The organism is Luteimonas sp. A611, assembly GCF_054072715.1.
On sequence record NZ_JBSVRP010000001.1, the window covers coordinates 1,923,474 to 2,036,578 of the forward strand.

Annotated in this window: 105 protein-coding genes and 3 tRNA genes (2 of these 108 cut by a window edge); 53 read left to right on the forward strand and 55 right to left on the reverse strand. The window is 69.1% G+C overall.

The window, feature by feature from the left end:
• The 17 genes from ccoN to ACW5EG_RS08645 all read left to right on the forward strand — a co-directional run.
• On the forward strand, positions 1-221 hold the 3' portion of the coding sequence (ccoN, locus tag ACW5EG_RS08565; protein ID WP_457019915.1) for a cytochrome-c oxidase, cbb3-type subunit I. 1,258 nt of this gene lie to the left of the window's left edge; the window shows 221 of its 1,479 coding nt (coding positions 1,259-1,479); the start codon falls outside the window, past its left edge; it ends in the stop codon at positions 219-221.
• On the forward strand, positions 218-856 hold the full coding sequence (gene ccoO / locus ACW5EG_RS08570; RefSeq protein WP_457019916.1) for a cytochrome-c oxidase, cbb3-type subunit II: 639 nt from the start codon (positions 218-220) through the stop codon (positions 854-856). Before ccoN ends, ccoO begins: the two co-directional genes overlap by 4 nt.
• On the forward strand, positions 853-993 hold the full coding sequence (locus tag ACW5EG_RS08575) for a cbb3-type cytochrome oxidase subunit 3 (protein WP_457019918.1): 141 nt from the start codon (positions 853-855) through the stop codon (positions 991-993). Before ccoO ends, ACW5EG_RS08575 begins: the two co-directional genes overlap by 4 nt.
• Entirely contained in the window at positions 990-1,934 is a 945-nt protein-coding gene (gene ccoP / locus ACW5EG_RS08580) for a cytochrome-c oxidase, cbb3-type subunit III (protein ID WP_457019919.1), read from the forward strand. Before ACW5EG_RS08575 ends, ccoP begins: the two co-directional genes overlap by 4 nt.
• Complete coding sequence (locus ACW5EG_RS08585) at positions 1,931-2,227, forward strand: hypothetical protein (protein ID WP_457019920.1); 297 nt, start codon at positions 1,931-1,933, stop codon at positions 2,225-2,227. Before ccoP ends, ACW5EG_RS08585 begins: the two co-directional genes overlap by 4 nt.
• 201 nt (positions 2,228-2,428) lie before the next feature.
• Positions 2,429-3,976, forward strand: coding sequence for a 4Fe-4S dicluster domain-containing protein (locus ACW5EG_RS08590; protein WP_457019921.1), 1,548 nt, complete (start codon positions 2,429-2,431; stop codon positions 3,974-3,976).
• The gene (locus ACW5EG_RS08595) at positions 3,976-4,473 is read left to right on the forward strand and encodes a FixH family protein (RefSeq protein WP_457019922.1); all 498 of its coding nucleotides are present in this window, start codon (positions 3,976-3,978) and stop codon (positions 4,471-4,473) included. The genes ACW5EG_RS08590 and ACW5EG_RS08595 overlap by 1 nt, the downstream gene beginning before the upstream one ends.
• A gap of 8 nt (positions 4,474-4,481) precedes the next feature.
• The gene (locus ACW5EG_RS08600; protein WP_457019923.1) at positions 4,482-6,842 is read left to right on the forward strand and encodes a heavy metal translocating P-type ATPase; all 2,361 of its coding nucleotides are present in this window, start codon (positions 4,482-4,484) and stop codon (positions 6,840-6,842) included.
• 127 nt (positions 6,843-6,969) lie between these two features.
• Positions 6,970-7,176 (forward strand): cbb3-type cytochrome oxidase assembly protein CcoS, encoded by a 207-nt coding sequence (gene ccoS / locus ACW5EG_RS08605; RefSeq protein ID WP_457019924.1) that lies wholly within the window; start codon positions 6,970-6,972, stop codon positions 7,174-7,176.
• Positions 7,166-7,891 carry a sulfite exporter TauE/SafE family protein gene (locus tag ACW5EG_RS08610; RefSeq protein ID WP_457021262.1) on the forward strand — a complete coding sequence of 242 codons (726 nt, stop codon included), beginning with the start codon at positions 7,166-7,168 and terminating at the stop codon, positions 7,889-7,891. The genes ccoS and ACW5EG_RS08610 overlap by 11 nt, the downstream gene beginning before the upstream one ends.
• A gap of 400 nt (positions 7,892-8,291) precedes the next feature.
• The gene (gene azu / locus ACW5EG_RS08615; protein ID WP_457019926.1) at positions 8,292-8,747 is read left to right on the forward strand and encodes an azurin; all 456 of its coding nucleotides are present in this window, start codon (positions 8,292-8,294) and stop codon (positions 8,745-8,747) included.
• 117 nt (positions 8,748-8,864) lie between these two features.
• Positions 8,865-8,941 (forward strand) — tRNA-Arg (locus ACW5EG_RS08620).
• A 66-nt stretch (positions 8,942-9,007) separates the two neighbouring features.
• A complete protein-coding gene (amaB, locus tag ACW5EG_RS08625) occupies positions 9,008-10,543 on the forward strand; it encodes an L-piperidine-6-carboxylate dehydrogenase (RefSeq protein WP_457021263.1) in 1,536 nt (511 codons plus the stop codon).
• Positions 10,544-10,757: 214 nt separating this feature from the next.
• A complete protein-coding gene (locus ACW5EG_RS08630; RefSeq protein ID WP_457021264.1) occupies positions 10,758-11,039 on the forward strand; it encodes a DUF4190 domain-containing protein in 282 nt (93 codons plus the stop codon).
• Between the two features lies 1 nt (position 11,040).
• Positions 11,041-12,096: a quinone-dependent dihydroorotate dehydrogenase gene (locus ACW5EG_RS08635; RefSeq protein WP_457019929.1), complete on the forward strand. Its 1,056-nt coding sequence runs from the start codon at positions 11,041-11,043 to the stop codon at positions 12,094-12,096.
• Positions 12,097-12,103: 7 nt separating this feature from the next.
• Positions 12,104-13,144 carry a UDP-N-acetylmuramate dehydrogenase gene (gene murB, locus ACW5EG_RS08640; RefSeq protein ID WP_457021265.1) on the forward strand — a complete coding sequence of 347 codons (1,041 nt, stop codon included), beginning with the start codon at positions 12,104-12,106 and terminating at the stop codon, positions 13,142-13,144.
• A 56-nt stretch (positions 13,145-13,200) separates the two neighbouring features.
• On the forward strand, positions 13,201-14,067 hold the full coding sequence (locus tag ACW5EG_RS08645) for a DMT family transporter (protein ID WP_457021419.1): 867 nt from the start codon (positions 13,201-13,203) through the stop codon (positions 14,065-14,067).
• A 12-nt stretch (positions 14,068-14,079) separates the two neighbouring features.
• Here the strand turns inward: ACW5EG_RS08645 and ACW5EG_RS08650 are convergent, their stop codons facing one another.
• The gene (locus ACW5EG_RS08650; protein ID WP_457021266.1) at positions 14,080-16,818 is read right to left on the reverse strand and encodes a protein kinase domain-containing protein; all 2,739 of its coding nucleotides are present in this window, start codon (positions 16,816-16,818) and stop codon (positions 14,080-14,082) included.
• Between the two features lie 95 nt (positions 16,819-16,913).
• Here ACW5EG_RS08650 and ACW5EG_RS08655 point away from each other — a divergent pair, with 95 nt between their 5' ends.
• The gene (locus ACW5EG_RS08655) at positions 16,914-17,810 is read left to right on the forward strand and encodes a GGDEF domain-containing protein (protein ID WP_457021267.1); all 897 of its coding nucleotides are present in this window, start codon (positions 16,914-16,916) and stop codon (positions 17,808-17,810) included.
• Positions 17,811-17,925: 115 nt separating this feature from the next.
• Here ACW5EG_RS08655 and ACW5EG_RS08660 read toward each other — a convergent pair whose 3' ends face one another.
• The 3 genes from ACW5EG_RS08660 to ispG all read right to left on the reverse strand — a co-directional run bounded on the left by ACW5EG_RS08660 (position 17,926) and on the right by ispG (position 23,500).
• Positions 17,926-21,279, reverse strand: a complete 3,354-nt coding sequence (locus ACW5EG_RS08660; RefSeq protein WP_457021268.1) for a S8 family serine peptidase — start codon at positions 21,277-21,279, stop codon at positions 17,926-17,928.
• Positions 21,280-21,534: 255 nt separating this feature from the next.
• Entirely contained in the window at positions 21,535-22,224 is a 690-nt protein-coding gene (locus ACW5EG_RS08665; protein WP_457019935.1) for a phosphatase PAP2 family protein, read from the reverse strand.
• Positions 22,217-23,500, reverse strand: coding sequence for a flavodoxin-dependent (E)-4-hydroxy-3-methylbut-2-enyl-diphosphate synthase (ispG, locus tag ACW5EG_RS08670; protein WP_457019936.1), 1,284 nt, complete (start codon positions 23,498-23,500; stop codon positions 22,217-22,219). Before ispG ends, ACW5EG_RS08665 begins: the two co-directional genes overlap by 8 nt.
• Positions 23,501-24,204: 704 nt before the next feature.
• On the opposite strand from ispG, the gene ACW5EG_RS08675 reads away from it, so the two are divergent.
• The 5 genes from ACW5EG_RS08675 (at position 24,205) to ACW5EG_RS08695 (ending at position 30,036) form a co-directional block, all read left to right on the forward strand.
• Positions 24,205-24,501 (forward strand): DUF2218 domain-containing protein, encoded by a 297-nt coding sequence (locus ACW5EG_RS08675; RefSeq protein ID WP_457019937.1) that lies wholly within the window; start codon positions 24,205-24,207, stop codon positions 24,499-24,501.
• 36 nt (positions 24,502-24,537) lie between these two features.
• Positions 24,538-25,896, forward strand: a complete 1,359-nt coding sequence (gene xseA, locus ACW5EG_RS08680; protein ID WP_457019939.1) for an exodeoxyribonuclease VII large subunit — start codon at positions 24,538-24,540, stop codon at positions 25,894-25,896.
• 182 nt (positions 25,897-26,078) lie between these two features.
• A complete protein-coding gene (locus tag ACW5EG_RS08685; RefSeq protein ID WP_457019941.1) occupies positions 26,079-27,731 on the forward strand; it encodes an acetolactate synthase large subunit in 1,653 nt (550 codons plus the stop codon).
• Positions 27,732-27,773: 42 nt separating this feature from the next.
• Positions 27,774-29,246, forward strand: coding sequence for an aldehyde dehydrogenase family protein (locus tag ACW5EG_RS08690; RefSeq protein ID WP_457019942.1), 1,473 nt, complete (start codon positions 27,774-27,776; stop codon positions 29,244-29,246).
• 10 nt (positions 29,247-29,256) lie between these two features.
• A complete protein-coding gene (locus ACW5EG_RS08695; RefSeq protein ID WP_457019943.1) occupies positions 29,257-30,036 on the forward strand; it encodes an NRDE family protein in 780 nt (259 codons plus the stop codon).
• Between the two features lie 9 nt (positions 30,037-30,045).
• Here ACW5EG_RS08695 and ACW5EG_RS08700 read toward each other — a convergent pair whose 3' ends face one another.
• From ACW5EG_RS08700 to ACW5EG_RS08735, 8 genes are all read right to left on the reverse strand, one after another.
• Positions 30,046-30,531 (reverse strand): hypothetical protein, encoded by a 486-nt coding sequence (locus tag ACW5EG_RS08700; protein ID WP_457019944.1) that lies wholly within the window; start codon positions 30,529-30,531, stop codon positions 30,046-30,048.
• Between the two features lie 15 nt (positions 30,532-30,546).
• Positions 30,547-31,797, reverse strand: a complete 1,251-nt coding sequence (locus tag ACW5EG_RS08705) for a PQQ-dependent sugar dehydrogenase (RefSeq protein WP_457019945.1) — start codon at positions 31,795-31,797, stop codon at positions 30,547-30,549.
• A 514-nt stretch (positions 31,798-32,311) separates the two neighbouring features.
• Positions 32,312-32,779: a hypothetical protein gene (locus ACW5EG_RS08710; protein WP_457020103.1), complete on the reverse strand. Its 468-nt coding sequence runs from the start codon at positions 32,777-32,779 to the stop codon at positions 32,312-32,314.
• On the reverse strand, positions 32,779-32,985 hold the full coding sequence (locus ACW5EG_RS08715; protein WP_457019946.1) for a PspC domain-containing protein: 207 nt from the start codon (positions 32,983-32,985) through the stop codon (positions 32,779-32,781). Before ACW5EG_RS08715 ends, ACW5EG_RS08710 begins: the two co-directional genes overlap by 1 nt.
• Before the next feature lie 83 nt (positions 32,986-33,068).
• The gene (locus tag ACW5EG_RS08720; protein WP_457019947.1) at positions 33,069-34,139 is read right to left on the reverse strand and encodes a class III poly(R)-hydroxyalkanoic acid synthase subunit PhaC; all 1,071 of its coding nucleotides are present in this window, start codon (positions 34,137-34,139) and stop codon (positions 33,069-33,071) included.
• A 1-nt stretch (position 34,140) separates the two neighbouring features.
• Entirely contained in the window at positions 34,141-35,544 is a 1,404-nt protein-coding gene (gene phaE, locus ACW5EG_RS08725; RefSeq protein ID WP_457021269.1) for a class III poly(R)-hydroxyalkanoic acid synthase subunit PhaE, read from the reverse strand.
• 60 nt (positions 35,545-35,604) lie between these two features.
• The gene (locus ACW5EG_RS08730) at positions 35,605-36,225 is read right to left on the reverse strand and encodes a CDP-alcohol phosphatidyltransferase family protein (RefSeq protein ID WP_457021270.1); all 621 of its coding nucleotides are present in this window, start codon (positions 36,223-36,225) and stop codon (positions 35,605-35,607) included.
• A 322-nt stretch (positions 36,226-36,547) separates the two neighbouring features.
• The gene (locus ACW5EG_RS08735) at positions 36,548-38,383 is read right to left on the reverse strand and encodes a 3-hydroxybutyrate oligomer hydrolase family protein (protein ID WP_457021271.1); all 1,836 of its coding nucleotides are present in this window, start codon (positions 38,381-38,383) and stop codon (positions 36,548-36,550) included.
• A gap of 92 nt (positions 38,384-38,475) precedes the next feature.
• Between ACW5EG_RS08735 and ACW5EG_RS08740 the strand changes: the two genes are divergently transcribed.
• From ACW5EG_RS08740 to ACW5EG_RS08795, 12 genes are all read left to right on the forward strand, one after another.
• Positions 38,476-39,294 (forward strand): 3-hydroxybutyrate dehydrogenase, encoded by an 819-nt coding sequence (locus ACW5EG_RS08740; RefSeq protein WP_457019953.1) that lies wholly within the window; start codon positions 38,476-38,478, stop codon positions 39,292-39,294.
• A 151-nt stretch (positions 39,295-39,445) separates the two neighbouring features.
• Positions 39,446-39,901: a GNAT family N-acetyltransferase gene (locus tag ACW5EG_RS08745; RefSeq protein ID WP_457019954.1), complete on the forward strand. Its 456-nt coding sequence runs from the start codon at positions 39,446-39,448 to the stop codon at positions 39,899-39,901.
• Positions 39,902-39,911: 10 nt separating this feature from the next.
• Complete coding sequence (locus ACW5EG_RS08750; protein ID WP_457019955.1) at positions 39,912-40,577, forward strand: response regulator; 666 nt, start codon at positions 39,912-39,914, stop codon at positions 40,575-40,577.
• A gap of 669 nt (positions 40,578-41,246) precedes the next feature.
• The gene (locus ACW5EG_RS08755) at positions 41,247-41,966 is read left to right on the forward strand and encodes a hypothetical protein (protein ID WP_457019957.1); all 720 of its coding nucleotides are present in this window, start codon (positions 41,247-41,249) and stop codon (positions 41,964-41,966) included.
• Positions 41,963-42,604: a hypothetical protein gene (locus ACW5EG_RS08760; protein WP_457021272.1), complete on the forward strand. Its 642-nt coding sequence runs from the start codon at positions 41,963-41,965 to the stop codon at positions 42,602-42,604. Before ACW5EG_RS08755 ends, ACW5EG_RS08760 begins: the two co-directional genes overlap by 4 nt.
• Before the next feature lie 122 nt (positions 42,605-42,726).
• On the forward strand, positions 42,727-42,963 hold the full coding sequence (locus ACW5EG_RS08765) for a hypothetical protein (RefSeq protein ID WP_457019959.1): 237 nt from the start codon (positions 42,727-42,729) through the stop codon (positions 42,961-42,963).
• A gap of 418 nt (positions 42,964-43,381) precedes the next feature.
• Entirely contained in the window at positions 43,382-43,810 is a 429-nt protein-coding gene (locus ACW5EG_RS08770; protein ID WP_457021273.1) for a VOC family protein, read from the forward strand.
• 51 nt (positions 43,811-43,861) lie between these two features.
• Positions 43,862-44,287, forward strand: coding sequence for a hypothetical protein (locus tag ACW5EG_RS08775; RefSeq protein WP_457019962.1), 426 nt, complete (start codon positions 43,862-43,864; stop codon positions 44,285-44,287).
• A gap of 183 nt (positions 44,288-44,470) precedes the next feature.
• A complete protein-coding gene (locus ACW5EG_RS08780) occupies positions 44,471-45,022 on the forward strand; it encodes a DUF1294 domain-containing protein (protein ID WP_457019964.1) in 552 nt (183 codons plus the stop codon).
• A 95-nt stretch (positions 45,023-45,117) separates the two neighbouring features.
• Positions 45,118-45,297, forward strand: coding sequence for a hypothetical protein (locus ACW5EG_RS08785; RefSeq protein WP_457019966.1), 180 nt, complete (start codon positions 45,118-45,120; stop codon positions 45,295-45,297).
• Between the two features lie 7 nt (positions 45,298-45,304).
• On the forward strand, positions 45,305-45,463 hold the full coding sequence (locus ACW5EG_RS08790; RefSeq protein WP_457019967.1) for a hypothetical protein: 159 nt from the start codon (positions 45,305-45,307) through the stop codon (positions 45,461-45,463).
• Between the two features lie 55 nt (positions 45,464-45,518).
• Positions 45,519-45,878, forward strand: coding sequence for a VOC family protein (locus ACW5EG_RS08795; RefSeq protein WP_457019969.1), 360 nt, complete (start codon positions 45,519-45,521; stop codon positions 45,876-45,878).
• Positions 45,879-45,957: 79 nt separating this feature from the next.
• Here the strand turns inward: ACW5EG_RS08795 and ACW5EG_RS08800 are convergent, their stop codons facing one another.
• The 3 genes from ACW5EG_RS08800 to ACW5EG_RS08810 all read right to left on the reverse strand — a co-directional run bounded on the left by ACW5EG_RS08800 (position 45,958) and on the right by ACW5EG_RS08810 (position 52,311).
• The gene (locus tag ACW5EG_RS08800; RefSeq protein WP_457021274.1) at positions 45,958-46,446 is read right to left on the reverse strand and encodes an NUDIX hydrolase; all 489 of its coding nucleotides are present in this window, start codon (positions 46,444-46,446) and stop codon (positions 45,958-45,960) included.
• Positions 46,447-46,651: 205 nt separating this feature from the next.
• Positions 46,652-49,966 carry a PAS domain-containing hybrid sensor histidine kinase/response regulator gene (locus ACW5EG_RS08805; RefSeq protein ID WP_457021275.1) on the reverse strand — a complete coding sequence of 1,105 codons (3,315 nt, stop codon included), beginning with the start codon at positions 49,964-49,966 and terminating at the stop codon, positions 46,652-46,654.
• Positions 49,967-50,100: 134 nt separating this feature from the next.
• Positions 50,101-52,311 carry a TonB-dependent receptor gene (locus ACW5EG_RS08810; protein ID WP_457021276.1) on the reverse strand — a complete coding sequence of 737 codons (2,211 nt, stop codon included), beginning with the start codon at positions 52,309-52,311 and terminating at the stop codon, positions 50,101-50,103.
• Positions 52,312-52,478: 167 nt separating this feature from the next.
• Between ACW5EG_RS08810 and ACW5EG_RS08815 the strand changes: the two genes are divergently transcribed.
• From ACW5EG_RS08815 to ACW5EG_RS08825, 3 genes are all read left to right on the forward strand, one after another.
• Complete coding sequence (locus tag ACW5EG_RS08815) at positions 52,479-53,882, forward strand: GntP family permease (protein WP_457021277.1); 1,404 nt, start codon at positions 52,479-52,481, stop codon at positions 53,880-53,882.
• A 144-nt stretch (positions 53,883-54,026) separates the two neighbouring features.
• Positions 54,027-55,808 carry a DUF1800 domain-containing protein gene (locus ACW5EG_RS08820; RefSeq protein ID WP_457021278.1) on the forward strand — a complete coding sequence of 594 codons (1,782 nt, stop codon included), beginning with the start codon at positions 54,027-54,029 and terminating at the stop codon, positions 55,806-55,808.
• A gap of 10 nt (positions 55,809-55,818) precedes the next feature.
• Complete coding sequence (locus tag ACW5EG_RS08825) at positions 55,819-57,366, forward strand: DUF1501 domain-containing protein (RefSeq protein WP_457019978.1); 1,548 nt, start codon at positions 55,819-55,821, stop codon at positions 57,364-57,366.
• Positions 57,367-57,990: 624 nt separating this feature from the next.
• Here ACW5EG_RS08825 and pnp read toward each other — a convergent pair.
• The 31 genes from pnp to trpB all read right to left on the reverse strand — a co-directional run bounded on the left by pnp (position 57,991) and on the right by trpB (position 91,139).
• Entirely contained in the window at positions 57,991-60,099 is a 2,109-nt protein-coding gene (pnp, locus tag ACW5EG_RS08830) for a polyribonucleotide nucleotidyltransferase (RefSeq protein ID WP_457021279.1), read from the reverse strand.
• 126 nt (positions 60,100-60,225) lie between these two features.
• Positions 60,226-60,486 carry a 30S ribosomal protein S15 gene (rpsO, locus tag ACW5EG_RS08835; protein ID WP_457019982.1) on the reverse strand — a complete coding sequence of 87 codons (261 nt, stop codon included), beginning with the start codon at positions 60,484-60,486 and terminating at the stop codon, positions 60,226-60,228.
• A 185-nt stretch (positions 60,487-60,671) separates the two neighbouring features.
• The gene (gene truB, locus ACW5EG_RS08840; protein WP_457019984.1) at positions 60,672-61,640 is read right to left on the reverse strand and encodes a tRNA pseudouridine(55) synthase TruB; all 969 of its coding nucleotides are present in this window, start codon (positions 61,638-61,640) and stop codon (positions 60,672-60,674) included.
• Between the two features lie 178 nt (positions 61,641-61,818).
• The gene (rbfA, locus tag ACW5EG_RS08845; RefSeq protein WP_457019986.1) at positions 61,819-62,157 is read right to left on the reverse strand and encodes a 30S ribosome-binding factor RbfA; all 339 of its coding nucleotides are present in this window, start codon (positions 62,155-62,157) and stop codon (positions 61,819-61,821) included.
• A 135-nt stretch (positions 62,158-62,292) separates the two neighbouring features.
• Positions 62,293-64,902 (reverse strand): translation initiation factor IF-2, encoded by a 2,610-nt coding sequence (infB, locus tag ACW5EG_RS08850; RefSeq protein ID WP_457019988.1) that lies wholly within the window; start codon positions 64,900-64,902, stop codon positions 62,293-62,295.
• A gap of 95 nt (positions 64,903-64,997) precedes the next feature.
• Positions 64,998-66,509, reverse strand: coding sequence for a transcription termination factor NusA (gene nusA, locus ACW5EG_RS08855; protein WP_457021280.1), 1,512 nt, complete (start codon positions 66,507-66,509; stop codon positions 64,998-65,000).
• A gap of 107 nt (positions 66,510-66,616) precedes the next feature.
• Positions 66,617-67,198: a ribosome maturation factor RimP gene (gene rimP, locus ACW5EG_RS08860; protein WP_457021281.1), complete on the reverse strand. Its 582-nt coding sequence runs from the start codon at positions 67,196-67,198 to the stop codon at positions 66,617-66,619.
• 175 nt (positions 67,199-67,373) lie between these two features.
• A tRNA-Met gene (locus ACW5EG_RS08865) sits at positions 67,374-67,450 on the reverse strand.
• 75 nt (positions 67,451-67,525) lie between these two features.
• Positions 67,526-68,974 (reverse strand): NADH-quinone oxidoreductase subunit NuoN, encoded by a 1,449-nt coding sequence (gene nuoN / locus ACW5EG_RS08870; RefSeq protein ID WP_457019993.1) that lies wholly within the window; start codon positions 68,972-68,974, stop codon positions 67,526-67,528.
• An 88-nt stretch (positions 68,975-69,062) separates the two neighbouring features.
• On the reverse strand, positions 69,063-70,577 hold the full coding sequence (locus tag ACW5EG_RS08875; RefSeq protein ID WP_457019994.1) for an NADH-quinone oxidoreductase subunit M: 1,515 nt from the start codon (positions 70,575-70,577) through the stop codon (positions 69,063-69,065).
• 4 nt (positions 70,578-70,581) lie between these two features.
• Positions 70,582-72,696, reverse strand: a complete 2,115-nt coding sequence (nuoL, locus tag ACW5EG_RS08880; RefSeq protein ID WP_457019995.1) for an NADH-quinone oxidoreductase subunit L — start codon at positions 72,694-72,696, stop codon at positions 70,582-70,584.
• Between the two features lie 326 nt (positions 72,697-73,022).
• Entirely contained in the window at positions 73,023-73,346 is a 324-nt protein-coding gene (nuoK, locus tag ACW5EG_RS08885; RefSeq protein ID WP_457019997.1) for an NADH-quinone oxidoreductase subunit NuoK, read from the reverse strand.
• Entirely contained in the window at positions 73,346-73,996 is a 651-nt protein-coding gene (locus ACW5EG_RS08890; RefSeq protein WP_457019998.1) for an NADH-quinone oxidoreductase subunit J, read from the reverse strand. The genes nuoK and ACW5EG_RS08890 overlap by 1 nt, the downstream gene beginning before the upstream one ends.
• A gap of 10 nt (positions 73,997-74,006) precedes the next feature.
• Positions 74,007-74,498, reverse strand: coding sequence for an NADH-quinone oxidoreductase subunit NuoI (nuoI, locus tag ACW5EG_RS08895; RefSeq protein WP_457020000.1), 492 nt, complete (start codon positions 74,496-74,498; stop codon positions 74,007-74,009).
• A complete protein-coding gene (nuoH, locus tag ACW5EG_RS08900; RefSeq protein WP_457020001.1) occupies positions 74,498-75,601 on the reverse strand; it encodes an NADH-quinone oxidoreductase subunit NuoH in 1,104 nt (367 codons plus the stop codon). The genes nuoI and nuoH overlap by 1 nt, the downstream gene beginning before the upstream one ends.
• Positions 75,598-77,859, reverse strand: coding sequence for an NADH-quinone oxidoreductase subunit NuoG (gene nuoG, locus ACW5EG_RS08905; protein ID WP_457021282.1), 2,262 nt, complete (start codon positions 77,857-77,859; stop codon positions 75,598-75,600). Before nuoG ends, nuoH begins: the two co-directional genes overlap by 4 nt.
• Entirely contained in the window at positions 77,856-79,223 is a 1,368-nt protein-coding gene (gene nuoF, locus ACW5EG_RS08910; protein ID WP_457020004.1) for an NADH-quinone oxidoreductase subunit NuoF, read from the reverse strand. The genes nuoG and nuoF overlap by 4 nt, the downstream gene beginning before the upstream one ends.
• A complete protein-coding gene (gene nuoE / locus ACW5EG_RS08915) occupies positions 79,223-79,750 on the reverse strand; it encodes an NADH-quinone oxidoreductase subunit NuoE (protein WP_457020005.1) in 528 nt (175 codons plus the stop codon). The genes nuoF and nuoE overlap by 1 nt, the downstream gene beginning before the upstream one ends.
• Positions 79,751-79,758: 8 nt before the next feature.
• The gene (locus tag ACW5EG_RS08920) at positions 79,759-81,081 is read right to left on the reverse strand and encodes an NADH-quinone oxidoreductase subunit D (RefSeq protein WP_457020006.1); all 1,323 of its coding nucleotides are present in this window, start codon (positions 81,079-81,081) and stop codon (positions 79,759-79,761) included.
• Positions 81,078-81,854 (reverse strand): NADH-quinone oxidoreductase subunit C, encoded by a 777-nt coding sequence (locus ACW5EG_RS08925; protein WP_457020104.1) that lies wholly within the window; start codon positions 81,852-81,854, stop codon positions 81,078-81,080. The genes ACW5EG_RS08920 and ACW5EG_RS08925 overlap by 4 nt, the downstream gene beginning before the upstream one ends.
• A 4-nt stretch (positions 81,855-81,858) precedes the next feature.
• Complete coding sequence (locus ACW5EG_RS08930; protein WP_457020007.1) at positions 81,859-82,467, reverse strand: NuoB/complex I 20 kDa subunit family protein; 609 nt, start codon at positions 82,465-82,467, stop codon at positions 81,859-81,861.
• Complete coding sequence (locus tag ACW5EG_RS08935; RefSeq protein WP_457020008.1) at positions 82,458-82,814, reverse strand: NADH-quinone oxidoreductase subunit A; 357 nt, start codon at positions 82,812-82,814, stop codon at positions 82,458-82,460. Before ACW5EG_RS08935 ends, ACW5EG_RS08930 begins: the two co-directional genes overlap by 10 nt.
• Before the next feature lie 80 nt (positions 82,815-82,894).
• Positions 82,895-82,979: transfer RNA gene (locus ACW5EG_RS08940), tRNA-Leu, on the reverse strand.
• Positions 82,980-83,029: 50 nt separating this feature from the next.
• On the reverse strand, positions 83,030-83,491 hold the full coding sequence (gene secG, locus ACW5EG_RS08945) for a preprotein translocase subunit SecG (protein WP_457020009.1): 462 nt from the start codon (positions 83,489-83,491) through the stop codon (positions 83,030-83,032).
• 33 nt (positions 83,492-83,524) lie between these two features.
• Positions 83,525-84,277: a triose-phosphate isomerase gene (gene tpiA, locus ACW5EG_RS08950; protein WP_457020010.1), complete on the reverse strand. Its 753-nt coding sequence runs from the start codon at positions 84,275-84,277 to the stop codon at positions 83,525-83,527.
• 71 nt (positions 84,278-84,348) lie between these two features.
• Positions 84,349-85,515 (reverse strand): glucuronyl esterase domain-containing protein, encoded by a 1,167-nt coding sequence (locus ACW5EG_RS08955; protein ID WP_457021283.1) that lies wholly within the window; start codon positions 85,513-85,515, stop codon positions 84,349-84,351.
• A 38-nt stretch (positions 85,516-85,553) separates the two neighbouring features.
• Complete coding sequence (locus tag ACW5EG_RS08960) at positions 85,554-86,492, reverse strand: isopenicillin N synthase family dioxygenase (RefSeq protein WP_457021284.1); 939 nt, start codon at positions 86,490-86,492, stop codon at positions 85,554-85,556.
• 76 nt (positions 86,493-86,568) lie between these two features.
• Positions 86,569-87,927, reverse strand: a complete 1,359-nt coding sequence (glmM, locus tag ACW5EG_RS08965; RefSeq protein ID WP_457021285.1) for a phosphoglucosamine mutase — start codon at positions 87,925-87,927, stop codon at positions 86,569-86,571.
• Positions 87,924-88,805, reverse strand: coding sequence for an acetyl-CoA carboxylase, carboxyltransferase subunit beta (accD, locus tag ACW5EG_RS08970; RefSeq protein WP_457021286.1), 882 nt, complete (start codon positions 88,803-88,805; stop codon positions 87,924-87,926). The genes glmM and accD overlap by 4 nt, the downstream gene beginning before the upstream one ends.
• 168 nt (positions 88,806-88,973) lie before the next feature.
• On the reverse strand, positions 88,974-89,774 hold the full coding sequence (gene trpA, locus ACW5EG_RS08975; protein WP_457021287.1) for a tryptophan synthase subunit alpha: 801 nt from the start codon (positions 89,772-89,774) through the stop codon (positions 88,974-88,976).
• A 144-nt stretch (positions 89,775-89,918) separates the two neighbouring features.
• Positions 89,919-91,139 carry a tryptophan synthase subunit beta gene (gene trpB / locus ACW5EG_RS08980; protein ID WP_457020019.1) on the reverse strand — a complete coding sequence of 407 codons (1,221 nt, stop codon included), beginning with the start codon at positions 91,137-91,139 and terminating at the stop codon, positions 89,919-89,921.
• Between the two features lie 95 nt (positions 91,140-91,234).
• Between trpB and ACW5EG_RS08985 the strand changes: the two genes are divergently transcribed.
• The gene (locus tag ACW5EG_RS08985; protein WP_457020021.1) at positions 91,235-92,128 is read left to right on the forward strand and encodes a LysR family transcriptional regulator; all 894 of its coding nucleotides are present in this window, start codon (positions 91,235-91,237) and stop codon (positions 92,126-92,128) included.
• A gap of 101 nt (positions 92,129-92,229) precedes the next feature.
• On the opposite strand, the gene ACW5EG_RS08990 is transcribed toward ACW5EG_RS08985, so the two are convergent.
• The 7 genes from ACW5EG_RS08990 to prmB form a co-directional block, all read right to left on the reverse strand.
• Positions 92,230-92,886: a phosphoribosylanthranilate isomerase gene (locus ACW5EG_RS08990; RefSeq protein ID WP_457020022.1), complete on the reverse strand. Its 657-nt coding sequence runs from the start codon at positions 92,884-92,886 to the stop codon at positions 92,230-92,232.
• A gap of 79 nt (positions 92,887-92,965) precedes the next feature.
• Positions 92,966-93,754: a tRNA pseudouridine(38-40) synthase TruA gene (truA, locus tag ACW5EG_RS08995; protein WP_457020024.1), complete on the reverse strand. Its 789-nt coding sequence runs from the start codon at positions 93,752-93,754 to the stop codon at positions 92,966-92,968.
• 1 nt (position 93,755) lies between these two features.
• The gene (locus tag ACW5EG_RS09000; protein WP_457021288.1) at positions 93,756-95,579 is read right to left on the reverse strand and encodes a type IV pilus assembly protein FimV; all 1,824 of its coding nucleotides are present in this window, start codon (positions 95,577-95,579) and stop codon (positions 93,756-93,758) included.
• 149 nt (positions 95,580-95,728) lie between these two features.
• Positions 95,729-96,757 carry an aspartate-semialdehyde dehydrogenase gene (locus tag ACW5EG_RS09005; RefSeq protein WP_457020026.1) on the reverse strand — a complete coding sequence of 343 codons (1,029 nt, stop codon included), beginning with the start codon at positions 96,755-96,757 and terminating at the stop codon, positions 95,729-95,731.
• Between the two features lie 125 nt (positions 96,758-96,882).
• Positions 96,883-97,887, reverse strand: a complete 1,005-nt coding sequence (locus tag ACW5EG_RS09010; RefSeq protein ID WP_457020028.1) for a 2-hydroxyacid dehydrogenase — start codon at positions 97,885-97,887, stop codon at positions 96,883-96,885.
• Positions 97,880-98,974, reverse strand: coding sequence for a chorismate synthase (gene aroC, locus ACW5EG_RS09015; RefSeq protein WP_457020029.1), 1,095 nt, complete (start codon positions 98,972-98,974; stop codon positions 97,880-97,882). Before aroC ends, ACW5EG_RS09010 begins: the two co-directional genes overlap by 8 nt.
• 106 nt (positions 98,975-99,080) lie before the next feature.
• The gene (prmB, locus tag ACW5EG_RS09020) at positions 99,081-100,061 is read right to left on the reverse strand and encodes a 50S ribosomal protein L3 N(5)-glutamine methyltransferase (RefSeq protein WP_457021289.1); all 981 of its coding nucleotides are present in this window, start codon (positions 100,059-100,061) and stop codon (positions 99,081-99,083) included.
• A gap of 73 nt (positions 100,062-100,134) precedes the next feature.
• Here prmB and ACW5EG_RS09025 point away from each other — a divergent pair, with 73 nt between their 5' ends.
• The 3 genes from ACW5EG_RS09025 to ACW5EG_RS09035 all read left to right on the forward strand — a co-directional run bounded on the left by ACW5EG_RS09025 (position 100,135) and on the right by ACW5EG_RS09035 (position 102,232).
• On the forward strand, positions 100,135-100,785 hold the full coding sequence (locus tag ACW5EG_RS09025; RefSeq protein ID WP_457020031.1) for an SCO family protein: 651 nt from the start codon (positions 100,135-100,137) through the stop codon (positions 100,783-100,785).
• Entirely contained in the window at positions 100,782-101,630 is an 849-nt protein-coding gene (gene asd, locus ACW5EG_RS09030; protein WP_457020032.1) for an archaetidylserine decarboxylase, read from the forward strand. The genes ACW5EG_RS09025 and asd overlap by 4 nt, the downstream gene beginning before the upstream one ends.
• Positions 101,631-101,713: 83 nt before the next feature.
• Positions 101,714-102,232, forward strand: coding sequence for a DUF6491 family protein (locus tag ACW5EG_RS09035; protein WP_457020033.1), 519 nt, complete (start codon positions 101,714-101,716; stop codon positions 102,230-102,232).
• Between the two features lie 152 nt (positions 102,233-102,384).
• Here ACW5EG_RS09035 and ACW5EG_RS09040 read toward each other — a convergent pair whose 3' ends face one another.
• On the reverse strand, positions 102,385-103,938 hold the full coding sequence (locus ACW5EG_RS09040) for a transglycosylase SLT domain-containing protein (protein ID WP_457020035.1): 1,554 nt from the start codon (positions 103,936-103,938) through the stop codon (positions 102,385-102,387).
• A gap of 177 nt (positions 103,939-104,115) precedes the next feature.
• Between ACW5EG_RS09040 and ACW5EG_RS09045 the strand changes: the two genes are divergently transcribed.
• From ACW5EG_RS09045 to ACW5EG_RS09095, 11 genes are all read left to right on the forward strand, one after another.
• A complete protein-coding gene (locus ACW5EG_RS09045) occupies positions 104,116-105,618 on the forward strand; it encodes a helicase HerA-like domain-containing protein (RefSeq protein ID WP_457020036.1) in 1,503 nt (500 codons plus the stop codon).
• A 17-nt stretch (positions 105,619-105,635) separates the two neighbouring features.
• Positions 105,636-106,364, forward strand: coding sequence for a 5-oxoprolinase subunit PxpB (pxpB, locus tag ACW5EG_RS09050; protein WP_457020037.1), 729 nt, complete (start codon positions 105,636-105,638; stop codon positions 106,362-106,364).
• On the forward strand, positions 106,357-107,331 hold the full coding sequence (locus ACW5EG_RS09055) for a 5-oxoprolinase subunit C family protein (protein ID WP_457021290.1): 975 nt from the start codon (positions 106,357-106,359) through the stop codon (positions 107,329-107,331). The genes pxpB and ACW5EG_RS09055 overlap by 8 nt, the downstream gene beginning before the upstream one ends.
• On the forward strand, positions 107,328-108,092 hold the full coding sequence (locus ACW5EG_RS09060) for a 5-oxoprolinase subunit PxpA (protein WP_457021291.1): 765 nt from the start codon (positions 107,328-107,330) through the stop codon (positions 108,090-108,092). Before ACW5EG_RS09055 ends, ACW5EG_RS09060 begins: the two co-directional genes overlap by 4 nt.
• Positions 108,089-108,811, forward strand: a complete 723-nt coding sequence (locus tag ACW5EG_RS09065) for a DUF969 domain-containing protein (protein WP_457020040.1) — start codon at positions 108,089-108,091, stop codon at positions 108,809-108,811. Before ACW5EG_RS09060 ends, ACW5EG_RS09065 begins: the two co-directional genes overlap by 4 nt.
• Complete coding sequence (locus ACW5EG_RS09070; RefSeq protein ID WP_457020041.1) at positions 108,808-109,758, forward strand: DUF979 domain-containing protein; 951 nt, start codon at positions 108,808-108,810, stop codon at positions 109,756-109,758. Before ACW5EG_RS09065 ends, ACW5EG_RS09070 begins: the two co-directional genes overlap by 4 nt.
• Positions 109,758-110,423: a pyroglutamyl-peptidase I gene (pcp, locus tag ACW5EG_RS09075; protein ID WP_457020042.1), complete on the forward strand. Its 666-nt coding sequence runs from the start codon at positions 109,758-109,760 to the stop codon at positions 110,421-110,423. Before ACW5EG_RS09070 ends, pcp begins: the two co-directional genes overlap by 1 nt.
• Before the next feature lie 65 nt (positions 110,424-110,488).
• Positions 110,489-111,103 carry a copper resistance protein NlpE N-terminal domain-containing protein gene (locus ACW5EG_RS09080; protein ID WP_457021292.1) on the forward strand — a complete coding sequence of 205 codons (615 nt, stop codon included), beginning with the start codon at positions 110,489-110,491 and terminating at the stop codon, positions 111,101-111,103.
• A gap of 12 nt (positions 111,104-111,115) precedes the next feature.
• Positions 111,116-111,619, forward strand: a complete 504-nt coding sequence (gene greB, locus ACW5EG_RS09085; RefSeq protein ID WP_457020044.1) for a transcription elongation factor GreB — start codon at positions 111,116-111,118, stop codon at positions 111,617-111,619.
• Between the two features lie 167 nt (positions 111,620-111,786).
• Entirely contained in the window at positions 111,787-112,461 is a 675-nt protein-coding gene (locus ACW5EG_RS09090) for a dienelactone hydrolase family protein (protein WP_457021293.1), read from the forward strand.
• Between the two features lie 10 nt (positions 112,462-112,471).
• Positions 112,472-112,900, forward strand: coding sequence for an HIT domain-containing protein (locus ACW5EG_RS09095; protein ID WP_457020047.1), 429 nt, complete (start codon positions 112,472-112,474; stop codon positions 112,898-112,900).
• A gap of 84 nt (positions 112,901-112,984) precedes the next feature.
• Here the strand turns inward: ACW5EG_RS09095 and ACW5EG_RS09100 are convergent, their stop codons facing one another.
• On the reverse strand, positions 112,985-113,105 hold the 3' end of the coding sequence (locus tag ACW5EG_RS09100) for an RDD family protein (RefSeq protein ID WP_457021294.1). It continues 380 nt past the right edge of the window; the window shows 121 of its 501 coding nt (coding positions 381-501); its start codon lies beyond the right edge, outside the window; it ends in the stop codon at positions 112,985-112,987.

Sequence of the window (113,105 nt, forward strand, 5' to 3'; positions counted from 1 at the left end):
CCTACAGCTTCGTCGAGGCGCTCAACGCCACCTACCCCTACTACCTGGTGCGCCTGCTGGGCGGCGTGGTGGTGCTGGCCGGCATGTTCCTGATGGCGCTGAACGTGTGGCGCACCTATCGCCAGGGCCAGGCCGTCGCCGCCGACCAGCCGGTGCTGGCGCCCGATCCTTCCCAGTCAATCGCCACCGTGGCCCAGGCCCGCGCCGGAGGCCAGGCATGAGCGAGAACAAGAACGCGCACGCGCACGAGAAGGTCGAGAAGAACGTCGGCCTGCTGGCGGTGCTGATCGCGGTGGTGGTCTCCTTCGGCGGCCTGGCCGAAATCGTCCCGCTGATGTACCAGGCCGAAGCGATCGAGCCGCTGCCCGGCGTCGAGCCCTACCCCGCGCTGGAGCTGGCGGGCCGCGATGTCTACGTCCGCGAAGGCTGCTACAACTGCCACTCGCAGATGGTGCGCACCCTGCGCTTCGAGACCGAGCGCTACGGCCACTACTCGCTGGCGGGTGAATCGGTCTACGACCGCCCGTTCCAGTGGGGCTCCAAGCGCACCGGGCCCGACCTTGCCCGCGTCGGCGGCCGCTACTCCGACGACTGGCACCGCGTGCACCTGATCAACCCGCGCGACGTGGTGCCCGAGTCCAACATGCCCGCCTACTCCTGGCTGGCCACGAACACCGTCGACCGCGACCAGACTGCCCGCCGCATGCGCGCCCTGCAGCGCCTCGGCGATCCCTACAGCGACGAGGACATCGCCCAGGCACCGGCCGAACTTGCCGGCAAGACCGAACTCGACGCCGTGGTCGCCTACCTGCAGGGCCTGGGCCGGCACGCGCCGCGCGCAGGAGAAGCACAATGATCTCCGGCATCGTCACCGTCGTGCTGCTGGTGTGCTTCCTCGGCGGCTGGATCTGGGTCTGGAGCCCGAAGCGCAGGCGTGAGTTCGACGAGGCGGCGCAGCTGCCGCTGACCGACGACCAGGAGTCTTCCCGATGAGCAATGCGTGGTCGTGGTACGTCATCGTGCTGGTGGCGATCAACATCGGTGGCTGCGCCTGGCTGCTGTGGTGGACGGCGCGCCGCCGCCCCGGCGATCCGAAGCCGGAAGAGACCAGCCACATCTGGGACGGCGACATCACCGAGTACAACAAGCCGCTGCCGAAGTGGTGGATCAACGGGTTCTACCTGACCATCATCTTCGGTATCGGCTACCTGGCCTGGTACCCCGGCCTGGGCAACTTCGCCGGCGCCTCGGGCTGGACCTCGGCCAAGGCGCATGACGCGGACAAGGCGCGGCACGCCGAGCTGCTCGAGGAAACCTTCGGCGTCTACGCCAACCAGCCGTTCGACACGCTGGCGGCCGACCCGACCGCCATGGAGCTGGGCCGTTCGATCTTCGCCAACACCTGCGCGGCCTGCCACGGCTCATCGGCGCAGGGCGCATCGGGCTACCCCAACCTGACCGACACCGCCTGGAACTGGGGCGGCGATCCGGAGCGCGTCCTGGAATCGGTGCTGGATGGCCGCCAGGGCATCATGCCGCCGCTGGGCACGGTGCTGGAGGGGATCGGCGGCGACCTCGCCATCACCCAGGCCGCCACCTATGTCCGCGCGCTGCGCTCGGAGGACATCGACGCCACCCTGCGCAACGACTACATGGCCGCGCGCGGCAAGAAGTATTACGACAGCCTGTGCGTGGCCTGCCACGGCCCCGAGGGCAAGGGCAACCCGGACCTGGGCGCCCCCGACCTGACCCAGCGCAACACGCTGTACGCCAATACGCTCGACAGCATCCGCACCACCATCGTCGGGGGCCGCCACGGCATCATGCCGGCCCATCGCGACCTGCTGGGCGAGACCCGTGGACGGCTGGTGGCGGCGTATGTATGGTCTTTGTCAAACTCCGACCGGACGGACCCGCCTCCAGGACGGCAATGACCGACTTCACCCAGCCGCGCTTCGACCACCCGCCGCGCCCCATGGCGCAGCGGGTTGGTGCGATCGCGTGGCCCAGCTTCTTCGCCGCGGGCGTGTGCACGATGGTGTTCTTCGCCTTCATCGACCCGATCCAGCTGCGCGACATGACCTTCCCCGAGTTCCCGATGACCCGGGGACTGGGCTACACCTTCGGGTTCTTCATGTTCTGGGTGGCCACCGCCGCCTCGAGCCTGTTCACCTGGATCCTGCTGCGTCCGGCCAGCCGCTTCAACCGGGCCCTGCCGCCGGGCTGAAGCGGCGCTGCGCGGCGTCCACCGGGCGCCGTGCAGGCGCCTGGGACATTCTGTCGCTTTGACCGGTCCGGCCGATCCCCATACTGGCGTGTGCCGGCTTCGCCCGGCGCCGCTACAGCCACGCCGTGACCGCGAACCGGTGGAGCCATCGATGATCTTCCGCACCCACAAGCCACCGTCCGTCCGATCCGGGACGCCGCGATGAGCCGCAACATCCCCATCGACGTCGTCGACGACGGCGGCGGCTCGCTGTACGTCAAGGAGCGCAAGGTCTATCCGCGCGACGTCTCCGGCCCGCTCAACCGGCTGCGCGTGGCGGCGGTGGTCTGGCTGCTGGGCATGTTCTACGGAGTCCCCTGGTTGCGCTGGGACGACCGCCAGGCGGTGCTGTTCGACCTGCCGGCACGCAAGTTCCACGTGTTCGGGCTGACCTTCTGGCCCCAGGACTTCCTGTTCCTGGCGCTGCTGCTGATCATCGCCGCGCTGGCGCTGTTCTTCTTCACTGCGCTGGCCGGGCGGCTGTTCTGCGGCTATGCCTGCCCGCAGACGGTATGGACCGAGGTGTTCCTATGGATGGAGCGCTGGACCGAGGGCGACCGGCCGAAGCGGATGAAGCTCGACGCCGGCCCCTGGACCGGCGAGAAGATCCTGCGCAAGGGCGCCAAACACACGCTGTGGGCGGTGTTGGCGCTGTGGACAGGCTTCACCTTCGTCGGCTTCTTCACCCCGATCACCGAGCTGGGCGCGCGCCTGGCGACGCTGTCATGGGGCAGCTGGGAAACGTTCTGGGTGCTGTTCTACGCGCTGGCCACCTGGGGCAACGCCGGCTTCCTGCGCGAGCAGGTGTGCAAGTACATGTGCCCCTACGCGCGCTTCCAGGGCGCGATGTTCGACCGCAACACCCTGATCATCGCCTACGACCCGATGCGCGGCGAGCCGCGCGGCCCGCGCAAGCGCGGCCTGCCCAGCGTGTTCGAACGCGTGCGCGGCCTGCTCGACCCGCGCACCGCCTACGACTACGTGTTCCGCGCCAGCCGGCATCCGTCGGCGGCGACCCAGGCCGCGCACGCCAGCAGCACGGTCACCTGGGACGGCGACTTGGGCGAGGTGCATCCGCTGCCGAAGTTCCAGTTCGAGGAGCTGGGCGACTGCATCGACTGCACCATCTGCGTGCAGGTCTGCCCGACCGGCATCGATATCCGCAATGGCCTGCAGTACGAGTGCATCGCCTGCGGCGCATGCATCGACGCCTGCGACGACGTGATGACCAAGATGGGCTACCCCAAGGGCCTGATCCGCTATTCGACCCAGAACGCCATCGACGGCAAGGGCACGAAGGTGTTGCGCCCGCGCATCTTCGTCTACGGCCTGCTGCTGCTCGGCCTCATGGTTGCCTGGGCGGTGGGCGTGGGCACGCGCAGCGAGCTGATCGCCGAAGTGCTGCGCGACCGCAACGCGCTGTATCGTGAGACCGCCAACGGCGCGATCGAGAACGACTACACGCTCAAGCTGGTCAACAAGAGCGACCGCGAGCGCAGCTTCCGGATCATGCTTGAATCGGCGCCTGGCATCGCGCTGCGCGACGCTGCAACCAGCGTGCAGGCCCGCGCCGAGGCGGTGGTATCGGTGCCGGTGGTGCTGGTCGCGCGCGATGGCGCCAGCGGCCGCAATGATGTGCGCTTCATCATCGAGAGCGATGATGGGACGAGCCGCGAGATCGTCGACAGCAGCTTCTTTGGACCCATGTGATGGACAAGCAGAAACAACCGTTCTGGAAGATGCCGATCATGTGGCTGGTGATCGGCCTGCCGGCGGCGTCGGTATTCGCCGGCATGGCCCTGGTGATCATCGCTTCGCGCAGCGGCGGCGCGGACGTGGTGCGCGATGACGTGCGCCGCGTCTCCCAGATCCAGACCACCGACCTGGGCCCTGACGGACGGGCGCACGCCCTCGGCCTGAGCGCGGTGCTGCGCGCCGACGAGGGCGTGCTGGAGGTGATCCCCGCCACCGGCGAGTTCGAACGCGACTCGCCGCTGCGGGTGGTGCTGCAGCATCCCAGCCAGGGCAGCGCGGACCTGTCGCTGGAGCTGTCACCCAGCGACACCGGCTGGCGCCTGCAGCAGTCGATCGACCACGGCCATGACTGGATCGTGGAGCTGGCGCCCGCCGACGGCAGCTGGCGCCTGCAGGGCCGGCTGCCGCGGCAGCAGCACGCCACGCGCCTGGCCCCGTCGCTGGCGCAGTAGCGCTGGCCGTGGCGGGTCCCGCCTGCCACCACTGTGGCGAAACGCTGCCGGCCGACCTGCGCCAACGCGCGAGCGACGACGACGGCCACGCCTACTGCTGCGATGGCTGCGCCTCGGCCGCGCGCTGGATCCGTGACGCCGACCTGGGCGACTACTACCGGCTGCGCACCGCCGCCGCCGGCCGCGTCGGCACGGATCACGTCGACCTCTCGGTCTGGGACCGTGAGGACCTGCTGCGTGAGCACGCACACGCCGTGCCGGAGGGGCGCCGCATCACCCTGCTCACCGACGGCATGCGCTGCGCGGCCTGCGCCTGGCTGATCCAGAACGCGCTGCAGCGCGAAGCCGGCGTCGCCGAGGTGACCGCCAACGCGGTGACCGGCCGCATCCGCATCGACTGGGACCCGCAACAGGCGCCGCTCTCGCGCGTGCTCGACCGGCTGGTGTCGCTGGGCTATCGCCCGTGGCTGGCCGGCGGCGATGCGCGCGAGCGCGCCCGCACTGCCGAGCGCAACCGCTGGCTGCTGCGCCTGGGCATCGCCGGCATCGGCATGCTGCAGGCGATGATGATGGCCGAGGCGCTGTACCTGGATTTCAACAACACGATGCCGCTGGCCACGCGTGATTTCTTCCGCTGGCTGACCTTCCTATTGGCAACGCCGGTGGTGTTCTATTCGGGCTGGCCGTTCCTGTCGGGCATGTGGCGCGAACTGCGCGCGCGCCATGTCGGCATGGACACGTTGATCGCCACCTCCACCCTGCTGGCCTACTTCGCCAGCCTGTTCGAGACCATCCGCGGCGGCCAGCACGTCTGGTACGACGCAGCGGTGATGTTCGTGTTCCTGCTGCTGGCCGCGCGCATGCTCGAACAGCGCGCGCGCAACGTCGCCAGCGCCCAGGTCGATGCGCTGGCGCGGGCGCGGCCAGCCTTCGCCACGCGCGAGAAGCCTGACGGCAGCCGCGAGTCGGTGCCGCTGGCCGACCTGCGCAGCGGCGACGTGGCCTGCATTGCAGTCGGCGATTCGGTGCCGGCCGACGGCGTGCTGCTCGACACCGAGGCCTGGCTCGAGGAATCGCTGCTGACCGGCGAATCGGGCGCAGTGCGCAAGCCACCGGGCGCGACCGTCTACGCCGGCACGGTGAGCCGGGAAGCGCCGGCGCGGATCCGCATCACCTGCACCGGCCCGGAGACGCGGCTGTCCCAGCTCACCCGCCTGGTCGAGGACGCGCAATCGCACCGTCCGCGGCTGGCACGGCTGGCCGACGACATCGGCAGCCGCTTCGTGGTCTCGCTGCTGTTCGTGGCGGTGCTGGTGTACATCGGCTGGCGCATGTACGACCCCTCGCGCGCCTTCGAGGTCACCCTGGCCCTGCTGGTGATCAGCTGCCCCTGCGCGCTGTCGCTGGCGGTGCCGACCGCGCTCGCCGCGGCGCACGGCAGCCTCGCCCGCGCAGGCGTGCTGGCCACCCGCGCCGATGCGATGGAAACCCTGGCCACGGCCACCGACATCGTGTTCGACAAGACCGGCACGCTCAGCGACGACCGCCCGGCGCTGGCCGCGGTCGAGGCCTTCGAGGGACTGGACCCGCCTGCGGCCCTGGCCATCGCCGCCGCGCTGGAGCGCGACGCCGGGCATCCGCTCGCCGCCGCTTTCGCCGACGCCGGCGACGAGCTGGAGGCAACGGTGGTGCGTGCGGTGGCCGGCCAAGGCGTCGAAGGCCGCGTCGACGGCCGTGACTGGAAGCTGGGCCAGGCCGCCTTCGCCTTCGGCGGCGACGACGATGGCGCGATCTGGCTGGGCGATGGCCGGCGCGCGGTGGCGCGCTTCGAGCTGCGCGAACACGTCCGCCCGGATGCGGCCGAGGCGCTGCGGGAGTTGCGTGCGCTGGGCCTGCGCGTGCACCTGTCCAGCGGCGACGCGGCATCGCGCGTGGAGACGCTTGCAGCGGCGCTGGACATCGACCGCACCCACGCCCGCCAGCGGCCCGAGGACAAGCTCGCCCTGGTGCGCGGGCTGCAGGACGAAGGACGGATCGTGGCGATGGTCGGCGACGGCCTCAACGACGCCCCGGTGCTGGCCGGCGCCGACGTCTCGCTGGCCATGGACAAGGGCGCCGCCCTGGCCCAGCGCGCGGCCGACCTGGTGATGACCGGGCCCACCCTGCTGCGCATTCCCGTCGCGGTGCGCGTTGCGCGCGACACCCGCCGCATCATCCGCCAGAACCTGGGCTGGGCGCTGGGCTACAACCTGCTCGCCATCCCGCTGGCCGCGAGCGGCGTGGTCACGCCCTTCATTGCAGCCCTGGGCATGGCCGGCTCGTCGCTGGTGGTCACGCTGAATGCGCTGCGCCTGGCCAGGGCGGCATGATGGCTGCGCGGCTTGCCATGCGGGTCTCCCGCCGCCATCCCGTCCAGACCCCCCGCGTGTTTGCGCCGATCACTGCCTGCGCCGCGGATGCCGCCCACCTCCTGTCCAAGCCGCCGGAGCATCGCCAATGAGGATCCTGCTGCTGCTCGTCCCGATCAGCCTGGTGCTGCTGGGCGTGGCGGTCTGGGCCTTCGTGTGGGCGGTGCGCCGCGGCCAGTTCGACGATCTCGATACGCCCGCGCTCGACATCCTGCGCGAAGACAGCCCGGGGCCACGTCCGGCAAAGCCGCGCGCGCCCGAGCCGCACGACCCGGAACCGCCGCATGCCGATTGACTGGCTGGTGCTGCTGGCCGCGCTGACCAGCGGCCTGCTGGGTGGGCTGCACTGCATGGCCATGTGCGGCGGCATCGCGACCGGGCTGTCGGCCACGGCGCCCGCTGGCGGCTGGCCGGCGGCGCTGCAGCTCAACCTCGGCCGCGTGGGCGGCTACACGCTCGCGGGCGCCATCGTCGGCACGTTCGGGCACGGCCTGCTGGGGGTGTTGCGCGACCCCTGGATCGGCATCGTCCTGCGCGCCCTGGTCGGCGCCGCGCTGGTGGTGGTGGCCCTGCGCCTGCTGGGCGTGCGCGCCCTGCCCGGCTTCCTCTCGCGCCCCGGCAACCGCGCCTGGGGCTGGCTGCGGCCACTGCAGCGGCGCCTGCTGCCGGCGGACACGCCCGCGCGCCGCCTGGGCATCGGCGCGCTCTGGGGCTGGATGCCCTGCGGCCTGAGCTTCAGCCTGCTGGCCGTGGCCTGGCTGCAGGCGCATCCGCGCAACAGCGCCCTGACCATGCTCGCCTTCGGCCTGGGCACCCTGCCGGTGATGCTGCCGCTGACCTGGTCCGGCCAGCGCATGGGCCGCTGGCTGCAGCGCCCCGCCCTGCGCCGCACGGCCGCGGCGCTGGTACTGGGCATGGGCCTGCTGACCATCGCCGCGCCCTGGCTGATGCAGATCCCGGCACTGCACGGGGTGCTGACGGCGCTGGGGTGCGCGCCGGCGCCGCGGTGAGCTTTTTTAGACTTTTCTTACAAGCGCCACTTTCGGGCTTCGGACCCACGCCACGCCCTGCTGCGATGCTTCGATGGCCAGCTTTTCGAAGCCACGCCAGTGATGGGGCGATGGTCGTTCCGGGGCGGGGGTTGCGGAAAGCAGCGCATGGATGCGCTGCGGCGGCGAGTCAGCCATGGATGGCTGACCGAGCCGAAGAGCAACCCCCGGCTCGGGACGACTCCCGGCCGCAGGCCTGATCCAGTCCGTTGCAACTCCGCCGAACTTCCTCGAATGGAGAGGAACCTTTTTAACCCATACGGTGCCGTCCGGATGATCCAGATCAAGGCGCACCCGGGCCCGCGGGCGGATCATGCCGGCAAGACGAAAAAGTCATCGATTCCCCACGGAGAAGTACGCAATGAACGTCCACAAGGTCCTCCTCGCCCTCGTCCTCCTCGGTGCCGCCGGCATGGTCCAGGCCGCGCCCAACTGCACGGTCAAGCTCAAGGGCGGCGACAACATGCAGTTCGACCAGAAGAGCGTCACTGTCTCGGCCGCGTGCAAGAGCATCAGCTTCGAGCTCGAGCACACGGGCAAGCTGCCGGTCGCCGCAATGGGCCACAACATCGTGGTCACCGCCACGGCCGATGTGGCCGGCGTCGCCAAGGACGCGATCAAGGCCGGTGCCGCCGCCAGCTACGTCCCGGCCGGTGATGCGCGCGTGCTGGCCGCCACCAAGATGATCGGCGGTGGCGCGAACGCCAGCGTGGCGATTGCGGGCAGCAAGCTCAAGGCCGGTGGCGACTACAGCTTCTTCTGCTCGTTCCCCGGCCACTCGGCGCTGATGCGCGGCAAGATCGTCGTCACCCCGTAAGCCACCGCAGCGGGCAGCCGCCCGTCCTGCAGCCACCGCAACAGGCCCGCGCACCGTCGCGGGCCTGTTCGCGTTTTGGCATGTCCAGGCGCGACATGCGAAAATCAGCGCACTGCTGCCCCCGTAGCTCAGCTGGATAGAGCGTCCCCCTCCTAAGGGGAAGGTCGTGCGTTCGAATCGCGCCGGGGGCACCATCCCTATCCGCATACGCGCCCAACCCTGCCGCCCCGCGGCCACGCGGCGCACAGGAGTTCCCCGGCATGACACACCCCGTCCTTTCCGCGCTCGGCCTGGGCGCCAGCGAATCCGGCACCTGGCTCGGCAACGGCGAATGGTCCACGACCAGCGATGCCGGCGTGCTGGAGCCGGTCAATCCGACCACGGGCGAAGTGCTCGGCCGCGTGCAGGCCTCGTCGCAGGCGGACTACGAACTGATCGTCGAGCGTGCCCAGGCCGCGTTCAAGGTCTGGCGCACGACGCCGGCGCCGCGCCGCGGCGAGGCGATCCGCCTGTGCGCCGATGCGCTGCGCACGCACAAGGACGCACTCGGTTCCCTGGTCGCGCTGGAGATGGGCAAGTCCAAGCCCGAGGGCGACGGCGAAGTGCAGGAGATGATCGACATCGGCGAGTTCTCCGTCGGTCTCTCGCGCCAGCTGTACGGCCTGACCATGCATTCCGAGCGCCCCGGCCACCGCATGTACGAGCAGTGGCATCCGCTGGGCATCGTCGGGATCATCAGCGCGTTCAACTTCCCGGTCGCGGTGTGGGCCTGGAATTCGTTCGTGGCCGCGGTCTGCGGCGACATCTCGATCTGGAAGCCGTCGGGCAAGACGCCGCTGTCGGCGATCGCCTCGATGAAGATCTGCAACGAGGCGCTGCGCAAGGGCGGCTTTCCCGACATCTTCTTCCTGTTCAACGACACCGACAACGCGCTCGCGCAGCGCATGGTCGACGACAAGCGCGTGGCGCTGGTCAGCTTCACCGGGTCGACCAAGGTGGGCCGCACGGTCGGCGAGCGCGTGGCGCGCCGCATGGGCCGCTCGCTGCTCGAGCTGGGCGGCAACAACGCGATCATCGTCGACCCGTCGGCCGACCTGAAACTGGCGATCCCGGCGGTCGTGTTCGGCGCGGTCGGCACCGCCGGCCAGCGCTGCACCAGCACGCGCCGCCTGTTCGTGCACGAGTCGATCCATGACGACGTGCTGGCCAGGCTGGTCACCGCCTATGCGCAGGTGGAGAAGAAGATCGGCGATCCCACCGATCCGGCCAACCTGATGGGCCCGCTCAACAGCCAGCCTGCGGTCGATGCCTACCTCGCCGCGATCGAGCGCGCAAAGGCCGCCGGCGGCAAGGTCGAAAGCGGCGGCGCCGCGTTGACCGACCGCAAGGGCTTCTTCGTGCTGCCGACCATCGTCACCGGCCTGTCCAACGACGCCGAAGTGGTGCAGACCGAGACCTTCGCGCCGATCCTGTACGTGATGAAGTACTCGAGCCTGGACGAAGCCATCGACATGCAGAACGCCGTGCCGCAGGGCCTGTCCTCGTCGATCTTCACCACCGACCTCCGCGCGGCCGAGGCGTTCCTGACGGCCGCCGGCTCGGACTGCGGCATCGCCAACGTCAACATCGGCACCTCGGGCGCCGAGATCGGTGGCGCGTTCGGCGGCGAGAAGGAGACCGGCGGTGGCCGCGAGTCCGGCTCCGACGCATGGAAGGCCTACATGCGCCGCCAGACCAACACCATCAACTACTCCGATGCGATGCCGCTCGCGCAGGGCATCAAGTTCGACCTCTGAGCCGAGCCGATCGTCGTGCGCCAGTCCGCCTGCAGGGCGCGACTGGCGCAACGCGATATGCGATGCTGCGGCGCGACACAACGCGTCCAGGTTCGCCGGCCTTGATGGTCAAGCGTGGCCTGGCGCATTGCGTGGCATGACAGGACTGCCTGGTGATTCCACCACCGACGGCCACCGGCCCCAGGCCGCATAGCAGAACTTCCGGAGACACATGATGAACGTTGCAACCCGCCAGACCAGCACGCTCTCGGTCGTCAGCCTGATCTCCGGCATCCTCGGCTGGTGCCTGCTGCCGCTGATCGGCAGCATCGTGGCGATCATCACCGGGCACATGGCGCGCAGCGAGATCCGGCGCGCGCCCGAGCGCCTGGAGGGCGACGGCCTGGCCCTGGCCGGGCTCATCCTCGGCTACTCGATGCTCGTGGTCGGCACGATCGGCATCGTGCTGGCGCTGGTGTTCTTCGGCGGCCTGATCTGGCTCGGCCTCGCCAGCTGACATGTACGGCCTGCTCCGCCCGCTTCTGTTCGGCCTGGAGGCCGAGCGCGCGCACCGACTCGGCCTGCATGGCCTGGGCGCGCTGCAGCGCGTTGGACTGGGCGCGCTGCTGGGCGCACAGCCGCGGCCGTTCCCGACCAGGCTGCTGGGGCTGACCTTTCCCAATCCGGTCGGCCTTGCCGCGGGGCTGGACAAGAACGGCGCGCATATCGATGCGCTGTTCGGGCTGGGCTTCGGCTTCGTCGAGATCGGCACCGTCACGCCGCGGCCGCAGGCCGGCAATCCATCGCCGCGGATGTTCCGGCTGCCGCGCCACCGCGCGCTGATCAACCGCCTGGGCTTCAACAACGATGGCGTCGACGCGCTGGTGCACAACGTCGAACGCGCGCAGCGGCGCGGCGGCCCGCTGGGCATCAACATCGGCAAGAACAAGGACACGCCCAACGAGGAAGCCGCGCGCGACTACCTGCACTGCATGGAGCGGGTGTATCCGCTGGCGGACTACATCACCGTCAACATCTCCTCGCCCAATACCGCCGGCCTGCGCGAGCTGCAGGAAGAGCAGGCGCTGCGGCGCCTGGTCGCCACGCTGCGCGAGGAACAGGAGCGCCTGGGCGCGCAGCACGGCAAGCGCGTGCCGATGCTGGTCAAGATCGCGCCCGACCTGTCCGACGAGGACGTGCATGCCTGCGCGCGCGTGCTCGGCGACCTGCAGGTCGATGGCGTGATCGCGACCAACACCACCGTCTCGCGCATCAGCGTGCAGGACCATCCGCTCTCGCGCGAGACCGGCGGACTGTCCGGCGAGCCGCTGATGAACAAGTCCACCGCGGTGCTGCGGATGCTGCGCACGCGCCTGCCCGAGGCGATCCCGCTGGTGGGCGTGGGCGGCATCCTGTCCGGCGCCGATGCAGTGAAGAAGATGGCCGCCGGCGCCTCGCTGGTGCAGGTCTACACCGGCCTGATCTATCGCGGGCCAGGCCTGATCGGCGAATGCGTGGAAGCCATCCGCCGGCGCAAGGAAGCCCCGAGCCGGGGCAACCTGCCCAACCTGTGAGCCGGCGATGAGTGCCGGCTACCGCATCCACCGGGACGCCGATCTACGCGCCCGCAACAGCTTCGGCGTCGCCGCGCGCGCGCCGCTGCTGGTCGAGGTCAAAGACGCCGCGGCGCTGCCGGAAGTATTCGCCCGCCATGTGCCGGCAGGAACCGCCCCGCTGCTGCTGGGCGGCGGCAGCAACCTGCTGTTTTCCGGCGACGCCGACGTGCCGGTGCTGGCGCTGCGTGGCGATGCGCTGCGCGTGCTGGACGATGACCGAACGCACGCCACCGTGCGCGCCGAAGCCGGCGCCAATTGGCACGGCCTGGTGCGCTGGACGCTCGACCAGGGCCTGTGCGGCCTGGAGAACCTGGCCCTGATCCCGGGCACCGTCGGCGCCGCGCCGATCCAGAACATCGGCGCCTACGGCGTGGAGGTGGCCGAATCGGTGCACGCGGTCGATGTTTTCAAACCGGCGAGCGGACGTTTCGCACGCCTGTCGCGCGCGGACTGCGCCTTCGCTTATCGCGACAGCCTGTTCAAGCGCGAAGCCGGGCGCTACGTGGTCACGGCCGTCGAATTCCGCCTGCCGCGTACCGCTGCCGTGCGCACCGGCTATGCGGGAATCCGCGACGAATTGGCCGCCGCCGGCATCGAATCGCCAACACCGCTGCAGGTGTTCGACGCGGTCTGCGCGATCCGCAGCCGCAAGCTTCCCGACCCGGCGGTGATCGGCAACGCCGGCAGCTTCTTCAAGAACCCGATCGTGCCGCGCGCGCAGGCCGAGGCACTCGCCGCCGCGCATCCACAGCTGCCGGTGTTTCCCGGTGCGGGCGCCGACAGCCACAAGCTGCCTGCGGCCTGGTTGATCGAGGCCTGCGGCTGGAAGGGCCAGCGCGATGGCGACGCCGGCGTATCCCCCGACCACGCCCTGGTGCTGGTCAACCACGGCACGGCGACCGGCGCGCAGCTGCTGGCGCTGGCCCGGCGCATCGCCGGGTCCGTGCATGCGCGCTTCGGCGTCGCGCTGGAGCCCGAGCCCCGCATCGTCGGCGCACGCTGGTGAACCTGCCGCGCCCGCGCTGGTGGCCCGAGTCGGTGTACGCGCGCGCCGCGCTGCTGATGCTGGGCAGCACGCTGTCGTTCGCGGTGATGGCGCTGACGATCCGTTTCGCCACGCGGACCATTCCGACCACCGAGATCGCCTTCTTCCGCAATCTGTTCGGCCTGGCGGCGCTGCTGCCGCTGATCATGCGCTGGGGCGATCCGTTTCCGCGCACCCGCCATCTGGGTCGCTACCTGGCGCGCGCCACGATCGGGCTGGGCGCGATGCTGTGCGGGTTCTGGGCGGTCGGCCACCTGCCGCTGGCGCAGGCGATCTCGCTGTCCTACGCCACGCCGCTGTTCGTCACCATTGGCGCGGCGATGTGGCTGGGCGAGCAGGTGCGCATCCGCCGCTGGATGGCGGTCGCGGCCGGTTTCGTGGGCGTGATCGTGATCCTGCGCCCCGGCACCGGATTCACGCCAGGGATGATGGTGGCCCTGGTGGGCGCGCTGTTCGCCGGCATCGTGGCGATCCAGATCAAGCAGCTCTCGCGCTTCGATTCACCCGACACCGTGGTGTTCTACACCTACCTGTTCTGGGTGCCGATGTCGCTGGTGCCGGCGCTGCTGCAGTGGGTGTGGCCCGAGCCGATGGCCTGGGTGTGGCTGCTGGCGACCGGCGTGATGGGCACCTTCGGCCAGCTGCTGTGGACGCGCGCGATCGCGCTCGGCGAGGTGTCGGCGCTGCAGCCGATCAGCTTCGTGCAGCTGCCGGTGCTGGTGCTGTTCGGCTGGTGGCTGTTCGGCGAGACCATCGACACGTGGACGCTGCTGGGCGGCGCGATCGTGCTGGGGGCCAACGGCTACATCGCGCACCGCGAAGCGATGCTGCTGCGCCGCGCGGCCACCCAGGCACCGATCGAGGCAGCCAAGCCCGCCGAGTGACGGGCGCCGCTGTCAGCGGCGTCGCGCGAGCCCGTCGACGTCCCCGGCCAACGCTTCGCCGATCGCCTCCTGCAGGCCCTGCAGGCGTGGATCCAGGGTGTGTGGATCCGTCGCCAACAGCGGATCGATCAGGCGCGCCTGCAGCGCGTCCGCCTCGGCCTTGCCGGAGGCACCGGTGTCGCGCAGCACGCCGATCAGCGTCCAGGCGGTGTCGATGATCTGGTGCGAGCCGGCGGGCAGGAACTGCTCGCGCAGCGCAAGCGCCGCGCGCAGCTGGTTGGCGGCGCCGGCCAGGTTACCGGCATCGCGCAATGCATGGCCCCAGGCCACCATGCCCAGCTGGTACTGCGGATGCTTGGTGCCAATCACGGCCAGCGCCCGCGGCATCGCCTCGGCGAACTGCGCCTGCGCGCGCTGCAGCTGGCCGGCCCGGGTGAGGGTCATGGCGTGGTTGAGCGCCACGAACAGCGTGTCGGGATGCTCCGGGCCGAGTAGCCGGGTGCGGGCCTGGAGCACCTGTTGCTCCAGCGGCAGCGCCCCCGCGAAATCGTCGAGCCGCGCGCGCAGGCTTGCCAGGTTGAGCAGGCCGCGCAGCGTCATCGGATGCTCCTCGCCAAGCACGCGCCGCCGCGCCTCGGCCACCGCTTCCGCTTCGCCGATGGCTTCCTCGGTATCGCCGCGGTCGCTGAGCATGTTGGCGAGGTTGCCGCGAGCGCCCAGCGTGTCCGGGTGCTCGCTGCCCAGCCGCCGACCCTGCACCGCCACCACAGTGCGCTGCAGCTCCACCGCCGGCACCAGGTCTCCCTGCATCGCCATGGCGGTCGCCAGCACGCTCATGCTCGCCACCGTATCGGCGTGCTCGTCGCCCAGCACGCGGCGCCGGACCGTGAGCGCGTCTTCGAGCAGTGCCCTGGCTTCCGGCAGGTCGCCCATGCGCGCCATCTGCATCGCCAGCCCGGACTTGACCTGCAGGACCAGCCGCTCCTCCGCTCCGCGCGTCGACTGCAGTCGTGCAAGCAGCGTCCGCCTCGCAGCAGCTGCGCCGGCCAGGTCGCCCTGCAGTCCCTGCACCTCCGACAGCTCGTATTCGATCAGCGCCCTCGTCTCGTCGTCGGCAGGCAGGTCCGCCGCGTCGGCGAGCGCGGATTCCAGCATCGTCCGTGCTTCGTCATAGCGCGAGAGCTGTCGCAATGCCTCGGCGCGGGCGCGACGCGCGCGCAGCGTGGCCGGATCGCGCGGACCCAGCGCCGACATCCGCCACTCCATCACGGCGGCCTGGGCGCGTTCGGCACCGGCGTACAGCCCGAGTGCATCGTGCACGCGTCCCGAGGCCTCGCGCAGATCGGCAGCCAGCGCCGGCTGGTCGGCGAAGTCGCGTTCGATCGCCTGCTCCGCGCGGGCCAGCACGCTGGTTTCCATCAGCGAACGCGCGAGGTCTGCCGTGCTCACCTTCGCCAGCACCTGCTCCACCGACCCGGCCATCTGCGGCGCGCTGCGCGCCACCTGCTGGCGCAGTTCCTGGCCCAGGCGCAGCCCCATGCCCTCGACGTCGATCTCCTCGAGCATCGACTGCTGGAAGGCGGCCACCCGCTCGAGCTGTCCGCTGCGTTGCTCAGCCAGCGTCCGTTGCGCACGCGCCTGCATCAGCCCGTGCAGCGACAGCGCCAGCCCGGCCACCAGCGCCAGCGTGGCCACGGCACTGGCGGCCAGCCCCGCGCGATGGCGGCGAGCGAACTTGCGCCACAGGTAGAGGCGCGAGGGCGGCACTGCCTGCAGCGGGCGTCCATCGAGGAAGCGCTGCAGGTCGTCGGCCAGCGCGGCGGCCGAGGCATAGCGATTCTCGCGCTCGTGCGCCATGGCGCGCGCCACCACCCAGTCCAGTTCGTCGCGCAACAGCTTCCGCATCGGACCCGGCTGCTGCCCTTGCGCCTGCGCCAGCCGCGCCCGCTCCGTCGCCGGCATGGCGTCGAGCTGGGCCGACGGCAGCCAGGTGGTGCGTGAGTGCGTCGTCAACGTCTCGCCGCGGACGTGGGGACGCTGGCCGGAGAGCAACTCGCACAGCACCACGCCGAGCGAGTAGACATCGCTGCGCGTGTCGAGCAGCGCCTGGTCGCCGCTGGCCTGTTCCGGGCTCATGTAGTCGGGCGTACCGGCGATCTCGCGGGTGCCGGCGCGCTCGGCCGCGGTGGCGATTCCGAAGTCGATGATCCTGGGGCGGGCGCGGCCCTCGCTGTCGTCGACCAGCAGGTTGCCCGGCTTGAGGTCGCGGTGGATCACGCCCTTCTGGTGCGCGTGCTGCACGCCTTCGCAGATCTCGATGAACAACTTCAGCCGCTGTGCCAGCGGCAGCGCGCGCGACTCGCAGAAGCTGGTGATCGGCTGCCCGTCGATGAACTCCATCGCGAAGAACGGATGGCCATCGGGCGTGGTGTCGGCGTCGTGGATCTGCGCGATTGCGGGATGGCGCATCTGCGCCAGCACCTGCCGCTCGATCTCGAAGTGCGCCTTGCGCCTGGCATCGAGCGCCTGCCCGCGCAGCAGCTTCAGCGCGACCGTCCTGCGCACCGGCTCAAGCTGCTCGGCGCGGTACACCTCGCCCATGCCGCCGCGGCCCAGCAACGAGTCGATCCGGTAGCGGCCCAGCCGGGTGCCGCGCGGCACGTCGCTGTCGCGCGCGACAGCCTCACCCGGCCGCGCCTGCGTGTGCAGAAGCTGGGTGCGATCGGGATCGTGGTCGGGCGGATTCGTCATGGGGCCCCCTGTTGGCCCATTGCGACGGGCATGGTAGCGGAAAGCCCCGCGCCGCCGCTGGCGGGTACACTGAATGGCCCCCTGCCAGCGCCACCATGTCCCGCCCCGACGACCCGGCCAACACCACCCAGCGCACCCTGCTCAGCACCGGGCCCGACCGGCCGCTGCCGCGTTCGGCGTGCCTGGTGGTGATCCTCGGCGAAGGGCTCGGCGCGCGCCTCGACATCGATGGCACGCCCGTGCTGGTTGGCCGCTCGCACGAGGCCGACCTGGTGATCGCGCACAAGAGTGTGTCGCGCGAACACTGCCGGATCTGGTTCGAACACGATGCCTTCCGCATCCGCGACCTGGGCGCGACCAATCCCACCCGGATCAACGACGTCGCAATCAACGAAACCACGCTGGCTGACGGCGACCACATCGTGGTCGGCGAGAGCCTGCTCAAGTTCATCAGCCAGACCAGCATCGAGGGGCACTACCACGAGGAGATCTACCAGCTCGCCACGCACGACGCGCTGACCGACCTCTACAACCGGCGCCACTTCATGGCGGTGCTGGACAAGGAGATCGCCCGCGCGCTGCGCCACGGCCGCGAGCTGGCGCTGTGCATCATCGACGTCGACCTGTTCAAGCCGGTCAACGACACCTTCGGCCATATCGCCGGCGACGAGGTGCTGCGGCGGATCGGCGCGGTGCTGCGCCAGCACGTGCGCAACGACGACATCGCCGCGCGCATCGGCGGCGAGGAGTTCGCGGTTTTGCTGCCCGAAGGCAGCGCGGGCGATGCCGTCGCCTTCGCCGAGCGGCTGCGCGAGGCCATCGCCGCCACCATCTTCTCTCCCGGCGGCACGCCCCGGCAGATCACGGTCAGCGTGGGCGTCGCCCCGCTCCGCTCACCGGACACCAGTCGCTCGCAGCTGCTTGCCGCCGCGGACGCCGCCCTCTACCGCGCCAAGCACGAAGGTCGCAACCGGGTGCATGCCAAGGGCTGATGCGATCCGTCCGCCTGCACCGTTTCGGCGTGGCCACGTATCCGACCCCGGCCTGCAAAGACGAAGGGCCGGTTGCCCGACCCTCCATCCTCGACTCACTGCGCATGTTGCTTTTTTACGGCGTCACCGTCAGGCGGATCGCGCCGGCGCGCTTGGGCGTGACCGGATCGTTGCTGCCCACGCAGTAGAACGCCTCGCGCACGCCTGCGGACAGGCCGGCCGCGCTCAACTGGATGGTCGAGGCGCGTGAGGCGCCGGCCGCCAGCGTCCCCATCGGCGGGCTGACCGCGCCCATCCACGGGGCCCCGCAGGCGACCTCGCCCACGACCCGCATCGACAGGCCTGGAGACGTGGTGTTCGCCGCCCAGACGCCAGCACCCGCGGTCGACACGTTGAGCCCGGCGAAACCGCCGCTGCCGAGCGTGGTCGAGGCATACCAGGCCCAGCGGTTGGCGAAGGTCGAGTTGGTGTGCACCAGCAGCCAGTAGCGGCCCGGCGCGAGGTCGACGGTGGCGCCGGCCGCGACCAGGTCCAGCGTGATCGCCGCACCGGTCGTGTCCACGCCAGGCGCGTTGACCGGGGCGGTCAGCGTCCAGGCTGCCGCGTCCGGCGAGCGCAGCGGATCGCCCGCCGGTACGCCACCGGCATCCGGGTAGATCGCCCAGGTCAACGTGGGCGAGATGGCGGTCAGCGCAGAACCGCTCACCACGAAGCCTTCCGCACGCAGCGAGAGGATCCGGGTGGACGCGGCGAGGCTGAAGTCGTCGGCGCTGAACTGCGCGGCGAACCCGGCCGCCGCGGGGTCGGCATAGCGCGTGGCGCGATAGCCGCTCGTCGCGTTCTGCCCCAGCGCGTTGGCGAGCGTCGCCAGGCCCGAGCCGCTGTTGTCGAAGCTGTACACCAGCGGCGAACCGCCCGCGTTCGCCACGGTGGTCGTGGCGCGACCGCTGCGCCCGGCCTGCAGTGCGGACCCGACCAGGTCGGGCAGCTGGATCACCGGCGGCGGCACCACCACCGCGATCGGCAGGTGCAGCGTCGGCGGCGGGTTGCGCGAGCCGGCAACCACCGGCGTGAGCACCAGTTGGCCGAAGTTCCAGCTGCCGTCGGCCGGCAGCGCGGTTCCGTCCACCACCACCCGCACCGACACCGAACCGCCTGCCGGCACCTTCAGGTTGGCCGGGGTCGCCCGTGCAGGCAGGCCTTCGACCTGCACCCGATAGCCCTGCGCGGTGGCGAGCGGGTTGCGGAAGGTCCGCACGAACACGCACTGCGGCGCGCAGTTGCGGCGGATCATGTTGGGCTGGTTGAGCGTGGCCGGATCGCCGCCGGTGGCGGGATTGGCCGCCTGGTAGCTGGCAGCGGTCTCGTGCATCACCAGGCCGGCCGCGACCGCGCGGTCCACCTGGATCCGCCCCGAGCCTGCGGCGTGCGGATCGGCCGGCGTGACGCCGTCCTCGAGCAGCACGCTCTGGCTGGCAGTCATCGCCAACGCCGACTTTATTTCCGGCGGCGTCCAGCCCGGACGCACCTGCCGGACCAGGCCCGCGGCACCGGCCTGGTGGGGCGAGGCCATCGAGGTGCCGTTGTACAGCGCCACGTCCTCTTCGAAGCCGGTGATGGTGGTCCCCGCCACCGCCGCCAGGATGCGCACGCCCGGGGCGGTCACATCCGGCTTGAGCAGGTCGAAGCTGCCGGCCGGTCCGCGCGAGCTGAACGCGCCGAGCGCATCGACCTGGTTGGTCAGCATGATCGCCGGATACGGGATGCCGGCGGTGACCGCCGGATTGGCCGCGGCAAAATTGCGCAGCGCGTCGGCATCCGCCTGCAGCATGCCAAAAGCCGGCACGGTGGTGCCAGGCACCGACGGGATGAGTGCACCGGCGGCGTTGTTGGCGACGACCACCGCCACCGCGCCGGCCGCAGCGGCATTGTCGACCTTGATGGTGAACGAGCAACTGCCGCGGCGCACGACCGCGATCGCGCCGGTAAAGGCGCCCTCCGGATACGCGGCGCAGGCGTCGTCGACCGAATCGATCCCCGGGCTCACCAGCAGCGGCGTGTCGCCGGGAATGGCGGCGTCCTGGCTCACGCCGTTGCTGCCGGGGTTCATCTCGATGGCGGCCAAGGCTTCGGGCACCGGTTGCGGGCCGGTCACTTCCAGCACCACCACGAAATCCCCGCGACCGTGCTGCGATGCCGCGGTGGACGACACCCAGGGCTCGACGTGTCCAAGCGTGTTCGGGGCCGGCCCGCTGTTGCCCGCCGAGGCCGCGATGTAGATGCCCGCCTCGACCGCATTGAGGAAGGCCTGCGACACCGCCTCGCTCCAGGGAGAGGCGCCGCCACCGATCGAATAATTGATCACGTCGACCACGCCATCTGCGATCGCCTGGTCCACCGCCGCCACTGCCGATACGTTCGGACACAGGCCCTGCCCGGTCGCGGTGTTGGTGTAGCAGATGTCGAAGGCGACGATGTTCGCGCGCGGCGCCACGCCGGAGATCCGGCGCGTGTTGCCCAGCACGTCGACGTCGCGGCGGTTGCCGGCCGCGGTCGAGGCGACGTGGCTGCCGTGGCCGTTGCTGTCGCCGAAGCCCGGCTCCTCGCGGATGTTGGCCGCGCCGCAGGTGTTGGCCGGTGCCGCGCAGACGAAGTCATAGCCGCCGACCAGTTTGTCGTTGCAGCGGCCTTCGTCGATGCCGCCTGCCGCACAGCTGCCCAGGTAGTTGCCGGCGCCGAGCGGGTTGACGTGCGCATGTCCGTCGATCGGATCGAGCGCATCGAACGAGGGGCTGCCGAAGTTGATCCCCGAATCGAGGATGCCGAAGACGACGCCTTCGCCCTGCTGGCCGGTGCCGCCGGCCGCGGTGCCGTTCCACACGGCGGGGGCGCCGATCAGCGCGGGGCCGGTGTCGGTGTCGTGCGGGTACTCGCGGTACTCATCGACCAGCAGCACCTCGGGCAGCGCGCGTACGCGCTCGGCTTCGGCCGGGCCCAGTTCGGCGACGACGCCGTTGATCGCGTGCTGGAAACGCTGCGACACCTGCGGCTGGCGCCCGATCGCCTGCGCCATGCCGCGTTCGATCTGGGCCTGGCGTCCCTGCAGGTAGCGCGCATATTCGCGCGCCTGCGGGCTGCGCATGTCCGGACGCGAGGTGCCGGTGGCGCTCGAACGCTTGGCCGGCGCCGCGGCGATCCCAGCGATCCCGCCGCGATAGGCGGCGACCGTCGGCTCGCGGAACATGATGATGTAGGTGCCGCGTGCCGATGCGTCTTCGCGGCCGCTTGCTGCCGCTACGCCGGCTGTTGTCGACGAGGTGGCGACCGTCGCCGCCGCCGTCTGTGGCTGCATCGCCGCCAGCCATGCGCGGCCGGCGCTGCGTCCTTCCCCCGTCGTGACCGCGGCCAGTACTGCCCCGCCCGCCACACACAGTCCAACGACAAGCCCCCAACGTGTCCTGCTGTCCATGCCCACCTCCGGATCGTCGATACTCCGCGGAAATCGACGACCGGCCCGCCAAACCGCCCGGACCAACCGCCGAAGCTATTGCGAAGAACCCAGGGGCGCATGCGTGTCGGGACATCCGGTGACCCGGATATCGCCTTCACAACCGCCCCTGTCCGATTGCGCATCCCTGTGCCCAACGGCCGCACTCTACGCCTGCCAGTGCCGCGCGCAAGACCGGGTCGCATCCCGTGCGGACAATCGCCGGGGACGGCGTGTTCAGCCGCTGTTTGCGCCCGCGGCAATGCGGCGGTGCAGCAGCAGGTACGCGCCCACCGTCCACAGCGCCGCCGCAGACCAGCCGGCCAGGATGTCGGAGGGGTAATGCACGCCCAGGTACACGCGCGACAGCCCGACCATGGGCACGAACACCGCCATCGCCGTGACCACCCACCAGCGCAGGCGCGTCGGCCAGGCCAGCAGCACCAGTACCAGGGCGAGGGTCATCGACCCCATCGCGTGGCCGCTGGGGAAACTGTAGGTGGCCTCGGGCGAGATCGACTCCCACAGCGCCGGCCGGTCGCGCGAGAACAGGCGCTTGGTCGCCAAGTTCAGCAGCGCCGAGCCGCCGGTGGCCACCGCGGCGAACAGGCCATCGCGCCAGCGACGCAGCGCAAGCAGCACTACAACCAGAACGATATCGACCGGCACCACGCCCCAGGCGTATCCGATCTTCGAGAAGAACAGGAACACCCGGTCGAATCCCTCGCTGGCGATGGCCTGCGCGAACAGCAGGACCGGCTCGTCGAACGGAATCGCCTCGGCCTCGTGGACCTCGTCGGCCAACTCCAGGAAGGCCCACATCGGCAGCAGCATGCCGGCGAACAGCAGCGCAAGTCGCCAGCCATGGCGACGCACGAAGCCGCCGCAGGCGTCGACCGCGCCGCGGCGCCAGCTGGCCTCAGGCATCCGCGCCCCGGCCCCAGGTGCGATCGACGTAGTCGTCGACCAGGGCCACGAACTCGCGCGCGATGTGCTCGCCGCGCAGGGTCAGCGCCTTCTCACCGTCGATGAACACCGGCGCGGACGGCGCCTCGCCGGTGCCGGGCAGCGAGATGCCGATGTTGGCGTGGCGCGATTCGCCCGGTCCGTTGACCACGCAGCCCATCACCGCCAGGGTCATGTTCTCCGCGCCCGGCCGGGTGATCTTCCACTCCGGCATCTTCGCGCGCACGTGTTCCTGCACCACCTGCGCCAGTTCCTGGAAGAACTCGCTGGTGGTGCGGCCACAGCCCGGGCAGGCGGTGACCATCGGCGTAAACGCGCGCAGGCCCATGGTCTGCAGCAGTTCCTGCGCGACCACCACTTCGTTGGTGCGCGGCGCGCCTGGCTCGGGCGTGAGCGAGATGCGGATCGTGTCGCCGATGCCTTCCTGCAGCAGCACGCCCAGCGCGGCACAGGAGGCAACGATGCCCTTCGAGCCGATGCCTGCCTCGGTCAGTCCCAGGTGCAGGGCGAAGTCGCTGCGGCGCGCGAGGTCGCGGTACACGGCGATCAGTTCCTGCACGCCGCTGACCTTGGCGCTGAGCACGATGCGGTCGCGGCCCAGGCCAAGTTCCACTGCACGCTCGGCCGAGTCCACCGCCGAGCGGATCAGCGCCTCGCGCAGCACGCGCCCGGCGTCCCAGGGCTCGGCGCGCAGCGCGTTCTCGTCCATCAAGGTGGCCGCCAGCGACTGGTCCAGCGAACCCCAGTTGGCGCCGATGCGCACCGGCTTGCCGTAGCGGATGGCGAACTCGATCAGCTGCGCGAACTGGGTGTCGCGCTTCCTGCCGAAACCGACGTTGCCCGGATTGATCCGGTACTTGGCCAGGGCTTCGGCGCAGGCGGGCTCGCGCTCGAGCAACTGGTGGCCGTTGTAGTGGAAGTCGCCGATGATCGGCACCTCGATGCCCTGCATCGCCAGGCGCTCGACGATGCGCGGCACCGCCGCGGCCGATTCGGGATTGTTGACGGTGATGCGCACCAGCTCCGAACCCGCGCGCCACAGTTCGGCGACCTGCTTCGCGGTCGAGGCCACATCTGCCGTGTCGGTATTGGTCATCGACTGCACCACCACCGGCGCCTGCCCGCCCAGCGTGACGCCGCCGACGCGCACCTGCTGCGTATGCCGTCGCGACAGCGTCCCGAAGGGTGCGGCCGGATCGGCGTGGCAGGGCGGCAACGACTGGGGCTGGGCGGACATGCGCGCATTTTAGCCGCGAACCGGTGACCGCCGCCTGTCGCGATGCGGGCGCGGCACGGGCCGGCAACGCTCCGTTGCGGCCATGGCGGCTCCGGTGGGCGGTGCCGCCCCCACATTGAAAAGGTTCTTTTCCCAAAGTGGAAGATTTCCGGAAGTCCCGCGCGGGCTTCGAATTGATGCCGCGCCCTGTCGACCGGGGATCGCTTTTCGCTCGGTCAGGGCATCGTGCCCTGACTCGCGCGCAAAACATCCATGTTTTGCTTTCCACGACCCCCGGTCGCCAGGGCACGGCTCATTGCGACTGGCGCTGCGATGCTTCGATGGCGAGCTTTTTCGAAGCCACGCCAGTGACTGGGCGATGGTCGCTCCGGGGCGGGGGATTGCGGAGAGCAGCGCATGGATGCGCTGCGGCGGCGAGTCAGCCATGGGTGAGTGCGGACAGCTCGCGCGGCACTGCCGCGCGTCCGCACGAACGCCCGGCGCGCTGCGCCGGGCCGGACCGCGCAACGGGCTGACCGAGCCGGGGAGCAACCCCCGGCCCGGGACGACCCCCGGCCGCAGGCCTGATCCAGCCCACCCGGGCCGACTCCAGCTCGAATGGGAAAAGAACTCATTGAAAGACCCCGGCCCCGCCGTGCCCGCCCGGTCAACGGCACGGTCGGGGCGCCAGAACAGCTCCAGCCCTCCTCCCCGCGGGCCCACAGATGCCCATCTCATCCTCCGCCACCATCGCCACGCCAGAAGCGACCCACCTCATCAAGCGCCTGTGCACGCACTGGGCGCACAAGTTCGAAGTCGCGTTTGATGCCGACAGCGGCTTCGTCCCCTTCGACCCGACCACCAGCGCGCGCATGCGGGCCGAAGCCGACCGGCTGGACGTCTCCGTCGAGGCTGCCGACGACGCAAGGCTCCAGCGCTACCAGGAGGTGGTGGCCAGCCACCTGCAGCGCATGGCGCGGGTCGGCGAACTTTCGATCCAGTGGCAGGCCGACGCGCCGTGATGGGCTGGGCGCATCGGCACGGCTATCCTGCCGGGCATGAATGACGCGATCACCGGCGAGATCCTCAGCCCCAGCCAGCTCAACACGCTGGCGCGCAGCCTGCTGGAGGACACCTTCCCGCTGGTGCTGGTCGAGGGCGAGCTGGGCAACGTCTCGCGCCCCTCCTCGGGCCATCTGTACTTCACGCTGAAAGATGCCCGCGCGCAGGTGCGCTGCGCGCTGTTCAAGCCCAAGAGCCAGCGCCTGGCGTTCCTGCCGCGCGAAGGCATGAAGGTGCTGGCCCGCGGTCGGCTGACCCTCTACGAAGCGCGCGGCGACTACCAGCTGATCCTGGATTCGCTGGAGGATGCCGGCGAAGGCGCGCTGCGCCGGGCCTTCGACCAGCTCAAGGCGCGCCTGCAGGCCGAGGGCCTGTTCGACGTCGAGCGCAAGCGCCCCCTGCCCGCCTACGTGCGGCGCCTTGCGGTGATCACCTCGCCCTCCGGCGCGGCCGTGCGCGACGTGCTGAGCGTGCTGGCGCGGCGCTTTCCCCTGGTCGAGGTGGACATCCTGCCGGTGCCGGTGCAGGGCGAGGCGGCGGCCGCACAGATCACTTCGATGCTGCAGCGGGCCGCGGTCAGTGGGCGCCACGACGTGATCCTGCTGGCGCGCGGCGGCGGTTCGCTGGAAGATCTGTGGGCATTCAACGACGAAGCACTGGCGCGCGCGATCGCGGACTCGCCGGTGCCGGTGGTGTCGGCGGTCGGCCACGAAACCGACTTCAGTCTGTCCGATTTCGCCGCCGACCTGCGCGCGCCCACGCCGTCGGCCGCAGCCGAACTGCTGGTGCCCAGCCAGGTCGACCTCGGCCAGCGCCTGGCGGGCCTGCACCGGCGCGCCTCCGCGCTGCAGGCCAACCACCTGCGCCAGTTGGCGCAGCGCACCGATCGCGCGGCGCTGCGCTTGAATGCACAGCGCCCGCAGGCGCGGCTGCAGGCCTACGCACTACGCCGCGACGAAGCCCTGCGCCGCCTGCAGTCGGCATGGCAGCAGCGCCTGCTGACGCATGCCGCCAGCCTGCGACACGCCCGCGCGGTGCTGCAGGCCACGCGCCCGCAGCGCCGGCTGCAGTTGCTGCACCAGCAGCTGTCCGACGCGCAGCCACGCCTGCAGGCTGCCATCGCGCGGCGCCTGCAGCGCGATGCCCTGCAGCTGCGCGGACTGGCCCGGTCACTGGAGGCGGTGAGCCCGCTGGCAACCATCGCGCGGGGCTACAGCATCCTGCAGCGCGACGATGGGCAGGTGGTGCGTGGCACCACCGATGTAGCAACAGGCGATACGGTGTCGGCACGCGTGGCCGACGGGCGGCTGCGGCTGCGGGTGGAGGATGTGGAGGGTGGTTCGGGCGCCGGGTGACGCAAGGGTTCGCGGTTGAAGCCACTCCTGCGGGACGATGCCCCGTCCCCGCTCGTGGCGGGTAACGCGACGGTTCGCGGCTGAAGCCGCTCCTACAAGTGCGATACCACGTCCCCTGTAGGAGCGGCTTCAGCCGCGACAGGAACATCGCCGTAACGTTCTGCATGCGAGGGTGGCCCGCGATGACAAAAGCCTCCGATCTGTTTGTCCAGGCGCTGGAAGCCGAAGGCGTCGACCTTGTGTTCGGCATTCCCGGCGAGGAAACGCTGGCGCTGCTCGAATCGCTGCGCACCTCCAGCATCCGGCTGGTGCTGACCCGGCACGAGCAGGCCGCCGGCTTCATGGCCGCGACCTGGGGCCGACTGACCGGCAAGGCCGGCGTCTGCCTGGCCACCCTCGGCCCGGGCGCGACCAACCTTGTCACCGCTGCGGCCTATGCCCAGCTCGGCGCGATGCCGATGCTGATGGTCACCGGCCAGAAACCGATCCGCGACAGCCGCCAGGGACACTTCCAGATCGTCGACGTGGTCGACATGATGCAACCGCTGACCAAGTACACGCGCCAGCTGGTGTCGGCCGGCGGCATTCCGGCCAAGGTGCGCGAAGCGGTCCGGCTTGCGCAGGAGGAGCGCCCCGGCGCCACCCACCTGGAGCTGCCGCAGGACGTCGCCGACGAGGACACCGACGCGATCGTGCTGCCTGCCGTGCACACGCGTCGCCCGGTCGCCGAGGACAAGGCGCTCGACGTCGCGGCCGATGCAATCCGCAAGGCGCGTCATCCGCTGCTGATGATCGGCGCCGGCGCCAATCGCAAGACCACCTCGAAGATGCTGCATGCCTTCGTCGAGCGGCTCGGTATCCCGTTCTTCAGTACCCAGATGGGCAAGGGCGTGCTGGACGAAACCGGCCCACTGTGGCTCGGCACCGCCGCGCTTTCGGATGGTGACTTCGTACACCGCGCAATCGACGCCGCGGACTGCATCATCAACATCGGCCACGACGTGATCGAGAAGCCGCCCTTCTCCATGCACCGCGGCCGGCGCACGGTGATCCACGTCAACTACTTTCCGGCGGTGGTGGACCGGGTGTACTTCCCGCAGATCGAGGTGGTCGGCGACATCGCCAACTCGGTGTGGGAACTGGCGCAGCGCCTTGACCTGAAACCGCAGCCGCATTGGGAGTTCGCGTTCTTCGACCGCGTGCGCGACGCACTGTGCGCGAACATCGCCGGCCTCGCCGCGGACGCGCGCTTCCCGATGTCCGCGCCGCGGCTGGCGGCTGAACTCGCCGGCGCCCTGGATGCACAGGACATCACCTGCCTGGACAACGGCCTGTTCAAGCTCTGGTTCGCCCGCCACGCACGCTGCCGCCTGCCCAACACGCTGCTGCTCGACAACGCGCTGGCCACGATGGGAGCGGGCCTGCCCTCGGCGATCGCCGCGGCCATGGTGCATCCGACACGCAAGGTGGTGGCGGTGTGCGGCGACGGCGGATTCATGATGAATTCGCAGGAGCTGGAGACGGCGATGCGGCTGCAGATCGACCTGGTCGTGCTGGTCCTGCGCGACGACGCCTACGGCATGATCAAGTGGAAGCAGGCGCACGAGGGCTACGCGGAGTTTGGAATGGACTATGGCAACCCGGACTTCGTGCTCTACGCACAAAGCTACGGCGCGCGCGGCCACCGCGCCGGCTCGATCGACGACTTCCGCCGGCAGCTGCGCACCGCGCTGGACACGCCCGGCATCGACCTGATCGAGGTGCCGGTGGACTACAGCCGCGACGACGCGCTGCTCAACCGCGAGATCGGCGAACTGGCCGCCGCCGTCGAATAGGTTTGATTCCCCGTTTCAGACTTCCCCGCAAGGAACCCCGCAATGGCACGCAGCGGCAAGCAGCCCAAGGGCGGCGCAATCGCGAAGACCTATCCCGGCTACCTGGCCAACGCGCCGGTGCAGCCCAATACCGACCTCGAGGTGCTGGACAAGTACAGCGGCAAGGTCGCCACCCGCGTCGCGCTGGCCGACGCAGCCCTGATCGACAAGGCGATCGCCGCCGCATACGGCGCACGCGAGGCGATGGCCCGGTTCACGCCGGACCAGCGCCGCGACGTGCTCGAACACTGCATGCGCCGTTTCGACGAGCGCGCCGATGAACTCGCGCTGGCGCTGTGCATCGAGGCCGGCAAGCCGATCCGCGACGCGCGCGGCGAAGTCTCGCGCCTGGTCGACACCTTCCGCATCGCCGCCGGCGAAGCCACGCGGGTCGAAGGCGAAACCATCGAGCTGCAGATCTCCGAACGCACGCGCGGCTACCGTGGCATGGTCAAGCGGGTGCCGATCGGTGTGTGCAGCTTCATCACGCCGTTCAACTTCCCGCTCAACCTGGTCGCGCACAAGGTCGCGCCCGCGATCGCGGCCGGCTGCCCGTTCGTGCTCAAACCCGCGGCGAAAACCCCTGTCGGTGCGCTCATCATCGGCGAGGTGCTGGCCGAAACCGACCTGCCCAAGGGCGCATTCTCGATCCTCGCCTGCAGCAACGAGGATGCCGCCGCGCTGACGGAAGATGATCGCATCGCCCTGCTCAGCTTCACCGGTGGGCTGGTCGGCTGGGAACTCAAGGCGCGCGCCGGCCGCAAGAAGGTGACGCTGGAGTTGGGCGGCAATGCCGCCTGCATCGTCGACGCCGACCCGGGCGCATCGCTCGACCACATCGCCGATCGCCTGGTCACCGGCGCCTATTACCAGTCCGGACAGAGCTGCATCAGCGTGCAGCACATCCTGGTCCATCGCGACCTGTACGAGCCGCTGCGCAGGAAGCTCAAGGCACGCACGGCCGCGCTGGTGCAGGGTGATCCGCGCGACGAACAGACCTTCATCGGCCCTGTGATCGACGAGGCCGCGGCCAAGCGGATCGAGTCCTGGATCGAGGCGGCGCGCAAGGGCGGCGCGAAGCGCCTGGCTGGCGGCGCGCGCGAGGGCAACATGGTCCCGGCCACGCTGATGGAACAGGTGCCGACGGACAGCGACCTGTACCGGCAGGAGGTCTTCGGCCCGGTCGCCTGCCTGCAGCCGTTCGACGATTTCGATGCCGCGCTCGATACCGTCAACGCCAGTGCGTTCGGGCTGCAGAGCGGCGTGTTCACTGCCAGCCTGGCGCATGCGATGCGCGCCTGGGACAGGCTCGAGGTCGGCGGCGTGGTGGTCGGCGACGTGCCCAGCTTCCGCGTCGACAACATGCCCTACGGCGGCGTGAAGCAGTCGGGCCTCGGCCGCGAGGGCGTGAAGTACGCGATCGAGGACATGACCGAACCGCGCCTGCTCGTGATCCGCGACCCGCAGGCCGACTGACATGTGCCTGGTGGCCATCGCTTGGCGCGTGCACCCGCGCTGGCAGCTGGCGCTGATCGCCAATCGCGACGAGGCGCATGCGCGGCCGAGCGCACAAGCGGGCTTCGATCCGGATGCGCCCGATGTCTACGGCGGACGCGACCTGGCCCAGGGTGGCGGCTGGCTGCAGCTCTCCCGCGGCGGGCGCGTGGCCGCGGTGACCAACGTGCGTGCGGGACGGGGCGCGGAGACGGCGCCACGATCGCGCGGCTGGCTGGTGCGGGATTTCGTGCGCGGACACGCGGATGCAGGCGACTTCACTGCCGCCCTGGGCGCGCAGGCCGCCGACTACGGCCGCTTCAACCTGCTGGTGCACGACGGCGCGCAGCTGGTCTGTGCCAGCAATCATCCCGCCTTCTCAGCACGGACCGTGGCGCCCGGCATGCACGCGATGTCGAACGGCGGCTTCGACGCGCCCTGGCCCAAGGGTGTGTTCGCGACCCGCGCACTGCAGGCGTGGCTGGAGTCGCCGCTGGCCAATACCGCGGTGCCCCGCGCGGACACCATCGAACCACTGTTCACCGCCCTGCGCGACACCACCCGCGCACCCGACCAGTCACTGCCCGACACGGGCGTCGGAATCGAGCTGGAGCGCATGCTGTCATCGCCCTTCGTGCTCGACCCGACATACGGCACGCGCTGCAGCAGCGTGGTACTGGCCAGCGCCGGGGAACTGCTGTTCGCCGAACGCCGCTACGGCGCGGACGGTGCCGCACTGGGCACATCGATCGAGCGGCTGCCGCGCGCTTAGGCTCCGGCGCTACGGCGCAAGCGCAGACGCCTCCACGCAGGCCACCGGCGCATCGTTCTCCAACCGCTGCTGCCAGCCGTTCTCGTCGCGCCAGGCGATCGTGCCGCTGATGCAGGCTTCCGGCGCGCCATCGCGCCTGGCGACGATTGCGCCGGGCAGGGACGGTACGGATGCGACTGCGTCCTCGTCCTCATGCAGCACGGGAGATGCCGCGCCCGGGGCATGGGGTGCCGGCACGACCGCCTCAGGCGGCGCAGGTGCCGCCGCTGCCGCGTCCACCTCTGCACGCGCTGAATCTGCGGCTTCGACCGGTGCCCCGACTTCACCTTCCGCACTGCCCGGTGATGCAGCCACCGGGTTGGCATCGTCATTGCCGGACACGCCATCGATTCCGCGCAGGATCAGCCCGGCCACGACTCCACCGACAAGCACCGCCAGCGCTACCGGCAGGAAGAACGACCAGGGCGCCATACCAGGGGTTCGGCCATCGCGCATGATTCCGTCTCCTTCCTAGGTGCGTGGTGCTGCCTGGCCGTGGCCGTCAACGGCACCATGGCCGTCATCCTTCGGCGTGAGCTTGAGCAGCCAGCCCTCGGCGCCGCGGGTGCCATCCTCGAGCAGCCAGATCGCGCCATCCGGGCCCTGCTCGACCTCGCGGATGCGGCGCTGCATGTCGAAGCGCTCGGCCTCGCGCGCGCTTTCGCCGTCGAACTCCACCCGCACCAGCGCCAACGACGACAGGCCGCCGATGAAGCCGTTGCCCTTCCATGCCGGGAACAGGTCGCCGTCGTAGATGACGAAGCCGGCCGGCGAGATCACTGGCGTCCAGGTGATCACCGGCGCACGGAATTCTGGCCGGGTGTCGTGGTCCGGGATCGGCGTGTCGTCGTAGTGCACGCCGTTGGAGACCAGCGGATAACCGTAGTTCTCGCCCTTGACGATGAGGTTGAGTTCGTCGCCGCCCTTGGGCCCCATCTCGTGCGCCCACAGCCGCCCCTGCGCGTCGAAATCGATGCCCAGTATGTTGCGATGGCCCAGCGTCCAGACCTGCGCCGCGATCTCGCCCGCCCCGGCGAAGGGGTTGTCGGCGGGCACGCTGCCGTCATCGTCGAGCCGGATGATCTTGCCCAGGTTGGTGGCCATGTCCTGCGCCGGATCGAACTCCTTGCGCTCGCTGGAGCTGATCCACAGCTTGCCCTCGTCGTCGAAGGCGATGCGATAGCCGAAGTGGCCGTCGCCGCTCCTCTTCGGCACCTGGCGCCAGATCACTTCGACACCTTCCAGTGCGCCGCCACCCGCGTCGTCGAGCGCCAGCTTCGCGCGCGCGACCGCGGCGCCAAGCAGGCCGTCATCGCCGCGCTCCACGAAGCTGATGTAGATCATCTGGTTGCCGGCGTACTGCGGATGCAGCACCACGTCGCCCAGTCCGCCCTGCGCGACATGCACCACTTCGGGCACACCGCTGATGCTGCCCGTGGTGTTGGCCGAGGGATCGTAGAGCTTCAGCGCGCCGCCCATCTCGGTCACCAGCAGGCGGCCGTCAGGAAGGAAGGTCATGGCCCAGGGATGGTCGAACCGGGCGAGTTGCGCGGTATCGAAAGTATGGGTGGCCGAAGCAGTTGGGCTCATGGCCGGTTCGACAGCCGCCGGCGCAGGATCCGTTTGCGCAGCGTCCTGCACTTCGGTATCGGACGTGCCGCCGCAGGCGGTGCCGAGGATGGTGGCGAGAGCCAGGGCCAGGCTGCGAGTGTGCAGGCGCATGCTGCGTTCTCCGGTGGAGGAATGTCGGGGACCGATACCGTGCGGACATTACGCCAGCGCGGTGCACGCCGCCGTACTCCAGGACACGCGCCGATGGCGCAAAAGCAGAAGGCCCAGTCTTCCGGTTTGATCCGGTCGGCTGAGCCTTCCTTGTCGAATCGTCTGCTTCGGGCTTTCGCCGTCGGTTTCTTTTTCGACGCAAGCAGAGTATCGCGGGTGCTGTTACGCGACCGTCAAATACCGCGACCGTTCGTCGGCGCTCGCCAGATCCGCATGAGTCCGCATTCGAGACGCCGGCGATGTTGTCTCCGGCATCGGCATCGGCATCGGACCGACACCGACACCGACACCGACACCGACACCGACACCGACGCAGCGTACCTGTCGACAGCAACGCCGCGTCCATCCCTGGCCTGTCATCTCGACCGAAGGGAGAGATCTGCGGCCCGTCGCCGGGATTTCTCCCTGCGGTCGAAATGACAACTTGGACATACCGACAAGGGTTGCAAACGCATCACCCCGGCCAGGGCCACCAGCCGCGACCTGTCTGCGCGTAGCGGTCGGCGGCGCGCTCGAAGCGGTTGCGCACGCTGATGCCGCCGCACAGCAGGTACAGCGGCAGGAACAGCGGACCCAGCGCCATGTACTGGTAGACGTGCGCACGCTCGTGGTCGCCCAGCACGATGCCCGGCTCGCTGCACAGGCCTGCCCGGTGCGCGTAGGTCATGCAGGTGGAATCGAGGCTGTCACCGCTGTGCAGGATCACGTTGCCCAGCGTCATCGCACCGCCCGGTCCCCACGGCCAGCGATGGAACACCAGGGCACGCTCGCGCCGATTGAAACGCGCACGCGCGCCGACCGGTACCGCGATCATGCCGGCCAGCAATCCGATCAGCGTATTGGGCAGTGTCCAGGCGATGCCGAGCAGCAAGCCGGCGGCCTCCAACAGCGGCGCCACGCGCGATCGCGTGGCGGGCTGGATCAATCGTTGCCTTCCGGGATCAGCAGCCACAGCACCAGGTAGACCAGGATGCCGGGGAACGCCGCCGACAGCACCGAGCCGACCACGTACAGGACCCGCAGCAGGGTTGGGCTCCAGCCGAAGCGGTGCGCGATGCCGCCCACCACGCCAGCAAGCACGCGGTCATTGATCGAACGGGTCAGGGCAGGCTTGGCGGTCGTGTTCATGGCTGTGTTCCGTGGATGCGCGGGCAGTCTATCGCCGGGATTGTGAAGAATCCGCTGCGTCCGATGACCGCCCCGCAGGACGCTCAGCGCGCCCGCGCCGCCAGCCAGTCGTGGATGGCCGAGGGCACTTCCTTCTGCGCGCGGCCCGAGACGTAGATGCCGATGTGCCCGCCGCGGAACGACAGCTCCGAATAGTCGCCCGTGCCCACCACGCCCTGCAGCGCGCGCGAGGCATCCGGCGGCACCAGGTGGTCCTGCTCGGCATAGATGTTGAGTACCGGCATGTCGACGAAGCCCAGCTCCACCTCGCGCCCGCCGATGTCGATGCCACCGTTGATGAAACCGTTGCCCTGGTAGAACTGCTTGATGAACTGGCGGAACGCCTCGCCGGCCTGGTCCGGTGAATCGAAGATCCATTTTTCCATGCGCAGGAAGTCCTCGAGCGCCCGGGAATCGTCGAGGATATCGACCAGGCCCACGTATTTCTGCACGAACAGCCGCCACGGCTTCAGCGTGAGGTAGGAGAAGTTCATCATGTCCGCCGGCACGTTGCCGAGCGTGTCGACGAACAGGTCCACGTCGATGTCACGGGTCCAGTTCGAGAGCATGTTGTCCGGCGTGTGGAAATCCACGGGCGTGACCATGGTGATCAGGTTCTTCACCTTGTCCGGGTGCAGCGCCGCATAGCACAGCGAGAACGCGCCGCCCTGGCAGATGCCGAGCAGGTTGACCGCATCCAGCCCGCTGCGCCGGCGCAGCACGTCGATGGCGCCGCCGAGGAAGCGATCGATGTAATCCTCCAGCGTGAGGTAGCGGTCGGAGCGGTCGGGATAGCCCCAGTCGATGATGTAGACATCTTCGCCGCGCTCGAGCAGCCCGCGCACCAGTGAGCGGCTTTCCTGCAGGTCGACCATGTAGGGACGGTTGACCAGCGCGTAAGCGATCAGCAGCGGCACCTTCGCGGTGGGCGTCTTTTCACCCACGTAGCGATACAGCACGACCTTGCCGTCACGCCAGACTTCTTCCTTGCCGGTGGCGCCATAGTCGTAGTCGCCGACTTCGCGCAGGCTCTGCAGGCCCGCGGCAAGCTTGTGGTGGAAGCGCATGGCCTCGCTGGCCAGGCGGTCGGGCGTGATGCCGAGGGGTCCGTGCATGTCAGCGTCCTCCACGCTTGGATACCGGCGCCGCATCGGGCGGCAGTGGCGTGTCCGGGATCGGGATGTGGCTGGTGAATCGGTTGGTCGGCGGACGCCGTGCGGTCACGCTGGGGCGCGGCGCGAGCTTGCGGGCGGCACGCTTGGCGGGCTTGCTCCGGGCAGCCGGTTTCGCAGGCTTGGCTGCCTGCACCAGCTTGCGCGGCGCTGCCTTGCGGGACGTGGGCTTGTTTGAAGTCGACTTGCTGGAAGCCGACTTGCTGGCCGTCTTGCCCGAAGCCGCCTTTCTCGAAGCTGTCTTGCCAGCCGACCTGCTGGACGCCGACTTGCTGGGAACCGCCTTGCTCGAAGCCGTCTTGCTGGCAGCGCCGGCCGAATCCGCCTTGGCCGTGACCCGCGCGGACTTAGATTTCCCCGCCGCCGCCTTCGCAGCCGCGCGCTTGCCAGGCGGCCTGGCACCGCGCTGGCCCGATGCCGCAGGCGTTGCCGGCATCGGCCCACCCTCGACCGCATCGCGCAACCGCCGCAGCGCACGCTCGAGTTCGACGATCTTGCGATGCGCGGCATCGACCTCGGTGCGCGTCGGCATGCCCAGGGTCGAACACATCTGTTCAACCTGCCGCTGCATCCCGGCGCGCAGGCGCATCTGCGCATCCACCATCTGGCCATAGGCCTGGCGGAACTCCTGCGACAGCGCGATCTCGGCGTATGCCTCCTCGGCCGCATCGATCCACAGGTCGAACAGAGCGCGCGGGGTTTCGATCTGGCGGCCCGGCTCCTCGTGCGCGGCCAGCTTGTCCTCGAAGATCGTGAACGCCTGCTGCGTGGCCTTGAGCATCAGCGCGTTGTAGGCGTTCTTGCTTTCCTCGTATTCCAGCAGCGACTGCGCCAACTGCTGCAGGCGCTCCTGGTGCTCGCGGCCGAGGCCAAACGCAGGCATCCGCAGCCACGACATGCCCTCGCCGCGCATCGCATCCAGCCACGGAGAGGCATCCTCGACCCACTGGTCCAGCCCACCCAGCCCCTGCCCGCGCATCGAGCGCAGCATCTCGGGAAAAGGATTGGTACCGGCCGCACCCAGCGCCTGCTTCCAGGCCTGGGTGATGTCCCCCGCGGTATGGTCGCGGCCCGCGAATTGCGCGGCCACCTGCTGCATGTGTCCATACCAGTCGCGCGCCTGGCTGTTGAAACGCTCCAGTGCGTCGTTGACGCCGGAGCGGCCGCCGTGTGCATGGCGCGTCCACGATTCGATCGCGTCCTGCCAGGTGTGCGTCCCGGCCTGGCCGCCGCCCGGGGTCGTACCACGCAGTGCATCGCCCCACGCCGCCCAGTACTGGCGCGCCAGCCGCTCGAAATCCTGCGCCTGCCCGCTGCCCGCACCGATGCCGGAACCCTGGTTCAACATGCCGTCCTCCTGTATCGGTCGATCATAGCAACGGCAAGCGACGCTCCGGTGTCAGGCGCCTCAGAACTTCGGAATACGGATCGTCTTGCTGATCATCAGCGAACCGGACAGCGCGTACACCAGGACCAGTGGATGCAGCTGCCAGGGACCCAGCTGCCACTGCCCGAACCAGATCGCGTCCCCGATCGCACCCTGCCAGGCCGCGATCGCGAGCATGATCACGATCGCCAGGCTGGTGGGGATCGGCGTGCCCTCGAAGAATCTCACTTTGTCACCGCCATCGGCCAGGGTCTCGGCGGTGACGTTGTAGCGTGCCAGGCGGCTGACGCCGCAGCCGACGAAGTAGCTCAGTACCACCCAGTCCCAACCGCCCTGCAGGCCGCAGGCATAGCCAAGCGCGGCGGGCGCGACGCCGAAGGAGATCACGTCGGACAGCGAGTCAAGCTCGCGCCCCAGCGTGGAAGCGACCTTGCGCCAGCGCGCGATGCGCCCGTCGAGCGCGTCGAAGATGAAGGCCAGCGGGATCAGCGCCATGCCGACCAGCAGGTCGCTGACCACCCCGTCCTGCAGGAACCGCATCGCCGCGAACACAGCGCCGGTGCCGCAGACCGCATTGGCCAGCGTGAACCAGTCGGCCAGCTGGAAGTCGCGCAGCATCGAGAAATGGCGGGGTCTGGACATGGCCGGTCCTGCGGAAACAACGGACCTCCAGAGTGCCAAAAGCGTCGTGAGGATGACAGGAGCGGGGGGGGGCTGCTGCGTTTGGCGCCTCGCCACGTCACTGCCCCCACCCCGGCCCTCCCCCGCAAGCGGAGGAGGGAGCAGGGCAGGCATGCGGAGGCTACTTACTCCCTCCCCCGCTTGCGGGGGAGGGCCGGGGTGGGGGCAAGCAGGTAGCTGCGCAACTGAACCAGCCCAAGACCACAGCGGTTGACGTCTCGGGGGCGCCGAAGGTACAGCACCCTGCATCCCCCCGACGCTTCGCCGTGCGACAGCCCCGCCCCTACTCCGGCATCGCCAGATTCGTCTTTTCCAGGGGCCTGCCCATCCCCCGCGGCGTGGTCGCGATTACCGCGTTGGCCGGCAATCCGCCCTCCTCGTCCAGGTGCGCGGTGACCCGGTCGAGCGCCGCATACACGTACGGCAGCAGCGGCACATAGCGCGCGGCATAGTCCGGCAGCCCGAGGAAACCATCGAAATGCTGCGCATTGCGCACTTCCCAGAAGCGCACGTCGCGCCCGGCCGCACGCGCCGCCGCCACGTAGGGCACGCTGCTGAAGGCCATCGGCACCAGCCCGTCGTCGGCGCCGTGCACGACCACCACCGGCAGCCCGTCGCGCGGCAAGCCGGCGCGGGTCGCTGCGATCCCCGCCTGCACCCGCCTGGCATCCTCGCCATCACCACCGTTGAGCGCACGCAGGCACTGCAGGCCGGCGAAACCGAAGTCCGGCGGCGCCAGCGATGGATCGACAAGCCCCACGCCCGCCCCCGGCGGAATGCCGCTGGCGTCGCTCCACCACGCGGCCTGCTCGGCCAGCGTGGCCGCACGCGCGGAGAAGTCGGCGTTCTGCGCCGAGAACGCAAACCCGCAGGGATGCTCGCCGACCCCAAAGCGTCCATAGGCCGAGGCATAGGTCGCTGCCACCGCACGCCACAGGTCGAAGCCGGTCGACAGTACGCCGGCACGCAGCGCTTCGTCGGTCCAGCCACTTGCCAGCATCCGCTCGTAGGCCGATTTCGCCTGCGCCGCGACATCGGCCCCTTCCACCAGCCCTGCGGCCGCCAGCGAGGCGCAGCGCGCGGTCCACAGCGGCGCCACCTGCGCGGCCAGCGGCGGCTGTGGCAAGTCCTGAAGATGCAGCTGCGCGCAGGGCATCAGCAGCGCGGCTTCGGCGGTGTAGTCGTAGAGACTGCGCGAACCGGGCCCATCGACATGGACATTGGGCTCGCCAGCCACCACCGCGTCCAGCCAGTCGCCATCGAGTTCCGCCGCGCGCAGCACCGCGCCGCCGCCGTTGGAGATGCCGACCGCGATCACGCGCGTGTTGTCGAACGTGAAAGGCGCCTGCGCCGGCAGCGCCTCGGCCAGCGACTGCAGGGCGAACTCGGCCGCCTGGCGCACATGCCGGCCCCAGTCCGCCTCCGGATTGTCCTTCGAGTGCGCGTGCCTGAAGCCCACGCCGGAGGCATTGACCGGCGCATCCGGCACGAAGGCCAGGTCCGGCGCCCCCAGCGCGGCGCGCGTGCCGTCCGGCCGGCTGCCGGTGTGGCTGTCGAGATCGTAATAGTCGCTGCCCGCGCCCTTGTCGGTATAGGCCACCGCGCAGCCCTTCGGCAGGCCCCAGGCACCGGCGACCGCGATCGAACCATAGATGCCGCGAGAGCCGGACGAGGCAGTGACCACCACGCAGCGTCTGCGCGCATCGAACGCGTCGGGCAGCTGCAGCATCACGCGGTGCGGATGGATCGCGCCAGGCACCTTCGCATAGGCATGGAACTCGCGACCCGGCACCGTGGCAACGCTGCCGTACAGCTCGCCATAGCCGCCGCCTGGCGCGAGATCGGCGATACCGCGCCAGTTGCTCCACAGTGCGCGGCGACGCAGCTCGGCCGACGTGGGATGGCCCGCATCGGCAAACGCCGGCGGCACCATCGCGCGCAGGCCGTCCAGGCCCAGACCCGCGGTGAGCAGGTCGTCCTGGCCGCGATGTTCGCTGCTGCGCTGCGCGCTGAACACGGTCGCCTCCGCTGTCTTCGTGCGCGGCCCCCCGGCACAGGCCACCAGACTGGCAACCAGCGCCACCGCGCACACTTTTCCGATCATGGATGGATAGCTCATGCCGGCACGGTAGCAGCCCGCCCGGCCCGGCCCATCGTACTTTGGTACCACTCCCACCCGCCTCGCGCCTGCTACCGTGGCCGCAGGCCCCCATGACCCCGAAACGCATGAATGACCGCTTCCTCGAAGGCCGCACCGCACTGGTGACCGGCAGCACCTCCGGCATCGGCTTGGCGATCGCCCAAGCGCTCGGCGCGCACGGCGCGCGCGTCGCCGTCAACGGCCTCGGCAGTGAGGAACAGATCGCATCGGCCGTGCAGGCCGTGCGCGATGCCGGCGCCCCGGACGTGCGCCACTTCGATGCCGACCTGCGCAATCCCGACCTGATCGACCAGATGGTGGCTGCCATCGATACCTGGTCCCCGATCGACGTACTGGTCAACAACGCCGGCATCCAGCACGCCGTGCCGCTGGCCGAGATGCCGGTAGCCAAGTGGAACGACATCATCGCCATCAACCTCAGCTCGGCCTTCCACACCATGCGCCTGGCGATGCCGGGCATGGCCGCACGCGGCTACGGGCGCGTGGTCAACGTCGCCTCGGTGCACGGCCTGGTGGCCTCGAAGGACAAGGCGCCCTACGTGGCCAGCAAGTTCGGCATAGTCGGCCTGAGCAAGGTGGCCGCGCTGGAATACGCCGCGGCCGGCAGCCGTGACAGCGGTGGCGTGACCGTCAACTGCATCTGCCCGGGCTGGGTGGAGACACCGCTGATCGAACCGCAGATCGAAGCGCGCCGCAACGGCGGCAGCCGCGAGGACGGCGTGCGTTCGCTGCTGTCGGAAAAGCAGCCCAGCCAGCGCCTTTCACTGCCCGAGGATATCGGCGCGATGGCCGTGTGGCTGTGCCGCCGCGAAGCCCACAATGTCACCGGCACATCGATGCCCATCGACGGGGGCTGGACGGCGCAATGACCGGTGCTCCCGTCCCCGCTTGCGGGGCTACGTACCCGCCGGGGTAAAGGTGGCGAAGACGAATGAGAGCAGCCACCGCAGCCAGACGACCTCTGGCCGCCACGGTCCCACGCGTTCCTATTGCATCACGGGCACCAGCCCGCCCACCGCCATGCACATCCGCCCCGCCGACCTCGACGACCCCGCTTTCGCCGCGCTGATGCAGCAGCACGCGGACGCCATGGCCGCCACCGCCCCGGCTGAAAGCCGCCACGCGCTGGACCTGTCCGGCCTGCGCGAGCCTGGCGTGCGCGTCTGGACCCTGCACGACGGCGACCAGCTCGCCGGCTGCGGCGCCCTGCAGCACCTCGGCCCGGGCCATGCCGAGATCAAGGCCATGCGCACCGCGATCGGTTATCTGCGGAGGGGCGTGGCCCGCGAGATGCTGGCCCACCTGCTCGCCGACGCGCGTGTCGCCGGCTACGCGCGCGCCAGCCTCGAAACAGGCTCGATGCCCTACTTCGAGCCGGCACGCAGGCTGTACCAGGCGGCCGGCTTCCGCCCCTGCCCGCCCTTCGGCCACTACGTCGAAGACCCCAACAGCGCCTACTTCAGCCTCGCCCTGTAGCCTGCCCGCAATGCCCAACCTGCTCATCGCCGACGACCACCCGCTGTTCCGCGCCGCCCTGCGCGGTGCTGCCGTGGATGCGGCGGAGGGCGTGGTGACCTGCGAAGCCGAGTCGCTCGACGGCGTGCTCGCCCTGCTCGAAACGCACGACGACATCGACCTGGTGCTGCTCGACCTGCACATGCCCGGCAACCACGGCCTTGCCGGCCTGGCCGCCATCCGCGCCCAGTTCCCGGCGGTGGCCGTGGTGCTGGTCTCGGCCAACGAAGACCCGGCCATCATCCGCCGCGCCCTCGACCATGGCGCCGCCGGCTACATCCCCAAGAGCGCCGGCCTCGACGAACTGCGCGAAGCCATCCGCACCGTCCTGGCCTGCGAACAGTGGCTGCCCCCTGCCCTGCGCGGCGCCGTCACCCGCACCCAGTCATCCCCTGCCGACGCCGATCTCGCCGCGCGCCTGGCCAGCCTCACCCCGCAGCAGTTCCGCGTGCTCACCCTCGTCGCCCAGGGCCTGCTCAACAAGCAGATCGCCGACCGGCTCGACATCCAGGAACGCACCGTCAAGGCGCACCTGTCGGTGATCTTCGAAAAGCTCGGCGCCCGCAACCGCACCCAGGCAAGCGTGATCCTGCGCGAGCTGGAGATCGGAGACCCGAGCCGGCAGGTGTCGGGGTAGGACGACGACACCACTGGGAGCGAGTGCGCGCCAGAACTGCTGGCGGTAACAGCGTCCAGACCGCATATCGATTGCACGACGTCGGCGCGCGCGGCCGCACATACGCCCACGCGCAGGCACGCCGGCTGCCACGTCCGGATCCTGCCCGATCATGCAGCGATATCGCACATCCCGCAGCAACGCCGCACGTACCGGGCGGTGCCGACAACACGAAGATATGACCCTCCCGGCACCGCGATATCTCTTATGGCCGCGCGTCCATACGGTATAACGCCGAGTCTTGGGCCAACGGGCTCGAGCGGGGCCAAGCTCCAAGCCACCAAGCCACTGAAACCGCGGAAGGTTCGCGCATTGACCGTGTCTGCGCGGCCAGCCAGAATCGGGTTGTACGGACCGAATCGGGTTGAATTAACACCCCAAGTGCAACACCCCTGAGATCTCGTGCATGCGCTCCCTCGGGCTGGTGGCGCGGACGTGATGGACAAGTGGCAGGCGCAGCGCGATGCGTAAGCCGTGCCACACCGCCCACCCCCGCCGTTATTCGGCTGCTCGCAGTTGCAGTCCACCTGGCGATCTCACTGGGACGGGCCCGACGCCTACCGCCTATCAAGTGCGTCGGACGTTTGCTGCGTCGCGGCGCGCGGTGACACAACGCCGCAGCCGCGTTCTATGATTGCGTTTCCAGGGAGCGGGGGAGAGGCAATGGGACGGAAGGTTCTGTATTGCGGCGTGGCGGGACTGAGCTGCGTCATGTTGCTGGCAACGCAGGTGGCTTCCGCGCAGGTTCGCAGCGCCTCGCGCCATGCCGTCGAAGAGCAGGCGCAGGCAGAGCGCGGCCAGGAGCAGCGCATCATGGAGCGGTACGACGCGCGCGAGCTGGAAGCGATGATGGAGCTGGGCAACGGCAGCCTGCGCGGAGTCATGGGGTACTCCATCAAGCCGGGGCGCTCGCTGGCGCGGATGCTCAGCCGCGCCGCCACTGCGGTGGCCGATCGGGAGTGGGTGTTCCTGCTGCCCATGACGGCTCATGTGGAGGCTTGGCATGACGCCTACGGCCTGAGCTTTTCCAGCCATCACCTGCGCAAGCTGCATCCGGATATCTGGAAGTACGCCGGGCGCGTGCGAACGGACCGCGAGGGCAACTTCGAATTCGCCGGCCTCAAGCCGGGGCGCTACCTGGTGTGGGCCGAGTTTCCGGTGACGTTCGAAACCGAGCGCCACGTGGATACCGGGCGGCGCAGCGTTTCGTATTCGCCGGCCTTTGGGTCCGGCAGCATCGATCCCGTCTACCGGCGGGAGTTCGGCACCCAGAGCGGCACGGTGACGCCGGGGCAGCTGGTCACGGTGAGGGAAGGCGCCGCCACCACCTTCCGGCCGCTGGTGGAATGACCGCGCGGCCCGCGGCGCCAGGCCAGCAAGGGCGCGGCGCATTGGATCAGGAATCAGGGAGAGACACGATGGATTTGCGGGCACGGCTGCGCCGGCGCGGCGCGTTGGTGGCGGGGCTGTTGATGGGAATGTCGACAGGCTTGCCGCTGGCCACGATGGCACAGGATGCCGACCCACTGACCAGCAGACAGCTCAAGTGCAATCCCGCGGCCGACCTGCGCTGCTGGTATCTGGTGGGTGGCATGGGCGAAGCGCCGCAGCGCGTGGCCTTCGTTGCACGCAACGTGGATGCACTCTCCGCTGGCATGCGCAGGATCGAGTACATCCAGGTAGTGGAGCAGGCCAGCCATCCACATCGCTTCTACATGTGGGATCTGGAGGTGGACTGCAACGCCGGCCGCTTCCGGGTGCTGCGCGACCAGGTGGGCAACGCCAACGGCACGGTCACCGACGATCCGGTGGAAAGCGACCAGTGGCAGGCATTCGGTGAGGGCCGGTTCGGAGAAGTGAACGCGCGGCCGCTTGCGTGCGCCGGCGGGGAGCCGCCTGCTGACGCCATGTTCGTGGGCAATGCCTATCGTGCGCCCGACATGATGCATCACTTCCGCAGCGTGTTCTGGGTCTCGGCGGGGCGCTGAGTGCCCTGGCCGCTCCTCGCGCCGGCTTACCTCACCTATGGTTCGGTGGCGCGTTACTCATTCAAGCCGATGTCGCTTCGCCGCGCGGCTTGATTCTGGTGTTTGACCGCTAGGACACATCTATGCCGATTGGGGAGATCGCTGGAGATGCGCTTGGCGGGGTTGCTCGTGTTCTTGGTCGGATCCTGTTCGAGATCTTCTTCGAGTTGATGATCAAAGGCGTGGGATATGTGCTACTTCGCAAGTTCCGGCCGAAGGCCGAGGCGAGTGAAGCGCAGTGCGCAGTCGTTGGACTGTTGTTCTGGGTGGCCGTTGCAGCAAGCGGATACTGGCTTTCCCGCCAGGCGGCAGCGGCCTGACCACTCATTCAAGTCGACACCGTTTTGCGGCGCGGCTTGATTCAAGCGTTGGCTATCAGGGGAAACATATGCGGAGATTGTTGTTCTGTCTGCTTTGGTTCGTGCTGTTTGCAGCTGTTGCGCTGACCGTGTCGGGAATCTTCGTTGCGTTGAGTGGCTGCCCTGAAACAGAAGATTTCTCTGTTGGATACGACTGCGGGAAGATGGCTTCGGAGCAGTTCATGGCCAGGTATCGTCTGCCGATTGTCGTTGGCGCCTTGCTACTTTCCATAGCGGGAACTTTTTTCAGCATCCTGCCGGGGACAAGGAATCGGTAAGTCCTCCATCGCATCTGATATCTACCAGGCGTCACGCACAGGGAACGCGCGATTGATTTCGGTCACCGGGCACAACAAGGCTGGTTTTTGCAGGTCTACGCATGAATCAAGCGATCGTCCACGTCTCACTCCTGGTCCGCGACTATGACGAGGCCATCGCGTTCTACGTCGGCAAGCTGGGCTTCCAGCTGGTCGAGGACAGCCCGCGGCCAGAGCAGGACAAGCGCTGGGTGGTCGTCGCTCCTTGCGGCGGTGCTGGCGCCAGCCTGCTGCTGGCTCGCGCCTCCACGCCCGAGCAGCTCAGGCTGATCGGCGACCAGACGGGTGGGCGGGTCTTCCTGTTCCTGCAGACGGACGACTTCTGGCGCGACTACCATCGGCTTGCAGGCGCCGGCGTGGAGTTTGTACGCCCGCCGGCGGAGCAGCCGTACGGCACGGTCGCGGTGTTCCGCGATCTGTACGGCAACCTGTGGGATCTGCTGGAGTACAACGGGTCGGCACCGTATTGCGATGACGTCAGCCGACCCTGATCCCGCGCAGCGCTCGCGGCAAGGCGCGACGGCTGGACGGAACTACGATGCGTGTTCCCCCACGACGCCGAGGTGCTGGGCCTCGATGTCGGGCGCTGCTCAAGGAAACAGATGAACCGGATTCTCATGCTCGCGTTCGCGTGCCTGGCGAGCTTCAAGTTCCTGGCCGTGATGTCCGAGGGGGCCGAACCCCTCGCGGCGACGGTCTTCATGCTCATGTTCGGTTCGCCCCAGCTGCTCTGGGTTGCGCTGTGCTTCAAATGGATGGATCGCCCGTCCGAGACCAGGACGGGGGCGTGGGTCGCGGCCGCCTTTGTCGGCACTTCGGTCTTTTTCGGCTCCTTTCCGGGAACGGGTACGCCCAGCTGGGCCGGCGAAGGCCACTTCGAGGTTCCGGCAGCCTTCCTGATCGAGTGGCTGGTTTCCATGATCGGGGTCGCCGTGCTGTTCACCCGGCGGAGAAGGCTGGACGCCTGATCTTTTCTGCTGCGTCATGTGGACGGCATGCTCGGCAAAGCGCGGCGGTTGCCAGCCGGCGCGAGGCCGCTATGATCCGCCATCGCCGTGCTGCGCCCACGGCATCGGCCACCGGAGGAAGCAGCCGTGCGACTCGCAGGCAGGATCACCGACTGGAACGACGACAAGGGCTTCGGCTTTGTCATGCCCAACGGTGGCGGTGACCGTGCCTTCGTGCACGTCAATGAGTTCCAGCGTGGATCGCGCCGTCCTGTTTCCGGCGACCTGATCTCGTATCTTCCCGGCAAGGATGCGAAAGGCAGGCTGCAGGCGCGCCAGATACGGCATGCCGGCCAGAAGATCGAGACGCCGCGACAGCCGTCCCGCGTGCCACGGGCGGCGCTCGGGGTTGGCGCCCTGGCCGCCATCGCGGCGGCGGCCGCCCTTGGGGCGATTCCCGTGCTGATGGCTGTCGCCTGGTTCGCGGCGAGCGGCCTGGCCTGGCTGATGTACTCCTTCGACAAGGCGGCAGCGCGGCGCGACGCCCAGCGCACCCCCGAGAACAGCCTGCACCTGGTGAGCCTGTGCGGCGGCTGGCCCGGCGCACTCATCGCCCAGCAGCAGTTCCGGCACAAGACGGTCAAGCAGCCGTTCCAGTCGGTGTTCTGGATCACGGTGGTCCTCAATCTCGCCGCGGCGTGGTGGCTGGTTTCGACCGGCATGGCGGATGAGCTGGCGCGGACGTTGGGCGGATAGCGAGAACACGGGCGCACAGGCATGCGGAACTGCTTGCCCGTGCGCCCGGTCCGGATGCAGCATGGCCACCCAGGCTGGACACACGGGAGTCCGACATGCCCGACCTCGACGCGACCTTCGCCGCCCTGCCCGGCATCCTGCGCAAGCATGTCGCGGGCATGCCCTTGAGGACGGACGAGCCGCGTCATCTCTACATCGAGCTGCCGGCCGCCACTGCAAAGGCCAAACCGAAGTTCTTCGCCGCAGTGCAGACGAAGAAGGCCTACGTGAGTTAATCACCTGATGCCGGTTTACGAGAACCCGGAGCTGTTGGTGGATACCTCGGAGGCGCTTCGCAGAAGGATGCAGGGCAAGTCCTGCTTGAACTTCACCGCCGTGGATCCGGCGCTGTTCGAGGAACTCGATCGGCTGACCGGCAGATGCGCTGCGGCGGTCCGCTAGCCGGGCGCTCCAGGCTCTCGCCGCATCCCACTTATCGTCAAGTTCGGAGACCACCATGCCGAAACATGAAAAGATCGATTACGTCGAATACCCGTCGCGTGACCTCGACGCCACGAAGCGCTTCTTTAGACAGGTGTTCGGCTGGACGTTCGTGGACTACGGCCCCGACTACGTCGCCTTCTCCGGCGCGGGCCTCGACGGAGGATTTTACAAGGCCGAGCTGTCGGCGCGCACGGAGACCGGGAGCGCGCTTGTCGTCTTCTTCAGCGACGCGCTGGAGACCACGCTCGCCAAGGTGGTGGACGCCGGCGGCGATGTGGTGAAGCCGATCTTCGATTTCCCGGGCGGCCGGCGCTTCCACTTCATCGAACCCGGTGGCGGCGAGTTCGCCGCGTGGGCCGAGCCCGAGGGCTGATCGGGGGACACTTGAACAACTGTAGTCATCCCTGCGAAAGCAGGAATGACGAGCAGAAAGCGGGTTGCTCAGGGGTTCCCTAGATTCGCGACACGTTCCACGACACCATCCGCCCGTCGCGGTACGGCATCACGCCATGGAAGGCGCGTGGGTCATCGTCGAACACCAGCGGCAGGAACTGGCGGTCACCGTCCCACAGCGGCAGGTCGAGGATGCGGTCGATCTCGATCCATTCGAGCGTGCCTTCCGGGTTCGAGGTGAACGGCTCGCCGGAATATCGCGTCACCACGAACAGGAAGCCGAACCAATCCTCGCCCTGCTTGCCGAAGCCCGGCCAGCTGATCGTGCCGCGCAGCTGCAGTTCCTCGCATTCGATGCCGGCTTCCTCGTGGATCTCGCGGCGCATGCCGGCAACGATGTCCTCGTCGGCTTCTAGCTTCCCGCCCAGTCCGTTGTATTTGCCCAGGTGCTGGTCGGCGGGCCGCGCGTTGCGGTGGACCATCAGCACGCGCTTGCGGTCTGGCGAGAGCACGTAGCCGAGGGTGGCGACGATGGGGGTGTAGGGCATGCGGGATGCTTCCGTAGGACGCGGGGGCGTTTCGGGAATTATCGCATCGACCTACTGACTGTCGTTCCGCAGGAATGGGGACGCCGGGGACTGTCATTCCGGATGGGGAGATCTGCGGTGGAGCAGATCTCTCACTGCGTTCGAGATGACAATCTTCATTACAGTCGAGATGACAATCTTCATTGCATTCGCGATGACAGGCCGCCTATTGCCTGCCTGCAAGCATCCGGTCGAGCACCGACTTCAGCGCCAGCGGGCGCACCGGCTTCTGCAGCAGCGACAGGCCCTGCTCGAGGGCGGCGCGGCGCACTTCGCCGCTGTCGTCGGCGCTGAGGATCAGGGTCGGCCGCGCGCCGTATCGCTCGGCCAGGCGCGCGTGCACGGCGATGCCGGTGTCGCCGTCGTCGAGGTGGTAGTCGAACAGCCACAGCGCTGCGGCCTGGCGCTGCAGCAGCGCTTCGGCGCCGACGCCATCGGCCGCGGCATCGACGGTGCAGCCCCAGGCCTCAAGCAGCGCACGCAGCGCAGCCAGCGCGGCGGGATCGTTGTCGACGATGAGGATGCGTTCGGCGACCAGCCCCGGACGCGCCACCGGCGCTTCGTGACGCTGCGCTGCGGCCACACGCGGCACGAGCAGCCAGAACGCGGTGCCCTGCCCCGGCCGGCTGGACAGGCCCAGCGGCGTATCAACCAGCCGCGCGATGCGGTCGGCGATGGCAAGCCCCAGGCCAAGCCCCTGCCCCGCCACGCCATCGCCGCGACGGAACTCTTCGAAGATCAACGCCTGCTGCGAGGGCTCGATGCCAGGACCGGTGTCGTACACCCCGATGCGCAACGCACTGCCGTCACGGCGCACGCCCAGCAGCATGCCGCCGCTGCGGGTGTAGCGCACGGCGTTGGCCAGGAAGTTCTGCAGCACGCGGCGCAGCAGCTGCGGGTCGCCGTGCACCCAGGCCGCCGTGGGCACGTACGCGAACGACAGCCCCTCCGCTCCCGCCAGTGCGCGGAACTCGGACGCGAGCGGATCGAGCACCTCGGCCAGCGGAAAATCGCGCGGCTGCGGCACCAGCCCGCCTGCCTCCAGGCGTGACATGTCGAACAGGCCGGTGAGCAGGTCGGTGGTCGAATCCAGCGCACCCCGCACCTGGCCAAGCGCGGCCCGCTTGCCCGCGTCGAGCTGCTGCGACAGCGATTCGGTGAACAGCTGCGCGGCGTGCAGGGGCTGCAGCAGGTCATGGCCCACCGCGGTGAGGAAGCGGCTCTTGGCGTCGTTGGCGCGCTCGGCCTCGCGCCGCGCCTGGTCGAGGCTGGCGGTGCGTTCGGCCACGCGCTGTTCAAGCGTTTCGTTGCTGCGCTTGAGTTCGACCTCGGCGACGCGGAAGGCGGTGACGTCGGTGAACGTGGCCACGAAGCCGCCGTTGGGCATCGGGTTGCCGCGTATTTCCACCACGGTGCCGTCGGGGAAGCGGCGCTCGGCGACATAGGGCGTGCCCGCGCGCATGTGCTCAAGGCGCCGCTGCAGCTCGCGCTCCATGTCGACCGGGCCGAGCAGGCCGCGGCCGAGGTTCCAGCGCACCAGCTCGCCGACCGGCACGCCCACGCGCAGCATCTGCGGCGGGTAGTCGAAGCGCTCTGCGTAACGGCCGTTCCAGGCCACCAGGCGCAGCTCGCTGTCGACGACGCTGATGCCCTGGCTCATGTTCTCCAGCGCCGCCTCGAGCAGGCGCTGGTTGAAGCGCAGGTCCTGCGAGGCCTCGCCGACGATTGCGGCGACGGTGTCGAGATCGGGGCCCGCCTCGCGGCGCGCGGCGTCGAGCAACAGTCGCGCCGAGGCGCTGCCCAGCACGGCCGCGAGTTCGCGTTCGAGCGTCGATTCGATGGCCGCCGGCACCGGCCCGCTGGGCGGCGCGCCGCGCAGCAACTCGTCCACGCGCTGCGCCGCCAGGAACCGGCGCCCCGCATTGCGCAGGGTCTGCAGGTCCGAGCCACGCGCCTCGCTGCGGTGCGGTGCGCTGCGCAGGCCGGCAAGCAATGCGGTGGTTGCGGTGCCGACGAACAGGCTGACCCCGACCGCGCGGCCGAGGCGACTCCAGCCGGTGAGGCCGAAGAGTGACTCCGGCGCCAGCCAGGCCAGGCCGAACGGGCCGTGCTGCACGAACGCATCGCCGGGCGCGATCATCGGCGGCAGCATCACCCAGGCCCAAGCGGCGAAACCCGTGGCGACGCCGGCCACCGCCGCGCGCGCCGGCGTCTGCGGGCGCCAGACCGCGAACGCGAGCGCCGGCGTGAGCGTGGCCAGCGCCGAGAACGACACCGCGCCCACGTCAGCCAGCGCCTCGTTGCCGCCCACCAGGCGCGCATAGGCCCAGCCGAGCAGCATGATCACCACGATGCCGGTGCGCCGCAGCAGCAGCAGGCCGCCGCGATGGTCGTCCGCGCGCCCGCGCGACCAGGCGCCACGCAGCAGGCCAGGCGCAAACCAGTGGTTGCCGATCATCAGGCTCAGCGTCAGCGTGGCCACGATCACCATGCCCGTGGCCGCGCTCAGTCCACCAAGAAAGACCAGCAGCGCTATCGCGTCGTTGCCCGCGGCCAGCGGCAGCGCCAGCGCGTACATGTCCGAGGGCACGCTGTCGCCCAGCAGCTGCGCGCCGGCACGCGCCAGCGGCAGCGCGGGGATCGCGATCAGCAGCAGGTACAGCGGGAACAGCCAGCGCGCGGTGCGCACGTGACGGTCGTCGCGGCACTCCACCACGCCCACGTGGAACTGGTGCGGCATGACGAACATCGCCAGCGCCCCCAGCAGCACCAGCGGGACGAAGCCGCCGGTCGCAGGCGGCGACGGCAGCGGCGCGGCGTCCATGCGCACCCCATCGAGGCCCAGCCAGACAAACCCTCCCAGTGCGAGCATCGCCAGCAGCTTGAACACCGACTCGAACGCGATCGCCAGCACCAGGCCGCGGTTGTGCTCGGTCGCGCTGGCCCGACGCGTACCGAACACCATTGCGAACAGCGCCATCGCCAGCGCCACGTACAGCGCGCCGTCGCGCCAGGGCGGCGGCACTCCGGCCGAGGCCGCGTCGCTGGTGAGCGTGGCGAAGCTCTGCGTGATCGCCTGCAGCTGCAGCGCGATGTAGGGGATCACGCCCAGCGCCGCAACCAGGGTGACGATCGCAGCCAGCCACGCATCCTTGCCCAGGCGCGTGGCGATCAGGTCGGCCAGCGAGGTGGCGTTGGTCTCGCGCGCCAGCCGCACCAGGCGGATCAGGAAGAACACCGCCAGCGCGTAGAACGCGATCGCGCCGACGAAGGTGGGCGGCAGCGGCCAGCCGTAGCGGCCTGCCTGGGTGACGGTGCCGTAGAACGTCCACGAGGTGCAGTGCACCGCCAGCGAGAGCGCGTAGACGTGCTTCCAGTGGCGTGCGAGCACGCCCGTGCGGCGCTCGGCATACACCGCGATGCCGAACAGCAGCGCCAGCCACAGCAGCGACGCCGACACCACCGCACCGATGCTCAGCATCGCCTCCGCCCCTGCCCTGCCATCACCACGACCCTGACCCTACCGCGCGCGAGCATAGCGCGAAGGGCCGCGGACGGATCCGCAGCCCTTCTTCGTCCGGGATGACCGGTGACATCGCCTGCCCGCAGGGCCGCTCAGAAGTTGTAGCGGGCCGTCAGGCTGTACTGGCGCGGCGGACCAAAGAACCCGGTGAGCACGCCGAGGCCGGCGCTGACGAGGTTGTAGCCGGTGGTCCGGTATTCCTCGTCGGCCAGGTTGGTGCCCTGCAGCGAGAACGACCAGGCATCGTTGGCGCGCCAGATCACGCCGGCATTGACCAGGCCGTAGCCCTCCTGCCTGATCACCGGGCTCAGGTCGGTGGTGGGCCAGACCTCCGACTGGTAGGAATAGCCTACGCGCGCGGACAGGTTGCCGCCGTTGGCCAGGTCGGTGCGGTACTCCACGTTGATTGCGCCCGAGAACTCCGGTGCATTGGTGAAGTACTGCGTGTCGGCGATGTTGACCCCGCCGCTCATGAACTCGTCGTACTCCGCATCCAGCCATGCCAGGTTGCCGCTGATCAACCAGTGCTCGGTCGGCATGAACTGGTACTCGGCCTCGACGCCCGTCACCGTGCCCTTGCCGGCGTTGGTGAAGTCGCCGAAGAAGCCGCCACCCGGCAGCGCGGTGAACACCGACAGCTGGATGTCCTCGTAGATGTTGTGGAACGCGGCCAGGTTGAGGAACAGGCGCTGGTCGAGCAGACCCATCTTGGTGCCGATCTCGAAGCTGTCCACGCTCTCGTCGTTGAACGGTTCGCCCGAGCGCGGCACCGCCGTGGTGTTGGCGCGGATGTTGTAGCCGCCCGACTTGAAGCCGCGCGAGGCCGAGCCGTAGATCATCACGTCCGGCGTGAGCTGGTAATCCAGCGAGACCTTGGGCGATACGTTCTTGAAGTTGACGGTCTTGTCGAAGTTGGCCGCCACCACGCCATTGGGCACGGTGAACGTCGCATCGGTGTAGCCGATGTTGTAGGCGACCGCGTGCTTGTCCTCGTCGGTGTAGCGCGCGCCGACGTCGAGCTTCAGCCGGTCGGTCAGGTCGTGGGTCCAGTCGGCGTACAGCGCGATCGCCTTGGTGTTGACGTAGCCCTGTGTATCGCCGAAGGACAGATCGAAGAAGTTGTTGAGCACCTGGCCGCCGGCATCGCCGTTGAAGGCGTAGATGCCGACCACGCCGCGGCCGCGGCCGCCGGCGTCATAGTTGGCCTGCAGCTCATGGCTGACCTGCTGGTCGCTGTAGAACGCCTTGACGTCGGCGATCTTCTCCGGAAGCGTGTCGAAGTCGATGTTGGTTTCGGTGTCCGACTCGCGCTTGGCAACCACGTACTTGAGCGCCCAGTCCTCGCTCGGCCGCCAGTTGACGGTGGCGGAAATGCCCTTCATCTCGGTGTCGTTGACGTTGGGCATGCCGCTGCGGATGTCGTAGCGGTTGTCCATCGGCGCCCCGCCAGTCACCGGCACCAGCGGGTTGGTGTTGGGCGCCAGCATCTTCGCGCCGCGCACGCCCGACTGGTCGTCGATCCAGTCGAACGCGAACTGCACGTCGAAGTCTTCGTGCGAATACGCGCCCAGCTGCATGCGCAGCGCGTTGATCTCCTTGTCGCTCACGTCCTGGCCGTTGAACAAATTGGTGCCGTAGCCGTCGCGGTTCATGCTGGCGACCGCGACCCGGCCGCGCAGGCCACTGTCCTCGCCGCCAAGCGACCCGCCGATCCCCGCCTTGGCGTCGAGCTGGTTGTAGTTGCCCACGGTGATCGAGCCAAAGCCGGTTGTTTCGGTCGGCAGGCCGCGTGAGATGTACTTGATCGCGCCGCCAATGGTGTTCTTGCCGTACAGCGTGCCCTGCGGCCCGCGCAGCACTTCGATGCGCTCGACGTCGAACACGTCGAGCAGCGCGCCCTGCGGCCGCGCGATGTAGACGTCATCCAGGTAGATGCCCACGCCCGGGTCCACGCCCCACAGCGGATCGGCCTGGCCGACGCCGCGGATGTAGGCGGTCACGGTGCTGGTCGACCCGCGCGCGGCATAGATGGTCAGGTTGGGCACCTGCGCATCGAGGTCGCCGATGTCCTGGATGTTGAGCTTGTCGATCGTGTCGGCGGTGAACGCGGTGACCGCGACCGGCACGTCCTGCAGGGTCTCCTCGCGCTTGCGGGCGGTGACCGTGATCACGTCCAGGGTCGTGGCCGAAGATCGCGGCGCGGTGGTCGTGGCGGCACTGTCCTGCGCCCAGGCGGCGGCGGGCGCGGCGAGGCCCAGGGCGATGGCCAGGCTCAGGCTGCTGGTTTTCAGATTGCGCTTCATCGATGCCCCTCCCAGGGATGCAAGGCGAACGGCCGCAGGGCCGCATGGCGCAGAGATTAGGGAGGCCGCGCATCCGGCGGCATCGTACCTTCGGACAATGGGCTGGCACAGCGCGTGTTGCCGACACTGGCTGCCGTTCCCGGGCGCCCTGCGCCGAAGGTCTGCACATGGATTTCCTGATCGTGCTCGGCGCGCTGTGCTTCCTGATGCTGGTGGCCTACCGCGGCCACAGCGTCATCCTGTTCGCGCCGGTGGCGGCGATGGGCGCGGTGCTGCTCAGCGATCCCACGCTGGTGGCACCGATGTTCACTGGCCTGTTCATGGACAGGATGGCCGGCTTCCTGAGGCTGTATTTCCCCGTCTTCCTGCTGGGCGCGGTGTTCGGCAAGCTGATCGAGATCTCTGGTTTTTCCCGCTCGATCGTGGCCGCGACCATCCGGGTGGTCGGCGCGAAGCGCGCGATGCTGGCCATCGTGCTGGTCTGCGCGCTGCTCACCTACGGCGGGGTGTCGCTGTTCGTGGTGGTGTTCGCGGTGTATCCGTTCGCGGCCGAGCTGTTTCGCCAGGGCGACATTCCCAAGCGGCTGATCCCGGGCACGATCGCGCTGGGCGCTTTTACTTTCACCATGGATGCCCTGCCCGGTACACCGCAGATCCAGAACATCATTCCCACCGCGTTCTTCGGTACCACCGCCTGGGCCGCGCCGGTGCTGGGCACGCTGGGCGGCGTGTTCATCCTGGTCGTTGGCATGACCTACCTCGAGTGGCGCCGGCGCGCAGCGCAGCGTGCGGGCGAAGGCTATGGCGATCCTGCCCTGTTGCTCAACGAGCCCGCGCCCTTCATGGGCGAGCGCCTGGCCCATCCGCTGGTCGCGCTGCTGCCGCTGCTGCTGGTCGGCGTGAGCAACCTGCTGTTCACGCGCTGGATCCCGGCGCTGTACGGGACCAGCCACGCCTTCGTGCCGGCGGTGGTCGGCGATCCGGCGCCGGTGGTGCAGGAAGTGAGCAAGATCGCCGCGATATGGGCCGTGCAGGGCGCGCTGCTGGTTGGCATCGCAACGATCCTGGTGTTCGCGTGGAAACCGGTGTTCGCGAGCTTCGCCGAGGGCACGAAGTCGGCGATCGGTGGCGCCCTGCTGGCATCGATGAATACGGCATCGGAATACGGCTTTGGCGCAGTGATCGCGGCGCTGCCTGGTTTCCTGGTGGTGGCCAACGTGCTGAGCGCGATTCCCGATCCGCTGATCAACCAGGCCGTCACCGTGACCGCGCTGGCAGGCATCACCGGTTCGGCCTCGGGCGGCATGAGCATCGCCCTGGCGGCCATGGCCGAGACATTCATCGCCAATGCCGACGCCGCCGGGATCCCGATGGAGGTACTGCACCGTGTCGCGTCGATGGCCTCGGGCGGCATGGACACCCTGCCCCACAACGGTGCGGTGATCACCCTGCTGGCGGTCACCGGCCTGACCCACCGCCAGTCCTACAAGGACATCTTCGCGATCACGCTGATCAAGACCGCGGCGGTGTTCGTGATCATCGGCGTGTTCTACGCGACCGGACTGGTGTGAGGCGCAGCGACGTCGCTTGGCGAACGCCAGCAACCGGGCAATCCGGGACATACGCGTTCGAACGGAAACGGAATGTGTGCCCTGTCACAACCGGGCCCGGTTTGCGCCGATACTCTCCGCGCAGGGGATCAACAAGGAAATGTCATGGATCGAGGCCTCTCCCGGGGGGAGCGCGCCGCGCTGGAGCGCGCGCACCGCCAGCGTTACCGGCTTGCGCGGGCGCCGCGCTTCCAGGGCTTTCCCGAGCAGGCATCGGACGCCGCGCCCGCCAGCGCCGTTCCCTCGGTCGGGATGGAAAAGGCCTCGCCCAGGCGCCTGCTGACCTTGCCCACGCCACCCTTCGCCGTGCGCGTGCTCAACAACATGAGCCACGGCGCCACGCCTGAATCGGTCGCCGAGTTCAACGGTCTGGGCAGCAGTGACGTCGCGCGTCTGACCACGTGGGTCGATCGCCAGCTCAATCCTGCCGCCATCGACGACGCTGCCGTCGCCACGCGCCTGTCGAGCGCCGGCTACACCACGCTGGGCAAGACCCTTGCGCAGCAGTGGACCGAGCACGTGCGTGCCGACGTCGAGTACGCGGTGCGCATGCGCCCCGGCTGGGAAGTGCAGCGCGAGGCACTGGTTCGCGCGGTGTTTTCCAAGCGCCAGCTGTTCGAGGTCACCACCGCTTTCTGGCATGACCACTTCAACGTGATGGTCAGTGATTACGACTGCTGCCCGGTCTACGGCCACTACGACCGCGAAGTGATCCGCGCCAACGCGTTCGGCAACTTCCGCAAGATGCTCGAGGACGTGGCGCGCAGCACGGCCATGATGACCTACCTCGACAACAAGTCGAACCGGCGTTCGGGCCCGAACGAGAACTTCGCGCGCGAGCTGCTGGAGCTGCACACCTTCGGCGCGGAAAACTACCTCGGCTTCATGGATCCGTTCGAGGTGCCGCCCTGCCCTGAGGATCCGGACTATCCGATCGGCTACACCGACATCGACGTCTACGAGACCGCGGCGGCATTCACCGGCTGGTCGGTCAACAACAACCACTGGGAATTCACCCACGCCAGCAAGGACGACGGCGCCTTCTACTATCACGCCGACTGGCATGATTCCGGGCCGAAGTTCGTGCTGGGCCGTTTCATCTATCCCGAGCGGCCGGCGCTGCAGGACGGTCGCGACATCCTCGACCGCATCGCCAGCCACCCGCGCGTGGCGCGCTTCATCTGTCGCAAGCTGGTGCGCCGCTTTGTCAGCGACGACCCGCCGCAGGCGCTGGTCGACAGCGCTGCGGCGGTATTCCGCGCCAACTGGCAGGCACCCGACCAGATCAAGCGCACGCTGCGCCACATCCTGCTGTCGGACACGGCCCAGTACGCATGGGGCCGCAAGACGCGGCGTCCGTTCGAGGCGCTGGCCGCGACGCTGCGCGTGCTTGGCTGCCAGTGGACCTACACCTTCGACGAGAACCGCAGCAACGACCTCAACTGGCGCCTGGGCTTCACCGGCCACCAGCCCTACGACTGGGCGGCGCCGAACGGCTATCCGGACGTGTCCACCGCGTGGTCCGGCGCCAGCAGCTTCGGCATGACCTGGAAGCTGCAGAACTGGCTGACCGAAACCAACAACGTCGCCGGCACCGGCAAGTTGCTGCCGCTGCTGGAGATCACCAGGGCCGGGCTGCCGCCCGCGCAGTGGACCGCGAACCGGCTGGTGGAATTCTGGTGCCGGCGCGTGCTGGGCTACCTGCCCACGGCACAGCGCCTGGGCGTGCTGCGCCAGTTCATGGCGCAGAACGGCGACCCCGCGGGCTACGTGATCGAGGACACCAACGCATGGCAGCAGGGCGACCTCAAGCGCCACTACAACCACGAGCGGCTGCGCAGCATGGTGTCGCTGATCCTGATGTCGCCCGAATTCCTGAGCCGCTGAGGACGAGACCATGACCATCGAACTCGATCGCCGCGGCTTCCTGAAGGGTTGCTGCGCCACTGCCGCGGTTGGCGCCGCGGCTCCCGCATTGTTCTTCGGCAACAACGCGCACGCAGCCGTCAACAGCTACGACACCATCGTCCACGTGTTCCTGCGCGGTGGCATCGACGGGCTCAACCTCGTCGTGCCGATCTCGGGCAACGACCGCGACCACTACCAGCAGGCGCGTCCGGATATCCAAGTGCCGGTCAGCGGCGAGAACGCCGCGCTGCCGCTCACCCTGGCCAACGGTTCGGCCACCGGCTTCGGCCTGCACGCAGCAGCTACCGGGCTGCGCGACGTCTGGGCCGACGGCAGGCTCGCCATCGTCCACTGTTGCGGCATGCAGACCACGGTCACGCGCAGCCATTTCGACGCGCAGCAGTACCTGGACTTCGGCACGCCCGGCAACAAGGGCAACGGTACCGGCTGGATCGCCCGCGCCTGGGAGACGCAGCCGGGCGCTTCGTCGTCAGTGGTCATGCCGGCGCTGGCGGCCAACAGCCGCATGCCCGCCAACCTGCTCGGCGCCACTCAGGCCCTGACCATGGGCAGTCCCACCGACTTCGACCTCAACTCGGGTTCCTATGCCTGGCAGCGCGTGCGCGACGGCTCGCCCACGGGCTTCAAGGGCGTGAACGAGACGCTGGCCAGCATGTGGCAGGGCAACGTGGGGGTGGAACACAGCGGCCGGGCTGCCGACGGCGCACTGCGCACGGTCGCGCGGCAGGCCTACAACGCAACCCTGCCGACCGCGTGGCCGACCACGACCTTCGCCCGCCAGCTGTGGACGGTGGCGCAGTCGATCCGCTTCAACCTCGGCCTGCGCTATGCGGCCGTCGACGTGGGCGGCTGGGATACGCACGAGAGCCAGGGCAACAGCGGCGGCGGCTATTTCCACGGGCGCGTGGGGGAGCTGTCGCAGGCGCTGGCGGCCTTCTATGGCGAACTTGCGGCGACCGGTGAGATGGGGCGGGTGACGGTGGTCGTGCAGTCGGAATTCGGCCGACGCGTGCGCGAGAACGGCAGCGGCGGCACCGACCACGGTTACGGCAACCCGCTGCTGGTGATGGGTGGCCCGGTGAACGGGCGACGCTTCTACGGCAGCTGGCCCGGGCTGCATCCGGAAATCCTCTCGCCGCACTTCGGCGACGTGCCGGTGACCACCGACTTCCGCCGCGTCTTCACCGAACTGCTGCGCGCGCGCATGGGGCACACCCGCACGGCCGAGGTGTTTCCCGGCTACAGCGGCTACAGCACGCTGGGCATGTTCGCCGCCGCAGGCGCGGCGGCGGCGGCGGCCTCGGCGTCGGCACCCGCGCGGCAGGTACCGCAGCCGGCGCTGTCCAATATCCACACGCCATCCGCCGCGTCGACGGGCCCTGCTGAAACCGCCTCGACAGTCACGGGACCGATCCGCCATCGCCGCGGCACGGTGCGGATGCCCACCCGCATCTCGCAGCCGTTGCTGCGCCTGCGGTTGAAGCTCTACCGGCTGATGCAGCAGCACCGGCTGTAGGCGCCTGCGTCATTTGTACGCGGCCCGTGCCGTGTGGCGCCCCGGCGGGCCGCACCAGGAAAGTCTGGCTGTCATGTCGACCGCAGGGAGACATCTGCTCTCGGATGCGCAGCCTATTGGATAGCCTTCGGTCGGAGTCGTCCCGGGGCGGGGGTTGCTCCCCGGCTCGGTCAGCCATCCATGGCTGACTCGCCGCCGCAGCGCATCCATGCGCTGCTTTCCGCAACCCCCGCCCCGGAACGACCATCGCCCAGTCACTGACGTGGCTTCGAAAAAAGCTCCCACCGAAGCATCGCAGCACCCGTCGCAGTGAGCCGTGCCCTGGCGACCGGGGATCGCGGCAAGCAAAACATGGATGTTTTGCGCGTGAGTCAGGGCAGGGAGAGCGTGGATGGCTTGCGCGGCATGCCGCGCATCCACGCGAGCGCCCGGCGCGCTGCGCCGGGCTGGACCGCGCAGCGGCCCTGACCGAGCGAAAAGCGATCCCCGGTCGACAGGGGGCGGCGTCCAATCGAAGCCCACGGGACTTCCAGCAACCGTGTCCGCCCTCTCCCTTGATTGGAAAGACCCAAAGAAAAAGGCGAGCCGAAGCCCGCCTTTCTCTGAAACGCGAAACCTGCCGGCTTATTCGGCCGACACGCCCTCGCCTTCTTCGATGGCCTTCATCGACAGGCGGATGCGGCCCTGCTTGTCGACTTCCAGCACCTTGACCTTCACCACGTCGCCTTCCTTGAGCACGTCGCTGACCTTCTCGACGCGGTCATTGGAGATCTGCGAGACGTGCACCAGCCCGTCCTTTCCGGGCGAGATGGTGACGAACGCGCCGAAGTCCATGATCTTGGCGACCTTGCCCTCGTAGATGCGGCCCGGCTCCACGTCGGAGGTGATCTGCTCGATGCGGTCCTTGGCGGCCTGGCCGGCCACGGCGTTGACCGAGGCGATGGTGATGGTGCCGTCGTCCTGGATGTCGATCTGGGTGCCGGTTTCCTTGGTGATCGCCTGGATCACCGAGCCACCCTTGCCGATCACTTCGCGGATCTTGTCGGGGTGGATCTTGATCGTGATCAGGCGCGGCGCGAACTCGCTCAGCTCCGAACGCGGCGCGGTCAGCGCGGCTTCCATTTCCTTGAGGATGTGCAGGCGGCCCTGCTTGGCCTGGGCCAGCGCGACCTTCATGATCTCCTCGGTGATGCCCTGGATCTTGATGTCCATCTGCAGCGCGGAGATGCCGCTCGCGGTGCCGGCGACCTTGAAGTCCATGTCGCCGAGGTGATCCTCGTCGCCCAGAATGTCGGACAGCACGACGAAGTCGTCGCCTTCCTTCACCAGGCCCATCGCGATGCCGGCGACCGGCGCCTTGATCGGCACGCCCGCGTCCATCAGCGCCAGCGACGAACCGCACACCGACGCCATCGACGAGGAGCCGTTGGATTCGGTGATCTCCGAGACCACGCGGATGGTGTACGGGAATGCTTCCATCGTCGGCATCACTGCCAGCACGCCGCGCTTGGCGAGGCGGCCGTGGCCGATCTCGCGACGCTTCGGGCCCATCATGCGGCCGGCTTCACCCACCGAGTAGGGGGGGAAGTTGTAGTGGAACAGGAAGTGTTCCTTGTACTCGCCGGCGACGGCATCGATGATCTGGCCATCGCGCGCGGTGCCGAGGGTCACGGCCACGATGGCCTGGGTCTCGCCGCGGGTGAACAGCGAGGAGCCGTGCACGCGCGGCAGGATGCCGACGCGGCTGGCGATCGGGCGCACGGTGTCGAGCGCGCGGCCGTCGATGCGGATCTTGGTCTTGAGGACCGAGTCGCGCATCGTCTGGTATTCCTGCTCGCCGAACTCCTTCGACAGGTCGCCGGAGGTCCACGCCTTGGTCTCCGCCTCGGGGGCCAGCGCGTTCAGGATGGCCTTCTTGACGGTGGAGATGGCGTCCTTGCGCTCAAGCTTGTCGCGCACCTGGAACGCGGCCGCGAGCTGGTCGCCCACGGCGGTGCGAATGGCGCTGACGATGCCTTCGTCGGCAGCCGGCGCGCTCCAGGTCCACTTCGGCTTGCCGGCTTCGGCAACCAGCTCGTTGATCGTGGCGATCGCGACCTGCATCTGCTGGTGGCCGAACATCACCGCGCCGAGCATCACGTCTTCCGACAGCTCCTTGGCTTCGGACTCGACCATCAGCACTGCGTTGGCGGTGCCGGCGACGACCAGCTCGAGCTCCGAATCGGCCAGCTCGCTGACGGTCGGGTTGAGCACGTACTGGCCAGCCTTGTAGCCGACCTTGGCGGCGCCGATGGGGCCGTCGAACGGCGCGCCCGACAGCGACAGCGCGGCCGAGGCGCCGAGCAGGGCGAGGATGTCGCCATCGACTTCCGGGTTCATCGACATCACGGTGGCGATGATCTGGACTTCATTGCGGAAGCCGTCCGGGAACAGCGGACGGATCGGGCGGTCGATCAGACGCGAGATCAGCGTTTCCTTCTCGGTCTGGCGACCTTCGCGCTTGAAGAAGCCGCCGGGGATCCGGCCACCGGCGTAGAACTTCTCCTGGTAATCCACGGTGAGCGGGAAGAAGTCCTGCCCCTCGCGCGCGGTCTTGTTGGCAACGGCGCTGACCAGCAGCACGGTGCCCTCGCACGAAACCATCACCGCGCCGCCGGCCTGGCGCGCGATCTCGCCGGTTTCAAGGGTGATGGTGCGGTCGCCGTACTGGAAGCTCTTGGTCACTTTTGCCACTTGGGGATTCCTTGGGATGACTCTTTCGATGGACCGGCCAGGACCCCTGTCCCGGTCGGGTGGCCGCGTCCACCACGGCCAAAAAAAGAACCGCGGCGCATCACTGCGCCGCGGCGGTGTTCCGGCTTAGCGACGCAGGCCGAGCTTCTCGATCAGGGCCCTGTAGCGCGCAGCGTCCTTGCGATGCAGGTAGTCGAGCAGGCTGCGGCGGCGGTTGACCATCATCAGCAGGCCGCGCCGGCTGTGGTGGTCCTTCTTGTGCGTCTTGAAGTGTTCGGTCAGGTGCACGATGCGTGCGGTGAGCAGGGCCACCTGCACTTCCGGCGAACCGGTGTCGTTGGCGGCGCGCGCGTGTTCCTGGATGATCTGGTTGTTGTCGATGGACATGATTGCCTCTGGTCACGAAACCCGCAGATCACGTCGCCGCATTGTTGGTGTCGGCGCGTACCGCAAGGGTTCGTCATGGAGATGATGGGAAGGCCGGAATGGCCAGCCCGTGCTGGATCGATCTGCTGTTGGAAGTGCTTGAAAAAGCCGTGGAATTGTAGCGGCTCCGGACCGGCCGGACAAGCTCAGCGCGCGTCGCCGGCTGCTGCCTCGCTGGCCCATGTGAACAGCCGCTTCGCGCGCAGCGCGCCGTCCGCCACCTCGCCCAGCCCCAGCGCGCGTCCGTCCGGGCCGAACACCGCCACGCCTCCGGCGGGGTGGAAATCCCCGTTCACGACCTGCCCCCGGCCCAGGCGCCGCGCCTGCGCGTCGTCCAGCTCGACCGGTGGCCACGAGGCCATGCCCTGTTCCAGCGGCAGCAGGCAGGCCAGCAGGCTGCGTTCCCCGCGTGCGGCCAGCGCCTGCAGCTCGTCCAGGGTCCACATCCGCGGATCCCTGAACGGATCGACCCACAGCCGTCGCAGCTCGACCACGTGGGCGCCGCAGCCCAGGTCCTCGCCCAGGTCGCGCACCAGGCTGCGCACGTAGGTCCCCGAGCCGCATTCGACATGCAGGCGCAGCTGAGGGGCAATGCCGTTCAGGTCGTCGAGCAGGTCGGCCGCCGACTGCAGCCGGAACTCGTGCACGTCGACCGGCCGCGGCTCGACCTCCACCACCTCGCCACGCCGCGCCTTCGCGTACAGCGGCTCGCCGCCGCGCTTGAGCGCCGAATAGATCGGCGGGCGCTGCTGGATGCGGCCGGTCAGCACGTGCAGGGCCTGGTCGATCCGCGGGATGCGCAGCATCGGCACGGGCCGCTCGCGCAGCGGCTGGCCGTCGGCATCGTCGGTGTCGGTGACCACGCCCAGGCGGGCGACAGTGTCGTAGGCCTTGCGCGCGCCGAGCAGGCCGCCCGCGATCTTGGTCGCCTCGCCGAAGCACACCGGCAGCAGGCCGGTCGCAAGCGGATCAAGGCTGCCGGTGTGGCCGGCCTTCTCGGCGCGGAACAGATGGCGCACCCGCTGCAGTGCCTGGTTGGAACTCAGGCCACGCGGTTTGTCGAACAGCAGGATGCCGTCGAGCTTGCGGAATTTCGTGCGTGGGCGGGAGGTCATCGGGTGATTGTAGGAGGCCGACTCACAACCGGGGAATTCGTCCGGGCCTTGTCATTGCGGGGCGCGGTGATTTGTTTGTCCCGAAAGCGCAAATTGTCATCCCGAGCTTAGCGAGGGATCTGCCTTTCGCGCGGGCGCAGATCCCTCGCTGCGCTCGGGATGACAGAGAATCGAGGAACTACAGGTCGCGCAGCAACTGGTCGATGCGCTCGCCGCGATCAACCGAATCGTCGTAGTGGAAATGCAGCTCGGGCACGTGCCGCATCTTCACCGCGCGCGCCAGGCGGAAGCGGACCTCGTGCGCGACCGCGCGCAGCCCCTTCACCGCCTCGAGCGCACGCTCCGCTTCCAGCGCGGTCACGAACACCTTGGCGTGCGCCATGTCGCGCGAGACCTCGACGTCCGACACGCTGAGCGACGGCAGCCCGTGTTCGGCCACCGCCTCGCGCACCAGCGTGCCGAGCTCCCTGCGGAGCTGCGCGGCGATGCGGTCGGTACGGTGGAAAGACTTGGTCATCGTGAATGGGGAACCGGGATTGGGGAATGTGGGAGAAAGGGCGGGAAACGCCGGAACGGATCCGGAGCCGGGATGTCGGAACGGTGGCTGTCTGCCACCGTTCCCTGTTCCCGGCTTTCCATTCCCGGTGGACGCTTACAGCGTCCGCTGGACCTCGATGCGCTCGAAGCACTCGATCTGGTCGCCGGGCTTGACGTCGTTGTAGGCCTTCACCGCGATGCCGCACTCGGTGCCGTTGCGCACTTCCTCGACGTTCTCCTTGAAGCGGCGCAGCGATTCCAGCTCGCCCTCGAAGACCACCGTGTTGTCGCGCAGCACGCGGATCGGGCGGTTCTTGCGGACCACGCCCTCGACCACGATCGAACCGGCGACGGCGCCGAACTTGGAGCTGCGGAACACGTCGCGGACCTCGGCGATGCCGATGATCTCTTCGCGGATTTCCACGCCCAGCAGGCCGGATGCCACCTGCTTCACCTGGTCGATCACGTCGTAGATGATCGAGAAGTAACGCAGGTCCAAGCCGCTGTTCTCGATCACCTTGCGCGCCGAGGCGTCGGCGCGGACGTTGAAGCCGATGATCGTGGCCTTGGCGGTAGCCGCGGCGTTGGCGTCGGACTCGGTGATGCCGCCCACGCCCGAGACGATCACGTTGATGCGGATCTGCTCGTTCGACAGCGCGGTCAGCGCCTGGCGCAGTGCTTCCACCGAACCCTGCACGTCGGCCTTGATGACCAGGTTGAGCTGCAGCTGCGCCTCGCTCTTGCCCATCTGCGCGATGATGTCTTCCATGCGGTTGCCCGCCTGCGCCACCAGGCGCAGTTCGCGGCGCTTGGCCTCGCGCTGCTGGGCGACGTCCTTGGCCAGGCGCTCGTCCGCGACCACGACGAAATCGTCGCCGGCATCGGGCACGCCCGACAGGCCGAGCACCTGTACCGGGATGGACGGACCGGCATTCTCCACCTGCGAGCCAGTCTCGTCGAACAGGGCACGCACGCGCCCGTACTGCACGCCGCACACCAGGTAGTCACCCTTCTCCAGCAGGCCCTGCTGCACCAGCACCGTCGCGACCGGGCCGCGGCCCTTGTCGAGCGAGGATTCGATGACCGTGCCCGAGGCGCGGCCGTCGGCCACGGCGCGAAGCTCCAGCAGCTCGGACTGCAGCAGGATCGCGTCGAGCAGGTTGTCCACGCCATCGCCGGTCTTGGCCGACAGCTCGACCATCTGCGTGTCGCCACCGAAGTCCTCGGCGACGAGTTCGTGGGCCAGCAGCTCGTTCTTGATCCGCTCGGGGTCGGCGTCGGACTTGTCGACCTTGTTGATCGCCACGATCAGCGGCACCTTCGCCGCCTTCGCATGCTGGATCGCCTCGATCGTCTGCGGCATCACGCCGTCATCAGCCGCAACCACCAGCACCACGATGTCGGTCAGCTTGGCGCCGCGCGCGCGCATCGAACTGAACGCGGCGTGGCCCGGGGTATCGAGGAAGCTGATGACGCCCTTGCTGGTCTCGACGTGGTACGCGCCGATGTGCTGGGTGATGCCGCCGGCCTCGCCGGTGGCGATCTTGGTGCGGCGGATGTAATCCAGCAGCGAGGTCTTGCCGTGGTCGACGTGACCCATGATCGTGACCACCGGCGGACGCTGGGCCTGCTCGCCCTGCGTGTCGACGGCGTGCGCCAGCAGCTCGGACTCGGCGTCGTTGCTCTCGGCGGCGACGGCCTTGTGGCCGAGCTCTTCGACGATCAGCACCGCGGTGTCGTGGTCGATGCTCTGGGTGATGGTGGCCATCACGCCCATCTTGAACAGCGCCTTGACCACGTCGCCGCCCTTGAGCGCGAGCCTCTGCGCCAGGTCAGCCACGGTGATCGCCTCGCCGATCGCCACTTCGCGCACCACCGGTGCGGTCGGGCGTTCGAAGCCATGCGGGCCCGCGCCGCTGCGCGACTGCTCCACGTGGCGACGCGACTTCGGCTTGCCGCGCGAGCTGGTGCTGCGGCGCGCGCGCTCGGTCGGGCTCAGGTGCAGCTGGCCGGCGAAACGGGCGGTGTTTTCGTCGTCCTCGACACCGGCCACCATCGCGTGCGAGCCGCGGTTGCCCTTGTGCTTGGGACCGGTGCCGCGCTCGTCGCGCGGCGGCGGCGGCTTCGGATGGCCGTGGCCGTGGGCCGGCTTGCGCGCGGCCGCATCGGCATCGGGCTCCGCCGCGCCAGTGCCAGCGCCGGCGGCCTGTTCGGCCTCCTTGCGCAGCCGCTCGGCCTCGGCATCCTGCTGGCGCTTGATCTCGGTCGCTGCGTCGACACGGCGCTGGTCTTCCTCGGCCAGGCGCTGCTGCTCGGAGAGGTTGCGCTGGCGCGACTCCTCGAGCTTGCGCAGGATCTCGGCCTGCTCGTCGTCCACCCCAGCGCCGCCGCCCTTGGCGGTCTCGTTGGTCGGCTTGACCAGCGTGACCTTCCTGCGCACCACCACGTCGACGGTCGCGCGGTTCTTGCCGCCGCCGACGGTGAGTTCCTGCTTGCGCGTGCGGTTGAGCGTGATCTTCTTCGGCGCAACCGCTTCCTCGGCTGGCTTGTCGGCCTTGCCGTGGGTGCGGCGCAGGAAGCCGAGCAGCTTGACCTTTTCGGTGCTGGTGACGACCTGGTCGGGACCAGTGAACGCCATGCCCGCTTCGGACAGCTGTTCCAGCAGCTTCTCCACCGGCGTGTTGACCAGGGCGGCGAGCTTGCGGATGGTGGTTTGTTGCGACATTCGGATTCTATGCTCTGTTTGGCGCCCCCTCGCCAAGTGCAAGGGAAGCGCGGATTCCAAGCCCTGACCTGTGCAGGGCGGCGTTCATCGCGTGGTCATTCGCCGCGCTCCAGGCGTGCGATTTCTTCGGCGCGGGCGGCCAGGATCAGCGCTGCGGCGCGTTCCCCGTCCAGCCCTTCGATGCCGAACTCAAGCACTTCGTCCGCCGCCAGGTCGGACAGTTCTTCGCTGGTTCGCACACCGTGCGAGGCCAGCGCGTAGGCGGTTTCGTCGTCCATGCCTTCCAGGGCCAGCAGGTCCTCGGTCGGCGCGTTCTCGTCCAGCCCCTCCTCGACCGCGAGCGCGTCGTTGAGCAGCGCGTCGCGGGCGCGGGCGCGCAGTTCCTCGACGATGTCCTCGTCGAAGCCCTCCACCGCCAGCAGCTCGCCGACCGGCACGTACGCGATCTCCTCGACGGTGCCGAAGCCTTCGGCCACCAGGATGCCGGCGATCTCCTCGTCGACCTCGAGCTTTTCCTGGAACAGTGCGCGCGCCGTGGCCTGCTCGGCCTCGGACTTCGCGGTCACCTGGTCCTGGGTCATCACGTTCAGCTGCCAGCCCGTGAGGCGGCTGGCCAGGCGCACGTTCTGCCCGCCCTTGCCGATCGCCTGGGCCAGCTTGTCCTCGGCGACCGCCAAGTCCATCGAGTGCTTGTCCTCGTCGACGACGATCGACTGCACCTCGGCCGGCGCCATCGCGTTGATCACGAACTGCGGCGGGTTGTCCGACCACAGCACGATGTCCACGCGCTCGCCGTTGAGTTCGTTGCTCACCGCCTGCACGCGCGAACCGCGCATGCCGATGCAGGCGCCGATCGGATCGGTGCGGGTGTCGTAGGCGATGACCGCGATCTTGGCGCGGTCGCCCGGATCACGCGCGCAGCCCTTGATCTCGACCAGGCCCTGGCCCACTTCCGGGACCTCGAGCTTGAACAGTTCCATCATGAACTCGGGCGCGGCGCGGCTGATGAACAGCTGCGGGCCGCGCGGCTCGTTGCGCACGTCGAACAGGTAGCCGCGGATGCGGTCGCCGGCGCGCACGATGTCGCGCGGGATCGCCTTGTCCTTGGGGATGAAGGCCTCGGCGTTGCCGCCCAGGTCGATGAATACGTTGCCGCGCTCCACGCGCTTGACCACGCCGGTGACCAGTTCGCCGATGCGGTCCTTCCACGCGTCCACCACCTGCTGGCGCTCGGCCTCGCGCACGCGCTGCACGATCACCTGCTTGGCGGCCTGCGCGGCGATGCGCCCGAAGTCGACGTTCTCGATCTGCTCTTCGATGTAGTCGCCGACCTCGACGCCCTCGACCTCGTCCACGGCGTCCATCAGGCGCAGCTGGCGGTCGGGCGACTCCATCACCACGTCGTCGGCCACGACCTCCCAGCGACGGAAGGTCTCGTAGTTTCCGTCCTTGGCATCGATCGACACGCGGGTCAGCACGTCCTGGTCCAGATAGCGCTTCTTCGCCGCCGTGGCCAGCGCGGCCTCGATCGCTTCCAGGATCACCGACTCCGGTACGCCCTTTTCGTTGGCGACCGCATCGACCACCAACAACAGTTCTTTGCTCATCTGTTTGAAAACCTCTGAAAACCGGTTTGATCCTGTCATCACGCCCGGACACACCGTGCCCGGTCCCTCGTTCCGCGCCAGCACGACCACGCCGGCGCGGCGGAAAATCAGTCGCGCGGCGGCCTGGCCGCGCGGCGGCCCGCCGCCTTGCGCCCGGGCTTGCCGGGACGCGCATCGCCCTCGGGCAGCTCACGCGCGGGGGCATAGCCCAGTGCAGCCCAGTCCGGCACCAGGCGAGCCTTGTCGATATTGTCCGCCGACACTTCGATCATCACGCCATCGACATCGAACACGACCGTCCCGGCGTCGACCGACACGATGGTGCCGGTCAGGCGGCGACGGCCGTCCTGCGGCAGCTTCAGCCCGACCTTGGCGCGTTCGCCGGCGAAGCGCGCGAACTGCGCGACATCGAACAGCGGCCGGTCGACGCCCGGCGAAGACACTTCCAGCGTGTAGTTGGCGGTGATCGGATCCTCGACGTCGAGCTGCGCCGACACCTCGCGGCTGACCGACTCGCAGTCCTCGACCGTCACGACCCTGGTCGCCGCCTCGGCCTGCGGCACGTCGATATACAGGCGCAGCACCGCACCGCCGGGTGCGGACAGGTATTCGATGCCGAGCAGCTGCAGCCCCAGCGATTCCACCGTGGGCGCAAGCAGCGTGCTGATCTGTGTCGCCTTGTCTGTCACGTCGTGTCGTTGAACCTTTCAGATCGCCGGAAACAACAAAGGGCCCGATGGGGCCCCTTGTCCTGAATGTCCGGCCAAAGCCGGATTTCGGCATCGAGGCAAGCAGTGACCTCGATGAAGCCCGGTTTCCCGGCACCATCCGGAGGCTTCAGCGCCTCCGGTGGTCCGATGAAACTGGTAGCGGGGGCAGGATTTGAACCTGCGACCTTCGGGTTATGAGCCCGACGAGCTGCCAGACTGCTCCACCCCGCATCAGAAGCGGAATTATGAAGATGTTGGGCGGTTTTGACAAGCCCCCCATGCATCTTTGCGACAGGATAAGGACGATCAGGCGAATGCCTGCTGGCACCACTCCATGATCGGGCTCCAGAACAGGCCCAGGCCCAGCAGCGCCAGCGCGTTGATCGAGAACACCGCCTGCAGCGCGCCGCCGCGCACCGTCACCGGCTCGCCGGACGGCTGGTCGAAGTACATCACCTTGATCACGCGCAGGTAGTAGAACGCGCCGATCACAGCGAACACGATGCCCACGATCACCAGCCACAGCAGGTCGGCCTCGAGCGCCGCGCGCAGCACCGCGACCTTGGCCCAGAAGCCCAGCAGCACCGGCACGCCGGCCAGCGAGGCCATGATCAACAGCACCAGGCCCGCCATCCAGGGGTTGCGTGCGTTCAGCCCACGGAAGTCCTCGATGCGGTCGGCCTCGAAGCCCTGCCGCGACAGCATCACGATCGCGCCGAACGCGGCGGCCGACATGATCGCGTAGCTGATCGCATAGAACAGCGCCGCCGCGTAGCCCTCGGCGCCGCCGGCGGCCAGGCCCATGAACATGAAGCCCACGTGCGAGATCGTCGAGTACGCCAGCATGCGCTTGAGGTTGCTCTGCGCGATCGCAAACAGGTTGCCCACTCCCAGCGACAGCGCCGCCAGCACCGCCAGCAGCAGTTGGCTCTGTTCGTAGACCGGGCCCAGCGCGAGGTCGAGCATGCGCCAGGTCATGCCGAACGCGGCGATCTTGGGCGCGGAGCCGATGAACAGTGTGATCGGCGTGGGCGCGCCGTGATAGGTGTCGGGCAGCCACATGTGGAACGGCACCGCGCCGAACTTGAAGGCGATGCCGACCACCACGAACACCGTGCCGGTGAGCAGCAGCGTCTTGTCCGTGCCGGACACGGCAACGGCCGCGTCACGGATTTCAGTGAGGTCGAGCGTGCCGGTGGCGCCGTAGACCAGGGTCATGCCGTACAGCAACAGGCCCGAGGCCAGCGAGCCGAGCACGAAGTACTTCATCGCCGCCTCGGAACCCAGCGGGCTGTCGCGGTCGGTCGCGACCAGCGCGTACGAGCACAGCGCCAGCAGCTCCAGGCCCACGTAGACCATGGTCATGTTGCCGGCCGAGACCAGCAACATCATGCCGGCCACCGCGAACAGCACCAGCACCGCCACTTCGCCCTTGTACAGGCCGCGCTCGCGCAGGAACGGCCAGATGTAGGCCATCGCCAGCGCGCTGACCAGCAGCAGCACCAGCTTCATCACGTCCGCGCCTTCGTCGCGCACGAACATGCCGGCGAGCACGGTGCCGTGTCCGCCGACGTCGAACCAGACCATCGCCGCGGCTGCCAGCAAAGTGGTCATCGCGAGCGCATGGGTGACCACGCGGCGGCGGTCGTCCAGGAACAGGTCGAGCATCAGCAGCGCAAACGCGCCGAAGACCACGAGCAGTTCGGGCGCCATCGGCGCGAGCTCGGCCAAGGAACGTACGGGAGGGGGCGTCATCGCGGTCGTAATCACTTCATGCAGTCCTCGGCGGCCACGCGGGCCACCCTGTCTCCACCCACCAACCGATGCATGGTCCGGGACCGGCTCACAGCTTGCTCGCCGCGATGTGGGCCGCCAGCTCGGCGATCGCCGGGTCCATCAGGTCGATCAGCGGCTTGGGCCATACGCCGATCAGCAGCGTGCCGAACGCGAACGTGCCCAGCACGATCCACTCGCGTGCGTTGATGTCCTTGAGCTCGGCCACGTGCGCATTGCCTACCTCGCCGAACATCACCCGCTTGACCAGCCACAGCGAGTAGCCGGCGCCGATGATCAAGGTCAGCGCGGCGGTGAACGCGATCATCGGATGGTGCTGGAAGCTGGCCAAGACCACCATGAACTCGCCGACGAAACCCGAGGTGCCCGGCAGGCCCGAGTTGGCCATCGCGAACAGCACGAAGAAGAAGGTGAACCACGGCATCACGTTGGCCACGCCGCCGTAGTCGCGGATCATGCGCGTGTGCATGCGGTCGTAGAGCACGCCGACGCAGGAGAACATCGCGCCGGAGATGAAGCCGTGCGAGATCATCTGCACCATCGCGCCCTGCAGGCCCAGGCGTGCGGCATCCTCGCCGCCGCTCACGTCGCGCACCAGCGCGAAGGCGATGAACATACCCAGGGTCACAAAGCCCATGTGCGCGACCGAGGAGTACGCGATGAGCTTCTTCATGTCCTCCTGGACCAGCGCCACCAGGCCCACGTACACCACTGCGATCAGCGACAGCGCGATCACCAGCCAGGCCCATTCGTGGCCGGCGTCGGGCGTGATCGGCAGGCTGAAGCGCAGGAAGCCGTAGCCGCCGATCTTCAGCATGATTGCCGCCAGGATCACCGAGCCACCGGTCGGCGCCTCGACGTGCGCGTCCGGAAGCCAGGTGTGCACCGGGAACATCGGGACCTTCACCGCAAACGCGGCGAGGAAGGCGAAGAACAGCCACATCTGCTCGGTCGAGGTCAGCCGCAGCGCGTACAGGTCCGGCAACTGCCAGCTGCCCGCCTTCAGGTACAGGTAGATCAGGCCGACCAGCATGAAGATCGAGCCGAGGAACGTGTACAGGAAGAACTTGATCGCCGCGTACACGCGCCGCGGGCCGCCCCAGACACCGATGATGATGAACATCGGGATCAGCATGGCCTCAAAGAACACGTAGAACAGCAGCGCGTCCACGGCCGAGAACACGCCGATCATCAGGCCCTCGAGGACCAGCATCGAACCAAAGTACTGGCTCACGCGCCGGTCGATCGATGTCCAGGCGCCCACCAGCACCAGCGCGGTGGTCAGCGCAGTGAGGATGATCAGCGCGATCGAGATGCCGTCGGCGCCCAGGTGGTACTGGATGTCATAGGCGGGGATCCACGCGCGCCGCTCGAGGAACTGCAGCCCGGTGGCGGCATAGTCGAAGCCGGTGAACAGCGGCAGGCTGAGCGCGAACACCACCAGCGCGATGGCCAGCGCAAGCCAGCGTGCGGCCGCGGCGCGTGTGTCGCCCAGCGCGAACACGGCGGCACCGCCGAGGATCGGCAGCCAGATCAGGAGACTGAGGAGGGGCCAGTTCTGCACGGGGTCAGGTCCAATAGCGGATCAGGACGGCCAGGAGCACGATCAGGCCGACGATCATCGCGAATGCGTAGTGGTAGAGGTATCCGGTCTGCATGCGGCGGACGAGCCCGGCGGTGAAATCGACAAGCCTGGCGGCGCCGTTGACGAACACGCCGTCGATCAACTTGCTGTCCACCTCGCGCGAGCCGCGGCCCAGCAGCAGGCTGCCGCCGGCGAAGCCCTTGATCCACAGGTCGTCCATGCCGTACTTGTTCTCGAGCACCCGGATCGGGCCGCGCAGCGCATGCGCCACCTTCGGCGCGAGGCTCGGGCGCCAGACGTACATCAGGGTCGCCAGCAGGAAGCCGGCCAGGCTCAGCCAGAACGCCGGCGCCACCAGGCCGTGCAGCGCGAACGCCACCGGGCCGTGCCACAGGGTGTCCTTGAGCTGCGCCATCACGTCGTTGCCTGCGAGCACCTCGATGGCCCCGGCGAAGAACGGCGTCGTCTCCTCGTGGCCGCTCCAGTCGGTGCCAAACAGCATCGGCCCGGCGGTGAAGAAACCGATCAGGATCGAGGGAATCGCCAGCAGGACCAGTGGCACGGTCACCACCCATGGCGATTCATGCGGCTCGTGCACGCCATGGTGGTCGTCGTCCACGTGGTGGCCATGCGCATCCAGGTGCGAGGGCTCATGCCGGGTTTCCTGGCCCAGCGGGCCGTGCTGCGCCTCGGGATGCGACTGCGGCACATCGCGGAAACGCTCCGCGCCGAAGTAGGTCAGGTACAGCAGGCGGAAGCTGTAGAACGAAGTCACGAATGCGCCCAGCAGCACCGCCCAGTAGCCGTAGCTGCCGACCCAGCCGCGGCCGTCGGCGGCGAGCTTGGCCGCCTCGATGATGGTGTCCTTGGAGTAGAAGCCGCTGAAGAACGGCGTCGCCACCAGCGCCAGCGTGCCGATCAGGGTGGTCCAGAAGGTGATCGGCATGTACTTGCGCAGGCCGCCCATCTTGCGCATGTCCTGCTCGTGGTGCATGCCGATGATCACGCTGCCGGCGGCCAGGAACAGCAGTGCCTTGAAGAAGGCGTGGGTCATCAGGTGGTACACGGCCGCCGAGTAGGCCGACACGCCGAGAGCGACGGTCATGTAGCCCAGCTGCGACAGGGTCGAGTACGCGACCACGCGCTTGATGTCGTTCTGCACCATGCCGATCAGGCCGGTGAAGAACGCGGTCGTGGCGCCGATGAACAGCACGAAGTCCAGCGCCGTGGGGCTGAGCTCGAAGATCGGCGACATGCGCGCGACCATGAAGATGCCCGCGGTCACCATCGTGGCGGCGTGGATCAGCGCCGAGATCGGGGTCGGGCCTTCCATCGAGTCGGGCAGCCACACGTGCAGCGGCACCTGCGCCGACTTGCCCATGGCGCCGATGAACAGGCAGATGCAGATCATCGTGGCGACCGACCATTCGGTGCTGCCGAAGATCTGGATGGTGCGCCCGTCCAGCACCTCGCTGGCGCGCCCGAACACGGTCGCGTAGTCGAGGCTGCCGAAGTACCACATCACCGCGGCGATGCCGAGCAGGAAACCGAAGTCGCCCACGCGATTGACCAGGAACGCCTTGAGATTGGCGAACACGGCGGTCGGGCGCTTGAACCAGAAGCCGATCAGCAGGTACGACACCAGGCCCACCGCCTCCCAGCCGAAGAACAGCTGCAGGAAGTTGTTGCTCATCACCAGCATGAGCATGGCGAAGGTGAACAGCGAGATGTAGCTGAAGAAGCGCTGGTAGTCCGGATCCTCGGCCATGTAGCCGACGGTGTAGACATGCACCAGCAGCGAGACGAAGGTCACCACCACCATCATCATCGCGGTCAGGTTGTCGACCAGGAAGCCGACGTGCGCCGAATACCGGCCCACCTCGAAGAAGGTGTAGAGGTTCTCGTTGAGCGGCGGCGCGCCCTGCCCCACCAGTTGCCACAGCACGTAGCCCGACAGGGCGCAGCTGATCGCGACCCCGAGGATCGTGACCGTGTGCGCGCCGGCGCGGCCGACCTGGCGGCCAAAGAAGCCGGCCACGATCGCGCCCAGCAGCGGCGCCAGCACGATGATCAGCAGGTGGGTTGTCGAAATCGCCATGTCTTGTCCATTACCCGGGTCGTACCACCTTCACTGCCGCCCTTCCGGGACGGCGACGCGTGACTTCAAAAGTCAGCGCGAGAAAATCATGCTGTTGTCATTGCAGCCATCCATGGCGCTACAGCGTGGGCTCCGGGGAGACCCGGCCCGGCCATCCATGGCCGGGCGTTCGCCGATGCGCGGAGCAGTGGTCCGCATACCTGACGTTCGAGTTGTCATTGCGGCCATCCATGGCGGTACGGCGTGGACTCCGGGGAGATCCGGCCCGGCCATCCGTGGCCGGGCGTTCGCCGCAGCGCGGACCAGTGGTCCGCAAGCGCTGCGGCTCACCCCTTCAGCGTGTCGAGTTCGGCGACGTTGATGGTGCGGTTGTTGCGGAACAGGGTGACCAGGATCGCCAGGCCGATCGCGGCTTCCGCGGCGGCCACGGTCAGGATGAAGAACACGAAGATCTGTCCCGCCTCGTCGCCGAAGTGGCGCGAGAAGGCGATGAAGTTGACGTTGACCGCGAGCAGCATCAGCTCGATCGACATCAGCAGGATGATCACGTTCTTCCGGTTGAGGAAGATGCCGGCGACGCTGATGCAGAACAGCGCGGCACCGAGCGCGAGATAGTGGCCAAGCGCGAGGCCCTGTCCGAAGAATTCCATTACCGGGTCTCCCCTTCGCCGCCCGCGGCATCCGCCGGCGGGACTTCGTCGACGGGCCGCTCGGCCGGCATGCTGACCATGCGCAGGCGGTCGGCCGCGCGGGTGCGGGTCTGTTCGCCCGGGTTCTGGTGCTTGGCACCCGGGCGGCGCCGCAGGGTCAGGGTGACCGCGGCCACGACCGCGACCGTCAGGATCAGCGCGGCCACTTCGAAGGGCAGCAGGAAGTCGGTGAACAGACGCCTTGCGATCCAGCTGACGTTGTTGCCGCCGACCGCGTCGACCTGGTCCACGCCGAAGGGCGCCAGCCGCGACTTGATGCCGATCAGCGTCAGGATCTCCACCAGCATCACCACGGCCACCAGCAGGCCGACCGGCAGGTAGCGCACGTATCCCTCGCGCAGCGGCGCCACGTCGACGTCGAGCATCATCACCACGAACAGGAACAGCACCAGCACCGCGCCGACGTAGACCACCATCAGCGCCACGCCCAGGAACTCGGCGCCGGCCAGGATCCAGGTGCAGGCCACGGTGAAGAAGGTCAACACCAGGAACAGCGCGGCGTGCACCGGGTTGCGGACGCTGATCACCGCGGCAGCCGAGGCGACGGCCACGGCGGCGAAGGTGAGGAAGGCGAGCAGTGCGAAATCCATGGTCGGTCGCTTATCGGAAGGCGGCGTCGGCGGCGCGGCGCTCGGCGATCTCGGCTTCAAGCCGGTCGCCGATGGCCAGCAGCTGCGGCTTGGTGACGATGTTCTCGCCGCGGTTCTCGAAGTGGTACTCGTGCAGGTGGGTCTGGACGATCGAGTCGACCGGGCACGACTCTTCGCAGAAGCCGCAGTAGATGCACTTGAACAGGTCGATGTCGTAGCGAGTGGTCCGGCGCGTGCCGTCCTCGGGCCGTGGCTCCGAATCGATGGTGATCGCCAGCGCCGGGCACACCGCCTCGCACAGCTTGCAGGCAATGCAGCGCTCCTCGCCGTTCGGGTAGCGGCGCAGCGCATGCAGGCCACGGAAGCGCGGCGACTGCGGCGTCTTTTCCATCGGGTACATCAGCGTGTACTTGGGACGGAACAGGTATTTGAGCGTCAGCGCCAGCCCGCCGAGCAGCTCGAGCAGGAACAGGCTCCGGAACCAGGAAACAAACTTGCCCATCACTGCCCCGCCTCGAAAACGCCGAAGTACGCCATCAACGCCACCACCACGATCCAGCCGATGCTCAGCGGGATGAACACCTTCCACCCCAGCCGCATGATCTGGTCGTAGCGGTAGCGCGGGAACGATGCGCGGAACCAGACGAAGCAGCTGGCGAAGAAGAACGCCTTCGCGAACAGCCACCACCAGCCGTCGCCGAGGATCACGCCCAGCACCGGCACGTCGGGGATCCAGGCAGCGGGGATCGGCGACAGCCAGCCGCCGAGGAAGAAGATCGGGGTCAGGAAGCTGACCAGGATCATGTTCGCGTATTCGGCCAGGAAGAACAGTGCGAACGCCGAACCCGAGTACTCGACCATGTGGCCGGCAACGATTTCGGATTCGCCTTCCACCACGTCGAACGGCGAGCGGTTGGTCTCGGCCACGCCGGACACGAAGTAGATGACGAACAGCGGCAGCATCGGCAGCCAGAACCATTCGAACAGGCCGGCGTCGCCGGACTGCGCCATCACGATCTGCGACAGGTTGAGGCTGCCCGCGCCGACCATCACGCCGACCAGGGCGAAGCCCATCGCGATCTCGTAGCTCACCATCTGGGCGGCCGAGCGCATCGCGCCGAGGAAGGCGTACTTCGAGTTCGAGGCCCAGCCGGCCAGGATCACGCCGTACACGCCCAGCGAGGTCATCGCCAGCAGGTACAGCAGGCCGGCATTGGCATTGGACAGCACCAGCTGCGCGTCGAACGGCACCACCGCCCAGGCGGCGAACGCCGGGGCCAGGGTGATCAGCGGCGCCAGCACGTACAATGCCTTGTGCGCGTTGGTGGGCTGGATGACTTCCTTGAACAGCAGCTTGAACACGTCGGCGAAGGCCTGCAGCACGCCCCAGCCCACGTACATCGGGCCGTGCCGCGAATGCATCCAGCCGATCAGCTTGCGCTCCCAGACCACGTAGAACGCCACCGACACGATCACCGGAACCGCAATGGCGAGGATCTTGAGCACGATCCAGACGATCACGCCGATCGCGCCCAGCGACATCAGCCCGTCATGCAGCGGTGCGGTCCAAGCGGACAGCAGGGTGGCGGTATTGGTCGCGCTCATGCGGCCTCCACCGTGACGTTGCCGGCGCCAAGAGCGGCAGTGGCGCCATAGCCCGACTCGACCCAGGCGCAGCCGCGCGCGACCAGGTTGCTGACGTTGACCTGCAGCGTTGCCGTGCCGGCGCCGTTGCGGACCTTGGCCATTGCGCCGCTCGCGAGCCCGGCAGCACCGGCGTCATCCGGATGCAGGCTCAGGCGCGGGCCGACGGTGAGAGGATGCGCCTGCAGCGCCTGCGCGCGGCGGGTCAGCCCGTCGACGCGGTAGATCGCCTGCGACACCGCGAGCTCGAGGCCTTCGCCGGACGCCGCGGTGGCCGCAGCGCCACGGCTTGCGTTCGGCGCGGTCGCCTGCAGCCCGGCGCGAAGCCCGGCCAGGTCGGTGAACTCGAAACCTGGCACTTGCAGCATCCCGCCAAGCGCGCGCAGCACCGTCCAACCCTGTCGCGCTTCGCCCGGCAGCTTGCCGGCGGCGATCGCCCGCTGGTCGATGCCCTCGAGGTTGGTGAGGGTCGCGTTGTTTTCGAACAGCGTCGCGATCGGCAGGATCACGTCGGCGACGCGGCGCGTGGACTGGCAGGCGAAATGGCTGAAGGCCACCACCTGCGCGCCACCCAGCGCGTTCAACGCAGCCGCCTGGTCGGCAAAGTCCAGGCCGGGCTCGACGCCGTACAGCACGTAGGCCCCACGCGGTTCCGCCAGCATGGCGGCTGCATCGCGACCGGACGGCAGCACGCCGTGGCGCGACAGGCCCAGCGCATTGGCACCCTGCGGGATGCGGCACAGCCTGGCGCCGGTCGCCTGCGCGAAACCGGCCGCTGCGGCCCGAACGGCAGCCGCGTGCGGGCCGTTTTCGGCCACCGCGCCCACGATCACGGCGATGCTGCCTGCACCGCGCACGGCTTCGGCGAGGTCCGCCGAACCCAGCGCGTCGGCCAGCCTCGACGGTGCGACGATCGCCTTGCTGGCGATATCGAACGCAAACTCGAAGTCGACCGGGCTGACCACGTGCACCTTCGCGCCGCGACGCCAGGCCTTGCGCACGCGCTGGTGCAGCAGCGGTACCTCGTGGCGCAGGTTGGAGCCGACGATGACGATCGCGTCGGCCTGGTCGATGTCGGCGACCGCCATCGCGAATGGTTCGGCCACCGCGCCATCGGACAGGTCGCGCTGGGAGATGCGATGGTCGATGTTGCCGGTGCCCAGGCCCTCGGCCAGGCGCGCCAGCAGGCTGCCCTCCTCGTTCGAGGTGGCAGGGTGCACCAGCACGCCGAGGTTGTCGGCGCCGTTGTCGCGCAGGATCCGTGCGGCGCTGGCCAGCGCCTCGTCCCAGCTGGCTTCGCGCCAGTCGCCATCGTCGCCGTTGGAGGCAACGCGCAGCAGTGGCTTCACCGCGCGATCGTCGGCGTACAGGCCCTGGTGCGAGTAGCGGTCGCGGTCGGACAACCAGCACTCGTTGACCGCTTCGTTGTCGCGCGGCACCGCGCGCATCACGTCGCCACGGCGCATGTGCAGGAACAGGTTGCTGCCCAGCGCGTCGTGGAAGCCCAGCGATTCGCGCGCGATCAGCTCCCAGGGACGGGCGCGGAAGCGGAAGACCTTGTTGGTCAGCGCGCCGACCGGGCACACGTCGATGACGTTGCCCGACAGTTCGGTGGTCAGCGGCTTGCCGTCGTAGGTGCCGATCTGCAGGTCCTCGCCGCGCTGCATTCCGCCCAGCTCGTAGGTACCGGCGATTTCGTCGGTGACGCGGATGCAGCGGGTGCAGTGGATGCAGCGGGTCATGTCGCTGGACACCAGCGGGCCGAGGTCCTCGTCGGCGACCACGCGCTTGCGTTCGACGAAGCGGCTCACCGACCGGCCGTAGCCCAACGACAGGTCCTGCAGTTCGCACTCGCCGCCCTGGTCGCAGATCGGGCAGTCGAGCGGATGGTTGATCAGCAGGAACTCCATCACGTTGCGCTGCGCCTTGAGCGCCTTCTCGTTGCGCGTGAAGACCTTGAGGCCGTCCATCACCGGCGTGGCGCAGGCCGGCGACGGCTTCGGCGCGGAACGGCCGCCGACCTCGGTGTCGACCAGGCACATGCGGCAGTTGGCCGCGATCGACAGCTTGTCGTGGTAGCAGAAACGCGGGATCGCGATGCCGGCCTTGTCCGCGGCCTGGATGATCATCGAGCCCTTGGGCGCGGCCAGCTCGACGCCATCGATGATGACGGTGACGTGGTCGGGCGGCAGGTTCGGATTGACGGGCTGTGCGCTCACGCGGCCACCTTCTCGGCCTTGACCAGCGTGCCTGCAAGCTCGTCGTCGACGTGGAAACGCTTGTTCACGATGGCGTATTCGAATTCGTGCCAGTAGTGGCGCAGGAAGCCTTGCACCGGCCAGGCCGCGGCCTCGCCGAAGGCGCAGATGGTATGGCCCTCGATCTGCCCTGCCGCCGCACGCAGCATATGCAGGTCGTCGAGCGTGGCTTCCATGTTGGCGATGCGGGTGAGCATGCGGTACATCCAGCCGGTGCCCTCGCGGCACGGGGTGCACTGGCCGCAGCTTTCCTTGAAATAGAAGCGGGCGATGCGCTGGCAGGCGCGCACCATGCAGGTGGTGTGGTCCATGACGATGACCGCGCCCGAGCCGAGGCCGGAACCGGCCTTCTGGAGCGCGTCGTAGTCCATGGTCAGGCCCATCATCGTCTCGCCCGGCAGCACCGGCATCGACGAACCGCCGGGGATCACGCCCTTGATGGGGTTGCCGTTGCGGATGCCGCCGGCCAGCTCCAGCAGCTCGCTGAACGGCGTGCCGAGGCGGATTTCGTAGTTGCCCGGCCGACCGACATGGCCCGACACCGAGAAGATCTTGCAGCCGCCGTTGTTGGGCTTGCCTAGATTGAGGAACCACTCGGCGCCATTGCGCACGATCGCCGGCACCGAGGCAAAAGTCTCGGTGTTGTTGATCGTGGTCGGCTTGCCGTACAGGCCGAAGTTGGCCGGGAACGGCGGCTTGTAGCGCGGCTGGCCCTTCTTGCCTTCCAGCGACTCCATCAGCGCGGTCTCTTCACCGCAGATGTAGGCGCCGGCGCCCAGCGCGTTGTAGATCTCGATGTCGATGCCCGAGCCAAGAATGTCGCTGCCGAGCCAGCCATTGGCATAGGCCTCGCGCGTGGCTTCCTCAAGATGCTCGAATGGCTCGTGGTGGAACTCGCCGCGCAGGTAGTTGTAGCCCACGTTCGAACCGGTCGCATAGCAGGCGATCGCCATGCCCTCGACGACCGAGTGCGGGTTGTAGCGCAGGATGTCGCGGTCCTTGCAGGTGCCTGGTTCGGACTCGTCGGAGTTGCACAGGATGTACTTCTGCATCTCGCCCTTGGGCATGAAGCTCCACTTCAGGCCGGTCGGGAAGCCTGCGCCGCCACGGCCGCGCAGGCCGGACTGCTTGACCATCTCGATCACGTCGGTCGGCGGGATCTTCTCGGTCAGGATGCGGCGCAGCGCCTGGTAGCCACCGGTCTTGAGGTAGTTCTCGTACGACCACGGCTTGTCGAAATGCAGCGTGGTGTAGACAGCCTGGTGCTCCTTCGGCGCGGGGCCGACGGGGCCGTAGCCTTCCGAATAGTGCGAATGACCCGCCATTACTTCAGCCCGTCCAGCAGCTCGTCCACCTTCTCGGGGGTGAGCTTCTCGTGGTAATGCCCGTTGATCACGACCACCGGCGCGCCGCAGCACGCGGCCACGCACTCTTCCTCGCGCTTGAGGTAGACGCGCCCGTCGGCAGTCGACTCACCCAGCCTGCAACCCAGCTTCTTTTCCGCGTGCTCGACCAGTTGCTCGGCACCGTTGAGCCAGCAGCTGATGTTGGTGCAGAAGGCGACGTTGTTTCGACCGACCTCCTGCGTTTCGAACATCGTGTAGAAGGTCGCCACCTCGTACGCCCACACCGGCGGCAGGTCGAGGTACCTGGCGACGCCCGCGATCAGCTCGTCGGTCAGGAAGCCCTGGTTCTGCTCCTGCACGGCAAACAGCCCCTGCAGCACGGCCGAGCGCTTGCGGTCGGCCGGGAACTTCGCCAGCCAGTGGTCGATGTGCGCACGGGTCGCGTCGCTCAGCACGACCATCGGGTCGACGTTGCGCGCGTTTTCGAAATTGCCTGTCGCTTTCATCGCCTGCCTTACCTGTCGATTTCGCCAAACACGACGTCGTACGTGCCGATCATCGCCACCACGTCCGACAGCATGTGCCCCCTCACGATCTCGTCCATCGACGACAGGTGCGCGAAGCCGGGCGCGCGCACATGCAGACGGAATGGCTTGTTGGCGCCGTCGCTGACCAGGTAGCAGGCGAGCTCGCCCTTGGGCCCCTCGATCGCGGCATAGGTCTCGCCAACCGGCACGCAGTAGCCTTCGGAGAACAGCTTGAAGTGGTGGATCAGTGCTTCCATGTCGTCCTTCATCTCCTCGCGGGAGGGAGGCGCGACCTTGTAGTTGTCGATCATCACCGGGCCGGGGTTGGCCCGCAGCCACTTCACGCACTGCTCGACGATGCGCGTCGACTGGCGCATCTCGGCCACGCGGACCAGATAGCGGTCGTAGCAGTCGCCGTTGGCGCCAATCGGGATATCGAAATCGACTTCGGCGTACTTCGCGTACGGCTGCTTCTTGCGCAGGTCCCAGGCCACGCCCGAACCACGCAGCATCGGCCCGGTCATGCCCCAGGCCAGCGCCTGCTCCGGCGGGATCACGCCAATGCCGACGGTGCGCTGCTTCCAGATCCGGTTGTCGGTGAGCAGGGTCTCGTACTCGTCGACGCGGTTCGGGAAGTCCTTCGCAAAGGCCTCCAGGTAGTCCAGCATCGAGCCTTCGCGCCACTCGTTGAAGCGCTTGAGCTTGGCGCCCTTGCGCCACGGGGACTCGCGGTACTGCGGCATGCGGTCCGGCAGGTCGCGATAGACGCCGCCGGGACGGTAGTAGGTCGCGTGCATGCGCGCGCCCGACACTGCCTCGTACACGTCCATCAGTTCCTCGCGCTCGCGGAACGAGTACAGGAACACCGCCATCGCGCCCAGGTCGAGCGCGTTGGAACCGAGCCACATCAGATGGTTGAGGATCCGCGTGATTTCATCGAACAGCGTGCGGATGTACTGCGCGCGAACCGGCGCCTCGATGCCCATCAGGATTTCGATGGCGCGCACGTAGGCGTGCTCGTTGCACATCATCGACACGTAGTCCAGGCGATCCATGTAGCCGATCGACTGGTTGAACGGCTTGGACTCGGCCAGCTTTTCGGTACCGCGGTGGAGCAGGCCGATGTGCGGGTCGGCGCGCTGCACCACCTCGCCGTCCATCTCCAGGATCAGGCGCAGCACGCCGTGCGCGGCCGGATGCTGCGGGCCGAAGTTGAGCGTGTAGTTGCGGATTTCCTGCGAGAACTCGGCCCGGCTGCTGGCGAAGGCTTCGCCGGACGGTCGCGGTGGCGTATTCGGAACGAGGCTCATTTCGGCCCCTCCGACCTGCCCGCATGCTCGCGGCGTGCGCGCTGCTCGTCCACCGCGGTCTGGTAGCGCGCGTCGTCGCGAATGACGCGCGGCACGGTCACGCGCGGCTCCACCGAGGTCACCGGCTCGTACACCACGCGTTTCTTTTCCGCGTCGTAGCGCACTTCGACATTGCCGATCAGCGGGAAGTCCTTGCGGAACGGATGGCCGACGAAACCGTAGTCGGTCAGGATCCGGCGCAGGTCCGGGTGGCCCCTGAACACGATGCCGAACAGGTCGAAGGCTTCGCGCTCGAACCAGTTGGCCACAGGCCACAGGCCGGTCAGCGAAGACACGACGGGCAGGTCGTCGCTCGGCGCGTAACAGGTCACACGCAGGCGGCGGTTGTGCTGCAGCGACAGCAGTTGCGTCACCGCGGCGAAACGACGCTGCGGTACATGGATCGCGCCGATACCATCGGGCTGGTCGAGCTGCTGCGAAGTCGTTTCGCCAAAGCCGAAGCGGCCGGGACCGCGCCCTTCGACGCCGCGGCTGTAGCCTTCGGACGAAGCTTCCGTATCCCACTCGTCGCTGCCGTAGCCCAAGTAGTCCACGCCGCACAGGTCGACCAGCGACTCGAATGCGAATTCATCGCGCAGCGCGGTGCAGACCTCGAGCCAATCGCCGGACGTGACCAGCCCGACCTCGCCACGCGGCATGGCCACGCTGACCGCAGCATCGGGGAAGCGTGCGCGCAGGCGCTCGGCGAAGGCAGCCGCGGTTTCGCGGGTCATGCGATCAGCCATGACGCATCCCCGTCTTCTCGTCGCCGAAGTTGGTGGCGCGGCGGATCTTCTTCTGCAACTGCAGGATGCCGTAGATCAGCGCTTCGGCCGTCGGCGGGCAACCGGGCACATAGATATCGACCGGCACCACGCGGTCGCAGCCGCGCACCACCGCGTAGGAGTAGTGGTAATAGCCACCACCGTTGGCGCAGCTGCCCATCGAGATCACCCACTTGGGGTTGGGCATCTGGTCGTAGACCTTGCGCAGCGCCGGGGCCATCTTGTTGACCAGGGTGCCAGCCACGATCATCACGTCGGACTGGCGCGGCGAGGGGCGGAACACCACGCCGTAGCGGTCCAGGTCCAGGCGCGCGGCGCCTGCATGCATCATCTCGACCGCGCAGCAGGCAAGGCCGAAGGTCATCGGCCACATCGAGCCGGTGCGCGCCCAGTTGAGCAGCACATCCGAGCTGGTGGTGAGGAAGCCGCGCTCGAGCAGCGGGTTGTTGTCCGCCGAGCCGCCGAGCAGGGTTTCCGGGCGCAGGATGTCGTCGACGCGACCATCCGGCAGCGGGTTGCTGGCCGAATCAGCCAGGCCGCGTATCGCCTGGATCACTCCCATTCGAGCGCTCCCTTCTTCCACACGTAGATGAATCCGAGCAGCAGCATGCCCACGAAGATGCCCATCTCGATCAGGCCCAGCGGGCCGAGCTCGCGGAACACCGTCGCCCAAGGCACGATGAAGATGATTTCCAGGTCGAAAATGATGAACTGGATCGCGATGAGGTAGTAGCGCACGTCGAACTGGATGCGCGAATCCTCGAACGCGTTGAAGCCGCACTCGTAGGGCGAGAGCTTCTCGGCCGACGGAGCTTTCGGACCCAACAGGTTGCCGATGATCAGCAATGCAACGCCGACCCCCGTGGCAACGATCAGGAACAGCAGGGTCGGCAGGTATTCGGCCAGCACTCGTTGTTCTCTCGGCTACTTGCCGCCATATGGCGGCCGTCGCTCGGCGCGCCTTGATGCGCGCGCGACATCGGTAAATATGGTGCCCAAGGGGGGACTCGAACCCCCACGACCTAAGCCGCTACCACCTCAAGGTAGTGCGTCTACCAATTCCGCCACCTGGGCAAATCTGTCGCCGCCTGGAACCGCTTTCGGCAACGCGGCAATTGTAAGCTTTATTGCCCGGTTTGAGCAGCCGGCGGCACGGGGTCCGGCGCGTCTTGCTGCTGCTGCTCCGGGGCGACCGGCACGGCACCGATGGCCGGCTCCTGCGTCGACTGCCGGGGCACAACCGGAACCGACGGCGAGGACTGCGGCGCAACCGGCACGGCGCCCGGCGATGCCGGGGCAGCGGGCACTTGCGACATGATGCCCAGGTCCGCGCCGGTTTGCGGGGTGGTGGCCTGCCGCGTCGCATACCACGCCATGAACAGCGTGATGGCAAAGAAGCTGATGCCCAGCCACTTGGTGGCCTTGGTCAGGAAGCTGGCCGAGCCGCGGGCGCCGAACACGGTGGCCGAAGCACCACCGCCGAAACCCGAACCGGCCGACGCGCCGGCGCCGCGTTGCATGAGGATCAGCGCGATCATCGCGATCGCGATCAGGACGAACAGGATATTGAGGATCAACAGCAGCATTGCGGCGTACTCGGAATGTCTTGGGAGCTGCGGTCAGCGGGCCGCGGCGCGCACGATGGCGAGGAAGTCCGCCGCCACCAGCGAGGCGCCGCCAATGAGTCCGCCGTCGATGTCCGCCTGGGCGAACAGCTCCGCGGCATTGGCCGGCTTCACGCTGCCGCCGTACAGGATCGGCAGCGAATCAGCAATTCTAGCATCCCATGCAGCGACGTGGCCACGGATCAGGGCGTGGACTTCCTGGGCCTGGGCGGGGCTGGCGGTCTGCCCGGTGCCGATCGCCCAGACCGGCTCGTAGGCGACCACGGCACCGGTGAAGCGCGCCACGCCGGCCCGCTCCAGCACCGGCTCCAGCTGCGAGGCAATGACAGCGGCGGTGCGCCCGGCCTCGCGGTCCTCGAGCGTCTCGCCCAGGCACAGGATCGGCACGAGTCCGGCGTTGGACGCGGCCAGGAACTTCTTCGCCACCAGGTCGCTGTTCTCCATATGGTGGCGACGGCGCTCGGAGTGGCCCACCAGTCCGTAGCGCGCACCGACATCAAGCAGCATCCGCGCCGAGACTTCGCCGGTGTAGGCGCCCTCTTCGTTGTGGCTGACGTCCTGCGCGCCGAAAGCGACCGGGTGTTGCTCGAAGTCCTCGATCAGGTCGCCCAGATAGGGCAGCGGCGGCAGCACCACCACGTCCACGCCCGGCACCGGCAGGTCCGCCACGAGTTCACCGAGCAGGTTGGCCGCGAATTCGCGGGTGCCATACAGCTTCCAGTTTCCGGCTACGATCCTGCGGCGCATCGCGTGACCCCTGCTGCATGACGGGCGCACAGGATAGCCGATGCCCGCGCCGCGCCGCCGGGCCCCATCGCTCACCGCTCGCCGCGCGACACCTGGGCAGTGGCGTCCGCGCCCGCGGCAACCACCGGCAGGTCGTCGGCCTCCGCCCCGTGCAGGTGGCGGCGGATCGCATCGCGCGCAGGCACGTCCCATTCGACGCGCCAGGCGCAGTGGCGTGGTTCGACCACGTCGCCGTGGTAGCCGAGGTTGCCCTCCACGCCGAGCATGGCGTAGACGCCGGCCACGGCCTGCACGGCCGCATGGCCGGCGGATGCGCCCAGCCAGTCCACGTGCGGGTTGTCCAGCACCAGCAGCCCCCGCGGTGCCACGAGCGCCAGGACCGCGTGCTGATCGATCGGCAGCCGCTCCACGTCATTGGCAAAGGCAGCGAATGCATCCGCGAGCCAGGGCTGTTCGCCAAACGCGCTATGCGGCGGCTGCGCCCCGCCACCGACCACGCCGCGCCAGAGCGGCACGCCGCCGGAACCAGATTCGATCGGAATCGTCAGGGCGATGCGCTCGTCGAAGGCACCTGCGGCGAGCGCACCCTTGCCATAGCGCGAGCAGCCGGCGACCGCGACCGCGTCGGGCCGCAGCAGGCCCTGCCCCGCCTGTTCAATCGCATCGATCAGCCGGCTCACGCCCCAGGCCCAGGCCATCAGGCTGCCGGTAGCCTGCACCGGCTCTCCGTAGAGTTCGAAGAACGCGCCACGCCGGTCCCGCGATTGCCCGGTTTCAGCGCCGACCGGGGTGGGCACGAAATCGATGCGGGCGATGCCCTCAGCGGCCAGCAGCGCGTCGTCGACGCCGGCAACCCCACCGATCACGATCAGGACCGGATGCGGCCCGGGCCCTTCCGGCAGGCGCAGTGTGGCGCCGAAGCCGGCTTCGCGGCCATCGTGACTGACCTCGACATGGATGCGATCGCCTTCGATCCGGGCCGACACGCGCTCCGGATCAGGTCCCCGTGGGCCGTAGACATGGGCCTCGGCGGTCGCGCGCAGCGTCTGGCGCCGGCAGGGCCAGTCCGCGCGCGTGATCCTGGTTCCATCTGGCTGGAGCAGCAGCCCGGGCAGGCCGGTGGCCGCCTCGCGCGGCGCGAGCGGCGTGGCGCAATCGGGCGGGACTGCGGCTGGTGCCGCGAACGCTGCGGACAACGCCAGTGCGAACACGGCAGGACGTACGGGGATCGTCGGCATCGCGGGCTCCACGTCGTGCAGATATGTGCGGGCCGCCGCTACTTCAGATTGATCTCGCGCAGGCGCTGTTCGAGGAAGCCGTGCGCGGTGATCGGCTCGGGATAGCGGCTGGGGCTGTCGGACGTGATGCACGAGGGCAGTACGTCGATCAGGAAATCCGGATTGGGGTGCAGGAAAAACGGCACCGAATAGCGCGGCTGTCGCGCCGCCTCGCCGGGGGGATTGACCACGCGGTGGATGGTCGAGGGATAGACATGGTTGGTGAGCCGCTCGAGCATGTCGCCGATGTTCACCACGATGGTGTCGCCCTCGGAGGTGAAGGGTACCCACTCGCCCTTCTTCGACTGCACCTCGAGGCCGGCGGTCGATGCGCCCACGAGGAGGGTGATGAAGTTGATGTCGCCATGCGCACCGGCGCGCACGTTGGGGATGTCGTCGGCGGTGATCGGCGGGTAGTGGATCGGGCGCAGGATCGAGTTGCCGAAGTTGGTCTTGTCGGCGAAGAAGTCCTCCGCCAGGCCGATGTGCAGCGCCAGCGCCGAGAGCACGCGCGAGCCGAGCGCATCGAGCGCGTTGTACAGAGCCAGGCCGTGTTCGCGGAACTCCGGCACCTCGTCGGGCCACACGTTGGGCGGCATCACGTCGCGGTACTTCGAATCCTCCGGCAGCTCGCGGCCGATGTGCCAGAACTCCTTGAGGTCGAAGTGCTTCGAGCCCTTGGCGGTCTCGATGCCGAAGGGCGTGTAGCCGCGCGCGCCGCCCTGGCCCTGCACGTGGTACTTCTTCTTGACCTCCTCGGGCAGCGCATAGAAGCGGCGAAACGCCGCGTAGGCCTCGTCGATCAAGGCCTGCGGAATGCCGTGGTGGCTGATGCCCGCGAACCCCCATTCGCGGTATGCGTTGCCGAGCTCTGCGACGAAGGCGTCGCGGTCGCCGTCGTAGCGGCGGATGTCGAGGGTCGGGATGCGCGGGGTCATCATGGGCTCCGGGTGTTCTGCGATCCGGCGATTGGGCCACGCCTGCGGGCCGATGGCACTGATCCCGGTCAAAAATTCACGCCGCGGCGGCGCGGACCGCCTCGGCGAGTGCATCGAGGGTGGACTGCATCAGCGCCTGGTCGTCGGCCTCCACGGTCACGCGCACCACCGGCTCGGTGCCGGACGGGCGCAGGAACGCGCGGCCGCGCCCCTGCACTGCCGCCTGCGCGCGAGCCAGCGCGGCCTGCACGCTGTCGGCCTCGGCCGGCTTGCCGCCGTTGCCGCAGCGCACGTTGACCGTCTTCTGCGGAAGCTTGAGCACGCCGGCCAGCGCCTGCTGCAGGGTGAGCCCGCGGCGCTTGAGCACTTCCAGCACCTGCAGCGCACTGATGATGCCATCGCCCGTGGTGGCGCGGTCCAGGCACAGCAGGTGGCCGGAAGCCTCGCCGCCGAGGATGCCGCCGTGCGCGAGCAGGGCCTGGTGCACGTAGCGGTCGCCGACCTTGCTGCGCAGGAAGCCGATCCCTTCGCGTTGCAGCGCCTGCTCCAGCCCGTAGTTGGTCATCAGCGTGCCGACCACGGGACCGCGCAGGCGGCCGCTGGCCTGCCAGTCCGTGGCCAGCAGGTAAAGCAGGTTGTCACCATCGTGGACCGCGCCATCGCTGTCGACGAACAGCAGCCGGTCGCCGTCGCCGTCGAAGGCGATGCCGAGGTCGGCGCCGGTGGCACGCACGCGCTCGGCCAGCCCTTCGGGGTGCATCGAGCCGACGCCGTCGTTGATGTTGGTGCCGTTGGGCTCGACCCCGATGGTGTCGACCCGCGCGTCGAGCTCGCGCAGCACGAGCGGGGCGATCTGGTAGGTCGCGCCATGGGCGCAATCGACCACCACGTGCATGCCGGTCAGGTTGAACCGACGTGGTACGGAGCTCTTGCAGGCCTCGACGTAGCGCCCCACCGCGTCGCGGGTGCGCAAGGCCTTGCCCAGCCGCTCGGAGGCCACGGTGGTGAACGGGCGGTCCAGCGCGGCCTCGATCGACAGCTCGGTGGCGTCGTCGAGCTTCTCGCCTTCGGCCGAAAAGAACTTGATGCCGTTGTCGTAATGCGGGTTGTGCGAGGCGGAAATGACGATGCCGCCATCGGCGCGCATCGAGCGGGTCATGTGCGCGACCGCCGGCGTGGGCATCGGACCCATCAGCTGCACGTGCACGCCGGCCGCGACCAGCCCGGCTTCCAGTGCCGCCTCGAACATGTAGTTGGAGATGCGCGTGTCCTTGCCGATCACCACCAGCGGCTTGCGCAGGTCGCCGCGCGCTTCAGCCGCCTCGCGCAGGGTGTGGCCGTAGGCGTTGCCCAGGCGCAGCACGAAATCGGCCGAGATCGCCCCTTCGCCGACATGGCCGCGGATGCCGTCGGTGCCGAAGTAGCGACGGCTCATGCGGCCACGTCCCGCGGCGCGGGCTGGCGCGTCATCATGGCCACCAGGGTGGCGATGCGGTCGCGCAGCTCGCGGCGATCGCAGATCTGGTCGATCGCGCCGTGCTCGCGCAGGAACTCGGGGCGCTGGAAGCCTTCGGGCAGGGTTTCACGCACCGTCTGCTCGATCACGCGCGGGCCCGCGAAGCCGATCAGCGCGTCGGGTTCGGCGATGTTGACGTCGCCCAGCATCGCGAACGAGGCGGAAACGCCGCCGGTGGTGGGGTGGGTCATCACCGAGATATAGGGCAGCCCGGCCTGGCGCAGGCGCCCGAGCGCCGCCGAGGTCTTGGCCATCTGCAGCAGCGAAAACAGGCTTTCCTGCATGCGCGCGCCGCCGCTGGCGGAAAAACACACGAAGCCCGAACCGGTTTCGAGCGCACGCTCCACGCCGCGGGCGAAGCGCTCACCGACCACCGACCCCATCGACCCGCCCATGAAGGCGAAATCGAACGCGGCGGCCACCATCGGCATCTGCTTGAGCCGGCCCTCCATGACCACCAGCGCGTCGCGTTCACCGGTCGCCTTCTGCGCGGCCTTGATGCGGTCGGCGTAGCGCTTCTGGTCCCGGAAGCGGAGCACGTCGGTCGGGCCCAGATGGCCCGCGATCTCGCGCAGCTCGCCGGTGTCGAGGAAGGTGCGCAGCCGTGCGCGGGCGCGGATCGGCCGATGGAAGCTGCACTTGGGGCAGACCTCGAGGTTCTCCTCGAGCTCGGGCCCGTAGAGCACGGCGCCGCAGCGGTCGCACTTCTCCCACAGCCCCTCGGGCACGCTGCGCTTGCGGGCCGCGCCAGACTCGGTGCGGATGTGCGGCGGCATCAGTTTCTTCAACCAGGACATGCTTGGCGTCGGATCCGTTGGCGGCGGCGGCCGCGAAGGCGCGCAGTTTAGCGCACGGGCCGGTGTCGCCATGGACGGTCCGGGGCCGTTCCCGGTCCGGCCAGCAGGCCACGGCGGCTCTCGCCCTTCCCGCGTCCGGAACCGGCGGCCGGCGCCGGGGGAGCGCGATCAGCCCAGCGCGGCCCGCAGCGGGACCAGGAATTCCGCGGCACGCGCAGCCGCATCGGCCGGGTCTGCCGCATCGGCCATCGCCGAGACCAGCGCGCTGCCGACCACCACCCCGTCCGCGTCCACCGCCATGGCCGCGGCGCTGGCGGCGTCGCGGATGCCGAACCCGGCCACCACCGGCACCGGGCTGTGCGCCCGGATCTGGCGCAGGTGGGTCGCGGCCGCCTTCGGGTCGAGGCGTTCGGATGCGCCGGTCACCCCGGCGAAGCTGACGTAGTAGAGATAGCCTTGGGCGTTGTCCAGCAGCAACGACAGGCGCGCATCGGGTGTGGTCGGCGACGCCAGCAGCACCAGCGCCACCCCGTGCGCGGCGAAGGGCTCGCGGAACTCCGGCGATTCCTCCGGCGGCAGGTCGACCAGCAGCACACCGTCCACCCCCGCCTCGGCCGCGTCACGGGCGAACTGCTCCGCGCCGCGGATCTCGACCGGGTTGAGGTAGCCCATCAGCACCACGGGCGTGTCCATGTCGCGCTCGCGGAACTCGCGCACCGCGCCCAGCACCCAACCCATCCCCGCACCGCGTGCCAGCGCGCGCTCGGAGCTGCGCTGGATGGTCGGCCCGTCGGCCATCGGGTCGGAAAACGGCACGCCCAGCTCCAGCACGTCCGCGCCGGCGGCAACCAGCGCATGCATGACCGGAACGGTGGCCTCCAGCGACGGATCGCCGGCGGTGATGAAGGGGATCAGCGCCTTGCGGCCGGTGGCGCGCAAAGCCTGGAAACGCTGCTCGAGTCTGCTCATGCCTGGCGTCCAGGGAGGGTGGTGCGGCCACGGATTCGCGCGGATGAACGCGGATCCGGCAGTTCGAAGCCAAAGTGCGGCTGTTTCATTGCGATGGTCCTGTCTGCTGTCGATCCGCGTTCATCCGCGTCATCCGTGGCCGAATCAAACCTCCACCCCTTCGCGCGCGGCAATGGTGTGCACATCCTTGTCACCGCGGCCGGAGAGGTTGCACAGCACCAGCGCGTCCTTGGGCAGTTCACGCGCGAGCTTGATTGCCTGGGCGACGGCGTGGCTGGATTCGAGCGCCGGCAGGATGCCTTCGCTGCGGGTGAGCTTGTGGAAGGCGGCCAGCGCTTCCTCGTCGGTCACGCCGACGTATTGGGCGCGGCCGGTGTCCTTGAGGAAGGCGTGCTCGGGGCCGACGCCGGGATAGTCCAGGCCGGCGGAGATCGAATGCGTCTCGGTGATCTGGCCGTCGTCGTCGCAGATCACGTAGGTGCGGTTGCCGTGCAGCACGCCCACGCGCCCGGCCGACAGAGAGGACGCATGGCGGCCCGTATCGATGCCCTCGCCCGCCGCCTCGGCGCCGACGATGCGCACGCCCGGGTCGTTGAGGAAGGCATGGAACAGGCCGATCGCGTTGCTGCCGCCGCCCACGCAGGCGGTGATCACATCCGGCAGGCGCCCGTAGTCTTCAAGCATCTGCGCGCGCGCCTCGCGCCCGACCACGGCATTGAAGTCGCGCACCATGCGCGGATACGGGTCGGGCCCGGCCACGGTGCCGATGATGTAGAAGGTTTCGCGCACGTTGGTGACCCAGTCGCGCATCGCTTCGTTGAGCGCGTCCTTGAGCGTGGCCGAGCCGCTGGTCACCGGCACCACGGTCGCGCCCAGCAGCTTCATGCGGTAGACGTTGATCTTCTGGCGCTCGATGTCGGTCGCGCCCATGTAAACCACGCACTCCAGGCCCAGCCGCGTGGCGACCGTGGCGCTGGCCACGCCGTGCTGGCCGGCGCCGGTCTCGGCGATGATCCGCGTCTTGCCCATGCGCGCGGCCAGCAGCGCCTGGCCGATGGTGTTGTTCACCTTGTGCGCGCCGGTGTGGTTGAGGTCCTCGCGCTTGAGCAGGATCTGCGCGCCGCCCACGTCGCGGCTCAGCCGCTCGGCGTGGTAGATCGGGCTGGGCCGGCCGACGTAGTGCTTGAGGTCCTTGTCGAAGGCGGCCACGAACGCAGGGTCGACGCGCGCGGCGTCGTAGGCCGCCGCAAGTTCCTCCAGCGGCCCCATCAGGGTTTCGGCGACAAAGCGCCCGCCGTGGCGGCCGAAGTGGCCTGTGGCATCGGGGTAGGCGTGGAAGTCCTGCGGGGAGGGATTGGCGCTCATCAGTATGTGCCGGTGCTGCGGATGCATCGCACTCTAGCGCACATGTCTGCGCGCAAAAACCGATAAGATCTGGGCAACTCATCAGTAAAACTCACATGTCCGGTCACGATCTCCCGGCGCTCAATGCGCTGCGCGCCTTCGAGGCTGCCGCGCGACTTGGCGGTCTGGGACGCGCCGCTGCCGAACTTCACGTGACCCACGGCGCGGTCAGCCGCCAGGTGCGCCTGCTGGAGGACGAGCTGGGCGTGGCGCTGTTCACGCGCGAAGGGCGCGGCCTGCGCCTGACCGATGCAGGACGGCGCCTGGGCGAAGCCACCGGCACCGCGTTTGCCCAGATCCAGGCGACGGTGCGCGGGCTGCGGCGCGGCAGCGAGCCGGGCACCCGTGTCATCGGCTGCCCGGGCAGCCTGCTGGCGCGCTGGATGATCCCGCGCCTGGAGCAGTTGCGTAGCGATCTGCCCGGCCTGCAGCTGCATCTGTCGCCCCACGAAGGCGCGTTCGCACCCGCCCTGCCCGGCCTGGACGCCGCTGTGCTGATCGCGGAGCCACCCTGGCCGGCGCAATGGCGCGTGCACGTGCTGGCACCCGAACGCATCGGGCCGGTGGTCGACCCGCGGCATCCATCGGCAGCGCGACTGGCCGGCCGGCCGGCCGCGGCGCTGCTGGAGGAAGACCTGCTGCATACGGCGTCGCGCCCACAGGCCTGGCCACAGTGGGCGCGCCACCACGGGCTGGATCCGGCCGCGTTGCGCCAGGGAACCGGCTTCGAGCACCTGTACTACCTGCTGGAAGCGGCGGTCGCCGGTTTGGGCGTGGCGATCGCGCCGCAGCCGCTGGTGGCGGGCGAGCTCGCCAGCGGCCGCCTGGTGGCGCCCTGGGGCTTCATCGAAACAGGCGCGCACTGGTGCCTGTGTACCCGCGCGGATGCGGATCCCCAGCTCGAGCGGCTGGCGGCATGGCTGCGCGCGCAGCTTGCGGCAGCGGATTGAGCGCGTCGCCTCGCGATCCGGGCTAGGGCGCAGCGGAGAAATCCAGCTTTCGGACAATCCACTCCCGCAGGCGCGGATGTGCGCCGCGCCAGCCTCAGCCTTCAGCCGCAATCGGCGCGGCGCACTTCCTCGACGAAGCGGCGCATGCGCGCACCGTCCTTGGCACCGGGGAGGCCGTCGCGTGCTTCCACGCCGCTGGCCACGTCCACGCCCCAGGGCCGGGTGGCCATGACCGCATCGTGCACGTTGTCGGGCGTCAGCCCGCCCGCGACGAAGTAGGGTTTGGTAACGCCTTTGGGCACGCGCGACCATTCGAATGCGCGTCCGCCGCCACCGCCCTCGCCCGGCGCGTGTCCGTCGAACAGGAAGCCTGCTGCGCTGGGCCAGCGCGCGTGCAGCTCCAGCGCGTCCAGCCGGGCGTCGCCGCCCATCGCCACGGCCTTGAGGTAGCGCAACCCGAAGCTGCGGCAGAAGGCCTCGTCCTCGTCGCCGTGGAATTGCAGCAGCGAAGGGCGGACACGCGAGATCACCTCGCGCACCTCCTCGACCGGGTTGTCCATGAACAGCGCCACCGCATCCACCATCGGCGCCAGCGCCTCGCGCATCGCCGCCGCCTGCCCCGCATCCACCCGGCGCCGGCTGCGCGCCGCGAAGACGAAGCCGACCGCATCGACCCCGAGTTCGCCGGCAAGGCGCACATCGCCGGCGCGGGTCATGCCGCAGAACTTGATGCGGGTGCGAAACGGGGGCATGGACACAATCGGGATTCCAGGGGGCGATGCGGCATTGTGCGCGGTTCAGGCGAAGGCGGACAACGCGCCCGCGTCCGCGCCGGCTTCAGGCCAGCGTGACCTCGTTTGGCAGTCCATGCGCAGCCGGATACAGCGGACCGACGAACACCAGGCCATCGGCCGGGGCGGTCGGACCCGCAAGCCTGCGGTCGCGGCCGGCCAGCAGGCCGCCGATCCAGGCCTCGTCCTGCGCACCAGCGCCGACCTCGAGCAGCGAGCCGACGATGTTGCGGACCATGTGGTGCAGGAAGGCGTTGGCCTGCACGTCGACGACGACGAGATCGCCCTCGCGCCGGACCTCGATGTGCTGCAGCTCGCGCCGGCCGTGGTTGGCCTCGCATTCGCTGGAGCGGAACGCCCCGAAATCATGCTCGCCCAGCAGCGCCTGCGCGGCGCGGTGCATCGTCGCCGCATCCAGCGGGCGCCAGTGCCAGGACAGCCACTGCCGCGCCAGGGCCGGTCGCACCCGTCGGTTGAGGATGCGGTAGCGATAGCGCCGTGCCACCGCCGAGAAGCGCGCGTTGAAGTCGTCGGCGACCGGCCGGCACCAAGTCACGCTGACCGAGGGCGGCAGGCGCGTGGTCGCGCCGAGGGTCCAGGCGCGCAGGTCGCGCGCGGCTTCGCTGTCGAAATGGGCCACCTGGCACTGTGCGTGCACACCGGCGTCGGTGCGCCCGGCGCAGACGGTGACGACATTGGCGTCGGCCACCGCGCTGAGCGCCGCCTCGAGCACGCCCTGCACCGTGGCCCCGTCGTGCGCGCCAGCCTTGGTCAGCCGCTGCCAGCCGCTGAAGCCAGCGCCGTCGTACTCGACGCCGATCGCGTAACGCGGCACTTCAGGCCAGATCGCGCAGCAGCCGCTCGGCCTCGCCGCGCGCGTCCGCGTCGCCCGAAGCCGCCACTTCCTGCAGCAGGCTGCGGGCGGTCTCGACGTCGCCCAGGTCGATATAGGCGCGCGCCAGCTCGATGCGTTCCTGTCCCGCCGGGGCCTGGTTGAGCGGCGCGACCGACGCGGCATCGCCGCCGGCGTGCCAGGTCGGCGAGCCACCCGTGGCCGCGGCGGGCGCGTCGCGCCAGGACACCGCGGCCTGCATGGAAATCGGCTTTTCGACAGCAGGCGCGGGCGCCGGCACGACATCCGCCACGGGCACGACTGCCTGCGGTTCCGGGGCGACTGCCTGCTGGGCGGACGTCGGCTGGGCGGCCGTGCGCTGGGTCGGCGCCGACGCGAAGCCATAAGCTGGCTTGCGTGCAGGTTCAACCGGCTTGCGCCGCGAGCGCAGCCACCAGGCCAGCAGGCCTGCAACCAGCAGGCCGAGTCCGATCCACAGCCACGGCAGGCCCGCAGTGGCGGCGGCCTGCGCATCGGGCTGGGGCTGGCTGGCCTGCGCATTGCTCTGGGCAAGGCGCTCCTGCGCGGCGGCCAGCTCGCTGTCCTTCATCTGGATCAGCTGCTGCTGCTGTTGCTGGAGTTGTTCCAGCTCGGCCAGGCGCGTCTGCAGCTCCTGCACCTCGGCGTCGCGCGCGGCCAGGGTTTCACGCGTCTGGGTCAGATCCTGTTGCTGCAGCATGTCGCCCTCGCCTCCGGCGGCCGTGCCGGTCCGTGTACCTGCCTGCTCTTGTCCGCCGCTGCCGGCCGGCACGATCTCCAGCCGCGCATCGGCCACCCGCGCGGACGGCTGTGCGGCCGATGCCGGATCCGCGGCAGCGGCAGGTGCCGCGGCCTGCGCCGCTTCTGCGCCAGCATCCGGCTGCACCACGGGCCGCCGCATCTCGCGCCAGCGCGCAACGTGCTCGCGGACCAGGGCATTGGCCTCGGCCACGCTGGCCTGCGACCAGTCTTCCTGCGGCGGCACACGCAGCACCGCGCCCTGCCGGATCAGGTTGAGGTTGCCGCCGATGAACGCCTCGGGATTGGCGCGCAGCAGGGTCAGCATCACCTGGTTGAGGCTCTGGCCGCTGCCTGCCGAGAGCTCGGCGGCGATCCGGCCCAGCGTCTGGCCCTGCTGCACGGGTCCGTATTCGTCCGACGCCACGGCCGCGGCGGGCGCCGGAGGCTCGGGCGCAGGCGCAGGTGCGGGCGCAGGAGCAGGCCCCGTCGACTCTTCGGCGACGGGCTGCTCCGGTTCGGTCCCGGCTGCCGGCACGTCCTCGGGCTGCGCATCGTCGGCGGCCTGCCCGGCCTGCGGGACGCGCGCAATCACGTTCGACGGCGCGGCTTGCGGCGCCTGGATCGGCGGCTGCGCCGGCGCGGCCACCGTCTGCGGCGTGTCGACCAGGGCCGAGTATTCGCGCACCAGGCGCCCCTGCCCCCAGTCCACTTCGATCAGGAAGGTCAGCAGCGGCTGCTGCACCGGCACGTCGCTGGTAATGCGGATCACCGGACGCCCGCGCGGATCGAGCGCGATCGTGAAGCGCAGGCCCGAGACCAGGCCGGTCGGCGGCTCCAGCCCGATGCGCCGGAACGTCTCGGGCGAAGCCAGGCGCGCCTGCAGGTTGTCCAGCTCCGACGGATCGGTGGAGATGATCGGGATCTCGGCCAGCAGCGGCTCGCCGGCCTGCGACTTCACCTCGATCTGGCCCAGGCCCAGCGCCAGCGCTGCCGGCATGTGCAGCAGCAGCGCCAGCAGCAGGACGAGGCGGCACGCCAGCGTCTTCAAGAGAAGGTCCCCATGGATTCCGGATCAGAATCAGTCGAAATGACGCTCGCAACGTATTGATTGACGTAGCGATCGTCAAGCGGCGCGACGCGAACCTGGTGCCGCGCCAAGCGACATCTGCGCGACGCGACCCGCTTGGACGCCCCGTCTCAGCCCTCCGCAGCCACCAGCTCGGCCAGCTGCACGGCGTTGAGTGCGGCGCCCTTGCGGATGTTGTCCGAGACGATCCACAGGTTGAGGCCGCGCGGGTGCGACAGGTCCTCGCGGATCCTGCCGACGTAGACCGCATCCTTGCCCGAGGCATGGCTGACCGGCGTCGGATAGCCGCCCGGCTTGCGGTCGTCGACCACCTCGATGCCCGGCGAAGCGGCCAGCAGCTCGCGCGCGGCCTCGGGCGTGACCTTTTCGCGGGTTTCGATCGCCACCGCCTCGGAGTGCCCGTAGAACACCGGCACCCGCACCGCGGTCGGGTTCACCAGGATCGACTCGTCGCCGAGGATCTTGCGCGTCTCCCAGACCAGCTTCATTTCTTCCTTGGTGTAGCCGTTGTCCATGAACGCATCGATGTGCGGGATCAGGTTGAAGGCGATCTGCACAGGGAACTTCTGCGGGTCGATCTCCTGGAAGGCCAGCAGCTGTGCGGTCTGCTTGCCGAGTTCCTCCATCGCGCTGCGGCCAGCGCCGGACACCGACTGGTAGGTGGCCACGTTGATGCGCTCGATGCCGTACTTGCGGTGCAGCGGCGCCAGCGCGACCAGCAACTGCATGGTCGAACAGTTGGGGTTGGCGATGATGCCGCGCGGCCGGTTGCGCACCTGCTCGGGGTTGACCTCGCTCACCACCAGCGGCACGTCGTCGTCGTAGCGGAAGGCCGAGGAGTTGTCGATCACCACGGCACCGGCGGCGGCGAACTTCGACGCGTACTCCTTCGAGGTGTCGCCACCGGCGGAGAACAGCGCGATGTCGATGCCGGCGGGGTCGAAGGTCGCCAGGTCCTGGACGACGTGATCCTCGCCGCGGTACTCGACGGTGCTGCCGGCCGAGCGCTCGGAGGCGAGCACGACCAGCTTGCCGATCGGGAAATCGCGCTCTGCCAGGATCGACAGCATCACTTCTCCGACGGCGCCGGTGGCGCCGACGACGGCAACGTTGAAACGACGGTTGGGCGAGGTGCTCATGGGACAGGAATCCGGAAAGGGTGTGGGGCGCAGGGAATTCTGGACAGGTGCATCGGCGCGCGCGGATGCGCGCCGTCGCTGGTATTCGGGGGAACCCCCGCGCGGGACGACCGGCGTTGGCTCCCCTATCGTTTCGCGGTCGCTTTCCCGGTGACCGGCGTCGGCGGATTGCCGGCCTGCGGGCCACGGCCCAGCGCGGCGGTCAGGTTGTCGACGGCCAGGCTGGCCATCGCGCGGCGGGTGGCCCGGCTGGCGCTGCCCGCGTGCGGAGTCAGCACCACGTTACGCAGCGCCAGCAGCTTCGGGTTGACCGCAGGCTCGCCTTCGAACACGTCGAGCGCCGCCGAGGCAAGACGGCCGCCGGCAAGCGCCGCTGCCAGCGCGTCTTCGTCGACCAGGCCGCCGCGCGCGATGTTGATCAGCGTCGCGGTGGGCTTCATCTTCGCAAGGGCGGCGGCGTCGATCACGTGGCGGGTATGCGCGGAATACGGCAGGACCAGCACCAGGTGGTCCGAATCGCGCAGCAGTGTATCCAAGTCGACATACGTCGCACGACAGTTGCTTTCGACACCGACCGGCAGCCGGCTGCGGTTGTGGTAGATCACGCGCATTCCGAAGCCGTGCGCGCCGCGGCGTGCGATGCCCTGCCCGATCCGGCCCATGCCGAGGATGCCCAGCGTGCTGCCGTGCACGTCATGGCCCAGCAGGGTGTCGAACGACCACTGCGTCCAGCGCCCCTCGCGCAGCCAGCGCTCGCCCTCGGTGATGCGGCGCGCCGCGGCAAGCAGCAGGGCGAACCCCATGTCGGCGGTGGTTTCGGTGAGCACGTCGGGCGTGTTGGTGGCGACGATGCCGCGCGCGGCCAGCGCGGCCACGTCGAGGTTGTCGTAGCCGACGCCGACGTTGGCGACCGCGCGCAATGACGCCGCGCCGGCGATCTCGGCTGCGCCGATGCGTTCGTTGAGGGTCACCAGCGCGCCGTCGACGTCGCGCAGCCTGTCGGCCACCGCAGCCGGCGACCACGCGGTGACCTCGCGCGTGGCCTCGACGTCGAAATGCTCCGCCAGCCTGCCGACGATGTCGTCGAACAGCGGCTGAGACACCCACACCCGTGGCCGGACTTCAGCCATCCGGCGCCGCGGGAATGCGCGGCGACACCTCGCCGACATCGCCGCACTGCGCACGGTGGCGCAGCGCCTGGTCGATCAGCACCAGCGCCAGCATCGCCTCGCAGATCGGCGTGGCGCGAATGCCGACGCAGGGATCGTGGCGGCCGGTGGTGATGATGTCGACCACGTTGCCGTCGACGTCCACGCCTTCCACCGGCAGGCGCAGGCTGGAGGTCGGCTTGAACGCGACCGAGACCACCACCTGTTGCCCGGTGCTGATGCCGCCGAGCACGCCGCCGGCGTGGTTGGACAGGAAGCCGCCAGGCGTCATCACGTCGCGGTGCTGCGTACCCTTCTGCGCCACCGAGGCAAAGCCCTCGCCGATCTCCACGCCCTTGACCGCGTTGATCGACATCATCGCCGCGGCGATGTCGCCATCGAGCTTGCCGTACACCGGCTCGCCCCAGCCCGGCGGCACGCCGTCGGCCACGGCGACGACCTTGGCGCCCACCGAATCACCCGACTTGCGCAGCGCGTCCATGTAGCTCTCGAGTTCCGCAACCTGCCCGGCGCAGGGCCAGAAGAACGGGTTGTCCTCGACCACGCTCCAGTCGTGCGCGCGCGGCACCACGTCGCCGATCTGCGCCATGTAGCCGCGCACGCCGACGCCGCGCGCGAACAGCCACTTCTTGGCGACCACCGCCGCGGCGACGCGCATCGTGGTCTCGCGCGCCGACGAACGCCCGCCGCCGCGCGGATCGCGCAGGCCGTACTTCTGCCAGTACGCGTAATCGGCGTGGCCGGGACGGAACTGGCGCGCGATGGCGCCGTAGTCCTTGCTGCGCTGGTCGGTATTGCGCACCAGCAGCGCGATCGGCGTGCCGGTGGTGACGCCTTCGTACACGCCGCTGAGGATCTCGACCTCGTCGGCCTCGCGCCGCGCCGAAGTGTGGCGGGTCTTGCCGGTGGCGCGCCGCGCCAGGTCGTGCGAGAAATCCTCCGGCGCGATCGCGACGCCGGGCGGGCAACCGTCGATCACGCAGCCGATCGCCGGCCCATGCGATTCGCCGAAGGTGGTGACGCGGAAAAGATGACCAAACGTGTTCAACTTGACGCCTTCCTGATTCCGTCATTCCCGCGAACGCGGGAATCCATGCGGTTGATCCATCCATCTGGAATGGCAGTCCAAAGATCGCGCCACTCCGGCTACGAAACTAGAACAGGCGACCACCGGCCGAATCCACGACCTCGGCCGATGTCACGCGACCCCCGCGCGCATCGGCAAGCGCCCGGATCCGCGCATGGTGCGAAACCAGGTCGTGGCGCTCGACCACGAACACGCCCATCTGTCCGACCTTGAACTCCACCCAGATCAGCGGCAGCCCCGGCAGCAGCGCCGACAGCGCGCCTTCGGATTCGCCGACTTCGCACACCAGCAGGCCGTCCTCGGTGAGGTGCAGCGGTGCGTCGCGCAGGATCCGCAGCACGATGTCCAGGCCGTCGTTGCCGGCGCGCAGGCCCAGCTCCGGCTCGTGGGCGTACTCCTCCGGCAGCGCGTCGGTCTCGTCGTCGGTCACGTACGGCGGGTTGCTGACGATCAGGTCGTAGTGTTCGCCCTGCAGGTCGGCGAACAGGTCCGACTTCACGATGCGCGTATTGGTCGACAGCAGCCGCGATTCGTTTTCGCGCGCCAGCGCCAGCGCGTCGTCGCTGATGTCGGCGCCATCGACGTGCCAGTCGGGGTTGTAGTGCGCCATCGCGATGGCGATGCAGCCCGAACCGGTGCACAGGTCCAGCGCGCGGCGCACTTCGCGCCCGCCCAGCCAGGGTTCGAAGCCCGACAGGATCAGCTCGGCGATCGGCGAGCGCGGCACCAGGGCGCGCGCGTCGCTCTTGAAGCTCAGCCCGGCGAACCAGGCCTCGCCGGTGAGGTAGGCCGCCGGCACCCGCTCCTCGATGCGGCGCAGGAACAGCGCCAGCACATCTTCCTTCTCGGCCAGCGTCACCCGCGCCTGGCCATAGGCCGGGCCCAGGTCGTGCGGCAGGTGCAGGGCGTGCAGGGTGAGCTGGGTGGCCTCGTCGATGGCGTTGTCGTAGCTGTGCCCGAAGGTCAGCCCGGCCGCGCTGAAGCGGCTGGCGCCGTAGCGGATCAGGTCGATGATCGTCTGCAGTTCGTCGGTCATGGCGCTGTCCATCCCCGGCACGCCGCCGGTCGGCAAGTATAGCGAGCGGCGGGTATGATGGGCCGCTGTCGGCCTGGATTTACGGATGTTCAACCGTACCGTCATCATCGTGCTGCTGGTCGCCCTGTTTGCGGGACTGGGGCTGCTCGCTTCGCGCAAGTTCTTCAGCGATCCGGCCACGCCGCAGCCCTCGCTGCAGGCGGTGAAACTGTTCCCGCAGCCGCGCGAACTGCCTGACTTCGCGCTGCAGCAGTCCGACGGCACCCAGCTGATGCCGGGCGAGCTGCACGGCCACTGGACCCTGGTGTTCATCGGCTTCACCTTCTGCCCGGACGTGTGCCCGATGACGCTCGCGCAGCTGGCGCAGGCGCAGCGGCAATGGGAAGCGCTGCCCGACTCGACCCGGCCGCGCGTGCTGTTCGTCTCGGTCGACCCGGAGCGCGACTCGCCCGACCGCATTGGCGAATACGCCCACGCCTTCCATCGCGACACCCTGGCCGCGACCGCCGACGTGCCGTCGCTGGAGGCCTTCACCCGCTCGCTGTCGATGGTGTTCGCCAAGGTGCCGGCGCCCGACGGCGCGCCGGCCGACCAGTACTCGATCGACCACAGCGCATCGATGGCCCTGCTCGACCCGCAAGGCCGCATGGCCGGCGTGGTGACCGGCAGCGCCGTGGACGACCCGGCCGCGATCGCGGCCGACCTGCTGGCGCTGTCCGGGGCGGACGGCCCGTGAACCTGGTCACCGCGCTGACCTGGCTGCTGCCGCACCGGCTGCTGTCCTCGCTGGCGCGCGCACTGGCCTACTCGGACAATCCGCGCACGCGGGGCTGGCTGATCGACACGGTGACGCGGCGCTTCGGGGTCGACCTGTCGGAGGCGCAGGAGTCCGATCCAGGTGCCTACGCGACCTTCAATGCCTTCTTCACCCGCGCGCTCAAGCCCGGCGTGCGCGTGCCCGATCCCGATCCGCTGGCGCTGCTGATGCCGGCCGATGGCCGTGTCAGCCAGTGCGGGCGCATCGAGCAGGGCCGCATCTTCCAGGCCAAGGGCCGCTCGTTCACTGCCGCCGAACTGCTGGGCAACGAGGCTGCGGCGGCGCCCTACGCCGACGGCCTGTACGCCACGGTGTACCTGTCGCCCAAGGACTACCACCGCGTGCACATGCCCTGGACCGGGCGCCTGCGCGAGACCGTGCACGTGCCCGGGCGGCTGTTCTCGGTGGGTCCGGATGCGGTGGCCTCGGTGCCGCGCCTGTTCGCGCGCAACGAGCGCCTGGTCTGCCACTTCGACACCGACTTCGGCCCGATGGCCGTGGTGATGGTCGGTGCGCTGCTGGTGTCGGGCGTGGAGACGGTGTGGAGCGGCGAGGAGATCCCCGCCTACGGCGACAGCGTCACCGCGAAGAACTGGACCAGCGATGGGATCGTGCTGGAGCGGTTCGAGGAGATGGCGCGCTTCAACTACGGCTCGACCGTGGTGGTGCTGTTGCCGGCGGGCGTGGCCGAGCTGGATCCCTCGCTGAAGGCGGAAACCGCGGTGCGGCTGGGACAGGCGCTTGCAAGACGATCGGCGCCCTGACGCGACGCGACTGCGATCCGCATCACGGATCGTTGACACCACAACGGGTGTAGAGTGGCTTCGCTCGTCTCCCCACATGGTCGATGTCCGTCGGAATCGACCGACCGCGAACCCGCGCCACAGGAGCCGTCATGAGCCGCCTACTCGCCTTTCTCGCCTTGATTGTCGCCCTCGCCGCCTGCGCGAGCGGACCCCGCATGAGCCCTGCCGAGCGTCTGGCGGTTCTCGAAGCACACGCCGGCGAGCCGGTCAATTCCATCCGACACCCGGGCCGGTTCTCCGGCTGGAGTTCGGTGGGATCCAGCGCGCTGGTCCTGCACACGCGGCCCAGCCAGGCATTCCTGCTCGATCTGACCGGCCCCTGCAGCGATCTGCCCTTCGCCCACTCGATCCATATCTCCAGCCGCACCGGGTCGATCGTGGCGCGATTCGACTACGTCAGGCCGATGGGCCCGGGCACGTCGTCCATCCGGATTCGCTGCCACATCCGCAGCATCCGGCCACTCGACCTGGTCGCGTTGCGCCAGCCGCAGCAGGAACTGCTCGAAGCCACCTCGATCGAGCGCGAGGACGAGGCGCAGCAGGAAGACGGCGGCGACTGAGCCTGCCGGACCCCGGGCGGACACCTGCCCTTGGTCCGCGCCGGCCTGCCCGGCGCTGGAGCTGCGCCCGTGATCGCCTGGGAAGAATGCCCGGATAGCCCTGATTTGGCATTCCGAACGCAATCGTTTCGTTCGTGGATGTGTCCGGGTTTCTAGCGGCAGCCTTCCAGCTTCAGCTGCTGGCCCTGCCGGACCAAGTAGCGCGGCGGTTTGATGCCGTTGGCGGCGGCCAGCGATTTGGTATCGCAGCTGTAGCGTTGCGCGATGGCGACCAGGGTTTCGCCGGAAGCGACGCGATGGGTACGCGGCGCTGCTGGCGCCGGGGCCACCGTGGCGGCAGGTGCGGACAGCGCGGCCTGCTGCTGCAACACCGTGCCATCGGGCAAGGTCACCGTTTCCACATCGCCCACGCGCACGATCGCAGTGGACGGGTCGCTGTTGACCAGCTGCCGGGCGAGTTCGGCGCGCGCGCCCTTGGTGCACCAGCGCTCGTACAGGCCGGCCATGCGCACGGTGCCGTTGAGGCGCGCGCCTTGCGGGATCACCGCCTCGGCCTCGTACTGGGGATTGAGGTTGCGCAGCACGCGCATGTAGCCGTCGCGGGTATTGCCGTTGCCCAGGCAAATGGTCAGCTCGTAGATCGAGGCCGCACGCTTGAGCTGGAAGGTTGCCGGGCGGGTGTCCACGCGCGGGAAGTTCAGGCCGTACTCGCGCGGATGCAGGTAAAGCCAGGCCGCCGCGATCACCATCGGCACGTAGTCGCGGGTCTCGGGCGGGAACTGGCTGTAGACGTCCGGATCCCAGAAGCTGCGACCGCCGAACTCGCGATGCACGCGACGCGCCCTGCCCTCGCCGCCGTTGTAGGCGGCCAGCCACAGCTCGATGTTGTCGCCGCCCAATTCAGCGTAGCGCTCGCCCAGGTACACCGCGGCCGCGTCAGCCGAGGCGCGCGGATCGTAGCGGGTGTCAAAGCCGCGCCCGTCCAGCCCCAGGCCCAGGCGGCTGCCGGTGGCCGGCATGAACTGCAGCGGGCCGGTGGCGCCGGCGCGCGAGCGCGAGTGCACGCGGCCATTGGATTCCTTGGCCAGGATGCCGAACAGCAGCGCTTCGGGCAGGCCGCGACGCTTGAACGCCGGCGACATCAGGTGCTGCATGTACTGGAAGTTCTCGTGGCTGGTGATCAGCGCCACCCGCATGTCGGTCAGCCAGCGGCGGATGCCGGCCTGCACGGCAGGGTTCATCTGCACCTGCTCGAGGAAACGGCGGTCCTCGGCGCCCAGCAGCGCGGCGGCGGTGGCGCTGTCGGGCACTTCGCCGGTCGGCAGGTCGCCTTCCTCGGCGATGCTGTCGTCCGCTTCATCGCCGACCACGCCAGCGGCGGCATCGGCCTGCGCCTTGAGCAGCCGCTTGTAGCTGGCCAGCAGGTTGCCCGAGCCGCAGCCCTTGAGCTTGCCGCAATCGACGATCACGTCCTCCATGTCCTCGAGCGCGGCATTGCTTTCGTCCAGCCCGGTCGGATCGCTGTTGCCGATCTTCACCAGCGCGTCGCGCCAGCGCGTCTCGGCGGCGGCCATGCGCTGGTTGAGTGCTTCGATCGCAGCCACGGTGCGCCTGGACTGCGCCTGCGCGGCGGAGGGAACGACGGCGAGCACGAGCGCGCTGGCCAGCAGCAGGCCGCGCAGTGCAGGCATGGGCAGGGACGACATCTAGCACCGGGACCGCGGAGGGGGCCGGCAGGGTAGCCGCTGCCGCCGGGTGCCACAAGGAACTCAGGCCGATTCCGCGCAACCGCGCACTGCCGGCGCTACTTCGCCGGTGCGCCTGCCCGCACCCGGGACAAGGCTAGAATCCCGGGCAATCCACACCGGAACACGGACGCACGCATGCAGCCCATTCTTGTCGGCAAGGCCATCACCACCGGCGGGGGCGCCCAGGTGCACCTGCTGCCGCGCTACGGCAACCGCCACGGCCTGGTCGCCGGCGCCACCGGCACCGGCAAGACGGTCACCCTGATGACCCTGGCCGAGGGCTTCTCGCGCATCGGCGTCCCGGTGTTCATGGCCGACGTGAAGGGCGACGTGGCCGGTCTGGCCGTGCCGGGCGCCATGAACGACAAGTTGCTGGCCCGCGCCGCGCAGATCGGCGTGGAGGGTTACGCGGCCGAAGGCAGTCCGGTCGTGTTCTGGGACCTGTACGGCAAGCTCGGCCACCCGGTGCGCACCACCGTGAGCGAGATGGGCCCGACCCTGCTCGGGCGCATCCTCGAGCTCAACGACACCCAGTCGGGCGTGCTCGACATCGTATTCAAGCTGGCCGACGACCGCGGCCTGCTGTTGCTCGACCTGGCCGACCTGCGCGCCCTGCTCGGCCTGGTGGCCGAGGAGCGCAAGTCGATCTCGACCGAGTACGGCCTGGTGAGCCCGCAGTCGATCGGCGCGATCCAGCGCGCCCTGCTGCGGCTGGAGCAGGATGGCGGCAACCACGTGTTCGGCGAGCCGGCGCTGGAGCTGTCCGACCTGATGCGCACCACCCACGACGGCCGCGGCGTGATCGGCATCCTCGCCGCCGACCAGCTGGTGCTCAAGCCGCGCCTGTATTCGAGCTTCCTGCTGTGGCTGCTGTCGGAGCTGTTCGAGCACCTGCCCGAGGTCGGCGACCTCGACAAGCCGAAGCTGGTGTTCATGTTCGACGAGGCGCACCTGCTGTTCGACGATGCGCCGGCGGCGCTGCGCCAGCGCATCGAACAGGTGGTGCGCATCATCCGCTCCAAGGGCGTGGGCGTGTACTTCTGCTCGCAGTTTCCCGACGACGTGCCGGACGAGATCCTCGGCCAGCTCGGCAACCGCGTGCAGCACGCGCTGCGGGCGTTCACCCCGCGCGACCAGAAGGCGGTGCGGACCGCGGCCGAGACCTTCGTCGCCAATCCGGCGCTGGACGTGGTGCAGACGCTGTCGCGGCTGGGCACCGGCGAGGCGCTGGTGTCGACGCTGCAGGAAAAAGGCATCCCGATGGCGGTCGAGCACACCCTGGTCGCGCCGCCGCGCTGCCGCATGGGCGCGATCACAGAAGCCGAGCGTGCGCAGGTGCGCGCAGGCAGCCCGGTCGGCGGCAAGTACGACACGGCGGTGGATCGCGAATCGGCGGCCGAGATGCTGGCCGCGCGCGCGCAGGCCGCCACCGACGTCGCTGCAGCGCCGCCGGCGCGTGGCGGCCCCGGGAAGGCGGACGAGGGCGGCGGCTTTGGCAAGGCGGTGCGCGACGTGCTGTTCGGGAGCGGCCGGCGCCAGGGCGTGATCGAGGCATCCAGCAAGCAGGCCGCGCGCACGATCACCAACCAGATCGTGCGCGGCATCCTGGGCGGCCTGCTGGGCGGCAAGAAGCGCTGAGCGGCGCCGGAGCCGGATTGAATACGCCGCCCTGGACACTGGAGGCGCTGGGCGAGGACGCGGTCCTGCTGCGCCTGGGCGCGTGCGTCGAGCTGCAGCTCAACCGGCAGGTGCATGCGTTGGCCGCGCGCATCTCCGCCGCGCGCCCGCCGTGGCTGCTCGACATCGTGCCGGCCTATGCCGCACTCGCGCTCTACATCGATCCAGGACATCTGCTGGCCCGCGACCGCTTCGCCCGCGACCTGGCCGAAGACTGGCTGGCGGGGCTGCCGGCCGGGGACGCGCACGCTGCGGGGTGCACGGCGACCGGCACGATTGAAATCCCGGTCTGCTACGAGCGTGCCTGCGCACCGGACCTGGATGCCGTGGCGGCCCGGGCCGGGCTGGACCGGGACGAGGTCATCGCGCGCCATTGCGCACCGGAATACAGCGTCGGGATGATCGGATTCGCGCCGGGCTTTCCGTACCTGCTGGGGCTGGACCCGGCGCTGGCCACGCCGCGCCACGCCACGCCGCGCACCCGGGTGGCGGCCGGCAGCGTCGGCATCGGCGGCAGCCAGACCGGAATCTATCCGTCCGGCAGCCCCGGCGGCTGGCAGATCATCGGCCGCACGCCCACCGCGCTGTTCGATCCGCATCGCGCGGCGCCCAGCCTGCTGCAGCCCGGCCAGCGCCTGCGCTTCGTGTCGATCGCCCTGGCCGAGTACGCGCGCCTGGCAGCGACCGTGGACGACGCACGTGGCTAGGCCGGCATCGATCGGGATCATCGCGCCGGGCCTGCTGACCACGGTCCAGGGCGCGCCGCGCCACGGCCTGCGGCATCTCGGCGTGGCCAGCGGCGGTCCGGCCGATCCCTGGGCGCACGCACTGGCCAACCTGCTGGCGGGCAATCCGGTTGGGCACGCCGGCCTGGAGATCACACTGGTCGGGCCGACGCTGCGCTTCGGCCAGGCGGCGCGCGTGGCGATCTGCGGCGCCGCCATCGAGGCGCGCGCGAACGGCATGCCGGTGCCGGGCAATCGACCGGTCGACCTGCCGAGAGGGACCACCCTCGCCTTCGGACCCTGCCTGGACGGCGCGCGCAGCTATCTGGCCGTGGCCGGCGGACTGGAGGTCGAGGCGGTCCTGGGCAGCAGCAGTACCGACCTGCGCGGCGGCTTTGGCGGCCTGGACGGGCGCGCCGTGCGTGCGGGCGACCAACTCGCGATCGGCGGCCGCTCCGCGTCGCCTTCGCGCCAGCTGCAGGTCGCGCGCTGGTGGATCGACGCCAATCCCCTGCCCTATGCCCATCCGTCTGGGCGGCCCTGCACGATCCGGCTCCTGCCCGGGGCCGATGCGGTGGACGGCGTGTGCGGCCCGGTCTGGCAGGCGGATGCACGCAGCAACCGCCAGGGACTGCGCCTGCAGGGTGCGGCCCTGCAGGTGGCAGATCGTGATGAGCGCATTTCCGAACCTGTCTCCCCCGGCACCGTCCAGCTGCCGCCCGACGGCCAGCCCATCGTGCTGCTGGCCGATGCGCAGACCCATGGCGGCTATCCGCGCATCGGCCACGTCATCCGCGCCGACATCCCGCTGCTGGCGCAGATGCGTCCCGGCGCACGGCTGCACTTCCTGCCCTGCACGCCGGCGCAGGCCAGCGCGGCCAATGCCGAGCAGCGCCAGCGCCTGCACCGCATCGCCCTGGCCATCGAGGCGAGGACCCGCGCGACATGACGGCACGCATCGACTTCAACTGCGATCTAGGCGAAGGCTGCGGCGACGATGCCGCGATCGTGCCCTGCATCAGCTCGGCCAGCATCGCCACCGGCGGCCATGCCGGCGACGCGCGCAGCATGCGCGAGGCGATCGCGCTGTGCCTACGCCATGGCGTGGCGATCGGCGCGCATCCTTCGTTCGTGGACCGGGCGCACTTCGGCCGGCGCGAGCTGTCGCTGCCGCCGGCGGAAGTGCATGCCCTGGTCCGCGACCAGGTCGAGCTGCTGGCAGCGCTGTGTACCCAAGCCGGCACCGTACTTGCCCACGTCAAGCCGCACGGCGCGCTGTACAACCTCGCAGCGCGCGATGCAGGCATCGCCGACGCCATCGCCCGCGCGGTCCACGACTCCGATCCGCGCCTGTGGCTGTACGCCCTGGCCGGCTCCGAGCTGGCCCACGCCGGCGCACGCCTGGGCCTGCCGGTGGCGCAGGAAGTCTTCGCCGAACGCGCCTACACCGCCGACGGCCGCCTGGTGCCGCGCGATCAGCCCGGCGCCGTGGTCCCGGACGTGGAGGCTGCGCTCGCCCAGGTGCGCAGCATGCTGCGTTCGGGCACGGTGACCTCGATCGACGGGCACGTTGTGCCGATCCGCGCCGACACGCTGTGCCTGCACGGTGATCGCGCGGACGCCGCCGCGTTCGCCTCAGCCTTGCGCGGCGCGCTGCGCGCCGAGGGCTTCGCCATCCTCTCCCCCGCCACGCGGATGCCGCACGCATGAGCTACTGGCCCCTGGTCGGCATCGCGCTGGTCGTGATCGGCTTCGCCCTGCGCCTCAACCCCGCACTGATCGTGGTCGCGGCGGGGCTGGTCACCGGCCTGGTTGCAGGGAAAACGCCGGTGCAGGTGCTGGAGCTGCTGGGCGAGTCGTTCACCAAGCAGCGCTACCTGACGGTATTCCTGCTGACCCTGCCGGTGATCGGCCTGCTCGAGCGGCACGGGCTGAAGGAACACGCCCAGGCCTGGATCACGCGCCTGCGCGGCGCGACCGCGGGGCGCCTGCTGATCGCCTATCTCGGCGCGCGGCAGCTTGCGTCCGCGCTCGGCCTGACCAGCCTGGGCGGGCATCCGCAGACGGTGCGCCCGCTGCTGGCGCCGATGGCCGAAGCGGCCGCCGAGGCGCGCCACGGGTCGCTGCCGGAGGACAGCCGCGAGCGCCTGAAGGCGCTGTGCGCGGCCACCGACAACGTCGGCCTGTTCTTCGGCGAGGACATCTTCATCGCCTTCGGCGCGGTGCTGCTGATGCAGGGCTTCTACGCCGAGCACGGCATCGTGCTCGAACCCCTGCATATCGCGCTGTGGGGCATTCCGACGGCGATCTGCGCCTTCGTCATCCATGGCGCGCGGCTGGCGCGGCTCGACCGGCGCCTGCAGCGTGAGGCCGCCGCCCTCGCCGCGCGTACGGTCACGCCGGTCGATGTCGAAGGCAAGACGCCATGATCAGCCTGCAGTGGATCTACTGGCTGGTTGGCGGCACCCTGCTGTGGACCTCGCTGCGCGCTGCGCGCGACCGCGCCAATCCGCGCCGCTTCGCCAACGCGCTGTTCTGGGGCCTGGTCGCGCTGGCCATGCTGGCGGCCGAGCGGATGCCGCCGGCCGTGGTCGGCGGCATCGTGGTCGTGCTCGCCTGCCTGGCGGCATTTGGCCTGGGACGGGGACGCTGCGACGAAGGCACGCCAGCCGGGCGCGAAGCGTCGGCGCGCCGCCTGGGCAACCGGCTGTTCATTCCAGCGCTGCTGATCCCGGTGGTCGCGGTGCTGGTGGCCGTGCCGTTTGCCGACATCGAGCTGGGCGGCACGCGCGTGTTCGGCGCGCAGCTGACCACCCTGGTCGGGCTGGGGGTGGCCTGCGTGCTGGCGGTGATCGCCGCGCTGCTGCTCACGCGCAGCACGCCGGTCGCGGCGATCGAGCAGTCGCGCCGGCTGCTGGATGCGATCGGCTGGGCCGCGCTGCTGCCGCTGCTGCTGGCCACGCTCGGCAGCGTGTTCGCGGCCACCGGCGTGGGCGAGGCGGTGGCCGGAGTGATCCGAATGCTGATCCCGGTGGAGAACCGCTTCGTCGTGGTGGTGGCCTATGCGCTGGGCATGGCCGCCTTCACCATGGTGATGGGCAACGCCTTTGCCGCCTTCCCGGTGATCACCGCCGGCGTCGGCCTGCCGCTGCTGGTGCAGATGCACGGCGCCGATGCCGCATCGCTTGCGGCGATCGGCATGCTGTCGGGCTACTGCGGCACCCTGCTCACGCCGATGGCGGCCAACTTCAACCTGGTGCCCGCGGCCCTGCTGGAACTGCGCGATCCCAACGCGGTGATCCGCCAGCAGGTGGCGACCGCGCTGCCGCTGCTGGCCTGCAATATCGTGCTGATGTACTTCATCGTGTTCCGCTGATGACCGACGACGCCACTTCGATGCCCACCGTGCTGCTGACCGGATTCGGTCCCTTTGGCGGCCACGGCGACAACCCCAGCCAGGCCGTGGTGCGGGCGCTGGACGGCGAGGTCGTGGCCGGCCACCGCATCGTCGGCCACGCGCTGCCGGTGGTGTTCGGCGAGTCGCTGCGCGCGCTGCGTCGCGCAATCCGCCAGGCGCGTCCCGCGCTGGTGGTCTGCGTGGGCCAGGCCGGCGGCCGCGCGAACATCTCGCTCGAGCGTGTCGCCATCAACGTAGACGACGCGCGCATTCCCGACAACGCCGGCGCGCAGCCAATCGACACGCCAGTGGTCGCGGGCGGGCCGGCGGCGTATTTCACGACGCTGCCGGTCAAGGCCATGCTGGTGGCGATGACGCGCGCGGGGATCCCCGTCGAGGTCTCGCAGACCGCCGGCACCTTCGTCTGCAACCACGTGTTCTATGGGCTGATGCACACCCTGCGCAGGCGCAAGGCGGTGCGCGGCGGCTTCATCCACATCCCGTATTCCGATGCACAGGCTGCGTGCCATCCCGGCCAGCCCGGGCTGCCGCTGGAGACGATGGTCGCGGGCGTGCGGATCGCGGTGGAAGCGGCGCTGTCGCATGCGGTCGACATGGCGGTCACTGCCGGCGCGGAGCATTAGCCGATCCCTGCGGTGACGCCATCGCCGCATTACCAGCCCGCGGCTGCAAGGGTCGGCTCGCAGGAATGACGACCGCGCGTCGATCGTCCAGACTTCCCTGGCGCGTCCAGCGAAAGCATGTTCACGCCGCCGCCCTATCCTTCACCTTCCCCGTCCGCAGGAATCCTGCCATGCGATCGTCCCGAGCCCTTGCGCCGCTGTCCATCCTGATCGTCGTGGCGCTTGCTGCCTGCGCGCCGGAGCCGGATGCGGCGCCTGCACCGGCCACATCGAAGGTGGAAGAGCCCGCCCTCCCGGCCGATCCGCTGCTCGCCGGTACCGACGCCAGTGCCGTCATCCGTCACGACGCCACCGATCCGGCCGGTTTCGACCGCAAGGCGTTCGCAGGAACGTTCGCGGGGATCCTGCCCTGCGCGGATTGCCCCGGCATCGAAACCTCGGTCGAGATCCGCGCCGACGGCACGTACTCCCAGGCCGAGGTCCAACAAGGCGCCGAAGCCGCACGCGCGACCGGCACCTGGACGGTGAACGCCGACGGTAGCCAACTCCTGCTCGACCCCGAGACCAAGCAAGCCGACGACCGCCGCTTCGCCATCGTGTCGCGCGACGAGATCCGCCTGCTGGATGCGGACGGCGCGCCGCTCGCGGGCGACGGCTACACCAGCCTGCGCCGGAACTGAGAGGTCGCCTGCTTGGGTCGCTGGCGTCCTCCCGCCGAGAAGAGCACCGCGCTGGTCACCGCGGAGGGCCACGCGCGCCTGAAGGCCGAACTCGACACGCTGTGGCGAGTGCGCCGTCCGGAAGTGGTGGCCGCGCTTGCCGCCGCGGCGGCCGAGGGCGACCGCTCCGAGAATGCGGAGTACAGCTACCGCAAGAAGCAGCTGGGCGAGATCGACCGCCGCGTGCGCTACCTCAGCAAGCGCCTGGAGGCGCTGCGCGTGATCGACGGGCCGCCATCCGACCCGCAGGCCGTGTTCTTCGGCGCGCAGGTGGAGGTGGAACACGCGAGCACCGGTGAAACCGCCCGCTACCGCATCGTCGGCCCGGATGAGACCGACGCGAAGCTCGGCTGGATCAGCATCGATTCCCCGCTCGCCCGCGCGATGCTGAAGAAGCGCATCGACGACGAATTCGAGGCGCAGCTGCCGGGCGGCGCGGCAAGGTACTTCATCGTCGACGTGCGTTACGGGGACTGACCTGCCTCGCTCAGGAAATCCAGCAGTTCCTCGCACTTCGCCCTCGGTCTCGCCGGGGAAGCCGACGATGAAGGTGGCTGGGAATGCACGCGCGCGGCGCCTGGGCGTCACGGGGCGCGAATCATGGCCTCGGCTAGAATCGGTGGACCTGCGCACGGAGGCCTCGCATGGGCCGAGACATCGTCATCCAGACCGGAGCCGGCCCCATCGACGCCTGGCGGGCCGATCCGCCGGACCGCGCAGCCGCCCTGGGCGGGATCGTGGTGCTGCAGGAGATCTTCGGGGTCAACGAGCACATCCGCAGCGTCGCCGAAGGCTATGCCGCGGCCGGCTACGTGTCCCTGGCGCCGGCCCTGTTCGATCCGGTGGCGCGCAACGTCGAGCTTGGCTACGACGAGGCCGGCTTCGCCAGGGGACTCGAGCTGGTGGGCGAGCTGGGCATGGACCGGGCGGTCGACACCACGCGCTCGGCGGCCGAGACGCTGCGCCGCGAGGGCCTGAAGGTCGCCGTGGTGGGCTTCTGCTGGGGTGGCAGCGCCGCCCTGCTCGGCAATACGCGGTTGGGCCTGCCGGCCGTGGCCTACTACGGAGCGCGCTCGCAGCCCCACCTGGGCGAAGCGCTGCGCGCGCCGATGCTGTTCCACTTCGGCGAAGACGACGAAAGCACGCCGCCCGACTACATCCAGGCACACCGCGACGCGTGGCCCGAGGCGGAGATGCAGGTCTATCCCGGCGCCGGCCACGCCTTCAACCGCGACGTGGATCCCCGCCACTTCCACGCAGCGAGCGCCGCGCTGGCGCGCAGGCGTACGCTGGCGTTCTTCGAATCGGCGCTGCGCTGAAGGAGTCCTTATGGCCAGGCATCACGACCACGCACCTTACGAACTGCACCCGCAGCTCGCCGCCGATACCCATCCGCTGGCCACCCTGGAACTGTGCGACCTGCGCCTGATGGATGACGCCAACTACCCCTGGCTGGTGCTGGTCCCGCGCGTCGCAGGCGCGCGCGAACTGGTCGAACTGGACGACGCGCAGCGCCATCGCCTCACCGACGAGATCGACCTCGCGTCCCGGCTCCTGCGCGATGGCTTCCGCCCGTTCAAGCTCAACGTGGCGGCGCTGGGCAACCTGGTGCCGCAGCTGCACGTGCACGTGATCGCACGCTTCGAGGACGACCCGGCCTGGCCGGCGCCGGTCTGGGGCCGCGTCGCCGCCCGGCCGTACACGCCCGAAACGCTGGTCGCGCGGATCCGCCTGCTCGAGGACGGGCTGCGGGCCTGACCGGACGCGCCCCCGCAAAGCCCACAAAGCAGGAGGCCCGCATCGCTGCGGGCCTCGTTGCATAAGCGCGTTGACTGGCGGGCTTCAGCCGCCCTTGACCACCTGGGTGCCCGCGATCAGGTCGTGGCCGCAGCGACGGTCACCGCGGAAGATCAGCAGCACGTTCACCAGGGCCAGCACCATCCCGACCACCGGCACGTTGGTG

Bases quoted from the DNA above. Each gene is read 5' to 3' on its own strand.
- ACW5EG_RS08765 (WP_457019959.1), top strand. From the start codon at position 42,727: ATGCCGATTGGGGAGATCGCTGGAGATGCGCTTGGCGGGGTTGCTCGT.
- ACW5EG_RS08740 (WP_457019953.1), top strand. From the start codon at position 38,476: ATGACCCCGAAACGCATGAATGACCGCTTCCTCGAAGGCCGCACCGCA.
- ACW5EG_RS09095 (WP_457020047.1), top strand. From the start codon at position 112,472: ATGGCCAGGCATCACGACCACGCACCTTACGAACTGCACCCGCAGCTC.
- ACW5EG_RS08985 (WP_457020021.1), top strand. From the start codon at position 91,235: ATGTCCGGTCACGATCTCCCGGCGCTCAATGCGCTGCGCGCCTTCGAG.
- rbfA (WP_457019986.1), bottom strand. From the start codon at position 62,157: ATGACCAAGTCTTTCCACCGTACCGACCGCATCGCCGCGCAGCTCCGC.
- nuoN (WP_457019993.1), bottom strand. From the start codon at position 68,974: ATGACGCCCCCTCCCGTACGTTCCTTGGCCGAGCTCGCGCCGATGGCG.
- secG (WP_457020009.1), bottom strand. From the start codon at position 83,491: ATGCTGCTGTTGATCCTCAATATCCTGTTCGTCCTGATCGCGATCGCG.
- ACW5EG_RS08700 (WP_457019944.1), bottom strand. From the start codon at position 30,531: ATGCGCGATGGCCGAACCCCTGGTATGGCGCCCTGGTCGTTCTTCCTG.
- ACW5EG_RS08785 (WP_457019966.1), top strand. From the start codon at position 45,118: ATGCCCGACCTCGACGCGACCTTCGCCGCCCTGCCCGGCATCCTGCGC.
- ACW5EG_RS08770 (WP_457021273.1), top strand. From the start codon at position 43,382: ATGAATCAAGCGATCGTCCACGTCTCACTCCTGGTCCGCGACTATGAC.
- ACW5EG_RS08585 (WP_457019920.1), top strand. From the start codon at position 1,931: ATGACCGACTTCACCCAGCCGCGCTTCGACCACCCGCCGCGCCCCATG.
- ACW5EG_RS08790 (WP_457019967.1), top strand. From the start codon at position 45,305: ATGCCGGTTTACGAGAACCCGGAGCTGTTGGTGGATACCTCGGAGGCG.
- ccoP (WP_457019919.1), top strand. From the start codon at position 990: ATGAGCAATGCGTGGTCGTGGTACGTCATCGTGCTGGTGGCGATCAAC.
- trpB (WP_457020019.1), bottom strand. From the start codon at position 91,139: ATGAGCGCCAATCCCTCCCCGCAGGACTTCCACGCCTACCCCGATGCC.
- amaB (WP_457021263.1), top strand. From the start codon at position 9,008: ATGACACACCCCGTCCTTTCCGCGCTCGGCCTGGGCGCCAGCGAATCC.
- ACW5EG_RS08685 (WP_457019941.1), top strand. From the start codon at position 26,079: ATGACAAAAGCCTCCGATCTGTTTGTCCAGGCGCTGGAAGCCGAAGGC.
- ACW5EG_RS08800 (WP_457021274.1), bottom strand. From the start codon at position 46,446: ATGCCCTACACCCCCATCGTCGCCACCCTCGGCTACGTGCTCTCGCCA.
- ACW5EG_RS08595 (WP_457019922.1), top strand. From the start codon at position 3,976: ATGGACAAGCAGAAACAACCGTTCTGGAAGATGCCGATCATGTGGCTG.
- ACW5EG_RS08920 (WP_457020006.1), bottom strand. From the start codon at position 81,081: ATGAGCCTCGTTCCGAATACGCCACCGCGACCGTCCGGCGAAGCCTTC.
- ccoS (WP_457019924.1), top strand. From the start codon at position 6,970: ATGAGGATCCTGCTGCTGCTCGTCCCGATCAGCCTGGTGCTGCTGGGC.
- truB (WP_457019984.1), bottom strand. From the start codon at position 61,640: ATGACCTCCCGCCCACGCACGAAATTCCGCAAGCTCGACGGCATCCTG.
- ACW5EG_RS08815 (WP_457021277.1), top strand. From the start codon at position 52,479: ATGGATTTCCTGATCGTGCTCGGCGCGCTGTGCTTCCTGATGCTGGTG.
- ACW5EG_RS08750 (WP_457019955.1), top strand. From the start codon at position 39,912: ATGCCCAACCTGCTCATCGCCGACGACCACCCGCTGTTCCGCGCCGCC.
- murB (WP_457021265.1), top strand. From the start codon at position 12,104: ATGAGTGCCGGCTACCGCATCCACCGGGACGCCGATCTACGCGCCCGC.
- ACW5EG_RS08745 (WP_457019954.1), top strand. From the start codon at position 39,446: ATGCACATCCGCCCCGCCGACCTCGACGACCCCGCTTTCGCCGCGCTG.
- nuoE (WP_457020005.1), bottom strand. From the start codon at position 79,750: ATGAAAGCGACAGGCAATTTCGAAAACGCGCGCAACGTCGACCCGATG.
- ACW5EG_RS08805 (WP_457021275.1), bottom strand. From the start codon at position 49,966: ATGCTGAGCATCGGTGCGGTGGTGTCGGCGTCGCTGCTGTGGCTGGCG.
- infB (WP_457019988.1), bottom strand. From the start codon at position 64,902: ATGTCGCAACAAACCACCATCCGCAAGCTCGCCGCCCTGGTCAACACG.
- ACW5EG_RS08660 (WP_457021268.1), bottom strand. From the start codon at position 21,279: ATGGACAGCAGGACACGTTGGGGGCTTGTCGTTGGACTGTGTGTGGCG.
- ACW5EG_RS09025 (WP_457020031.1), top strand. From the start codon at position 100,135: ATGTTCAACCGTACCGTCATCATCGTGCTGCTGGTCGCCCTGTTTGCG.
- ACW5EG_RS08925 (WP_457020104.1), bottom strand. From the start codon at position 81,854: ATGACCCGCGAAACCGCGGCTGCCTTCGCCGAGCGCCTGCGCGCACGC.
- ACW5EG_RS09065 (WP_457020040.1), top strand. From the start codon at position 108,089: ATGAGCTACTGGCCCCTGGTCGGCATCGCGCTGGTCGTGATCGGCTTC.
- pcp (WP_457020042.1), top strand. From the start codon at position 109,758: ATGACCGACGACGCCACTTCGATGCCCACCGTGCTGCTGACCGGATTC.
- ACW5EG_RS09045 (WP_457020036.1), top strand. From the start codon at position 104,116: ATGCAGCCCATTCTTGTCGGCAAGGCCATCACCACCGGCGGGGGCGCC.
- nuoH (WP_457020001.1), bottom strand. From the start codon at position 75,601: ATGAGCGCGACCAATACCGCCACCCTGCTGTCCGCTTGGACCGCACCG.
- ACW5EG_RS08810 (WP_457021276.1), bottom strand. From the start codon at position 52,311: ATGAAGCGCAATCTGAAAACCAGCAGCCTGAGCCTGGCCATCGCCCTG.
- ACW5EG_RS08825 (WP_457019978.1), top strand. From the start codon at position 55,819: ATGACCATCGAACTCGATCGCCGCGGCTTCCTGAAGGGTTGCTGCGCC.
- ACW5EG_RS08755 (WP_457019957.1), top strand. From the start codon at position 41,247: ATGATTGCGTTTCCAGGGAGCGGGGGAGAGGCAATGGGACGGAAGGTT.
- azu (WP_457019926.1), top strand. From the start codon at position 8,292: ATGAACGTCCACAAGGTCCTCCTCGCCCTCGTCCTCCTCGGTGCCGCC.
- ispG (WP_457019936.1), bottom strand. From the start codon at position 23,500: ATGTCCGCCCAGCCCCAGTCGTTGCCGCCCTGCCACGCCGATCCGGCC.
- nuoL (WP_457019995.1), bottom strand. From the start codon at position 72,696: ATGGCGATTTCGACAACCCACCTGCTGATCATCGTGCTGGCGCCGCTG.
- ACW5EG_RS08720 (WP_457019947.1), bottom strand. From the start codon at position 34,139: ATGCACGGACCCCTCGGCATCACGCCCGACCGCCTGGCCAGCGAGGCC.
- ACW5EG_RS09060 (WP_457021291.1), top strand. From the start codon at position 107,328: ATGACGGCACGCATCGACTTCAACTGCGATCTAGGCGAAGGCTGCGGC.
- ACW5EG_RS08645 (WP_457021419.1), top strand. From the start codon at position 13,201: ATGCTGGGCAGCACGCTGTCGTTCGCGGTGATGGCGCTGACGATCCGT.
- ACW5EG_RS08890 (WP_457019998.1), bottom strand. From the start codon at position 73,996: ATGGATTTCGCACTGCTCGCCTTCCTCACCTTCGCCGCCGTGGCCGTC.
- ACW5EG_RS08820 (WP_457021278.1), top strand. From the start codon at position 54,027: ATGGATCGAGGCCTCTCCCGGGGGGAGCGCGCCGCGCTGGAGCGCGCG.
- ACW5EG_RS09070 (WP_457020041.1), top strand. From the start codon at position 108,808: ATGATCAGCCTGCAGTGGATCTACTGGCTGGTTGGCGGCACCCTGCTG.
- ACW5EG_RS08960 (WP_457021284.1), bottom strand. From the start codon at position 86,492: ATGACCCCGCGCATCCCGACCCTCGACATCCGCCGCTACGACGGCGAC.
- ACW5EG_RS09005 (WP_457020026.1), bottom strand. From the start codon at position 96,757: ATGAGCACCTCGCCCAACCGTCGTTTCAACGTTGCCGTCGTCGGCGCC.
- ACW5EG_RS08715 (WP_457019946.1), bottom strand. From the start codon at position 32,985: ATGAACACGACCGCCAAGCCTGCCCTGACCCGTTCGATCAATGACCGC.
- ACW5EG_RS08795 (WP_457019969.1), top strand. From the start codon at position 45,519: ATGCCGAAACATGAAAAGATCGATTACGTCGAATACCCGTCGCGTGAC.
- ACW5EG_RS08655 (WP_457021267.1), top strand. From the start codon at position 16,914: ATGTCCCGCCCCGACGACCCGGCCAACACCACCCAGCGCACCCTGCTC.
- ACW5EG_RS08735 (WP_457021271.1), bottom strand. From the start codon at position 38,383: ATGAGCTATCCATCCATGATCGGAAAAGTGTGCGCGGTGGCGCTGGTT.
- nuoI (WP_457020000.1), bottom strand. From the start codon at position 74,498: ATGGGCAAGTTTGTTTCCTGGTTCCGGAGCCTGTTCCTGCTCGAGCTG.
- nuoF (WP_457020004.1), bottom strand. From the start codon at position 79,223: ATGGCGGGTCATTCGCACTATTCGGAAGGCTACGGCCCCGTCGGCCCC.
- nusA (WP_457021280.1), bottom strand. From the start codon at position 66,509: ATGAGCAAAGAACTGTTGTTGGTGGTCGATGCGGTCGCCAACGAAAAG.
- ACW5EG_RS08675 (WP_457019937.1), top strand. From the start codon at position 24,205: ATGCCCATCTCATCCTCCGCCACCATCGCCACGCCAGAAGCGACCCAC.
- accD (WP_457021286.1), bottom strand. From the start codon at position 88,805: ATGTCCTGGTTGAAGAAACTGATGCCGCCGCACATCCGCACCGAGTCT.
- ACW5EG_RS08930 (WP_457020007.1), bottom strand. From the start codon at position 82,467: ATGGGAGTGATCCAGGCGATACGCGGCCTGGCTGATTCGGCCAGCAAC.
- phaE (WP_457021269.1), bottom strand. From the start codon at position 35,544: ATGTTGAACCAGGGTTCCGGCATCGGTGCGGGCAGCGGGCAGGCGCAG.
- trpA (WP_457021287.1), bottom strand. From the start codon at position 89,774: ATGAGCAGACTCGAGCAGCGTTTCCAGGCTTTGCGCGCCACCGGCCGC.
- ACW5EG_RS09035 (WP_457020033.1), top strand. From the start codon at position 101,714: ATGTCCGTCGGAATCGACCGACCGCGAACCCGCGCCACAGGAGCCGTC.
- xseA (WP_457019939.1), top strand. From the start codon at position 24,538: ATGAATGACGCGATCACCGGCGAGATCCTCAGCCCCAGCCAGCTCAAC.
- ACW5EG_RS08590 (WP_457019921.1), top strand. From the start codon at position 2,429: ATGAGCCGCAACATCCCCATCGACGTCGTCGACGACGGCGGCGGCTCG.
- ACW5EG_RS09040 (WP_457020035.1), bottom strand. From the start codon at position 103,938: ATGTCGTCCCTGCCCATGCCTGCACTGCGCGGCCTGCTGCTGGCCAGC.
- ACW5EG_RS08610 (WP_457021262.1), top strand. From the start codon at position 7,166: ATGCCGATTGACTGGCTGGTGCTGCTGGCCGCGCTGACCAGCGGCCTG.
- ACW5EG_RS08780 (WP_457019964.1), top strand. From the start codon at position 44,471: ATGCCCAACGGTGGCGGTGACCGTGCCTTCGTGCACGTCAATGAGTTC.
- prmB (WP_457021289.1), bottom strand. From the start codon at position 100,061: ATGGACAGCGCCATGACCGACGAACTGCAGACGATCATCGACCTGATC.
- ACW5EG_RS08705 (WP_457019945.1), bottom strand. From the start codon at position 31,797: ATGCGCCTGCACACTCGCAGCCTGGCCCTGGCTCTCGCCACCATCCTC.
- tpiA (WP_457020010.1), bottom strand. From the start codon at position 84,277: ATGCGCCGCAGGATCGTAGCCGGAAACTGGAAGCTGTATGGCACCCGC.
- ACW5EG_RS09080 (WP_457021292.1), top strand. From the start codon at position 110,489: ATGACGACCGCGCGTCGATCGTCCAGACTTCCCTGGCGCGTCCAGCGA.
- ACW5EG_RS09010 (WP_457020028.1), bottom strand. From the start codon at position 97,887: ATGGCTGAAGTCCGGCCACGGGTGTGGGTGTCTCAGCCGCTGTTCGAC.
- ACW5EG_RS08955 (WP_457021283.1), bottom strand. From the start codon at position 85,515: ATGCCGACGATCCCCGTACGTCCTGCCGTGTTCGCACTGGCGTTGTCC.
- ACW5EG_RS08760 (WP_457021272.1), top strand. From the start codon at position 41,963: ATGACCGCGCGGCCCGCGGCGCCAGGCCAGCAAGGGCGCGGCGCATTG.
- ACW5EG_RS09090 (WP_457021293.1), top strand. From the start codon at position 111,787: ATGGGCCGAGACATCGTCATCCAGACCGGAGCCGGCCCCATCGACGCC.
- ACW5EG_RS08630 (WP_457021264.1), top strand. From the start codon at position 10,758: ATGAACGTTGCAACCCGCCAGACCAGCACGCTCTCGGTCGTCAGCCTG.
- ACW5EG_RS08635 (WP_457019929.1), top strand. From the start codon at position 11,041: ATGTACGGCCTGCTCCGCCCGCTTCTGTTCGGCCTGGAGGCCGAGCGC.
- nuoK (WP_457019997.1), bottom strand. From the start codon at position 73,346: ATGGAATTCTTCGGACAGGGCCTCGCGCTTGGCCACTATCTCGCGCTC.
- ACW5EG_RS08650 (WP_457021266.1), bottom strand. From the start codon at position 16,818: ATGACGAATCCGCCCGACCACGATCCCGATCGCACCCAGCTTCTGCAC.
- ccoO (WP_457019916.1), top strand. From the start codon at position 218: ATGAGCGAGAACAAGAACGCGCACGCGCACGAGAAGGTCGAGAAGAAC.
- ACW5EG_RS08690 (WP_457019942.1), top strand. From the start codon at position 27,774: ATGGCACGCAGCGGCAAGCAGCCCAAGGGCGGCGCAATCGCGAAGACC.
- rpsO (WP_457019982.1), bottom strand. From the start codon at position 60,486: ATGTCCATCGACAACAACCAGATCATCCAGGAACACGCGCGCGCCGCC.
- ACW5EG_RS08730 (WP_457021270.1), bottom strand. From the start codon at position 36,225: ATGTCCAGACCCCGCCATTTCTCGATGCTGCGCGACTTCCAGCTGGCC.
- ACW5EG_RS08665 (WP_457019935.1), bottom strand. From the start codon at position 22,224: ATGCCTGAGGCCAGCTGGCGCCGCGGCGCGGTCGACGCCTGCGGCGGC.
- ACW5EG_RS08575 (WP_457019918.1), top strand. From the start codon at position 853: ATGATCTCCGGCATCGTCACCGTCGTGCTGCTGGTGTGCTTCCTCGGC.
- glmM (WP_457021285.1), bottom strand. From the start codon at position 87,927: ATGAGCCGTCGCTACTTCGGCACCGACGGCATCCGCGGCCATGTCGGC.